Origin of the sequence: Dactylosporangium sp. McL0621, from assembly GCF_049995355.1 — a bacterium.
Classification (GTDB): Bacteria; Actinomycetota; Actinomycetes; order Mycobacteriales; family Micromonosporaceae; genus Dactylosporangium.
Genome location: NZ_CP188259.1, coordinates 2,790,550 through 2,904,240, shown reverse-complemented (window position 1 = coordinate 2,904,240; position 113,691 = coordinate 2,790,550). Strand labels below are relative to the sequence as shown.

Here is a 113,691-nt window from a genome sequence, read left to right as displayed (position 1 = left end):
GGCCGAGCACCGGGAGTACCGTCGCCAAACCGCCCGGTTCTTCACCCCGCGCCGCGTCGACGAGCACTACCGCGGGCTCATGGTCGAGATCGCCGAACGGCAGCTGGCCGTCCTGCGCCGCGACGGCGAGGCCGAGCTGTCCACGCTGAGCTTCCGGCTCGCCATCGACGTGGCCGCCGCGGTGATCGGCCTGACCGAGAGCCGCCCCGGCATCGACGGGCGCCTCGAGCGCTTCTTCCCGGAGAAGTTCGGCCGCCCGGGGTTCACGAGCCTGACCGGCCTGCGCTGGTTCCTGCGCCAGAACGTGCAGTTCCTCGGCATCTACCTCAAGGACGTGCGCCCCGCGATCCGCCCGCGCCGCCGGGAGCGCCGCGACGACCTGATCTCGCACCTGCTCGACGAGGGCTGCCGCGACGGCGAGATCCTGGGCGAGGTGATCACGTTCGCGGCCGCGGGCATGGTCACCACCCGGGAGTTCATCAATCTGGCCGCCTGGCACCTCTTCACGGACGAAGAGCTGCGGCTTCGGTACCGCGAAAGCCTCGAACCCGACCGCATCGCCATCCTGCACGAGCTGCTGCGCCTGGAGCCGGTCGTCGGCAACCTGAAGCGCCGCACCACGGCCGAGATCACCGTGCCCGACGGCGACACCACCGCGACGATCCCGGCCGGCGCGCTCGTCGACGTCGCCGTGCACGCCGCGAACCTCGACCCCGGGGCGGTCGGCCCGGACCCGGGCGCCGTGCGCCCGGCCCGCCCGGTCGCGACCGGCGTGGCGCCGGCCGTGCTCTCCTTCGGCGACGGCCCGCACCGCTGCCCCGGCGCGCACGTCGCCATCCAGGAGTCCGACATCTTCCTCACCCGCCTGTTCGCGCTGCCGGGCCTGCGCATGACGAGCCCGCCGCGGGTGGCCATGAAGCCGGACATCAGCGCGTACGAGCTGCGGGGCCTGCGCGTGGCCGCCGATCCCGATGTCGTTCGGTACTGAACGAATAGCCCTTCGTGACGCTCCGGGGTGACGCGGCGGGCGAATGCCCGTATCGTGAGAGCGGCTCGGATGTTGGAAGGTGTTGAGCCCGATGAGTCCCGCCGATCGTTTCGCCGTGTTCCCCGAATTCAACGTCACCGTCGAGCCGCTGCCCAACCAGGCGCTGCGGGTCCGCGTCGCCGGCGAGGTCACCCTGGAGAACGTGGGCGAACTGCGCTCGGTGCTCTTCCGCGCGGTGGACGATGTCCGCGCCCGCGCCGTCGAGGTGGACCTGAGCCTGGTGACCTTCATCGACTCGACAGGCATCGGCAAGCTCGTCAGCGCGCGCGCCCACGCCGTCACGAACAACAGCGACCTGTGGATCGTCAACCCCAGCCCGGGCGTCCGCCGCGTCCTGAGCCTGCTGGGCCTCCTGGAGATCCTGAGCACCCCGACCGGCACGAGCGGCTGGGCCCCGCCCAAGTCGGCCTGAGCGCCGGCCGCCGGGCGTGCGGCCGTAGGGCACAATGCCACGCGTGTTTGTCGTACGCGCGGATGCCGGGCCGCGCCGGCGGCGGTACCGCCGGATGGTCACCCTCATGGCCGTGGGGTACGCGCTGCTGGCGGCGCTCTTCGGCGTGCAGATGGGCCTCATCGCGCACCAGCTCGACGACCTGCTCGCCGCGCTCGTGCCCGGGGCCGTCGCCGGGCTGCTCGGGTTCATGTTCGGCTCGCTGCTGCTGGTCGGCGGGGCCCTGAAGCGGCTGCGCGCGGCCGCGGGGCTCGGCCGGATCATGACCGTCCAGGCGGACGGGCTCTGGATCGACGCCGTCGACGTCTTCCTGCCGTGGGAGATCGTCGGGCAGGTCCGCCGGCGGCCCTGGCTGCGGCACGAGATCCTCATGGTCACCGTCCGGCCGGGCACCGCGCCGGACCACCCCGGCGCCTACGGGCTCGGCGACGACCCGAAGCTGTGGCGCGCGTTCAACGACACCGGCGTGGCGATCGGCCTGCGGGACATCGTCCCGGACAAGGAGCGGGTGTACGCCGAGATCGCCCGGTATCACGCCGTGGAGCGCAGCGCCTGAGCGAGCCGGTGCACGCCCTCGTCGAGCAGGGCCGGCGGGGCGGCGGCGAAGGTGAGGCGCAGGTGCGGCGCGTCCGGCTCGGCGGCGTACCAGGGCCGGCCCGGGAAGACGACCACGTGCAGCGCGGCCGCGGCCGTCGTCACCGCGACGTCGTCGGTGCCGTCGGGCAGGCGGAGCCAGGCGTGCAGGCCTCCCCGCGGTACCGATGGCGGATCCAACGCCGGCAGGTGACGCCGGACCGCGTCGAGGAGGGCGTCGCGGCGCGTGCGCAGGGCCGCCCGCAGTGCGCGAAGGTGTCGCGGCCACGCCGGTGAGGTCACGAAGTCGAGGGCGGCCTGCTGCAGGGGGCCGGTGACGAAGAAGTCGTCGAGCACGCGGGCGGCGCGCAGCCGGGCGCCGGCCGGGCCCCGGGCGCCGATCGCGGCCACCCGCAGCCCCGGCGCGGCCGACTTCGTGAGCGAGCGCAGGTACACCACATGGCCGTCCCGGTCGTCGGCGACCAGCGGCGGCGGGGCGTCGGCGTCGATGGCGAGGTCGCGCGCGTAGTCGTCCTCGAGCAGGAACGCGCCCGCGGCCCGCATCTCGGCGAGCACCGCCGCGCGGCGCCCGGGCACGAGCGTGGCGCCGTGCGGGTTGGCGAACAGCGGCTGGCAGTAGAACAGCCGGGCGCCGGTGCGGCGCAGCGCGGCGGCGAGCAGGTCGGGGCGCACCCCGGCGTCATCGGCCGGCACCGGCACGACGCGCAGCCCGGCGGCGCGGGCGGCGGCGAGCGCGCCGAGGTACGTGGGCGACTCCACCAGTACCGTGTCGCCCGGCGCGGCCAGGGCGCGGAACGCGGTCGACAGCGCCGCCTGCCCGCCCGGGCAGATGACGAGGTCCTCGGCGCGCAGGGCCCCGCCGGCGGCCCGCGCGAACCAGGCGCGCAGGTCCTCCCGCCCCTCGACCGGCCCGCGCTGCCAGCTCGCCGGCTGCCGGGCCGCCCGCACGAGCGCGGCGCCGAGGGCGCCGAGGGGCTGCAGGTCCTCGTCGAGGTACCCGCTGGACAGCGCGATCGCCCCGGGCCGCGGCACGGCCAGCAGCGCCTGCAGCGCGTCCTCGCCGGCCGGCCGCGGCCCGAGCGCGATCGACTGCCACGACAGGTCGGACGCGGGCTTGGCCGCGGCGCGCGCGGCGACGAACGTGCCCCGCCCCGGCTGCGTGTCGAGCACGCCCTCGGCCGCGAGGGCCCGGATCGCCCGGGTGACGGTGATCGGCGACGCCTGGTGCCGGGCGGTGAGCTCCCGCACCGTCGGCAGCCGCGTTCCCGGGGCCGCGGCGCCCGCCACGGCCCGGAGATCTTGGATAACGCGACCGGCTGCGTTATCGTCATTCATGAGAAGCAAGGATAGCGTTACTCGCTCGGACGCGATAACGGGGGCCGCCCTCGGCGCGCTGGGCGTCCTCGCGTTCAGCATGTCGCTGCCGGCCACCCGGGTCGCCGTCGAGCACCTCGACCCGTGGTTCGTCGCGTTCGGCCGGGCCGTCGGCGCGGGCCTGCTGGCCGTGGCGTACCTCGCGGCCGTGCGCGCCCCCCGCCCGACCGCGGCCCAGTGGCGCCGCCTCGCCGTCGTCGCGCTCGGCGTCGTGGCCGGCTTCCCGATGTTCACGTCGCTGGCCCTGCAGACGAGCACGGCCGCGCACGGCGCCGTCGTCGTCGCCCTGCTGCCCGCCGTGACCGCCGGCCTCGCGGTGCTGCGCGCCCGGGAGCGCCCGACGCCGGCGTTCTGGCTCGCGGGCGCGGCCGGCCTGCTCGCCGTGCTCGTCTTCCTGGCCCTCAGCGGCGCCGTCTCGGGCGCGCCCGGCCCCGCGGACCTGTTCCTGCTCGCCGCGATCGCGCTGTGCGGCCTCGGGTACGCCGAGGGCGGCGCCCTGGCCCGCGAGCTCGGCGGCGCCCGCACGATCTGCTGGGCGCTCGTGCTCGCCCTGCCGGCCACGGTCGCCATCACCGCCGTCGCCGCGCTGCGCCACCCGCCGCACGCCCCGGCCGCCGGGTGGGCGGGCTTCGGGTACCTCACCGTGATCTCGATGTTCCTGGGGTTCTTCGCGTGGTATGCCGGCCTCGCCCGCGGCGGCGTGGCGCGGGTCGGGCAGGTCCAGCTGGCCCAGCCGGTGCTCACCCTCGCGTGGTCGGCGTGGCTGCTGCACGAGCACGTCCCGCCGGTCGCGGTGGCCGCCGCCGTCCTGGTCCTCGGGTGCGTCGCGCTGACCCAGCGCCTGCGGTTCGAGAAGCCGAAGGCGGTTGACCCTCACCCGGCGTGAGGGGGGATCGTGGGAGGCGTGGAGCTGCTCAGCATCGGGGACTTCGCGCGGCGAACCGGCCTGTCCCAGCGGGCCCTGCGCCTCTACGACGAGATGGGCCTGCTGCGCCCGGAGCGGGTCGACGCCCACTCCGGCTACCGCTGGTACGGCCCGGACCAGGCCGCCCGCGCCCGGCTCATCGTGGCCCTGCGCCAGCTCGGCGTGCCCCTGCCCGAGGTGGCGGCGATGGCCGACGCCGAGCCGGCGCGGGCGGCGCGCCGGGTCGCGGAGCACTGGGCCCGCGCCGAGTTCGAGCACCACGGCCGCCGGGTGCTGGCCGGGTACCTGGTCGACGAGCTCGAGGGCCGCGCGGCGCCGCGCTTCGACGTGCGGGTGCGCACGGTACCCGAGCGGCGGCTGCTGACCCTGCGCCGGCACGTGACCCCCGAGGAGCTCGTCCTCGTGGGCCGCGACCTGCTCATCACCCGCATGCGCGAGGCCGGCGTGCCCCGCCCGGCGAACGAGCTCGAGGCCCCGTTCGTGATCTACCACGGCCTGGTGACGGCCGACAGCGACGGCCCGGTCGAGTGGTGCCGCCCGCTGCGGCCCGACGACGCCGAGGGGGTGGCCGCGCGCTTCCCCGACCTCGGGCTGCGCACCGAGCCGGAGCACGAGGAGGCGTACGTCCACCGGCCCACGGCCGAGACCGACCCCGAGGCCTGGCTGGTGATGGAGGCCCTGGCCGCGTGGGCGGTCCAGCACGCGAGGTCGGCGTCGGGGCCGGTGCGGGTCAGCATCCGGCCCGGCCCCACCCGCTCCGCGGACATCTCGATCCCGCTACAGGCCCGCTGACCTCGCGGCGCGCGGGCTACGGGCCGGCCAGCAGCAGGGGGCGCTGCGCGTGGTCCGGCTGGGGCCGGGTGCCCAGCGCCACCGCCGTCGGGTCCTCGATCATCCGCTCCACCACCACGCCCGCTCCGCCGCGCGCGGCGGCCGTGAACCCCAGATGCGACGCCACGAAGTTGCATCTCGCGGCGGTCGAGGCCACGGCCAGCCTCGCCAGGTTGGCCTGGGCCGACGGGATCAGGTGGTCGGCGAGCTCGGCGAAGTAGCCGCCCAGGACGATGACGCGCGGGTTGAAGAGGTTCACCAGGATGGCGCCGCCGTGGCCGAGCCAGCGGCCCACCTCCTCCACGGCCTCCGTCGCGGCCTCGTCGCCCCGCTGCAGGCGGTGGCTGATCTCCGCGATGCGCTCCTGGGGGTCCGGGATCGGGCCGTCCTTCAGGCCGTAGGCGGCGTCCGGGGTGGCCTTGCGGACGAGCTGGGCCAGGCCCACCTTGGTCTCCCAGCAACCGACCCGGCCACAACCGCAGGGTGCGCCGCCCGGCTCCACCGGCAGGTGGCCCACCTCGCCCGAGAAGCCGTCGGCGCCGCGCAGCAGGCGGCCGTTCACGATCACGCCGCCGCCCACGCCGACCTCGCCCGTCAAATAGACCAGGTCGTCGGTGCCGGCCGCCACGCCCCAGGTGTACTCGGCCAGGGCGGCCAGGTTCGCATCGTTGTCCACGCCGATCCAGAGGCCCGGGGCCAGGCCGTGCGCCAGCCTCGTCGCCACCGGGACGTCGCGCCAGCCCAGGTTCGGGGCCAGGACGACCACGCCGCGGGCGACGTCGACCAGGCCTGGTACCGCCACCGTCAGACCCACCGGCGTCACGCCCCGGCGCACCAGCTCGGCCACGGAGCGGCGCGCCGCCTCGGTCAGGTCCTCGAGGCAGCGCTCCACGTCGCGGTGCATGGCGTCGAAGCTCACGCGCTTCTCGATCACCGTGCGGCCGGTCAGGTCGGCGCCGTGGACGGCCAGGTAGTCCACGTTGATCTCGATGCCGATCGCGCCGACGTCGGGGCTCAGGGCGATGCCGCGCCCGGGGCGGCCGGCCCCGCCCGAGTGCTCGGCGCCGATCTCACGGACCAGGCGCCGGGTCAGCAGCTCGTCCACCAGGCTCGACACGGTCGCCTTGTGCAGGCCCGTCGCGGCGGCGATCGCGGCCCGCGAGCGCGGGCCGTTCGTGCGGATGTGGCGCAGGGTCCTGGTCAGGTTGGTGCGGCGCAGGGCCAGCTGGTCGGTGGGCTCCTCCGCGGATCCGGCGCCCGCGCGTTCCTTGCTCACCATTGTTCTCACCCCTGCGGCCGCGGCGCGTACGGGCCGAGGCGGCCGGGACGCGCCCACTCAGTGACTACGGACATGGCGGACCGGCGGCCGGATGCGCCGCGTGGGTCGCGGGCGTCCGTCGCGTGTGGCCTCAGCGGCGCGGTGCTCGTGGGTCCGGTGCGGCGGCCTTGCCGAGGGGCCGCGGCGACCGGGAGCCACCGCATCGATGCGGCTCATTCGTCGGTCCGTCCGACGAATCAACCACGAAACATCCCGGCTGCACCAGGCCTACGGGCAACGAATCAGGCACGTTTCGAAACTCGGCGGGACAGGGGCAACCAGCCGCGCATATTCCAACGCGTCAATCAAACGGGATGGCACACAACCGAAGAACCGTTGACTTGCCGGTAGCTTGTCTGCAACATTTGGCGCAACGTAGTGCAAGATTCCTACAAGCGCTCGTCAGACTTACGCTACTCTCCGCAACTCGATCGCAGCCGGCACCGCCAACCCGATGCGACCGTCCCACCACCCCGCCTACGGAGAGGGTTGCCGTGCTGCGCATCCACACACCCTGAACGAAGCACGTCCCGACCGACTGAACCTCTGTGGCCGCCGCCGCACCCGGACCGCCGACAGCGCACCGCCAATCCCGCCCGCGGGAAGCGCCCGTCCCGCCCAGCGCGCCGCCACCGCACTGAACACACCCCGTTCGGACGCATTGAGACGACGAAGGATCCCGATGAGCAGAAGGCTCGTGACGCGGAGGGTGCTCGCGGCGTTCGCCGTGGCCACCCTTGTCGCCGTGACGGCGCAGACGCTGCCGGCGCAGGCCGCCGGTGGCCCCAATCTCGCCAGTGGCCGGCCCGCCACCTCCAGCAGCACCAACGGCCAGAACGGCATCGGCAACATCAACGACGGCAACCAGGGCACCTACTGGGAGAGCGCCAACAACGCCTGGCCGCAGTGGGCCCAGATCGACCTGGGCAGCGCCAAGAGCATCGACCAGATCAAGCTGAAGCTGCCCAACGACTCCGCCTGGGCGACGCGCACCGAGACGCTGACGGTGACCGGCAGCAACGACGGGACCAGCTTCTCCACGATCGTCGGCTCGGCCGGGTACATCTTCAACCCCGCGAGCCAGAACACGGTCACGATCGGCTTCAACGCCACGACCACGCGGTACGTGCGGCTGAACTTCTCGGCCAACACGGGCTGGGCCGCCGCCCAGATCTCCGAGTTCGAGATCTACGGCGTGTCCACCGCCGGCAGCAACCTGGCCGCGGGCAAGACCTTCACGGCCAGCACGCAGAACGCGCAGTACGTGCCCGGCAACGGCGGCGACTCCAACCAGGACACCTACTGGGAGAGCTCCGGCGCCCTGCCGCAGTGGCTGCAGGTCGACCTCGGCTCCGCGGTGCCGGTCAGCTCCGTGGTACTGAAGCTGCCCGCCGCCTGGGGCGCGCGCACCGAGACCCTCGCCGTGCAGGGCAGCACCACCGGCAGCACGTTCTCGGACATCGTGGCGTCGAACTCGTACAACTTCGCTCCCACCGCCGCGAACACCGTGACCATCCCGTTCACCCAGACGACGACCCGGTACGTGCGGGTCAGCATCTCGGCGAACACCGGCTGGGCGGCCGCGCAGCTGTCCGAGCTGGAGGTGTACGGGCCGACGACCGGTGACACCCAGGCGCCGACCGCCCCGGGGAGCCTCGCGTACACGATCCCGGGCAGCGGCCTGATCAAGCTGACCTGGAACGCGTCGACGGACAACAGCGGCTCGATCGCCGGGTACGACGTCTACGCCGACGGCGCGCTGCGCACCAGCGTCGCCGGCAACGTGCTGACGTACACGGACAGCCAGCCCGACAGCGCGACCGTGAGCTACTACGTGAAGGCCCGCGACGCCGCCGGCAACCAGTCGGCCAACTCGAACACGGTGACCCGCACGGGTACCACTCCGGACACCCAGGCGCCGACCGCGCCCGGGAGCCTCGCCTACACCCAGCCGGGCAGCGGCCAGATCAAGCTCACCTGGACCGCGTCGACCGACAACAGCGGCTCCATCGCCGGCTACGACGTGTACGCGAACAACTCGCTGCGCGGGTCGGTCGCCGGCAACGTGCTGACCTACACGGACAGCCAGCCCGACACCGCGACCGTCAGCTACTACGTCAAGGCCCGCGACGCCGCCGGCAACGCCTCCGCGGCCAGCAACACGGTCACCCGCACCGGCACCGGCACCCCGCCGCCGGGGACCAACGTGGCGCTGGGCAAGACGATGGAGGCCAGCGGCTCGGTCTTCACGTTCGTGCCGGCCAACGCCAACGACAACAGCGTCACCACCTACTGGGAGGGCGCGGCCGGCTACCCGGCGACGCTCACCGTGAAGCTCGGCGCCAACCACGACATCAGCAAGATCACGCTGAAGCTCGACCCGAGCTCGGCGTGGGGCACGCGGACCCAGAACGTCCAGGTCCTCGGTCGTGACCAGGGCTCGTCGACCTACACCAGCCTGGTGTCGGCGGCGAACTACACCTGGAACCCGGCGAGCGGCAACTCGGTCGACATCACCGTCAGCGCCCGGGTCGCCGACGTCCGGCTGCAGTTCAACTCCAACACCGGCGCCCCGTCGGGCCAGATCGCGGAGTTCCAGGTCTTCGGTACCCCGGCCCCGAATCCGGACCTGCAGATCACCGGCATCAGCCAGTCCCCGGCCGCGCCCGTCGAGACGGACTCGGTGAACCTGACCGCCACGGTGAAGAACAACGGCTCGGCCGCCTCCGGCGCGACGAACGTCAACTTCTACCTCGGTACCGCCCAGGGCACCGTCCTGGCCGGCACCGCGACCGTGACCGGCCTCGCCGCCGGTGCGCAGGGCACGTTCGCCGCGAACATCGGGCCGCGCACCGCGGGCACGTACACGGTGAGCGCGAAGGTCGACGAGGGCAACACGGTCATCGAGACCGACGAGACCAACAACTCGTTCACCAGCGGCTCGAACCTCGTGGTGCAGCCGGTGCAGTCCTCGGACCTCGTCGCCGCCCCGGTGGCCTGGTCGCCGTCGAACCCGTCGGCGGGCAACACGGTCACCTTCACCGTCGTGATCAAGAACCAGGGCACCCAGGCCAGCGGCTCGGGTGCGCACGGGGTCACGCTGACGCTCAAGGACGCCACCGGGGCCACGGTGAAGACGCTGACCGGGTCGTACACCGGGACGCTCGCCGCCGGCGCCAGTTCCCCGGTCGTCAGCCTGGGCACGTGGACCGCGGTCAACGGCAAGTACACGGTGCACACCGTGCTCGCCAACGACACCAACGAGCTGGCGGTCAAGCAGGCCAACAACACCAGCGACAACCCGCTGTTCGTCGGGCGGGGCGCGAACATGCCCTACGACATGTACGAGGCCGAGGACGGCACGGTCGGCGGCGGCGCGCAGGTCGTCGGGCCGAACCGCACCATCGGCGACCTCGCCGGCGAGGCGTCGGGCCGCAAGGCGGTGACGCTGAACTCGACCGGGTCGTCCGTGCAGTGGACCACGCGGCAGAGCACCAACACGGTGGTCGTGCGGTTCTCGATCCCGGACGGCACCACGTCGTCGATAAACGTGTACGTCAACGGCTCCTTCGCCAAGGCGATCCAGCTGACGTCGAAGTACACCTGGCTCTACGGCAACGAGGCGTCGCCGACCAACTCCCCGGGCACCGGCCCGCGGCACATCTACGACGAGGCAAACGTCCTGCTCGACAGCACCGTGAACGCCGGCAGCACCATCAAGCTGCAGAAGGACGCGGCCAACGGCGGCAACATCGCGGTCGACTTCATCAACACCGAGCAGGTCGCCCCGATCGCCAACCCGAACCCGGCCACGTACATCACCCCGGCCGGCTTCACCCAGCAGGACGTGCAGAACGCCTTCAACACGGCGACGCAGAGCAGCACGGCGGTCGGCGTCTACCTCCCGGCGGGCACCTACGTCACCACCGGGAAGTTCGACATCAACAGCAAGGCGATCCAGGTCGTCGGGGCCGGGCCGTGGTACACGAAGTTCACCACGCCGCAGGACCAGCAGAACACCGATGCGGGCTTCCGGGTCCAGACCTCGGCGAACGGCTCCACGTTCAAGAACCTGGCCTTCTTCGGCAACTACGTCGAGCGCATCGACGGCCCCGGCAAGGTGTGGGGCGAGCTGAAGGACAACCAGAACCTGACGATCGACAACGTCTGGGTGGAGCACACCGTCTGCATGTACTGGGGCGTGCACAACAGCGGCATCAACATCTCCAACAGCCGCATCCGGGACACCTTCGCCGACGGCATCAACTTCACGAACGACACGACGAACACCCACCTGAACAACATCGACGCCCGCAGCACGGGTGACGACTCGTTCGCGCTGTTCTCCGCGATCGACAGCGGCGGCTCGGTGGGCAACCACGACAACCTGTGGGAGAACCTGTCCGCGACCCTCACCTGGCGCGCGGCCGGCTTCGCGGTCTACGGCGGGTACAGCAACACGTTCCGCAACATGTACATCGCGGACATGCTGACGTACTCGGGCATCACGATCAGCTCGCTGGACTTCGGCTACCCGTTCGTCGGCTTCGGCACGCAGCCCACGACGATCCAGAACGTGTCGCTCGTCCGCGACGGCGGGCACTTCTGGGGTCAGCAGGCGTTCGGCGCGATCTGGGCGTTCTCGGCCTCGAAGGAGTTCCGCGGAATCCGGGTGTCCGATGTGGACATCGTGGACCCGACGTACTCCGGCATCATGTTCCAGACGAAGTACAAGGACCCGAACACGCCCGAGTTCACGTTCACGGACACCATCTTCACGAACATCACCATCAGCGGCGCGAAGCGCAGTGGTGACGCGTTCGACGCGAAGTCCGGGATCGGCATCTGGGCGAACGAGCTGCCCGAGCCCGGGCAGGGCCCGGCGCGCGGGTCGGTCACGTTCAACCACCTGACGTTCTCGGACAACGCCGAGAACATCAGGAACACGACGACCACGTTCACGCTGACGATCAACCCGTAGTACTCCGCTCGAGGGAACGGCCGCCGGGGCTCCCGGCGGCCGTTCTCGCTCTCAGCCGCCGCAGCATGCGCGCGTCCTCGAAGCCGGCCGAGCGGGCCGCGGCGTCGACCGTCGCGCCGTGGCCGATCAGGTGCTCGGCGCGCTCGAGGCGCAGCAGCTGCTGGTACCGCAGCGGGGTCAGCCCGGTCGCGTCGCCGAACGCGCGGGTCAGGGTCCGCTCGCTCACCCCGGCCGCGGCGGCGAGGTCGCGCAGCGGCAGGCGCTCGGTGAAGCGGTCGTCGATGACATCCTGCGCCCGGTGGACGACGTCGCTCACGTGGTCGCGGTGGCGCAGCATCGCGCTGTGCTGGGGCGCGTCGCCGTTGCGGCGGGCGTAGACGACCATCTCGCGGGCCACCTGGGCCGCCACCGCCGGGCCGTGGCGGGTCGCCACCAGGTGCAGGGCCAGGTCGATGCCGCTGGCGATGCCGGCCGAGGTGACGACCCGCTCGTCGACGACGTAGAGCACGTCGCGCACCACGCGGGCCCGCGGGTAGCGCTCCGCGAGGTGCTCCTGCAGCCCGTGGTGGGTGGTGCAGCGGCGCCCGTCGAGCAGGCCGGCCTGGCCGAGCGCGTCGGCGCCGGCGCAGACGCTCGCGACCGTTCCGCCGTGGGCGTGGTGGCGGGCGATCCGGTCGCGGGTCGATCCGGTCAGCAGGCCGTTGCGGCCGAACTCGGCCCCGCGCCAGCCCGGGACCAGCACGAGGTCGTCGCGGCCCAGCTCCGGCCACCGGGTCCGGGCGCGCAGCGGGAGGCCCTGCGCGGTGGGCACCTCCTCCCGCTCGGCCACGTAGTGCAGCTCGTAGCCGAGGCCGAGGTCGCGCACGGTGGAGAACACCTGTGCGGGGCCGGCCAGGTCGAGCAGGTGCACCTGCGGCACGAGCAGGAAGACGATCCTCACCTGGCGAGGACCTCCTTGACGGTGGCGATGGTGGCGAAGCGGCCGGCCAGAGCATATTCCGTGCGCGCGATGACGTCCGCGGTCGACAGCGTGCGCGGGCTGGCGAGGATCTCCTCGTAGGGGCGGCCGCTCTCGTCGCGGTGGGCGATCGGGAAGGTGGCGGTCGCCTCGGTGACGAAGGTGACGTCGTAGCCGAGGTCGCCGGCGACGCGGGTGGTGGTCTCGCAGCACTGCTCGGTCTGGATGCCGGTGACGATCAGGTGCCGGATGCCCTCGGCGGTGAGCAGCTGCTGCAGGCCGGTCGTGGTGAATGCGTTCGCGCTGGTCTTGACGAGCTGGGGCTCGCCGGCGCGGGGCTCGAGGCCGTCGAGGTGGCGGATGAGGTCGTGGCCGGCCGCGGGGTCGAACACGCCGCCGGTGCCCGGCTCGCTGTGCAGGACCCACACGACGAGGTCGCCGCGCTCCCGGGCGTCGGCGATGAGCGGGGCCACGGTGGCCGCGATGTCCGGGTTCGACACGGCCGCCCAGCTGGGCCGCTGCCGGAAGGACTCCTGGATGTCGATGACGAGCAAAGCACTTCGCATGGCCTCGATCGTGCGCCTCCCAGGCCGGGCCCGCCAGGCCCGTCCCGGACTCCCACCGGACCGATCCGGTCATCCTGCCGTTCATATAATGGGACGCCGGTTCCGAATCCTGGGAAGCAAATACTAACGTCTGGGACATGCCTTCCAACGTGTACACCCACGGGCACCACGAGTCGGTGCTGCGCTCCCACCGCTGGCGCACCGCCGAGAACTCCGCCGCCTACCTGCTGCCGGTCCTCCTCGGCAAGATGTACGTGCTCGACGTCGGCGCCGGTCCGGCCACCATCACGCGGGACCTCGCCGGGCGCGTCGCGCGGGTCACCGCGCTGGAGGTCACCGAGGAGGCCGTCGCGGTGGCCCGGGAGGGGCTCGCCGGGGTGGACAACGCCGAGGTGGTGCTGGGCGACGTGCACGCGCTGCCGTTCCCCGACGACACGTTCTGCGTGGTGCACGCCCACCAGGTGTTGCAGCACGTGGCCGACCCCGTGCTGGCGCTGCGGGAGATGCGCCGCGTGTGCAAGCCCGGCGGCTACGTGGCCGTGCGCGACAGCGACTACAAGGCGTTCGCGTGGTATCCGCAGCTGCCCGAGCTCGACGACTGGATGGCCCTGTACCAGCGGATGGCCCGCGCCAACGGCGGCGAGCCCGACGCCGGGCGGCGGCTGCTGGCCTGGGCCCGCGAGGCCGGGTTCGCCGACGTGACCGCCACGTCGAGCACCTGGTGCTTCGCCGACGAGCAGGACCGCTCGTGGTGGGGCGGCATGTGGGCCGACCGCGTGCGGCAGTCGGCGATGGCCCGGCAGGCGCTGGCGGCGGGGGTACCGCAGGAGGAGCTCGACCGGCTCTCCGCGGGCTGGCGGCAGTGGGCCGGCGACCCGGACGGCTGGCTGTCGGTGCTGCACGGCGAGATCCTGGCCCGCCCGTAAGCTGGAAGCGTGAGCGGTCCGGAGCGAAGCGGAGGGGCCGCTCACCATGGGCACAGTTCTGTCGCGCCGGCACCGGAGCGAAGCGGAGGTGACGGCGTGAGCGGTCCGGAGCGAAGCGGAGGGGCCGCTCACCATGGGCACAGTTCTGTCGCGCCGGCACCGGAGCGAAGCGGAGGTGACGGCGTGAGCGGTCCGGAGCGAAGCGGAGGGGCCGCTCACCATGGGCACAGTTCTGTCGCGCCGGCACCGGAGCGAAGCGGAGGTGACGGCGTGAGCGGTCCGGAGCGAAGCGGAGGGGCCGCTCACCATGGGCACAGTTCTGTCGCGCCGGCACCGGAGCGAAGCGGAGGTGACGGCGTGAGCCTGCCCGCCGATCTGCATACCCACTCCGAGTTCTCCTGGGACACCCGGACCGGCGACATGGAGGGCTCGTGCGCGCGGGCGGTCGAGCTCGGGCTGCCCGCGATCGCGTTCACGGAGCACACCGACTTCGTGTCGTGGACGGTCGAGGCGGACCGGGTGCCCGAGCGGTGGACCCCGCACATGGCCGACGCCACGCACCTGGCGCCGCCGCCGCTGGACGTCGACGGTTACCTCGCGGCGATCGACCGGTGCCGCGCGAAGTACCCCGGGCTGCGCATCATCACCGGCGTCGAGCTCGGCGAGCCGCACTGGTTCGCCGGGCCGGCCGCCGCGCTGCTCGCCCGCGCGCCGTTCGAGCGGGTGATCGGGTCGCTGCACTCGGTGCGCGTGGACGGGCTGGACCGGCTCGTCGAGGACGAGTACGCGACCCGGCCCGTCCGCGAGGTGCTGCGCGACTACTTCGCCGAGACCGCGCGCATGCTGGAGTCGTTCGGCGACTTCTCGACGCTGACGCACCTGGACTACCCGGTGCGGTACGTGCCCGCCGGATACGTGTTCCGCATCGAGGACCACGAGGACGAGGTGCGGCCGATGCTCAAGACCCTCGCCGGGCAGTCCCGCGCCCTGGAGGTCAACACCCGCCGCACCCTGGAGCCGACCCTGCTGCGCTGGTGGCGCGAGGCCGGCGGCGCCGCCGTGAGCTTCGGCAGCGACGCACACCGGCCCGACGCGGTGGCGGCCGGGTTCGCCGACGCCGCCGCCCTCGCGGAGGCGTCAGGCTTCCGCCCCGGCCGTCACCCGTACGACCACTGGATCCGCTGACCTACTGCGCCGAGCAGGTAAGCGCCGGCGCGTTGTTCGTGCCGTTCCAGCTGCCGTTGAACCCGAAGCTCGTGCTCTGCCCCGCGCTCAGCCGGCCGTTGTAGCCGGCGTTCACCGCGGTGACCGTGGAGCCGCTCGATGTCAGCGTCGCGTTCCAGTAGCTGCTCACGGTCTGGCCGTTGGCGAAGGTCATCTTCACCGTCCAGGAGCTGATCCCCGCCGAGCCGGCGGTGACCGTCACGTTGGCCCCGAAGCCGCCGGCCCACTCCGACGTCTTCGCGTACGACGCCGAGCAGCCGCCCGGCACCGGCGAGCCCGGGTTGGACGGCGAGGTGCTCGCCGACCGCGACGGCGACGAGCTCACCGACCGTGACGGCGACGCGCTGGCCGACGGCGACCGGGACGCGGACGCCGACGGCGTCGGCGAGCCCGTGCTCCCGCCCTGGCCGGTGAAGATCACGTCGCTGCACAGGTAGTACGACTGGTCCAGGTGACTGGCCTGCCAGATGGTGTAGATGACGTGCCGGCCGGTGCGGGTGCCGGCGTCGACCTCGGCCTGGTACTGCGGGGCGGGCGCATACCGGGCGGTGCGCTGGATGAGCTCCAGGCTGTTCCAGGTCAGCGGCTGCGTGGCCGGGTCGAAGCCCTGCTTGGTGATGTAGATGAGCAGGTAGTCCGCGCCGTGCTGGGCCTGGTCGGTCAGCGTGAGCGTGAACTTGTTCGGCTTCGTGGCGGCGATCCACGGCCCGACCGTGTCCAGGGAGGCGTAGAAGCCGTTCTGGGTACGGCCGCCGCTGCACAGCTGCCCGTCGGGGATGGCGGCCTGGTGGTTGCCGGCGACGCCCTCGCGGTAGAGGCCGTTCCAGTTCCACATCGTGTTGGGGTTGGCCTGCCAGGCCTGGGCGCACATCGGGTCGGTGTCGGCCATGTGCGGGTTCTGGAAGTCGGAGCCCCAGCGGGCCCAGCAGCCGTAGTTGCGGGACGGCGGGTCAGTGAGCGATCCGTGCGCGGCGGCCGGTTGGGGCCGTTCGAGCACGGTCAGGCCCAGGGCGGCGGTGACCACGACGAGGGCCCCGACCGCGATGCGCCGGGCGGTCGATGAAAGTTGCATCGGTACTCCTCGGGGGTGCGCAGCCGCCGACGCGCATCCGAGCGCGGCGGCGACGCGGCTGACATACGGACGGTCGATGTCAACGCGCGCGGCTCCCGCCGGGCAGAGTAGCCGGTTAAAAGTAGAATGTGAATATCTCGACGGGACGGTACAGTCGCGCGGCGCCTTGACCTTGTCGCGGGGTAAAGCCGCAGTCTGGGGCGCATGGTTCCCTACATCGGCTCCGGCCCGTACTGCTACGCCAACTCCCTCGCCATGGTGCTCGGCCCCGGGGCGCCGGCGCCGGCCGTGATCGAGGTGCTCACCGGCTCGCCGTTCGGCTTCTGCCTGCTCGGTGACCGGCTGCCGCTGTTCGACCCGTACGGCTGGGACCCCGACCTCGGGCTCGACGACGCCATCGGGCGCCTGGGCTGGACCTGCTCGCGCCGCGGCGCCGACGGCCCGGCCGCGGCGCTCGAGCTGCTGCGCACGGCGCTGGAGGCCGGGCCCGCGCTCGCCGGGCCGATGGAGATGGGTCTCTTCCGGCACCAGCCCGGCATGACCGCCCCGATCGAGGCGGACCACTTCGTCGCGGTGCTGGCGGCCGACGACGAGCGGGTGCGCTTCCACGACCCGCACGGGCACCCCTTCGCGACCCTGCCCACCGGTGCGTTCCTCGCGGCTTGGAGGGGCGAGACGATCGCGTACCGCAGCACGGAGTACACCATCCGCTTCGGCTTCTCGCGCGACCGCGAGGTCTCCCCGGAAGGCGCGCTGCGGGAGGCCCGGCCGGCGTTCGCGGCGTGGCTGCGCGGCCGCGCGGACCTGGCCCCGCCGCCGGGGACCGTGGGCGGCGCCGAGGCCGTGCACCGGCTGGCCGACCGCGTGGGCGCGGGGCTGCCGGACGATGTGCTCGGGTTCCTGACGTGGTTCGCCGTGCGCGTGGGCGCCCGGCGTCTGGCCGACGCGGCGGCGTGGCACACCGACGAGGCCGCCGAGATCCTGGAAAATCAGGCGATGCTGGTCGGTGAGCTGCAGTACGCCCTCGTCAACGACGACCGCGCCGGCGCGGAGCGGACCCTGCGCGCGCTCGCGCCCACGTACGAGCGGCTGGCCGGTGCGCTGTGACGGCGGTGATCGTGCACGCGTGCCTGCGGGACGGCCACGGCGGCAGCCCGACGACTGTCGTGGTCGACGAGGACGTCCCGCCGGCGGCCGCCCCCGGGACGTCGCACACCGTCTGGGTCGGGGCCGGCCCGGCGCTGCGCTTCTTCACCGCGACCGGCGAGCTGCCCGCGTGCGGCCACGGCACCGTCGCGGCCCTCGCGGTCCTCGGCCCCGGCGAGTACACCCTGCGGGCCGGGGGCCGGACCTTCGGCGGGCGGGCGTGGGCCGACGGCGAGCTGGTGGCCGCCGCGTTCGACCCCGGACCGGTCACCCTGCGCGAGCCGGGCCCGGCCGAGGTCGCCCCGGTGCTGGCCGCGCTCGGCGTCGGCCCGGGACCGGCGGTCGTCGCCTCGGTCGGGCGCGCGCGGCTGCTGGTGCCGGTGGCCACGCGCGCGGAGCTGTTCGCGCTCGCCCCGGACCGGGCCGCCCTGCGCGCGGCCACCGACGCTGCCGGGCTGCTCGGCTGCTACGTGTACTGCGAGCCGGCGAGCGACGGGCGCGCCGCCGCCCGGATGTTCGCGCCCTCCATCGGGGTGCCCGAGGACATCGCCAACGCCAACAGCACCGCGTGCCTCGCCGCGGCCCGGCGGGGGTCCGTGACCGTCGACATGGGCGACGCGCTCGGCGAGCCGGCCACCATCACGGCCACCTTCGACAACGGCCGCATCGAGGTCGGCGGAGCCTGCCGGACCTAGCCGGCCGGCGAGGACGATCGCCGCATCGAGGTCGGCGCCTGCCGGACCTGGTCAGCCGGCGGCGAGGTCGAGCACACCGCGCACCGCCCGCTCCACCGCCGCGCGCGTCGGGGGCGGGCCCGTCCGGTCGGCGAAGAGCAGGTGCGCGGAGCCGATCAGCATCCCGGCCAGGCCCTGGACGTCCGGGCCCGGCGCGACGCGGCCCCGGTCGCGCTCCGCCTCCAGGTAGTCGGCGAGCATGCGGGCCGCCTCGGTCAGCACCGGCACGCCGGCCGGCCAGGTCTCGCGCAGCCGGGCCCGCAGCTCGTCGCGGAACGTCACCAGCGCCACGATCGCCACCGCGACCGAGCCGAACACGGCCACCAGTGCGTCGGTGACGTTGCCGGCCACGGTCCCGGTGCCCGCCGCCGAGCGCAGGGCCAGGGCCTGCGGGGCCATGCGGTCCACCCGGTCGAGCACGAACGACGCCAGGAAGTCGTCGAAGTCCGCGAAGTGCTTGTGCAGCACGCCCTTCGCCACCCCGGCCTCCGTCGTGACGGCGCGGCTCGTCAGGCCGCTCGGGCCGTCGCGCAGCAGAACCCGGTCCGCGGCCTCGAAGAGCTGCTCGCGGGCGTCACGGATGGCGACCCCGGTCGGCATGCCGAACTCCCCTTGCTAAGTGGGCGCTTGCCCATTAGCGTGGGCACATGCCCACTCTACCGCACGAGCAGCGAGCGGTCGCGGAGTCCTTCGGCGCCGACGCCGAGCGCTACGACCGGGCCCGCCCGAGCTACCCCGGCGCCCTCATCGAGCGCATCGTCGCGCAGAGCCCGGGAACGTCCGTGCTCGACGTCGGCTGCGGCACCGGCATCGTCGCCCGGCAGCTGCGGGCGGCCGGGTGCACCGTGCTCGGCGTCGACCCCGACGAGCGCATGGCCGAGGTCGCGCGCCGCCAGGGCCTCGAGGTCGAGGTCGCGAAGATCGAGGAGTGGGACCCGGCCGGGCGCGTCTTCGACGCCGTCGTCGCCGGGCAGACGTGGCACTGGGTCGAGCCCGGCGCGGGCGCGGCCACCGTGGCGCGGGCGCTGCGGCCGGGCGGCCTCGTCGCCCTGTTCTGGAACGGGGTCGAGCCGCCGCCGGAGGTCGCCGAGGCCACCGCGGACGCCCTGCGGGGCCACATGCCGCTGCCGCCGCGGTTCTCGTTCGGCGGCGAGGCCTACCGCCCGCTCGCCGACCGGGCCGCCGACGGCCTGCGCGCCACGAACGCGTTCACCGACCCGGAGCCGTGGACGTTGCCGTGGGAGCGCGAGTACACCCGCGCGGACTGGCTCGAGCAGCTGTCCACGTCCGGCTTCGTCAACCGGCTGCCGCCCGCGACGCTGAGCGCGGTGCTCGCCGGCATCCGGACCCCGGACGCGTTCGTCGTGCGCTACAGCACCGTCGTCGCCGCGGCGCACAAGCGGGTCTAGGCCCTGTCCTAGGCGTCGTCCTCGAGGTCGCCCTCCGTCTGGAGGTACACCTCGCGCAGTCCGTCCAAGGTAGACGGCTCGGGGTGCTCCCACAGGCCCCGCTCGGCCGCCTCCAGCAGGCGCTCGGTGATGCCGTGCAGCGCCCACGGGTTCGACTCGGTCAGGAACTTCTGGTTGTCCGGGTCGAACACGTAGGACTCGGCCAGCTTCTCGTACATCCAGTCCGCCACGACCCCGGCGGTGGCGTCGAAGCCGAACAGGTAGTCGACCGTGGCCGCGAGCTCGAACGCCCCCTTGTACCCGTGCCGGCGCATCGCGGCGAGCCAGCGCGGGTTGACCACCCGGGCCCGGAAGACCCGCGCGGTCTCCTCGCTGAGCGTCCGGGTCCGCACGGCGTCCGGGTTCGTGCTGTCGCCGACGTACGCCGCGGGGGCCCGCCCGGTCAGGGCGCGCACGGTCGCCACCATGCCGCCGTGGTACTGGAAGTAGTCGTCGGAGTCGGCGATGTCGTGCTCGCGCGTGTCGGTGTTCTTGACCGCCACGCTGATCCGCTTGTACGCGCCCTCCATGTCGGTCCGCGCCGCGATCCCGTCGACGCCGCGGCCGTACGCGTAGCCGCCCCAGACCGCGTAGACCTCGGCGAGGTCGCGGTCGTCGCGCCAGTTCCGGCTGTCGATGAGCGGGAGGATGCCGGCCCCGTAGGCGCCGGGCTTGGAGCCGAAGACGCGCAGGGTCGCCCGCCGCTCGTCGCCGTGCTCGGCGACGTCGGCCGCGACGTGCGCCCGGACGAAGTTCACGTCGACCGGCTCGTCGGCCGCGGCGGCCAGCTGGACGGCGTCGTCCAGCAGCGCCACCACGTGCGGGAAGGCGTCGCGGAAGAAGCCGGAGATGCGCATGGTCACGTCGATGCGCGGCCGGTCCAGCTCGGCCAGGTCGATGAGCTCGAGCCGGGTGACCCGGCGCGACGCCTCGTCCCAGACCGGGCGGACGCCGAGCAGGGCGAGCGCCTCGGCGATGTCGTCGCCGGCGGTACGCATGGCGCTGGTGCCCCACATCGACAGCCCGACCGAGCGGGGCCAGTCGCCGTGGTCGGCGCGGTACCGCGCGAGCAGCGAGTCGGCCATGGCCTGCCCCGTCTCCCAGGCGAGCCGCGAAGGGACGGCCTTGGGGTCCACGGAGTAGAAGTTCCGGCCGGTCGGCAGCACGTTGATGAGCCCGCGCAGCGGCGAGCCGCTGGGGCCGGCGGGCACGTAGCCGCCGTCGAGCGCGTGCAGCACCATGGTGAGCTCGTCGGTGGTGCGCTCCAGGCGTGGCACGATCTCCTCGGCGGCGAAGCGCAGAACGCGTACAACTTCCGGATTATCGGAGATGTCGGAAAAATCGTCTGAGGACCAGTCTCGCGCCTCCATGGCCGCGACCAGCGCCCGCGCCCGTGACTCGACGTCGTCGACGGCCGCCCGGTCCACAGTGGACTCGTCGTGGCCGAGCGCCTCGCGCAGCCCGGGCAGCGCGGCGACCTGGCCGCCCCACATCTGCCGGGCCCGGAGCATGGCCAGGACGAGGTCGACGCGGGCCTCGCCGGACGGGGCCTGGCCCAGAATGTGCAGCCCGTCGCGGATCTGCACGTCCTTGACCTCGCACAGCCAGCCGTCGACGTGCAGCAGGAAGTCGTCGAACTCGGCGTCGTGCGGCCGGTCGTCCAGGCCCAGGTCGTGGTCGAGCTTGGCCGCCTGGATCAGCGTCCAGATCTGGGCCCGGATCGCCGGCAGCTTGGCCGGGTCGAGCGCGGCGATCGTGGCGTGCTCGTCGAGCAGCTGCTCCAGGCGGGCGATGTCACCGTACGAGTCGGCGCGGGCCATCGGCGGCACCAGGTGGTCCACGAGCGTGGCGTGCGCGCGGCGCTTGGCCTGGGTGCCCTCGCCCGGGTCGTTGACGAGGAACGGGTAGATGAGCGGCAGGTTGCCCAGGGCCGCGTCCGCGCCGCAGCCGGCCGACATCCCGACCGTCTTGCCCGGCAGCCACTCGAGGTTGCCGTGCTTGCCGACGTGCACGACCGCGTGGGCGCCGAACTCGTCGGCCAGCCACCGGTACGCGGCCAGGTAGTGGTGCGAGGGCGGCAGGTCGGGGTCGTGGTAGATGGCGACCGGGTTCTCGCCGAAGCCGCGCGGCGGCTGCACCATCACCACCACGTTGCCCCGCCGCAGCGCCGCGAGCACGATGGCGCCGTCGGACGGGTCGACGAACAGCTCGCCGGGCGCCGGGCCCCAGTGCCGCTCCATCCCGGCCCGGAGGCCCTCGTCCAGGCCGTTGAAGAACGAGACATAGGCCGAAGCCGGAATGCGGACCGGGTTGCCCTGCAGCTGCTCCTCGGTGAGCCAGTTGACGTCCTGCCCACCGGCCGCGATGAGCTCGTGGATGAGCGCGTCGCCGTCGGACGGGAAGCCCTCCCCGAGGTCGTACCCGCGCTCCCGCAGCGCCGCGAGCAGCCGCACCACGCTGGCGGGCGTGTCGAGGCCGACGGCGTTGCCGATCCGGGAGTGCTTCGTCGGGTACGCGCTGAGCATCACGACGATCCGCTTGTCCGCGTTGGCCAGGTGCCGCAGCCGCGCGTGGGCCGCGGCGATCCCGGCCACCCGCCCCGCCCGCTCCGGGTCGGCGACGTAGACGGTCAGGCCGTCCTCGTCGACCTCCTTGAACGAGAACGGCACCGTGATGAGCCGCCCGTCGAACTCCGGGATGGCGACCTGGGTCGCGGTGTCCAGCGGCGACAGCCCGTCGTCGTTGCCGTCCCACGTCTCGCGGCTGCTGGTCAGGCACAGCCCCTGCAGGATCGGCACGTCGAGCGCGGCGAGCGCGCCGACGTCCCAGGCCTCGTCCTCGCCGCCGGCCTGGGCGTCGGCCGGGCGGGTGCCGCCGGCCGCGAGCACGGTCACGACGAGCGCGTCGGCCCGGCGCAGGGTGTCGAGCAGCTCGGGCGGGGCGGTGCGCAGCGAGGCGGCGAAGACCGGCAGCGGGCGGGCCCCCTCGGCCTCCAGCGCGGTGCACAGGCCCTCGACGAACGCGGTGTTGCCGGCGACGTGGTGGGCCCGGTAGTAGATGACGGCCACGGTCGGCCCGTCGACCGGCGCGGCCGTGCGCTCCAGCACGCCCCACACGGGCGTCTCGACCGGGGCGGCGAAGCCGTGGCCGGTGAGCAGGACCGTGTCGGAGAGGAAGCGGTGCAGCTCGGCGAGGTTGGCCGGGCCGCCGAAGGCCAGGTAGGCGTGGGCCTGCGCGGCGAGGCCGGCCGGCACCGTGGAGTGGCTCATGAGCTCGGCGTCGGGGGCCTGCTCGCCGCCGAGGATCACCACCGGGAGCCCGGTGGCGAGCAGCGTGTCGAGGCCGTCCTGCCAGTCGCGGTACGCCCCCAGGAACCGCACCACGATCAGCTCGGCGCCCGCGGCCAGCCCGGGCAGGTCGTCCACGGTGGTCCGCGAAGGGTTGGCCAGGCGCCACCCGGCGCCGCTGGCCCGCGCGCTGAGCAGGTCGGTGTCGGACGTCGACAGCAGCAGGATCACGCCGGTCCTCCCTCGGGGTCCGCGCCCCAAGACGGTGGGTTGGGTCCGGCGACGGAAAGTATCCTGGCTCCCGGATCGTCTCCGGTCACAGTGGCGGGACCGTCCCGGACTCGCACCGGGTTCCTCCCACATCGCCGTTGTACAGCGCCGCCAACTCTTCAGGACGAGCCTGGGCGCCGTCAAGCGCAGGTAGTATCCGCCCCGTGCAGGCTCCCAGCGGACGCGACGCCCCCGACCGGTGCCCCGGCGCCGTGCAGGTCCACGCGGCCGCCGACGGCGGGCTGGCGCGCGTCCGGCTGCCCGGCGGGCGGATCACCGGGGCCCAGCTCGCGGTCCTGGGCGCCGCCGCGGCCGAACTCGGCGACCCCGCCCTGGAGCTCACCTCCCGCGGGAACGTGCAGGTCAGGGCGCTGCGGCCGGGTGCCGAGCACGAGCTGGCGGCCCGCCTGACCGACGCCGGCCTGCTGCCCTCGGCCACCCACGAGCGGGTCCGCAACATCGTCGCCAGCCCGCTGGGCGCCGCGGTCCGCCCGCTGGTCGCCGAGTTCGACGCGCTGCTGTGCGCCACGCCCGCCCTCGCGGGGCTGCCGGGCCGGTTCCTGGCCACGATCGATGACGGCCGCGGCGACGTGACGCCGCTGCTCGGCGACGTGGGCCGGCACGGTTCCCGGTTGGTTCTGGCGGGTGTACCCACTGAGCTTCACGGCGGCCCCGAGCTGCTCGTCCGCGCCGCGGAGGCCTTCCTGGCCGAGCGGGCCGCGCAGGGCGCCAACGCGTGGCGGCTCGCCGAGCTGGCCGACGGCCCGGCCCGGGTGGCCGCGCGGCTCGGCACCGGGCTCGCGTCCGTCCGGCTCGCGCGCTCGGACGCGCCCGAGCCCGGGATCCACGGCTCGTCCGCGGTGCTCGTCGTGCCGCTCGGGCTGCTCACCGCGGCCCAGTCGGCGGCGCTCGCGGCCGCGGCGGAAGAGATCATCGTCACCCCGTGGCGGACCGTCGTGGTCCCGGCTCCGGCGATGCCCGACGCTGTGGCGTCCGGACTCGTCGCCGACCCCGCCTCGCCGTGGGCCGGGGTGACCGCGTGCGCCGGCCGGCCGGGCTGCGCCAAGGCGCTCGCCGACGTCCGCGCGGACGCCCGGGCCGCGGTGGCCGCGGGCACGCACGAGCCGGCGCACTGGGTCGGATGCGAGCGCCGGTGCGGCGCGCCGAAGGGAAGGCACGTGGAGATGCTGGCGACGGGCGCGGGCTACCGCCGGAGCGTGACCGGGTGAGTAACTACATCCGCGACGGGGCCGAGATCTACCGGCGCTCGTTCGCCACCATCCGGGCCGAGGCCGACCTGTCCGGGCTGCCGGACGACGTGGCCCGGGTCACGGTCCGCATGATCCACGCCTGCGGCATGGTCGACCTGCCCGCCGACGTCGGCTACTCCCCCGGCGTCGTCGCGGCCGCGCGCGCCGCCCTGCGCTCGGGCGCGCCGATCCTCTGCGACGCCGAGATGGTCGCGTCGGGGGTGACCCGCGCGCGGCTGCCCCGGGACAACGAGGTCGTGTGCACGCTGCGCGATCCGGCGGTACCGCCGCTGGCTCTAGAATTGGCCAACACGCGCAGCGCGGCCGCGCTCGAGCTGTGGCGGGGCCGCATCGACGGCGCCGTGGTGGCCGTCGGCAACGCCCCCACCGCCCTGTTCCGGCTGCTGGAGCTGGTCGCCGAGGGGGCCGGCACGCCCGCCGCGGTGATCGGCATCCCGGTCGGGTTCATCGGCGCCGCCGAGTCAAAGGCGGCGCTGGCTGCGTCCGGCCTCGAGCACCTGGTGGTGCACGGCCGCCGGGGCGGCAGCGCGATGACGGCCGCCGCCGTCAACGCGATCGCGAGCGAATTGGAATGAGTGACGCAGCATGAGCGAGGAAAGTGGGCGGCTGTACGGCGTAGGTCTCGGGCCCGGGGACCCCGAGCTGATGACGGTGAAGGCGGCCCGGCTGATCGCCGCGGCGCCCGTCGTCGCCTACCACAGCGCCCGCCACGGCCGCAGCATCGCCCGCGCGATCGCCGCGCCGTACCTGCGCCCGGAGCAGGTCGAGGAGGCCCTCGTCTACCCGGTGACGACCGAGGACACGCCCGACTACCGGGGCGTCATCGAGGAGCACTACGACGCGTGGGCGGCGCGGCTGGCCGCACACCTCGACGCGGGCCGGGACGTGGTCGTGCTCTGCGAGGGCGACCCGCTGTTCTACGGCTCCTACATGCACATGCACAAGCGACTGCGGCAGCGGTACCCCACCGAGGTCGTCCCGGGCGTGACGTCCGTGGCCGCCGCCTCGGCGGTGCTGGGCCGCCCGCTCGTCGAGCGCGACGAGGTGCTCACCGTGCTGCCGGGCACCCTGCCCGAGGAGGTGCTCGCCGAGCGCCTCGCCGCCACCGACTCGGCGGCGGTGCTGAAGCTGGGCCGCACGTTCGGCAAGGTGCGGGACGCGCTCGAGCGGGCGGGCCGGCTCGACGACGCCTGGTACGTCGAGCGCGCCACCACCGCCGGCGAGCGCGCCGCCCCGCTGGCCGGGGTCGACCCGGGCTCGGTGCCGTACTTCTCCATCGCCCTGCTGCCCTCCCGCGTGCACGACGAGACCGCCGCGGCCCTGGCCGAGCGGCCCGCGCCGGCGCCCGTGGGCGAGGTGGTCGTGGTCGGCCTCGGCCCGGGCGGCCGCGACTGGCTCACGCCCGAGGCCCAGGCCGCGCTCGCCGCCGCCGACGACCTCGTGGGCTACGGCCCGTACCTGGCCCGCGTCCCCGGCAACCCGCGCCAGCGCCGGCACGCCTCCGACAACCGCGTCGAGGCCGAGCGCGCCGAGTTCGCGCTGGCCCTGGCCAGGGAGGGCCGCCGCGTCGCGGTCGTCTCCTCCGGCGACCCGGGTGTGTTCGCGATGGCCGCCGCGGTGCTGGAGGTCGCGGCCGAGCCGCGCTGGAAGGACGTGCCGGTCCGCGTCCTGCCGGGCCTGACCGCGGCCCAGGCCGTGGCGAGCCGCGCGGGCGCCCCGCTGGGCCACGACTTCTGCGTGCTGTCGCTGTCGGACCGCCTCAAGCCGTGGGACGTCATCGCGTCCCGCCTCGGGGCCGCGGCGCGCGCGGACCTCGTCATCGCCGTGTACAACCCCGGCTCGAAGTCCCGCACCTGGCAGGTCGAGGCGGCGAAGACCCTCCTGCTGGCCCACCGCGCGGCCGACACCCCGGTGGTGATCGGGCGCGACGTGGGCGGCCCGGAGGAGTCGGTGCGCGTGGTGCGCCTGGCCGAGCTGGACCCGTCCGAGGTGGACATGCGCACGCTGCTCATCATCGGCTCGTCCCAGACGCGAGTCCGCGACCGCGAGGACGGCGGCGCTCCGGTGGTGTGGACCCCGCGCCGCTACCCCGCCTGACGCGCGGTCGCCTGATCACGGCGGCGCTCCCGCGGCGCGGACGCGGCGCCGCTACCCCGCCTGACGCGCGGCCGCTTGATTCACGGCGGCGCTCCCGCGGCGCGGACGCGGCGCCGCTACCCCGCCTGACGCGCGGCCGCTTGATTCACGGCGGCGCTCCCGCGGCGCGGACGCGGCGCCGCTACCCCGCCTGACGCGCGGTCGCCTGATCACGGCGGCGCTCCCGCGGCGCGGACGCGGCGCCGCTACCCCGCCTGACGCGCGGCCGCTTGATCACGGCGGCGCTCCCGCGGCGCGGACGCGGCGCCGCTACCCCGCCGGAGGACTCGCACCAGCGCGACGGCGGCGAAGGCGGCCGCCAGCGCGGCCCCGGTCCAGGCCAGGGCCGGGTAGCCGGCGCTCGCGGCGAGAGGTCCGGACAGCCCGCCACCGGTCATGGCGGCCGCCCCCATGCCGACCTCGCCCCAGCCCTCGAGCCGGGGGCGCGCGGGCCCCGGCACGCCGTCGACGAGCAGGGTGCTGCCCGCGACGAGGCAGAGGTTCCAGCCCGCGCCGAGCAGGAACAGTCCCGCGACGAGCGCCCCGGCGCCGACCCCCACGCAGGCCAGGACCAGCACGCCGGCCCCGAGCAGCGCGGTGCGGGCGGCCCCGCCCGCGGCCACCAGGCGCGTGGACACCACCGACGGGGCGAACATGCCGGCGATGTGGGCGCTGACCACCAGGCCGATCATGGTGCGGGACGCGCCCGCGTGCGCCAGGTGCACCGGCGCGAACGTCATCACCCCGACCATGACGAGGTTCGCGAAGGTGAGGATCGCGAGCCCGGCCCGGCTCGGCGGCCCGGTCGGCGCCGGCGGCCGCGCGGTCGTGGGCTCGGTAGCGGTCATGGGCTCGGTAGCGGTCGCCGGCGCGGTAGCGGTCGCCGGCGCGGTAGCGGTCGCCGCCGCCCGCCCCCGCACCGGCAGGTAGCAGGCGGCGGCGAGGACGAAGCCGGCGGCGGCCCCGAAGTACGGGTCGGCGAACCCGAGCAGCAGCGGCCCGGCGACCGCGCCCGCGGCCGTCGCGGTGAGCACGGCGGTCATCGTGCCCGCGAGCTCGGCCGCCGCGTACCGGGTCAGGGTCACCGCCGTGTTCCCGGCCCCGGACAGCAGCGTGCCGGCGAGCACGAGCGGCAGGCTGCCGAGGTGCCCCGCGACGATCACGACCGCACAGCCGCCGGCTGCGGTCAGGGCCCCGGCCGCGAGCGCCCGGGGCCGGCCGGCGCGCCGGGTGAGCGCGGACAGGGCGAGCGCGGCGAGGGCCGCCCCGGCGACGAGCGCGGCCTGCGGCAGGCCGGCCGCCGCGGGTCCGCCGCCGACGCGCTCGGCGAGCAGGGCACCGGCGGCGCCGGCGAGGGACTGCGCGAAGCCGCCGACCGCGGCGGCCATCCACAACCAGGTCATGCCGGTAAACCGTAGGCAGATCGGGACTGCCGGCCCATGGCCGGCGCAGGCCGGTACCCGCGAAAGACCTTGCGCTCGTACCGTGATCGGCATGGCCACTTCACGATCGTTCGAACCGGACGCGGTCGACTGGCGGCTGCTCGCCGAACTGCAGGCCGACGCGCGGCTGTCCTTCAACGAGCTTTCCCGGCGGGTGCACCTGTCGCCGCCCGCCGTGGCCGAGCGCGTGCGGCGGATGCGGGAGGCGGGCGTCATCGCGGGCTACCGCGCGACGGTGGACCCGGCCGCGGTCGGGCAGGAGGTCCGGGCGTTCGTCCAGCTGCGCTGCCGCCCGGGCGCGTGCCTGCTGCGCACGACGGCCGAGGCGGACTACCCGGAGGTGGCCGCGATCCACCGCCTCTCCGGGGAGTACTGCACCCTGCTGGAGCTGCGGGCCCGGGACCTGACCCATTTCGAGGGCGTGGTCGAGCGGATCGGCACGCACGGCGAGCTCCGCACGCACGTGGTGCTCTCGACGCAGTACGAGGGCCGCCCGGTCGGTCCGCTCGACACCCCGCGCCCGGTCACCCCGTCGGCCGGGTGGGGCCCGCGCGGCGACGGGGGATGACGAGCGCGGTGCCGGTCTCCGGGTCGGGGATCACGCGGCAGGGCAGCGCGAAGACCTCCTCGATCAGCGCCTCCGTGACCACCTCGGCCGGCGGGCCCTCGGCCCGGATGCGGCCGTCGCGCATGGCCACGAGGTGGGTGGCGTAGCGGGCGGCCAGGTTCAGGTCGTGCAGCACGGCGACCAGGGTGCGGCCGTGCTCGCGGTGCAGCCGCGCGCACAGCTCGAGGATGTCGATCTGGTGGGCGATGTCGAGGTACGTGGTCGGCTCGTCCAGCAGCAGCAGCGGCGTCTCCTGGGCCAGGACCATCGCGATCCAGACGCGCTGGCGCTGGCCGCCCGAGAGCTCGTCGACGAACGCCGTGGCCAGCGGGGTGACCGCGGTCGCGTCGAGGGCCCACCGCACGGCCGCCTCGTCGGCGGCGCTCCAGGTGCTCAGCGGGCCGCGGTGCGGGTAGCGGCCGCGGGAGACCAGGTCGGCGACGGTGATGCCGTCGGGGGCGATCGCGGTCTGGGCGAGCAGGCCGAGGGTGCGGGCGACCTCACGGGCCGGGCGGGTGGCGATGTCGCGGCCGTCGAGCAGGACGGTGCCGGCCTTGGGGCGCAGTACCCGGGCCAGGGCGCGCAGCAGCGTCGACTTCCCGCACGCGTTGGGGCCGACGATCACGGTGAACGAGCCGTCCGGGATGTCGATGCAGAGGCCCTCGGCGACGGTGCGGCCGTCGTAGCCGAGGGTCAGGTCGGTGCCGCGCAGGCGGTCAGACACGGGCTCTCCTTGCGGTGCGGGCCAGCAGCAGGATGAGGTACCCGCCGCCGAGCAGGCCGGTGACGACGCCGACCGGGAGCTGGTGGCCGGGGAAGAGACGCTGGGCCAGCACGTCGGCCCCGGTGAGCAGGGCGGCCCCCAGGAACAGCGACGGCAGCAGGTTCGGGCCCGACGCCCCGGTGAGGCGGCGGGCCAGCTGCGGGGCGGTGAGCGCGACGAACAGCACCGGCCCGGCGGCGGCCGACGCCGCGGCGGCGAGCAGCACCGCCCCGGCCAGCGCGGTCAGGCGCACGAAGCCGACGTCGACGCCGAGCGCGCGGGCCGGGTCGTCGCCGAGCTCGAGGTTGGCCAGGGCCGGGCCGAGGGCGGCGACGACCGGGGTGAGCAGCACGACCGCCCCGCCGGCGACGGCGGCGTGGCCCCAGCCGCGGCCGTCGAGGCTGCCGGTCAGCCAGAGCACGGCCCGGGCCGCGTCGACGATGTTGGCCCGGATGAGCAGGTAGCTGTTGACGCCGGTGAGGATGCCGGCCACGCCGATGCCGACGAGGATCAGCCGGTGCCCGTGCCCGCCGCCGCGCCAGGCCAGCAGGTAGATGGCGGCGCCGGTGGCGGTCGCGCTCAGCACGGAGCCGGCGGCCACGGCGGTGGTACCGCCGCCGAGGACCACGACCGCGAGCAGGCCGCCGGTGGCCGAGCCCTGGGTGAAGCCGAGCACGTCGGGGCTGCCGAGCGGGTTGCGCACGAGGGACTGGAACAGCGCGCCGGCCAGGGCGAGGGCGCCCCCGGCGGCGAGGGCGGTCACGACCCGGGGCAGGCGCAGGTCCCGCACGATGAACTCGTCGGCCGGCGAGCCCCGGCCGAGCAGCGTGCGTACGACGTCGGCGAGGCTCATCGGGTAGTCGCCGCTGCCGATCGCGACCAGCGCGACGACGATCGCGACGGCGGCCAGGGCGGCGCCGACCCCGGCGACCCGGATGCGCCCGCGCCGGCTCACGTGGTCCGCCGCCGGCGCACGATGGCCAGGAAGAAGCCGCCGCCGACGACCGCGGTGACCACGCCGACCTGCAGCTCGCCGGGGCGGGCGACCACGCGGCCGAGGACGTCGGAGGCGAGCAGCAGGGCCGGGGCCAGGATCGCGCTGAACAGCAGCAGGAGGCGCACGTCCGCGCCGGTGAACGGGCGGACCAGGTGCGGCACCATGAGGCCGAGGAACACGATCGGGCCGCAGGCCGCGGTCGCCGCCCCGCACAGCAGCACGATCGACACGGCGGCGAGGACGCGGATGCGGCCCGGGTGGGCGCCGAGCGCGCGGGCCGGGTCGTCGCCGAGGGCCAGGGCGTTGAGCGGGCGGGCCAGCAGCGCGGCGATGACGACGCCGGCGAGCACGAACGGGGCGATCAGCGCCGCGGTGCCGGGGCGGGCCGCGGCGAGCGAGCCGGCGGTCCAGAACCGCATCCGGTCCAGGGACGCGGTGTCCAGCAGCTGGACCGCGGCGACGTAGGCGTACAGGGCGGCGCTGACCGCGGTACCGCTGAGGGACAGGCTGCCCGGGGACGAGCCGCGCCCTCCGGCCACGGCATGGACCAGCACGGACACCAGCGCCGCCCCGCCGAAGGCGAACCAGACGTAGCCCGAGAGGTCCGTCACGCCGAGGAACGCGATGGCGCTCACCACCGCCGCCGACGCGCCGGCGTTGACCCCGAGCAGGCCGGGGTCGGCGAGCGGGTTGCGGGTCAGCGCCTGCATGAGGGCGCCGGCCAGGCCGAGGGCAAGGCCGGCGAGCAGGCCGAGGACGGTCCGCGGGAGCCGCAGGTCGCGCACGACGGTGGCGCCGGCCGAGCCCGCGTCGGTCAGGCCGTGCCACACCTCGGCCGGGCTGAGGGCCCGGGCGCCGATGGCGAGACTGGCCGCCGCGACCACGACGAGGACGCCGACCGCCCCGGCGAGGCGTGCGAATGGGAGCAAAGGTACCGCCTTGACACGATCAACTAAGGTGAGGCTACCCTAAGCATCGATCGAGAGAGAGGCAACCCACCATGTCCCTCAACGTGTCCCGCCGCGGCCTGCTCGCCGGCGTTCTCGGCCTCGGCGCGCTCGCCGCCTGCGGGGACGACAAGTCCGGCGCCGGCGCCGGCCCGGCGGCGAGCGGTGGCGGCGGAGATCCGTTCGCCTTCACCGATGACCGCGGCACGAACGTGAGCCTCGGGGCCGCGCCGAAGAAGGTCGTCGCCTACGTCGGCACCGCCGCCGCCCTGCACGACTTCGGCGTGACGTCCGCGATCGCCGGCACCTTCGGCCCGATCAGGACGGCCGACGGCGGCAAGGACGCCCTGGCCGGCGAGCTCGACCCGGCCAGGGTCGAGTCGCTCGGCGACGCCTGGGGCGAGTTCAACATCGAGAAGTACGCGGCGCTGCGCCCGGAGCTGCTCGTCACGAACATGTACGAGCCGAACCAGCTCTGGTACGTGCCGGACGACAGCAGGGACAAGATCCTCGCGCTCGCCCCGAGCGTCGGCATCACGGTGTCGCGCACCTCGCTGCCGAAGGTCATCCAGCGGTACGCCGACCTCGCCAAGGCCCTCGGCGCCGACCTCGCGGCCAAGCCGGTCGCCGACGCCAGGGCCCGCTTCGACGCCGCCGCGGACGCGGTGAAGGCGGCGGTGAAGGCCAACGGGGGCCTCAAGGTGCTGGCCGCCTCGGCGAGCCCGGACCTGCTCTACGTCTCGGACCCGAAGGTGTACGCCGACCTGAGCTACTACCAGGAGCTCGGCGTCGAGGTCATCGCGCCCGGGGCCGTCACCGGCGGGTACTTCGAGAACCTGAGCTGGGAGAACGCGGACAGGTACAAGGCCGATGTGATCCTGCTCGACAGCCGCGCCCAGGCCCTGCAGCCCAGGGACCTCACCGCCAAGCCGACGTGGGCCGGCCTGGCCGCGGTCAAGGCGGACCAGGTCGTGCCGTGGCAGAGCGAGCCGCGCTTCAGCCACGCCGGGTGCGCGGGCGCGCTGGAGACCCTGGCCAAGGCGCTGACGGGGGCGAAGAAGGTCGCGTCGTGACCTACGACTTCTTCGACGTGCACGTCGTCGCGCACACGGCGCTGACCCCCGCGGCCGTGCGCGTCACCTTCGCCGGCGACGCGCTCGAGCGCTTCGCCAGCGGCGGGCGCGACCAGCGGTTCAAGCTGTTCTTCCCGGCCCCGGGCCAGTCCGCGGCGCTCGTGCCGCGCGACGACGACTGGTACCCGCAGTGGCGCCGCCTCGACCCGGCGACCCGCGGCATCATGCGCACGTACACGGTCGCGGCGGCCCGCGACGGCGAGTTCGACGTCGACTTCGCCCTGCACCCGGGCGGCGGCCCGGCGATCCGCTGGGCCACGGACGTGAGCGTCGGGGACCGCCTGCTCGTGCTGGGCCCGACGGTCCCGGACAACGGCGGCGTGGACTTCCGGCCGCCGCCCGGCACGGAGTGGGTCCTGCTCGCGGGCGACGAGACGGCGGTGCCCGCCCTGGACGCGATCCGCACCTTCGTCGGCGCCGGCCTGCCGGTGCACGCGTTCATCGCCGCCGCACCGTCACGCTGCGGGGCGGGCGTGCACTGCCCGTCGGGCCTGCTGGCGCCCGTGCGGTCGGCCGAGCTCCCGCCGGGGGTGCCGTACGCCTTCATCGCGGGCGAGTCGGGCGAGGTGCGGGCCCTGCGCCGCCACCTCGTCCAGGAGCGGGGCTTCGACAAGCGCCGGGTGACCTTCACCGGCTACTGGCGCCGCGGCGCGACGGAGGACGACCTGATCGAGGAGTCCGCGGCCGCGTAGGACCCCGGGCCGGCGGGGCCCGGCCGGGTTCGTCGCCCGGCCGGGGTCGGTCGAAAGGTCAGCGGTCCGCCACGCCGAGGCCGGCCGAGCCGGACTCGTCCTCGCCGCCCAGGTTGCCCAGGCGGCTGTGCAGGTCGTCGATGTCGCCGCCGGTGAAGGAGGGCTGCTCGCCCTCGTCGTAGCCGGCGCTGTACTCCATGTGCTGGCCGTGCTCGAGCGCGGTCGTCTCCGCCTGGGCGTGGTCGTGCTCGAACACGCCGAACTGGTTGCTGAGGTTGTTCTCCGCGCCGTGGTCCTCGTGCAGCTGGTCGGCCGCGCTGTGCTCCTGGCCCACCTCGAAGTGGCCGAAGCCGGCGTCCTGGCCGCCGAAGTCGGGCTGCTCGTCGCCCGTGAAGCCGGGGTCGAGCTGGCCGTCGTCGTAGTCGCTCATGTTTTCCGTCCTCGGAATGTCGCCGCTGTCGTTGGCTGAACAATATGCGCCGGGCCAGGGGCCGCGTATCCCCAAACCGCGCCACCCCCGCTCGGCCTATACTCGGCGGCGCGTACTCGGCGCCCGCGTCGAAGGACGAGTGGCCATGACTGAGGGGTAGCGAGATGTATCGTCCGGTTCCGGCCCAGGTCGACCTGTCCGAGCTGGATCATCAGGTGCTCGCGCTCTGGAAGGAGCGCGACGTCTTCGGGCGCAGCCTCGCGCAGTCCGAGGACCGGCCCGAATGGGTGTTCTACGAGGGCCCGCCGACCGCCAACGGCATGCCCGGCGCCCACCACATCGAGGCGCGCGTGTTCAAGGACGTCTTCCCGCGGTACAAGACCATGAAGGGTTTCCACGTCGCGCGCAAGGCGGGGTGGGACTGCCACGGCCTGCCCGTGGAGCTCGCCGTCGAGAAGGAGCTCGGCTTCGCCGGCAAGCAGGACATCGAGGCCTACGGCGTCGCCGAGTTCAACGCGAAGTGCCGCGAGTCGGTCACCCGGCACACCGACGCGTTCGGGCGGCTCACCGAGCGCATGGGCTACTGGGTCGACATGGACCGGGCGTACCGGACCATGGACCCGCAGTACATCGAGTCGGTGTGGTGGTCGCTCAAGCAGATCTTCGACAAGGGGCTGCTCACCGAGGACTTCCGGGTCTCGCCGTGGTGCCCGCGGGACCAGACCGGCCTGTCCGACCACGAGCTGGCGCAGGGCTACGAGACGGTCACGGACCCGTCGGTGTTCGTGCGGTTCCCGCTGACGTCCGGCCCGAAGGACGCGTCCCTGCTCGTGTGGACGACCACGCCGTGGACGCTCGTGTCCAACACCGCGGTGGCGGTACACCCGGATGTCACCTATGTCGTGGCCACCGACGGCACGGAGCGCCTGGTCGTCGCCGAGCCGCTCGTCGGCAAGGCCCTCGGCGAGCGGTTCACCACCACCGGGGAGTCGTTCACCGGCAAGGAGATGGAGCGCTGGGCGTACCGCCGGCCGTTCGACCTCGTGCCGATGGAGGGCGCGCACTTCGTGGTCCTCGGCACGTACGTCACCACCGAGGACGGCACCGGCCTCGTGCACCAGGCGCCGGCGTTCGGCGCCGACGACTACGCCACCTGCAAGGCGTACGACCTGCCGATGGTGAACCCGATCCGCCCCGACGGCCGGTTCGAGGACGAGCTGGACCTGGTCGGCGGCGTCTTCTTCAAGGACGCGGACGCCACGCTGGTCGAGGAGCTGACGAGGACCGGAAGACTCTTCCGGCACGTCGGCTACGAGCACTCGTACCCGCACTGCTGGCGCTGCCACACGCCGCTGCTGTACTACGCGCAGCCGTCCTGGTACATCCGCACCACGCAGATCAAGGACGCGCTGCTGCGGGAGAACGAGCAGACCAACTGGCACCCGGAGTCGATCAAGCACGGGCGGTACGGCGACTGGCTGACGAACAACGTCGACTGGGCCCTGTCGCGCAGCCGCTACTGGGGCACCCCGCTGCCGATCTGGCGCTGCGACGAGGGGCACCTCACCTGCGTCGGGTCCCTCGAAGAGCTCGGCGAACGGGCCGGACGCGACCTGTCCGGCCTCGACCCGCACCGGCCCTACATCGACGAGGTCACCCTGCCCTGCGCGTGCGGCGCGACCGCGCGGCGCGTGCCCGAGGTCATCGACGCCTGGTACGACTCCGGCGCCATGCCGTTCGCGCAGTACGGCTACCCGCACCAGAACACCGAGCTCTTCGAGCGCAGCTACCCGGCCGACTTCATCTCCGAGGCGATCGACCAGACCCGCGGCTGGTTCTACACCCTCATGGCCGTCGGCACGCTGGTGTTCGACCGGTCCAGCTACCGCAACGTCGTCTGCCTCGGCCACATCCAGGCCGAGGACGGCCGCAAGATGTCCAAGCACCTCGGCAACATCCTGGAGCCGATGGCGCTGCTGGAGCGGCACGGGGCCGACGCGGTGCGCTGGTTCATGGCCGCCGTCGGCTCGCCGTGGTCGGCGCGGCGGGTCGGGCCGACGCTCATCCAGGAGGTCGTGCGGAAGGTCCTGCTGACGTACTGGAACACCGTGGCGTTCCAGAGCCTCTACGCGCGCACCGCGGGCTGGACGCCGGAGCAGACCGTGCCGGTCGCCGAGCGGCCGGTGCTGGACCGCTGGGTCGTCTCCGAGCTCCACCAGCTCGTCGGCGCGGTCGACGCGGCGATGGCCGCCTTCGACACCCAGAAGGCCGGGCGGCTGCTCGCGGCGTTCGTCGACGACCTGTCGAACTGGTACGTGCGGCGGGCCCGGCGCCGGTTCTGGCGCGGCGACCCGGCCGCCCTGGCCACCCTGCACGAGGCGGTCACCACCGTCACGCTGCTCATGGCCCCGATCACCCCGTTCGTGACCGAACGGGTCTGGCAGGACCTCGTCGTGTCCACGACGCCCGGCGCGGCGGAGTCGGTACACCTGGCCGCCTACCCGGTCGCCGACCCGGCCCTGGTCGACCCCGGCCTGTCGGAGCAGATGGCGCTCGTGCGGCGCCTGGTCGAGCTCGGCCGGGCCGCCCGCGCGGACGCGACGGTCAAGACCCGCCAGCCCCTCGCCCGGGTGCTGGTCTCGGTGCCGGGGCTCGACGCGCCGCTGCTCGAGCTGCTCGCTGAGGAGCTCAACGTGCAGGCCGTCGAGTCGCTGACCGGCTCGCTGGTGAACACGTCGGCCAAGGCCAACTTCCGCAGCCTCGGCAAGCGCTACGGCAAGCGCGTCCAGGAGATCGCGGCCGCCGTCGCCGCCACCGACGCCGCGGCGCTGAGCGCCGCGCTGCGCGACACAGGCACGGCGACCCTCGACGTCGGCGGGGAGCCGGTGACGCTCGAGCGCGACGACGTGTTCCTCACCGAGACGCCGCGCGAGGGCTGGGCGGTGGCCAGCGACGCCGGCGCGACCGTGGCGCTCGACGTGCACATCACGCCCGAGCTGCGCCGCGCCGGCATCGCCCGCGAGGTGATCCGGCAGGTGCAGGAGTCGCGGAAGGCGACCGGCCTGGAGGTGGCGGACCGCATCGAGCTGCGCTACGCGACGGACGACCCGGAGACCGCGCGGGCCCTCGACGAGCACGCCGCGGCGATCGCCGACGAGGTGCTGGCGACGGCCTTCGGCACCGGCCTCGAATCGTGGCCGGGCGCCGTGGAGCACGAGGCGGCCGGGCTGCGGTTCTGGCTACGGAAGCAGTAGCCGGCGCACCTCATCCACTGTGGACAGCACGGGTACGCCCGGGGTGACCGGTGGGCGGTCGACGACCACCACCGGGATCCCCAGGGCCTGCGCGGCGTCGAGCTTCGCGGCCGTCAGGGCGCCGCCGCTGTCCTTGGTGACCAGGACGTCGATGCGGTGCTCGCGCAGGAGCGCCGTCTCACCGTCCACAGTGAACGGTCCCCGGTCGAGCAGGACCTCTACATTGGACGGAACGTCCTCGGGCGGGTCGACGCACCGCAGGAGCAGGAACATCGCGAGACCGCGGAAGTACGGCAGGCTCTGCCGCCCGGTGGTGAGGAAGGCCCGCTCCCCCAGCGACGGCACCACCGCGGCGGCCTCCCGCAGCGACGCGACCCGGTGCCCGCCGAACGCGTAGCCCGGCCGGCGGAGCACCAGCAGGCGCGTTCCGGCCGAGGCGCAGGCGGATGCGGCATTGGCGGAGATCTGCGCGGCGAAGGGGTGCGTCGCATCCACCACCACGTCGACGCGCTCGGCGCGGAGGTAGGCCGCGAGCCCGTCGGGGCCGCCGAAGCCGCCGATGCGGACCTCCCCTGCCGGCAGCACCGGGTCGGCGACGCGGCCGGCGAGGGAGGAGATCACGCGGTACCCGGGCAGCGGCACCGAGGCCAGCCGGCGGGCTTCCCCGGTGCCGCCCAGGATCAGGACGGTCGGCACCGGGGAAGCTTAGCCGTTACGGGTAGCTGACCAGGTCCTCGACCTGGTGACCGCTGTTCACCGCGGCCCCCGTGCTGTTGATGACGTGCGAGATGGTGCCGGTGCCGCCCAGCGAGACCGTCACCACGTCGTGGAACTTGACCCCGGCGGTCTGCGGGACCTCGAAGGAGTGGCCGAGCACCACGCTGGGGTTGGTGGAGAAGTAGCAGTAGCTGCCCAGGCCCCACGCCTCGTGCGCGGTGACGCCCGCGCCGACCTTGTAGGCGGCCCAGCCCTGCGCCCCGCCGCCGCTGGACCAGCCCGACTGGTTCGGCACGTCGTAGGGGATCTCGTTCTGGAAGAAGTACGTGCGCCCGCCGTTGCCGTTCCAGATCACCTGGTACTGCTGGTAGTGCTCGACGAAGAGCCCGTACGTGGTGACGTTGGCGCCGTTGACGACGAGCCCGTTCGCGGCGGTGTTCGTGCTCCACCCGACGGTGCCGCCGTTGCCGTGGTCGGCCCGCCAGATCCACATGTGGTCGCCGATCACGTTGTTGCTGTTGATCCGCAGGCTCACCGTGGCCTTGCCGACCGTGGCGCCGCCGATGCGGAAGAACACGTCGTGCAGCGAGGTCGGGTTGGCCGAGTGGTCGGCGCCCGAACCGTTCGGGCCGACCTCGAGCAGGACCGGCGAGTTGACGGTGCCCGCGTCGAAGAGCACGCCGGCGATCTTCACGCCGTCGACGTCGGCGACGGTCATCGCGGTCACGCCGTTGTCGGGCACGATCGTGGCCAGGCCGAGGCCGAGCACGACGGTGTCCGGGCGGGTGATCCGGATGGTGTCGTCGACGTGGTACACGCCCGGGGTGAACAGCAGGTTCTGCCCGGCCGCGAGGGCCGCGTTGATCGAGGCCGCGGTGGCACCGGCCTTGACGATGTAGAACTGGCCGATCGGCAGCGACGAGCCGGGCTGGTTGCCGCCCTGCCACGAGTTGCCGGTCGAGTTGGTGCGCAGGCCCGGCACGAACACCTGGTAGTTGCCGGAGCCGTCGACGTACAGGAACGGCTTCTCCCGCACGACCGGGGTCTGCGCCACGCGCGTGTAGGGCGGGTTCGGGAAGTTGCCGCCGGGCGCGTTGGTGTCGCCGACGAACACCATGTTCCAGTTCGAGCCGGTCCAGCTGCCCATGGTGGAGTTGCGGGTGATCCACTGCTGCTGCGAGCCGGAGCGGATCTGCCCGTCGACGGCCGAGTCGGAGATCCAGCCGCCCGAGGACCAGCCGCCGTCGTCGAGCTGGAGGTTGCCGCGCACGTGCATGCGGCGGTACGGCGCGGCCTGCGACACGGCCCACCGGTCGGTGCCGCCGGTCGGGTTGACCGACAGGTTCTCGGCGGAGCGCCAGAAGTTCTGGGTCGCGTTGCCCTGGAACCAGTCCGCCTCGGCGTGCACGGCCCCGTTGATGGTCACCTGGTCCGGCGAGAGGCCGAGACCGGCGACCTGGGTGTAGAAGCCGACGTTGGCGTCGACGTTGTAGCTGCCCGGCCGGAACAGCAGCGCGTAGCGCTGGGCGCCGAACTGGTTGCTCTGCTGGGCGTTGAAGACGCTCGTGAGCTTGCTCTGGATGGTCGCGGCCGACATCGACGGGTCGAAGACGGACACGTTCGGCCCGAGGTCGGGGTTGCCGGTGTTGGGCGGGTTCGACGTCGGCGGGTTGGAGGTCGGCGGGGTGGTGCCGCCCGGGAGCGTCCACTTCTGGTTGGCACTGGCGAAGCAGTCCCAGATCTGCAGCGGCGTGCCGTCGGCCGAGCTCGGCCCGGTCGCGTCGAGGCACTTGCCCAGCGAGCGCAGGGTGCCGTCGCTGTTGCGCGACCACTGCTGGGCCGCCGTGCCGTTGCAGTCGTAGATCTGCACCTTCGTGCCGTTCGCGGAGCTGGCCGCGGCGACGTCCAGGCACTTGCCGAGGGCGCGGATCGTGCCGTCGTCGCCGATGGTCCACTGCTGGGCGGTGGTGCCGTTGCAGGTGTACAGCTGCACCTGCGTGCCGTTCGCGGAGCTGGCCGCGGCCACGTCGACGCACTTGCTGCCGTAGCCGGTGATCGGCCCGACGGTCGCGGCGGACGCGCTCGCCATCGCGAACACGCCGACGCCGGCGGCGGCCACGACGGTCGCCGAGGCGGCGAGCCAGATCCTCAAGCGTGAGGTCACTGCTGGTCCCTTCTGGGGTGGGGTCAACTGAGCCGCCGCCGGCCGACCAGGTCTCGACCGGTGAGGCCTGTGTCGTGACTGAGCCGTTCCCACCCCAGGGACCCACGCCTAGGCGAGGATCTCGCCCGCGCCGCCGGCGGTCTCGTTGACCGACTCCAGCCACGCCTTGACATCGGTCTTCGCGAGGCCGGTGCCGCCCACGACGACGGTGCTGCCGACGATGAGCGTCGGGTAGGTCGCCGCCTGGTCCTGCGCGTAGGCCTTGGCCGCGTTGGCCGCCTTGAACTCCACGAAGATCGCCTGCTGGCCGCGGTGCGGGAGCGCGTCGTTCTTCTTCTCGTAGCAGTCGAACTGCTTGAAGCTCGATACGGAGGAGCGGTACTTGGCCGCCACGCCGGTGGAGTTGGCGTCCCACTGGCCGAACGGGCAGTCGGGGTCCTTGGTGAACAGCTCTCCGGTCATCTTGCCGACGGTGGAGAACTCGAGCTTTCCGGCCGCCCCCGACGCCTTCGCCGTTGCCTTCGCCGAGCCGGAGGTGGACGGCGCGGCGGAGACGGGCGCCGCGGACGCGGGCGCGGAGTCGGTCTTGGGGGCTTCCTTCTTGTCGTCGCCGCACGCGGCGGTCAACAGCAGCACGGCGCAGACGACGGGCAGCAGGCGCTTCATCGGGATTTCCTTTATGTGGTACCGCATTGACGCGGGGTGTCTTCGTTGGACGAAGAGCAACCTATGCGCGCCGCGGGCCCGTTGAATCCCGGATGTATGCCACCCGACAAGGAACGTGCGTTACCTCACTTCTTGGAGAAGGCGGGCCGGCCTCGGGTGTATGACCGGCCCGCCTCCTCCTGTGCCGGTGCCCCGGCCGTCCGCTTACCGGGGCACCCGTCCGGGTTCTAGCCCTTGTACTGGGCGATCACCTTGGTGAAGTCCCACGCGCTCTGCGAGACGCCGCTGCACGTGTCGTCCCCGGTGCCGCCGCCGTTGCAGGGCCGGTCGCGGTTGGCCGACCAGAACGTGAACCGGGCCAGGTGGTGCTGCTGGGCGTAGGCCAGCATGGTGCGGAAGTCCGCCACGGTGACGGTCTCGCCGACGTCCGTGATGCCGTTCATCGAGGAGATGCCGGAGTGCCGGTACGCCTGGTCGTCGGTGTAGTGGTAGCCGTTCTTGACCGCGTTCTTGAGCCCCTCGGCGGCCTGGATCGTCAGGTTGCCCATGTTCTGCCCGGCCGCGCCGAAGTCGAACGGCATGATGGTCCACGCGTCGACGGTCAGGCCGCTGGCCGCCGCCCGGTTGATCATCGTGGAGTCCGGTCCGGTGCGGTCGCTCGGGAACGTGACGTACACGGCGGTGTTGGGGTTGTTGGCCTTGACGGTCTTCAGCGCGTCGATCGTGCGCTGCTGGAGGGTCGGGTTGTTGTAGACCGTGCCCTCGATGTCGATGTCGATCGCCTTGAGGCCGTAGGCGTTGATGACCTTCTGGTAGGCCGCGGCGAGCGCGCTCGCGCTGCTGCAGGTCTGCTCCAGCCACGGTCCGGCGGCCCCGCCGAACGACACGGCGACGTCACCGCCGGCGCCGCGGATGTTGTTGATGGTGGTCTGGTCCTGGCCGCCGGTCAGCGGCCGGTTGCCGTCCCACAGCGGGTCGCAGGCGCCGTTGGAGAGGATGAACGCCATCGTGAACCACTTGATGCCGGTCGCGGTCATGATGGTGCGCGGGTCGGGCAGGTTGCCCCAGCCGAGGTACGCGTACGGCGCCGCGCCCATCGCGGGGTTGGACGCGGGCGGGTTCGACGTCGGCGGGTTCGACGTGGGCGGGGTGGTGCCGCCCGGCAGCGTCCACTTCTGGTTGGCGCTGGCGAAGCAGTCCCAGATCTGCAGCGGGGTGCCGTCGGCCGAGGAGGGGCCGGTGGCGTCGAGGCACTTGCCCAGCGCGCGGAGGGTGCCGTCGCTGTTGCGCGTCCACTTCTGGGCGGTGGTCCCGTTGCAGTCGTAGATCTGCACCTTGGTGCCGTTGGCGGAGCTGGCCGCGGCGACGTCCAGGCACTTGCCGAGGGCGCGGATCGTGCCGTCGTCGCCGATGGTCCACTGCTGGGCGGTGGTGCCGTTGCAGGTGTACAGCTGCACCTGCGTGCCGTTCGCGGAGCTGGCCGCGGCCACGTCGACGCACTTGCTGCCGTAGCCGGTGATCGGCCCGACGGTGGCGGCGGACGCGGAGTTCATCGCCACGACGCCGACCACGCCGACGACGGCGAGGGCGGCGGCGACGATCACACCGCGGCGGATCAGGCGGGTTCCTGCCATGGGAGGCCTTTCATGAGGGTGGCCCCGGAAGGGCGCCGACTGGGCGGTCGGCTATCTGTTAAGCGCCCTTCCAGATTGAGGGCAGGCTATGACCAGATTCATCAGGCGTCAATAAAAGAGGCAAAAAAAGGGGTGCCGTTAAGGTCGGCTTGAGCCTCGCGACGAGCCGTGATCAGGGCGTTGCCCAGGGCTTTCGCTACGGGCGGGACGCCCGGCGGAGCAGTTCGGCCATGGGCAGGGTGGCGGCCCCGAAGGCCACCGCGTCGGGGCCGAGCTCGCACAGCTCGATCGAGACCTGGCCGAACGGGTGCTCCAGGGCCTGCTCGCGGGCGGCCTCGCGGATCCGGTCGAGCAGGCGGGCGCCGAGGGCCAGGCCGGCCCAGCCGCCGAGCACGACACGCTCGGGGTTGAACAGGTTGACCAGGTTGCCGATGCCCGCGCCGAGCATGCCGGCGGTCTCGGCCAGGGTCTCGGCGGCGGCCGGGGTGCCGGCGGCGATGAGCGCGGCCACGTCGGCGATCTCGCCGTCGGCGGCCGGGCTGTCCGGGTCGAGGGTGCGGTACCGCTCGAGGATCCCCTCGGCGCCGACGTAGGCCTCGAGGCAGCCGCGGGCGCCGCAGCGGCACTGCCGGCCGCCGTAGACGACCGTGGTGTGGCCCCACTCCCCCGCGCTGCTGCTCGCGCCGCGGTACACGGTGCCGTTGGTGATGACGGCCGCCCCGACGCCGGAGCCGACCAGCACGATGACCGCGTTGCCCGCGCCCCGGCCGGCGCCGAACCACATCTCGGCCTGGCCCTGGGTCTTGGCGCCGTTCTCCACGAACAGCGGGGCGGTGATCCCGCGCTCGCGCAGCAGGGCGTGGAAGGACACGCCGCGCCAGCCCAGCGTCGGGGCGTACACCAGCGGCGGGTCGGCCTGCTCGACCGTGCCCGGCACGCCGATCCCGATGCCGATGACCGCCTCCGGCGCGGTGTCCCGCAGCACGGCGCGGATCCCGGCCTCGAGCTGCCCGGCGACCGCGGACGGGTCGGGGCGCGAGGACGGCAGCGGCTCGTCGACGGTGGCGAGGCGGTTCATGGCCAGGTCGAACAGCTCGACCTTGACCCCGGTCTCGCCGACGTCGGCGCCGACGAGCCGGCCGAAGTCGGGGTTGACCCGCAGCAGCACGCGGGGGCGGCCGCCGTCGGACTCGATCTGGCCGGCCTCGATGATCAGGTTCTCGTGCAGCAGCTCGGCGGTGACGCTGCTGGCGGTCGCGGCGCTGAGGCCGGTGATGCGGCTCAGGTCGTGGCGGCTGAGCGGCCCGCGGAAGAACAGCTCCGACAGCAGCGTGGAGCGGTTGCGCCGGCGCATGTCGCGCGTCGTCGCGCGCTCGGTCTCGATGCGCACCACCGCGGTCCCGACCTCCCCCTTGATCTGTCGGTAGCGATCGTGTCACGCGCGCCGATACACGTCGACACCGAGGGGTCTCAAAGTCACGTGCCTCGACGGTGGAGGCCTGGTCAGCCGGCGCCGGCTCCGTTGCGCCGCCGGGCCCGCCGGGCCACGGCGGCCACCAGGCCGATGGCCACAACCACGAACGCCCCCGTGAGCAGCGCGACCTTGCCGGTCCGATCCGGTCCCGCCGTTGCCAGCGGCGGGGCGGCCGAGGGCGACGGCGGCGGGGGGCTCGGCACCGGGCGGTCCACCGTGTAGCGCAGGATGGCCACCGGGCCCGGCTGGTCGGAGACGGTCAGGAAGTCGCGGCCGTCCGGGGTGTACGCGACCGCCTCCCCCTGCGGCTCGTCCGGCAGCGGAGTCACCCTCGGCCGGCCCGTGGTGATCGCCTTGGCCACGTCGCCGTCCGGCACGTCGAACTCGTAGGCGTCGGCGTAGGTGCGCACGACCGCGCGTGTGCCGTCGGGCGAGACGGCCGCGCCGGTGACGAAGCCGTCGCCGAGGAAGCCGAACGGGTTGCTGGTGCCGCTGTGCGTGGCCTCGAAGCGGCCGACGGCGGTGAGCGGGGCGCCGTCGGCGTTGTCGGTCGGCAGCGGGGTGTCGAGGCGGAACACCTCGCCGCTGGGGTCCTTGGTGACGATGACCGGGCGGCCGGCCCCGTCGATGAGCAGCGCCTCGGCGTCGCGCGGGGCTCCGTCGGGGTACCGCAGCCGATGGATCCTGAGGTTTTTCGCCCCGGGCGCGAGCGTCCACAGCGCGATCGTGTCGCGGCGCTTGCCGGAGCCGCCGGTCAGCGGGCTGTTGTCGCCGATGTCGGCGATCCACACGGTGCCCTTGCGGTCCACGGCCAGGTCCTCGGGGTCGCGGGCCGTCGTCGGGTACCCCACGCTGCGCGTCAGCGAGCAGTCGGCGCCGAGGTAGAACAGGCGGGTCTTGCGCGGCTCCAGGTTGGAGTCGTTCTCCACCAGGTAACCGCCGCCGGGCAGCGCGGCCAGGCCGGACGCCTCGGTGACCGCCGGGTCGGTGATGCGGCACACCTCCTGCGGCCCGCCGGCGTGGGCGGCGGCGACCCCGGGCACGCCGATGGCCAGGGCGGCGACCGCCACGATCACCGCCAGCCGCATGACCGACAGTCTCCCATCCGAACGGACGCGGACAGTAACCGACACGATGGTGTAATCGCGTGTTTGACGCAGCGTTAATATGTCACATTTCGGACATGAAGACATGGGGGAATGTGACGGCGGCGCTCTGTGCCGCCGGTGTGCTGCTCGGCATGTCGTCGCCGTCGGCCGCGAGCGCCACCGACGGCGCCCCGGCGCCGGTGACCGTCGCGCGGTACACCTTCGACGCCGTCAAGACCGGCACGACCGTCGCCGACGACTCGGGCCACGGCCACGCCCTGGTCGCGTCCATGGGCCACGGCGGCAAGGTCAGGCTCGACGCGCGCAACGGCGGGCGCGCCGCGGCGTTCCCGGCCAAGTGCAGCGGCAGGAATTGCCCGCACGCGGTCCTGCAGGCCGTGGACGCGCCGGAGCTGAACCCGGGCGTGAACCCGATCCGCTACGGCGCGACCGTGAAGCTCGGCAAGGGCCAGACCGGCTCCGGCGAGAACATCCTGCAGAAGGGGTACTCGGCCTCCGGCAGCCAGTACAAGCTCCAGGTCGACGGCGAGGCCGGCCGGCCCAGCTGCGTGCTGTCCGACAACGTCGTGCGCGGCATCCACGTCGCCCGCTCCGACGTCTCGATCGCCGACGGCCGGTGGCACACCCTCGAATGCCGCCGCGCGGGTACGGCGCTGACCCTGCTCGTCGACGGCGCCGTGCACGCCACCACCGCCATCCCGGCCACCCTGGCCATCACCAACCCGGTACCGCTGAGCATCGGCGGCAAGGGCGACGGCGCCGACAACGACCAGTTCCACGGCACCCTCGACGACGTGTGGATCGCCCTGGGCTAGCCGGTGACCGGCCCGGAAATGGTGAGGGCCTGCTGGAGTACCTCCGAGGCGTCCTGGCCCGCCGTCGGGTGGACACCCGCCGGCACGTAGGCCAGGTAGTAGGCGTGGTTCGGCTGCAGCGCCGGGATGCCCGGCACCGGGAACGAGAACGGCGGGCTGATCGCGGTCCCCGTCGTGACCGTCGGGTACACCTTGCCCGAGCCGGGGAACAGCAGCCCGTTGGCGCCGTCGTCGACCAGCCACAGCCGGGTGGGGTCGACCGGCGGGCAGTTGCTGCCCGGGTCGGTGGCCGTGAACTGCCCGCCCGTGAACGCCAGGTCCCAGCCGACCGCGCACTGGCTCGGCAGGCCGACCGGCGCCGGGCCGCCCGGGAACGGCCCGTTCGAGATCGTCGGCGTCGGCATCCCCGAGGGCCAGACCGGCGGCCCGCTCGGCGAGAGCTGGATGGAGGGGCCGGCGCCGACCGGCCGCCCGTCCCCTCCGCCGAGGCGCCCCGTGGCCACCCCGACGACCAGCACCAGGCCGGCCACGCCCGCGAAGACGCCGGCCATCGCCCACCGGCGCCGCCGCCGCACGCTCACCGCGTGCCGGCGCTCGATGCCCACAGTGGACTCCTCGACCGGCGGGCGCCCGGCCCGCCGCACCACCTCGGCGAGGCCCGCCTCGGCGTCGAACGGCTCGCCCGCGTACGCCCGGCGCACGAGCGCCCGGGTCACCTCGTCAAGCTCGGCCATGCTCACTCGCCTCCATGATCTGCTGGAACCGGCGCACGTAGGGCTGCAGCACCTTGCGCAGCTCGGCCACGTGCGTGCGCACGGTCGACTCGCTCATCTCGAGCACGCTCGCGATCTGCGCGTAGCCGTCGTCGTGCAGGAAGTACAGCAGCGCCACCTGGCGCCGCCGGGGCGGCAGCGAGTCGATCAGCCGCCGCACCGCCCCCTCGAGGCCGAGGCTGTCCTCGACCCGCCCGATCGCCTCGTCGTCGGCCACGGGCTCGGCCCACGGCCGGTCGTCGAGGCCGATGTACCGCGACTCCGCCTCCGCCCGCCGCCGCGCATAGTTCTTCGCGGTCGTCGAGGCCGATGTACCGCGACTCCGCCTCCGCCCGCCGCCGCGCATAGTTCTTCGCGGTCGTCAGCACGTAGGCGCGGCGCTGGGGCGGCCCCAGCTCGCGCAGCCGCTCCCAGCGCTCGAGCATCCGCGCGAAGCCCTCGGCGGTCGCCTCCGCACCGAGCTCGCGGCCCGCGAACGCGCACATCACGTGCTGCACCCGCGCCGCCTCGGTCCGGTAGAACTCCGCGAAGTCCGCCGGGGCCGTAACAATCTCGTGCATCACGTCTATAGAGAGCCCGCGGGCCCCGATTCCGTCCAGGGGCCACAAGGTAACGCTGACGAGTGATCCCTTCATCGCCGGGCGTCACCGTCCCCGTACGGGGTCGTTACCGGGGCAGCTAGGTCGTCCCCCGTCCCGGCGAGCGAAACGGACCCTCCATGACCCCAGGAGTCGGCGGCGCGCACCGGTCCCGCGAACGTTGGCTGATGGCATCGGCGCCACTGACCCTCACGGCCGCCGCCGCGGTCCTGCTCGGCGGCCCGCCGCTGGGCCTCGCCGTCCCCGCCGCCGTGCTCGTCGCCGCGGCCGCGGCCGGGCTGCTGCACGCGGGCTGGCTCACCGGGCTCGCGGCCGGGGCCCACCGGTTCGGCGCCGGCCGGGCCACCGTGGCCGCCGTCGCCGCGCTGGCCGCGGGCCTCACCGCGGCCGGCGTGTGCGCCGCGCTGCCGTCCGCCGTGCCGGTCGCCGGCCCGGCCGCCGGGCTCGCCCTCGTCGCGGGCCTGCTCGCCCTGCCCGGCGTGGCGGGCGGCCCGGGCGCCGCCCTGCGCCGCGGCCTCGACGGGGTCTGCGTCGCCCTGTGGAAGTTCCTGACGCTGCTGGTACTCGTCCTGGAGCTGCACGGCGACGTGAGCCGCACCGTCTTCGTCACCTGCCTGCTGGCCGTCATCGGCATCACGATCGCGGTGGTCAGCGGCGTGCGGGCGCCGTTCCCGCGCGGGGCCGCGGTCACCGCGGCCGGCGGCGTGGCCCTGACCGTGCTCGCCGTCGCGACCGTGGCGCTGCTGCCGCCCGAGCCCGCCCGGCACGACGCCGGGCTGCTCGCCGCCGGGGGCCTGCTCGTCCTGGGCTCGGTACTCGTCTGGTCCGGCGCCTGCCGGTGCGTGTACGGCGACGCCAAGACCGCCCGGGTCACCGACGGCACCCTGATCGGCGACCCGCTGCTTGTCGCGCCGGTGCTCGCGGGGGCCGCCGCGGTCCTCTACGCCCTGGTCAGCCGGGGCCGCATCGGTACCCCGGCGATGGTCGTCGGCGCCGCCGCCGTCCTCGTCGTCGTGCTGCGCGAGATCGCCGAGGCGCTCGCCACCCGGCGCTTCAGCGGCGAGCTCGCGGCGACCCGCAGCGCGTTCGCCACCATCGTGGCCGGCTCCAGCGACGTGATCCTGGTGCTGGACAAGGACCTGTCGGTGCGCTGGCAGTCGCCGGCCGCGGCCCGCCAGTTCGGCCTGTCCGAGCAGGAGGTCCTCGGGCGCCCCTTCGTCCGGCTCGTGCACGCCGGAGACGCGGCGGCGGTACGGTCGGCGCTCGATCGTCCCCAGTCGTCCCCGAACTCCTCACCGGAGCCGCGGCGGACCCGGATCTGTGACGGCTTCGGGGTGTGGCGCGACGTCGAGTACACCCTGAGCGACCTGCGCGACGACCCGGCCGTCAACGGCGTGGTCGTGCACCTGACCGACGCCGGCGATCGCCTGGAGCTCGAACGCAGCCTGCGGCGCGACCCGCTCACGGGCCTGGCCAACCGCGGCGCCCTGCTGGACGAGCTCGCGACCGGCCCCGGCTTCCTGCTCACCGTGGGGCTGGACGGCTTCGCCGGCGTCAACGACCTGCACGGCCCCGACATCGGCGACGCCCTGCTCGTCACGGTGGCCGCGCGCATCCGGTCCGCGGCCGGCCCCGGCGACCTGGCCGCCCGCCTCAACGGCGACGAGTTCGCGGTGCTCACCCGGGTCGACAAGCTGCACGCCTTCACGCTCGCGACGCGCCTGCTGGCCGGGCTCGGCGAACCGTACCCCGTCCCGGGCGCGACGCTGCAGCTCTCCGCCGGCATCGGCCTGGCCCCGACCGGCGGCGCCCCCGAGGAGGCCCTGCGCCGAGCCGGCCTGGCCCTGCGCCGGGCCAAGCGCACCGGCCGCGGCCGCGTCGAGTGGCACGACGACGCGGCCGAGGAGACGTACGTGCGGCGGGCCACCCTGGAGCAGCACCTGCCCCGGGCCATCGAGCGCGGCGAGCTCGACCTGGCCTACCACCCCGTCTACGACCTGGTGGAGGGCCACCCGGTCGGCGTCGAGGCGCTCCTGCGCTGGCGCCACCCGCGCCTGGGCACCGTGACCCCGGCCGAGACCTTGACCGTGGCCCGCGAGCTGGGCCTGACCGCCACGATCCAGGACTGGGTACTGGCCCGCGCGGCCCGGCAGCTGTCACTGTGGCAGCACGAGGGGTACCGCCTGTGGATCTCGGTGAACGTGGCCTTCGACGACTTCGTCGACCCCGCCTTCCCGGGCCGGCTGAGCCTGGCCCTGGACAGCCACCAGATCGAACCGGCCGACTTCGTGATCGAGCTGGCCGAGCAGGAGCTGGGCAGCGACCTGGAACGCGCCGCCGAGCCCCTGGCAACGGTCCGCGCCATCGGCGTACGAACGGCCCTGGACGGCTTCGGCACCGGCGCGACGTCCCTGGCCCACCTGCGCCGCCTGCCGGCCGACCTGCTGAAGGTGGACCGCGCCTTGTTCACGTCCACGCCCGCCTCGGCGGGCCAGGTCGCCCCGATCATCGACGTGGTGGTGGGCCTGGGCCGCCGCCTGGGCGTGACGGTGATAGCCCACGGCCTGGAGGCCCAGGAGCACTTGGAACTGGTACGCCGAGCGGGCTGCTGCTACGGCCAGGGCCACTACTACGGCCAACCGGCCCCGGCGGAGCGGATAGAGGCGGCCCTGGTGAGGCAGCGAAGTTTTTAGCTGTGTCTACTAGCTCGCTGCGCTCGCGGTGGGGGAGCTTCGCTCCACCCACACCCCCTCAAAATCTGCGCCGGCTCGCACTGGCGACGCACAGGCGCGCCAGAACGGGGCCGGTCGCCGGGTGATCGGGCGCGGTCGCCAGTAGATCCGTGCGCCAAGTCCGATCGTGACCGTGCGAGTCGCGGCCCGCTCTTCAACCCCGACGGCGCGCAACCACGGCAACAAGTCGCGTCCGTAAGACGCCTCGAACTCGGCTCAAATTATTGCTCTTCCTCCCCCTAAAAATTTGAGGCTCTTCGCTCTTCGGCTTGCATCCGTTTGAGCGTCCGGCCGCCCGCGCACGCCGGCGCGACCACGTCTCCGGCCGGACTGCCACGGGATACCGACCAAGCGGGCGACGGCACTTGCCGCCGCATGCAGCACCATCCTGTGCTGCCATGTCCGCGGTGATGACACAATCTGGGCTGACCGCGCCGACGTGGCCGGTCTCGCAGCCGAGACATGGCTGCAAAACTGGGAGTTGTACGGCGGTCGACGCCTAGCGTCCGGACGAGCTGAGCCGGAAGCGCAGGAACGTCCGGCCCGCGACCTCGGCCTCGCCATCGGGCCGGAACCCGAACCGTCGCACGGCGGCGGCGGTGCCCCGCGTGGGCGGCAGCAGCACGGTCACGTCGTGCAGGCCGAGCGGGCCGAACGCCTCGGCCAGGACCCGCTCGGCGATCGCCCGCCCGTGGCCCCAGAACGCCGGGCGCAGCACCAGGGCCAGGTCGGCGTCATCGCCCTCGGGCTGCAGGCCGCCCCAGCCGGCGAAGGTGCCGTCGACGAGCAACGCCCACGGGCCGTAGCCGTGCTCGCGCCACATCGCCTCCTTGGCGGCGACCCAGGCGGTGCAGTCCTCGGGGCCGAAGTTGCCGGCGGCGAGCGGCATGTGCCGGCGGACCCGGGGGTCGTTCATGAGGTCGATCAGGTCGGCGGGGTCGACCTCGGTCAGCCGGGCCAGGGTCACCATGCCGCGACCCTACCGGCCCCGCGAGCGACGCCGAGCCGCGCGTGAACGATGAGCAGGCGCGCGGCGGGAACGGCAACTACGAGTCGGCGCTCGCCGAGCGGGATATCCGTCGGCCGTACCACCCCGCGACGATGCCGGCTGAGGTCCGCCTACCAGGCGGCTCAGCGGCCGAATGCGAAGCGGCGGCGCTTCTTCTGGCGGCCGAAGCGGCCCTGCACGAAGTCGGCCCCCTCGCGCAGCAGCTTCGTGCCTCGGCTCGGGCCGCGGCGGGCCTCGACGACCTGGCTCAGCTTGCGTGCGCCCGCCACCGCCAGCGGTACCGCGACGGCCACGACCGCATAGCGTCGGAGCAGGTTGAACAGCATGGCGTTCCCCTTACCGTGAGTGCCCGTGCCCTGACTTGTACCCCGATCAGGGGCTCCACACGCATGCCTCAGTCCGACGTTTCGTAGTCCTCGACGATCCGGCCGATGCGGCGGTCCGGCACGATCCACATGATCGCCACCCCTACGTAGCACGCGAGGGCGATCCCCACGCCCATGTGGCCGCCGCGGTCGATCAACAGGGCACTGAAGATGCCGGTGAGGTACACCACCGGAGAGATCTTGCCCTTCATGTCGGCGCCGACGGCCTGCCGGAGCGGGGAGTCGGCGCCCTGCCTGCGGATGATCACCGTTTGGAGCACGAAGTACGCGATGGCCGCGGCCAGCATGTTGACGCCGTAGATCACGACCGGGGTCTGCGCGAACGTCGATTCGTCCACCCAGCCCGTGGTGAACGGGAACAGCGACAGGCAGAACAGCAGGGCGAGGTTCGCCCACAGCACCCCGCCGCTGACGCGCTGGACCAGGTGAAACATGTGGTGGTGGTTGTTCCAGTAGATGCCGACGTAGGTGAAGCTGAGCAGGTACGTCAGCAGGCCGATCCCGGTCGAGTGCACGAGGTCCGAGAAGCTGTGCCCGGCCGGTGGCTTCAGCTCCAGCACCATGATCGTGATGATGATGGCCAGCACTCCATCGCTGAACGCTTCGAGCCGACTCGTTCGCACCGCGTCACTGCCCCTCGTCGTCGGTGATGCCTCGCGCAATGGGAAAGATCTATCATGGCCGCCGTGGTGCTGGATCCTGCGCTGATCGAGTTGCTGTGCGATGTGCCCGGGGCGACCGCGGTCTACTGCGTCCGGGATGATCGCGGGCGGACGATGGACACGCTGAAGGTCATCGCCGACCCGGCCGGGGGCTACCTGGCCGTGTACCACTGCGGTGTCGGTCAGGGGATCTACGAGGTACACGTCGCGACCTCATCGGACCTCGCAGCGTGGACGTGGCGGGCACGGCTGGACGGTTTCGCCTCCCAGCCGTACGTGACCGCCTTGCCCGACGGCGGTTTCCTGGTCGCGGTCGAGGCGGGCGGGGCCGGCACGCCGCCGTGGCTGCGCCTGCTGGACTTCGCGAGCCGGGCCGATCTGCTGGCGGGCAAGGCATCGCGGACGTTCGACGCTCCGCACACGCTGGTCCCCCGGCGGAAGTACGCCGAGGGTACCCCGAACATCTATGCGGTGTCCGCCGATCGGTCGCACATCGACGTCGGCTTCCACTACTTCCGGCAGGGCAAGGTCGACCGGCAGGCCCGGGGCGTACTGACCGGGTTCGCCGACTGGTCGGCGCGACGCGAGCCGCAGATCGACCAGGCCCTCGAGTGGTGGGGCGTGCACGGCAACATCGGCGGGCGGGACATGTTCGGCTGGAAGGGCCGGGAGTACCTGCTCGTGGAGGGGCAGGGCGAACGGAGCCGCTGGCAGACGTGGCGGACGTACCTCTACGACGCCGCCGAGCGCACGGCCTGGCCGCTCCCCGTCCGCACGCACGGCGGCAGCGCGGCGATCGCGAACCCCGCCGTGACCCTGCTCGACACGCCGTCGGGCGAGCCGGCGCTCCTGGTCACCGCGTACCTGTTCCACGACGGAGCGGCCGAGGGCGAGGGGGGCCCGCTGCTGTACTACCGCGCGCTCGGCTCACCCTGAGCGGGCGCCACCGCTCAGGGGCGCCCGGCGTCCTCCCACCGCAGCGTCACATCGGCCCGGGTGCCGGTGAACTTGTCGGCCGGGTCGGAGTACCAGCTCCAGGGATCGGCCCCGCAGTACCCGCCGATGGCAAAGAACTGGTTCATGGACTCGCGGTTGCGTCCCGCCCGGGAGAGTCCGTAGGCGAGCCAGTGACGCAGGTACGGCAGCTTGACGTGCCCCGGATCGCCGGCCGCCGCGTCGTGGATGCCCGCGCTCAGTGCGCGGTTGACCCGTTCGCCGGCGTAGAAGGCCTGGCGCGCCTCGTCCCCGTCCGGCCGGAACTCCTCCTCGAGCATCTGGATCCGGGTCATGGTCAGCAGCGAGCCCACCGGCGCGGCGGCGATGGCGGTCTCGAGGAAGTTCTCCATGAGTTCCAGCGAGCCGAACCAGCGCGGGCGCCAGTAGTTCCAGGCGCGGTGGGTGGCGGTGAAGGAGTGCGGCGCCCGCGCGGAGATCTCGCTCCACAGCGCCCGGTACTCGTCGTTGGACCACTGCAGTCCGAGCGCGCCGGTCTGCAGCGCGATCCAGGGCGCCGGATCGGCCGGGTCGATGTCGATGGCCCGCCGGCACACGTCGGGCACGTCGCGCAGCACGCGGAAGAAGCCCGTCCACTGCTCCCGGCTGACGTTCTGCGCGCGGTCGCTCGTGCGGATGTCCCATGCCGCCGCGACCAGAGACTCCGCGTACACGGTCAGCGCGTTGACGCTGCCCGGGTCCGCCGCGAGCCACTGGCGCAGCCAGCCGTCGTTGCCGGCGGCGGCGTTGCCGAGCCGCGACAGTACCGCGAACCGGCGCTCGGACGTCATCGGAATGGTGGCGAGGAAGCCCGCGAGGTGCGGCCAGTTCCCGGTCGCGACGAGCGGGTCGACGACGTCGAAGTCCGGTGCGGGCCCGGCCCGGTCGGCCCGCAGCTGCGCGGCCGGCACGTACCCGTACGCGGCCGGGTCGATGGTGCGGGGCGATCCCGCGTCCTTGACGCGCCAGCTGAAAAGACCCATGCCAGGATTCCCCGTTCCTTCGGCACCGCACGCGGGCTCCGCTCCATGATCCAACATGCCAGCCGCCACCGCGGTCAACCGGTGGCAGCGCACGGTCGGGTCAGGACCGGCCGAACCGTGACCCGATGATGCTCGCGACCGGCGCGCAATGGCCCGACGTGGGGGGCGTCACGTGGGAAGGGATCGAATACGCCGCGGCCGAGGCGCAGGATCGAGCCATGAAGGTGCACGAGCGGATCGACGGGCGGCTGCAGGCGTTCCTCGCGGCGCAGCCCGTGTTCTTCGTGGCCACCGCGCCCAGCGGGCCCGGCGGGCACGTCAACCTCTCGCCCAAGGGCATGGCCGGCACGTTCGTGGTGCTCGGCGAGCACCGGGTGGCGTACCTCGACTATCACGGCAGCGGCGCGGAGACGATGGCCCACCTGGAGGAGAACGGCCGGATCACGCTGATGTTCTGCGCGTTCCAGGGGCCGCCGAACATCGTGCGCCTCCACGGCCGGGGCCGTGCGGTGCCGGTCACCTCGCCGGAGTACGCCGGGCTGTTGCGCGTTTTCCCGGAGCCGCCGGACACGCACGCCGTGCGGGCGGTCATCGACGTCGCGGTGGAGCGGGTCAGCGACTCGTGCGGGTTCGCGGTGCCGCTCATGGCGTACGAGGGCGACCGCGATCTGCTCATCCGCGCGCACGAGCGGCGTACCGATGCGGATCTGGCCGAGTACCGCCGGGTGAAGAACGCCGCCAGCATCGACGGCTGGCCGCTGTTCGCGGAGCACGAGTAACGAGTAGCCGCGCTCAGACGGACGGGAGGCTGCGAAGGCTCTCGCCGCGTCGGCCTTCTCCAGGACCTGGTCCGGGGTCTCCCCCGGCGCGGCGACCGCGATGCCCACCGTGCCGCTGCCCCGCACCGGGCCGCAGCTGAGCTCGAGCTCCCCACCGAACGAGGCGCGCACGGCCCGCGCCGCGGCCTCGGCCTGGGGCTGGGCCGCGTGCGGCAGCAGGACCGCGAACTCGTCGCCGCCCAGGCGGGCGACCGTGGCGCTGTCGTCGGCCGCGAACGCCGCGAGGTGAGCCGATCCGGCGGCTACTGCGGGGCGAACGCCGGGGCCAGGTCGTTGAGCGACTCACGCATCACGTCGGCGAGCTCGGTGCCCTTCGGGCGGTCCAGCCACTCGTGCACCGCGACGCGCATGGCGACCAGGAACGCCGCCGCCATCAGGCGCGCGCGCATCGGCTCCAGCGGGCAGCGCCGCGCGAGCTGGGCGGTCAGCTCGTCCTCCATCGAGGCGTAGGCCGAGACCTGGTACGCGGCCAGGGCCGGGTGCCGGCGCACCAGGCGGAACTGGCTCACCCAGCCGGGGTCGCGGGCGCCGAGGTCGCGCTCGAAGTGCAGGGCGGCCGCGGTCAGGGCGGCCCACGGCGGCTCCGCCGGCGGGCGCTCGGCCACGGCGTCGACGAGGCGGCGCACGCGCTGCCGGTCGCCGTACAGCAGCGCCTCCTCCTTGCCGGCGAAGTAGTTCGAGAACGTCCGGCGGGACACCTCGGCCGCGTCCGCGATCGCCTCGACGGTGACCTTGTCCAGGCCGTGCCGGATCGACAGGGCCACCGCGGCCTCGTGCAGAGCCTGCCGGGTGGCGACCTTCTTGCGCTCACGCAGGCCTGGTCCCACGGCCCCGATGTTACCTACTTCTCATTGGGCAAACTTGCGCATTGGGCAAGTTTTTTGGATGCTTGTATCAGGCAAGTAATCCGGGAGGGTCCAGTGGAGCAAGTCGACGCGCTGCGGGACGGGCTGCGCGACCTCATGAAGGTCGTGCGGCTCCTCAAGCAGCAGCACTCCTCGGAGCCCGGCGCGCTCGCCCCCGGAGTCGCGGGCGTGCTCGGCGCGATCGAGCGGCTCGAGGGCGGCTGCCACCTCAAGGAGCTGGCCGCCGCGTGCGCGCTCGACCAGTCGACCACCAGCCGGGCGGTCAGCGCGTTCGTCCAGGACGGCCTCGTGCGCCGCGTCGCGGACCCCCGCGACGGCCGGGCGAGCTTCCTGGAGCTCACCGGCGAGGGCCGCGACGCCCTCCGGCGGGCCGACGACCGGTACGCCGCCCTGCTCGCCGCCGCCCTGCGCGACTGGAGCCCCGCCGACGCCGAGCTCTTCGCCGGCCTGCTGCGCCGATTCGCCACGTCGCTGAGCGAGAGCCACCCCGCGAGCAAGACCGAGAACCACCCCGCGAGCAAGACCGAGAACCACCCCGCGAGCAAGACCGAGAACCACGCCGCGAGCAAGAGCCAGAACCACGCCGCGAGCAAGAGCCAGAACCACGCCGCGAGCAACAGCGAGAACCAGCCCGCGAGCAAGAGCGAGAACCACCCGGCAAGCAAGACCCTGGAGGCAACACGATGAGTCAGACGCACACCGAGGAGCCGATGACCCATCGGCAAGTGCTGGAGGCGCTCAGCGGCCTGCTGCTCGCGCTGTTCGTCGCGATGGTCAGCTCCACGATCGTCTCGACCGCGCTGCCGAAGATCATCGGCGCGCTCAACGGCACGCAGACGCAGTACACCTGGGTCGTCACCGCCACCCTGCTGGCGGCCACCGCGACCACCCCGATCTGGGGCAAGCTCGCCGACCTGTACAGCAAGAAGGTCCTCGTCCAGATCTCGATCGTGATCTACGTGGTCGGCTCGATCATCAGCGGGATGGCCCAGAACACCAGCGAGCTCATCGCCGCCCGCGCCTTCCAGGGCATCGGCGTCGGCGGCCTGCAGGCGCTCGTCCAGGTGGTCATCGCCGCGATGATCCCGCCCCGCGAGCGCGGCCGGTACAACGGCTACCTCGGCGGCGTCATGGCCGTGGCGACCGTCGGCGGCCCGCTGCTCGGCGGCGTCATCGTCGACACCTCCTGGCTCGGCTGGCGCTGGTGCTTCTTCGTCGGCGTGCCGGTGGCGATCCTGGCCCTCGTCGTGCTGCAGAAGACCCTGCACCTGGTCACCGTCAAGCGCGACAACCTGAAGATCGACTACCTGGGGGCCACGCTCATCGCGGCCGGCGTCAGCACCCTGCTGATCTGGGTGTCGTTCGTCGACAGCTCGTTCGCGTGGATGTCCTGGCAGACCGGGGCGATGGTCGGCGCCGGCGTGGTGCTGCTCGCGCTCGCGGTGTGGGTCGAGTCCCGCGCGGCCGAGCCGGTCGTGCCGCTGAGCATCGTCAAGCAGCGCACCACGGCCCTGTCGATCCTCGCGAGCCTCGCGGTCGGCATGGCGATGTTCGGGGGCGCCGTCTTCCTGGGTCAGTACTTCCAGATCGGCCGCGGCTACACCCCGACCGAGGCCGGGCTGCTCACCATCCCGCTCATGGCCGGCGTGCTGGTCTCCTCGATCGTGGTCGGGCAGCTCATCACCCGCACCGGGAAGATCAAGCCGTACATCATCGCCGGCACCGTGGTCCTCGTCGCCGGCTTCGCCGCGCTGGCGACCATCGACCACCAGACCTCGCTGGTCTTCGTGGGCTTCGGCATGCTGCTGGTCGGCGTCGGGGTCGGCATGTCGATGCAGAACCTGGTGCTGGCGGTGCAGAACACGGTACCGCTGAAGGACATCGGCGCCGCGAGCTCGACGGTGGCGTTCTTCCGCTCGCTCGGCGGCACGATCGGCGTGTCGGTCCTCGGTGCCGTCCTGGCCCGCCGGGTCAGCGACAACATCACCCACTCGCTCGCCGCGGCGGGCGTGCAGGCCCCGGCCGGCGGCGAGACGAGCAACCTGAACCTCGGCGCCCTGCCGCCCGCGTTCCAGCACATCGTGCGGGCGGCGTACGGCGACGCCACCGGGCACATCTTCCTCATCTCCGCGGCCATCGCCGTCGTGGGCGTGCTCGCGGCGGTGTTCATGAAGCCGGCGATGCTGCGCAGCACGCTGGACCTGTCGGCGCAGAAGCCGGCGACGGAGGAGCCGGTGGGCGCACCCCGGTAAACCCCCACAAAAGCACGGGCGGGGACGGCTCTACCCCCTGGAGCCTCCCCGCCCGCCTGTGTCTGGGCGCAGAATGGCGCGCATGCCGTTCGTCGCGCACCTCAGCGATCCGCACATCACCACCGGGCCCCTCGCCGCCGACCCGGCCCGCGGCCTGTACCAGGCCCTGACCCGCGTGCTGGCGCTGGAGCCGCGCCCCGACTGCGTCGTCGTCACCGGCGACCTCGCCGACCACGGCCGGGCCGACGAGTACGCGGTGCTCAAGGAGCTCCTCGAGCGCTACCCGGTCCCGGTCCACCTCGTGCCCGGCAACCACGACGGCCGGGCCGCGCTGCAGGCCGCGTTCGGGCTGGAGCGCACCACGTACGCCGTCGAGTACCCCGGCTTCACCGTCGTCGTGCTCGACTCCCTGCGCCCCGAGCTCGGCGACGCCGGCATCCTCGGCCCCGAGCAGCTCGAGTGGCTCGACGAGACCCTCGGCCGGCTCGACGGGGTGCCCGCGTTCGTCTGCCTGCACCACCCGCCGATGCGGGTCGGCATCCCGGGCATGGACGCCATCCGGCTGGTCGACGGGCCCGAGTTCGCCACCGTGCTGCGCCGCCATCCGCACGTCGTGCGGGTGCTGGCCGGGCACCTGCACCGGGTCGTGACCGCCGGGTTCGCCGGGACGATCCTCAGCGTGGCGCCCAGCATGTACCGTCAGGTGGACCTCGGCCTGCGGGAGGGGCGCCCGGTCGGGTTCGTCGCCGAGCCGTCCGGCTTCCTGCTGCACCGCATCGAGGGCCTGGAGGAGTGCGTGACGCACCTGGTGCAGGTGAGCCACGCCGGGGCGCCCGTGATCGCGTATTGAGGCCGTTGGGCCGACGCCGGGTGGCACGTTTCCGGGATTTGGGGCATGGCGGGTGGCCGTACCTTGAATGCAGCACGTGAGCGCACCCCCCTTTGAGACGCACCCGAGAGGAACCACCCCCATGAGCGAGTACGGCGAGATCGACGCGGGCCAGGAGCACGGCTCCCTGGAGGCGGTCCACCAGAGCCAGGGCGCCGAGCTGGACCACCAGTCGCAGTACGGCATCCTCGAGCAGGATCACCACAGCTTCGAGCACGAGGAGTTCGAGCACCTCAAGCACATCGAGTACACGGACGCCGCGGGCAACCACTACGAGGTCACCGAGTACACGCACTACGAGCACACCGAGGTCGAGGACGACCACCGGCTGATGGCCTACGGCCAGGAGAGCACCGGCGACGCGGGCTTCGGCGCGGCCGACGGCACCGACGCCGGCTTCGGCGAGGCGGGTGCGGGCGAGTCCGGGTTCGGCGAGGCGGGCTTCGGCTCGGCCTCGGTGATCTCCGGCCTGGAGAGCATCACGTCCCGCTTCGAGAACTTCCTCGGCTCGGGCCTGACGAGCGACAACGAGATCAACGACGCCAGCGCGTGATCGGCCCCTCTCGGGGTGGTGTGACGGCGCTCACGGCGCCGGTCGGCAGACTCGCCGACCGGCGCCGCGTCGTGTTCGGGCTCACGCCGCCCGTCGCCACCCCACTGACCGGCCACAACGTGCCGTTCTGTCGTTTGTCAAGCATTTTCGGGACCGGAAATCGGCGGCGGTCCGGCCGGAATCGTCGCAGACTGGGACGCCATGAGCCTCGACGACGACTGGCACTACCTGCCCACCCGGACCCGGGCCGGCGCGCTGCAGCGCGGACTGGGCCGGGGCGCGGTGCGGGCCAGACGGGACCCGGCCGCGCCGGAGCTCGTGTACGCCTGCATCCGCCGCGACCATCGCTGGCTGCCCCTCGACGACCGCGGCGTCTACCTCGCCCGCCTGGTCCGCGACCTGGAGCTGCCGACCGGCCCGATCGTCGCCCGGCTCTTCGCCGCCGACGACGAGACCGGGGAGTTCACGCACGTCCTGCGGGTCGCCGAGGCGCTGGGCCGCGCCGGGTCCGACGGGATGGTCGAGAGCCTGCGACGGTACATCCAGATCGGCCCCTACTGGCGCGAGGCCCTCGGCACCGTCGCCGCCGCGTGGCCCGCGAACTGGTGGGACGACCTGCTGCCGGTCGCCGCCGACCGCCTCGCCAGCGCCGGGCGCCCCCTGCACCTGCCGGCCGCCGCCCCCTGGGGCGACTGGGCCGCGCGGGACGAGCGCATCCACGCCGCCGTGGCGCACGGCCCCGAGCCGCTGACCGGCCTCGGCGAGCTGCTCAGCGCCGCCGACGAGACCGGGTGCCTCGTGGAGCCGTCCGTCGACTCGCTGAAGACCGCCCGGCACGCCGCGGCCGACCCGTCCTCGGCGCGGTACTGGAGCGCCCTGTGCGTCCTGGCCGACCGGGGCGACGAGTCCGACGGCCCCGCCCTGCTGGCCGGCCTCGACTGGCTCGACCGGCGCGACGACGACCTGTGCGGCTACGACCGCCTCGCCGACGGCCTCGCCCGCGTCGGCGGCGACGCCGCCCGCCAGGCCCTGCCGCGCATCCGCTCGCTGTGGTTCAGCCCGCACTCGTACGAGCGCGCCGCCTACCTGCGGGCCCGCCTGGAGCTGGAGCCGGACGCGTGCGCGGGCGCCCTGACCGAGGGCCTGTGGGACTGCGAGGCCGGCGTCCGGCTCATCGCGGTGCGCCGCGTCCCGCTCGACGAGAAACTCGAGCGCCGCCTGGCCTACCTGCGCGACGACCCGATCGAGACGCCCGAGGTCCGCGCGGCCGCGGCCGAGCGGCTCCTGCTGGAATCCCTGGTGTAGCGGCCTGTCGCCTGGGTGACACATCGGCGCAAGTGCGTGCCAAGTCCACGCCAAGTGCCGTCCCGCATCCTTGCTTCAGCACCACTTGAAGGGGCCCGGTTCCGGGTCCTCGCACCGCCTAACTCGAGACAGCTCTCGATATCCATATATATGAGCCGGCCCCGCGACACCCTCCCCCTCGTGTCGCGGGGCTCTCGTACGCCCGCCGACCGCGCCGTGCCGCAGGTCGCCTGGATGCGCCGGGTCAGCCGGTCGGCGAAGCCGGGGTCGCCGACCACGCGCTGCCGGAACTCGTCGACCTGGGCCTGCGTGAGGTCCGCTCCTGGTTGGTGCCGCCGTCCGGGGACCTGCCGCACGCGGCGACCCCCCGGCGTGAGGACCAGGGCGGCCAGGGCGACCAGGGCCCGCACCCCGTTGGCCGCGGCCCAGTCCACGACCGGCCCCGGCTCCTCGGCCCGCCACAGCCACATCGCCCGGGTGCCCGGCGGCGCGACCGAGCTCTCCGGGGCCCGCGGCGGCAGCCGCAGCGGCGTGGCGGCGATCAGGGCGACCGCCGCGAGGAGCACGCACAGTACGATCTGGGCGGCCGAGTCCAACGCGCGCCGCATGCCCGTCCCATCGGCCGGCGGACCCGGATCGTGAGGGTCACACCGCGCCACGTTGACGCGCCGGTTGCCGGTGGGACACGATGGCGGGCGAGCGGTCTGCGGAGGAACCCGGTGCGAGTCCGGGACGGTCCCGCCACTGTGACCGGGGAGTCGCCCCTCAGCTCGGACCACGGCCGGCAACGGCTGGAAGGTCGGGGGGCGGCGGCGATCCGGCAGTCAGGAGACTCCGGGCCGCCGACGCAACAGCCGCCTCGCGGGCGCGGACCCGCCGAAGGGAAGAGTGCCCGTGACCTCGCCGTACCCGTTCTCGGCCGTCGTCGGCCTGCCCGACCTGCGCCTCGCGCTGCTGCTCACGGCGGTCTCACCGGCCATCGGCGGGGTGCTCGTCCGGGGCGAGAAGGGCACCGCCAAGTCCACCGTCGTGCGGGCCCTCGCCGCGCTGCTGCCCGAGGTCGGGGTGGTCGCCGGCTGCCGCTTCGCCTGCGACCCGGACGCGCCCGACCCCGAGTGCCCCGACGGCCCGCACACGCCCGGGGCCGGGGCCGAGCGCCGCCGCTCCGCCCTCGTCGAGCTGCCCGTCGGCGCGACCGAGGACCGCGTGGTCGGCACCCTCGACCTGCAGCGCGCCCTCGGCGACGGGGTCAAGGCCTACGAGCCGGGCCTGCTGGCCGCCGCGCACCGCGGGGTCCTCTACGTCGACGAGGTCAACCTGCTCCCCGACCACCTGGTCGACCTGCTCCTCGACGCCGCCGCCATGGGCCGCGCGCACGTCGAGCGCGACGGCGTCTCGGTCAAGCACGCGGCCCGCTTCCTGCTCGTGGGCACCATGAACCCCGAGGAGGGCGAGCCGCGCCCGCAGCTCGTGGACCGCTTCGGGCTCGTCGTCGGGGTCACGGCGCCCCAGGAGGCCGCGCCGCGGGCCGAGGTCGTGCGGCGGCGGCTGGCGTACGAGGCCGACCCGGCCGGGTTCGCCGGGCGCTACGTGGCCGAGGACGCCGCGCTCGCCGAGCGGATCGTCGGCGCCCGGGCCCGGATCGGGGCGGTGGCGCTGCCGGACGCGGAGCTCGACCGGATCGCGCGGATCTGCCTGGCGTACCGCGTCGACGGCCTCCGGGCCGACATCGTGGTCGCGCGGACGGCGGTCGCGCTCGCGGCCTGGCACGGGCGGACGGTGGTCACGACGGACGACGTGCGCGACGCGGCCCGGCTGGCGCTGCCGCACCGGCGCCGGCGCGATCCGCTCGACCCGCCGGGGGCCGACCGGGATCGCCTGGAAGAGGTGCTCGAGCAGGAGACCGGGCCGGACGACGACCCGCCGGGCGGCCCCCCGCCACCGCCGGACGACGACCCGGTTCCGCCGGGCCCGACCGACATTTCGGAAACGTCGGAATCGCCCGACCCCGGCGGGCCGCCCCCGCCGCCCGTCGCGCCCGAGCAGCGGCCGCCGGTCGAGCCGGCCGATGGCTCCGTTACCGACAAATCCGACTCGCTGCGTGACTCCGAACTATCGGATATTCCGGATTCGACGGACCTGCCGGATTCGGCCGGGGTCGCGGCGCCCGGGCAGCTCGCGTTCGCCGGGCTGCCGTACAAGCCGAAGCTGCTCAGCATCGCGGGCCGCGCGAACCGCCAGGCCGGCGCCCACGCGGGCCGGCGCTCGCCCGCCCTGTCGCGGCACGGGCGCGTGGTGCGCTCCCGCGCCCCGATCGGCGGGAAGGTCACGAGCATCCACGTGCCCGACACGATCCGGGCCGCCGCGATGCGCGGTTCGACCCGCGCCGAGGCCCGCGACGTGCGCGAGGCGGTCAAGGTCGGCCGCGAGGCGAACCTGGTGCTGTTCGTCGTCGACGCGTCCGGCTCGATGGCCGCCCGGCAGCGGATGAGCGTCGTGAAGACCGCGATCCTGTCGCTGCTGCGCGACGCGTACCAGCGCCGGGACAAGGTCGGCCTGGTCTCCTTCCGCGGCCACGACGCCACCCTGGTGCTCGAGCCGACCGCGAGCCACGAGGTCGGCGTGGTCCGCCTGGCCGAGCTGCGCACCGGGGGCCGCACGCCGCTGGCCGCCGGACTGCGCCAGGCCGCCCGCGTGCTGCACGGCGAGCGCCGCCGCGACGCCCGCCGCCGCCCGCTGCTCGTGGTCGTCACCGACGGGCGCTCGACCAGCGGGCCCGATCCGCTCGGGGCGGTACCGCTGCTGGCCGGCGTTCCCGCCGTGGTGGTCGACTGCGAGAGCGGCCCGATCCGCCTGAACCTCGCGCGGCGCCTCGCCGCCGCGCTGGAGGCGACCTGCATTCCACTGTCGAGCCTGGGAGCCTGAGAAGATGCCGCAGGGCAAGGTCGAGAACGTTCCCGACGACGGGCTCACCACCCGCCAGCGCCGTACCAAGCCTGTGCTCGCCGTGCACACCGGGCCGGGCAAGGGCAAGTCCACCGCCGCGTTCGGCATGGCGCTGCGCGCGTGGAGCGCCGGCTGGCCCATCGCCGTGTTCCAGTTCGTGAAGAGTCCGAAGTGGAAGGTCGGCGAGGAGGCCGCCCTGCGCGCGCTCGGCGAGACCGGCAAGGGCGGCTCCGTCCAGTGGCACAAGATGGGCGAGGGCTGGTCGTGGATCCAGCGGCCCGGCGCCGAGCGCGACCACGCCGCCGAGGCCGCCGAGGGCTGGGCCCAGATCAAGCGCGACCTGGCCGCCGAGGCGTACCGCTTCTACGTGCTCGACGAGTTCACGTACCCGATCAAGTGGGGCTGGGTCGACGTCGCCGACGTCGTCGAGACGCTGCGCGAGCGGCCCGGCAACCAGCACGTCGTGGTCACCGGCCGCGACGCCCACCCCGACCTGGTCGAGCTCGCCGACCTGGTCACCGAGATGACGAAGGTCAAGCACCCGATGGACGCCGGGCGAAAAGGCCAGCAGGGCATCGAGTGGTAGCACGGATCGTCATCGCCGCACCCGCCTCCGGCCACGGCAAGACCACCGTCGCGACCGGCCTGCTGGCCGCGTTCGCCGCGCGCGGGCGCCGGGTGGCGCCGTTCAAGGTGGGGCCGGACTACATCGACCCCGGCTACCACGCCCTCGCCGCCGGCCGCCCGGGCCGCAACCTCGACCCGGTCCTGGTCGGCGAGGACCTCGTCGCGCCGCTGTTCGCGCACGGCTCGGCCGGCACCGACCTGGCCGTCGTCGAGGGCGTCATGGGCCTCTACGACGGCCGCACCGGCGCCGGCGAGTTCGGCTCCACCGCGCACGTGGCCCGGCTGCTGGCCGCCCCGGTCGTCCTCGTCGTCGACACGACCGCGCAGGCCCGCTCGGTGGCCGCGCTCGTCCACGGCTTCCGCTCGTTCGGCGACGGCATCCACATCGCCGGCGCGATCCTCAACCGCGTCGGCTCGGACCGCCACGAGCAGATCCTCCGCGACGCCTGCGCCGAGGTCGGTACCCCGGTGCTGGGCGTCCTGCGCCGCCACGCCGCCGTCGCCGCCCCGTCGCGCCACCTCGGCCTGGTGCCGGTGGTCGAGCGCTCCGCGGAGGCGGCCGCCTCGGTCGCCGCCCTCGCCGAGCTCGTCGCGGCGAGCGTGGACCTCGACGCGGTGCTGGCCGTGGCCCGCTCCGCCCCGCCGCTGACCGTGGCGGCGTGGAGCCCGGCGGTGGCCGAGCCCGTCCCCGGCGCGCCGGTCGTCGCCGTCGCCGGCGGCCCCGCGTTCTCGTTCGGCTACGCCGAGACCGTCGAGCTGCTCGCCGAGGCCGGCGCCACGGTCGCCCCGGTGGACCCGCTGCACGACCCGGCGCTGCCCGACGGCACCCGCGCGCTCGTGGTGGGCGGCGGTTTCCCCGAGGTGTACGCCGAGCAGCTCTCCGCCAACGAGCCCCTCCGCCGCGCGGTGGCGGGCCTGGCCGCGGCCGGGGGCGCCATCGCGGCCGAGTGCGCCGGGCTGCTCTGGCTGAGCCGCACCCTCGACGGCCGCCCGATGTGCGGGGTCCTCGACGCCGAGGCGGCCATGACCCCGTCGCTGACCCTGGGCTACCGCGACGCCGTGGCGCTGTCGGACAGCGTGCTCGCCCCGGCCGGCACGCGGGTGACCGGCCACGAGTTCCACCGCACGCGGGTCACCCCGGCGACGGGAACGGCCCCGGCCTGGGCGTGGCGCGAGGGCCGCGACGGCTTCGTGTCCGGCCGCGTGCACGCCTCCTACCTGCACCTGCACTGGGCCGGAAACCCGGCGTTCGCCCACCGCCTGGTGGCGTCGTGCGTCTAGTCGCCGGCCTCGGCGCCCGCCCGTCGGCCGACCCCGCCGCGGTCGTGGCGCTCCTGCGCGAGTCGGTGTCCACAGTGGACGTCGTGTCGTTGTCCACCGTGGACAGCCGGCGCGATCTGGCGGAGGCGGTGGCGGCCGAGTTCGGCTGGGCGGTGGTGTCCTACCCGCCCGAGGCGCTGCGGGCGGTGGACGTCCCGTCGCCGTCGGCCCGGGTCGCCGCCGCGATCGGCAGCCCCAGCGTCGCCGAGGCGGCCGCCCTGCTCGCGGCGGCCACGCCGGACGGCGCGGCCGTGCTCGTGTCCGCCAAGCGCTCCTCGCCCGACGCCACCGTCGCCGTCGCCGCGCCCGCCCCCGACGTCGTCGTGGTGGGCATCGGCGCCGGCGGTGAGGTGAGCGCGAAGGGCCTGGCGGCGCTCGCGGAGGCCGAGGTCGTCCTCGGCGGGCCGCGCCAGCTCGAGCTGCTGCCGTCCTCGGCCGCCGAGCGGATCGCGTGGCCGTCGCCGCTCGTGCCCGCCCTGCCGCGCCTGCTCGCCGAGCAGCACGGCCGGCGCGTGTGCGTGCTCGCCAGCGGCGACCCGATGTACCACGGCATCGGCACCACCCTGGTGCGGCTGCTCGGGGCGGCCCACGTCACCGCGCTCCCCCACCCGTCGTCGGCGTCGCTGGCCTGCGCCCGGCTCGGCTGGGCGGTCGAGGACACCGAGGTCGTCCGCGACGTGGCCGCGCTGCGCCGCCACCTGCACGACGGGCGCCGCGTCCTCGTGCTCTCGGCCGGCCGGCAGACGCCCGCGGACGCCTGGCAGATCCTGGAGGAGAGCGGCTTCGCGGAGAGCGCCGTCACGATCCTCGAGGACCTCGGCGCGCCGGGCGAGCGGGTCCACCACGACCCGGCCGCGGCGGGCCCGCTGAACATCGTGGCCGTCGAGTGCCGCGGCCCGGCCGGCATCGCGGTGGTGCCGGGGATCGAGGATTCGCGGTACGACAGCGACGGCCAGCTCACCAAGCGCGAGATCCGGGCCGTCACCCTCGCGGCCCTCGGACCGCGCCCGGGCGAGCTGCTGTGGGACGTCGGAGCCGGCTCGGGCAGCATCGGCATCGAGTGGATGCGCGCCCACCGCGCCTGCCGGGCCATCGCCTTCGAGCGCGACCCGGCCCGCGCCGAGCGCGTCCGGCGCAACGCGACGGCGTTCGGCGTGCCCGGCCTGCACCTGGTCGTCGGCGCCGCGCCGGAGGCCCTCGAGCGGCAACCGGCACCGGACGCGATATTCATCGGCGGCGGCTTCACCGCGCCCGGCGTGTTCGACGCCTGCTGGAACGCGCTCAAGCCCGGCGGCCGGCTGGTCGTCAACGCGGTCACCGTCGAGTCGGAGCGGCTCGTGGCCGAGCTGCAGCAGCGGTACGGCGGGGAGCTGACCCGCATCGCGGTCAACCGGGCCGCACCCGTCGGCGGATTCCTGGCGTGGCGGCCGATGCTGCCCGTGACCCAGTGGGTGGTGCACACATGACCGTGTACTTCATCGGCGCCGGCCCCGGCGCGGCCGACCTCATCACCATGCGCGGCCGCGACCGCCTGGCCGCCTCGCCGGTGTGCCTGTACGCGGGCAGTCTCGTGCCGGTGGAGCTGCTGGCGTACTGCCCGCAGGGCGCCCGGCTCGTCGACACCGCGAACCTCGATCTCGACCAGATCATCACGGAGCTCACCGGCGCGCATTCGCGGGGCCTCGACGTGGCGCGCCTGCACTCCGGCGACCCGTCGGTGTTCAGCGCCCTGGCCGAGCAGCTGCGCCGCCTGGACGCGGCCGGCGTCCCCTACGAGATCGTGCCGGGCGTGCCCGCGTTCGCGGCCGCCGCGGCATCGCTCGGCCGCGAGCTGACCGTGCCCGGCGTGGCCCAGTCGGTGATCCTGACCCGCACCGCGGCGCGCGCGACCCCGATGCCGCCGCGCGAGGAGCTGGCCACCCTGGCCGCGAGCCGGGCCACGCTCGTGCTGCACCTCGCGGTCCAGCGCATCGACGAGCTCGCCCCGGAGCTGGCCCAGTGGTACGGCCCGCAGTGCCCGGCGGCCGTGGTCGCGTACGCCAGCCGCCCCGACGAGCTCGTCCTGCGCGGCACCCTGACCGACATCGCGGCCCAGGTGCGGGCGGCGGGCATCAGGCGCACCGCGGTGATCGTCGTCGGCCCGGTGCTCACGGCCGCCGAGTTCCCGGACAGCCACCTGTACTCGACCAGCCGCCACCGCCCGTAGACACCACCCGGCCTCAGTGCAGCTGCGGCAGGAAGCGGTGCCGGGCGAGGGCCGTTGTCGTCCGGACCGCGAGGGCGCCGATGAACACGGTGAGCGCGAGGATGACGATCCAGGCCCAGATCCGGTAGCCCGGCGGGTGGGCGTAGGCGATCCAGTGCAGCCCGAACGTCGCGACCGCCGCATACGGGAAGGCGTAGGCCCAGAATCCGGCGCTGAAATGCAGATGGCGGTACACGCCGAAGAGCCGGAGCTGGATGAGGGCGGCCAGGAGCGTGTAGCCGGCGAGCGCGAAGGCCACGGCGTCGGCCTTGCCGTGGTTGACGGCCAGGTACGCCAGGCCCGCGAGGGCGGGCGGGGCCACCGCGATGGCCAGCGTGGGCTGCAGTTGCGGGGGCAGCGGGGGGCGGAAGTACAGCCGGGCCAGGATCATCGACTCGATGACGAGCCACGACACGAGCCCGATGCCGAAGAACGCCCGGGCCGGGCCCGGCCAGCCGGCGAGGGCGGCGCCGATCGCGGCGATGAGCCCTCCGGCGACGGCCGGCAGCACGTATCCGGGGTGCAGCTTGTTCAGGTCGAGGCCGCCGGCGACCCATTGGCCGGTCATCCAGCCGGCCAGCAGGATCGTGGCCGCGGCGAACACCCCGAACAGCCACTGCCCCGCCGGGCGGTCGTGGCGCATCAGGCCGATGGACAGCAGCATGGCGACGATCGGGATCAGCGCCACGAACGGTCCCAGCACCGGGTCGGCCAGCTCGGCGTGCCAGCCACCGGGTCGCCGCGGCACCTGCGTGACGTAGCCGGCGAGGAGGGTGAACCAGACGACGGCCGCCAGGATGCACAGGAAGTCGGAGACCACCGCGGGTGCGAGCCCCAGTATCGCGGCGTAGCCCCAGCAGCCGGCCAGGCCGGTCAGGCCGTACGCGATGCCGAAGAGGTTCGGGGTGATCCCGACGTGTTGCTCGCTCGTGCGTGCGTTCACCGCGGCACGCTACCCGGCAATCCGGCGGTCATGCCGTCGCGCCGCAGGCCCGGCCCGGCGGCGCTCGTCCCGCCTACGCCGAGTACCGCACCGCGGAGCCGGCGAACAGCCCGGCCGCCGAGGACGCGCTCATCCTCGTCGAGTGTGGCAGCGGCGGCATGCGGCAGGCGCTCATCCCGGCCGCACCTCCGGCGATCGCTCGACGGAGCCTGACCGGGCTCGGACCGCAGGCCAGGTGAGCAGCGCGAAGCCGACCGCGTAGCCGGCCATGGCGAGCACCCCGCGCGGGTAGAAGATGTGGCTGTCGTAGAACTCGTACGTGCACACGAGCAGCACCGCCGTTCCCGGCAGCACCCGCCATCCGTGCCGCACCGCCAGGGCCACCGCCGCCGCGACCACCGCCACCGCCAGCGCCCGCACACCGGCGTGCCCCATCGAGTCGGCGGTGGCGAACAGCGCCGCGATCGACGGCCCCACGTCCTGACCGCCGGCCGCGTGGAGCTGCACGGTGCCGGCCGCGATACCCGCGACCGCGTCCAGCCCGGTGTACAGCGCCGCGAACGCCGCCGCGGCGAGCCAGGCGACCACGGTGGCGACACCGGCGACGCCACGCCCCGGCCGCCCCCACAGCGGCACGATCAGCCCGAGCGTCAGCAGCGGGAACGCCGGCAGCAGCCAGATGTGCATCGTCGCCCACATGTGGGCGGTGGACGGGTTCAGCCCGGTCGGGTGGAACAGGCCGACGACCGCGAGCAGCAACGGGGCGGCGGAGACGACGACCAGCCGGCCGATGGTGCGTGATCGGCGCATCCACGGATCGTAGGCCCATTCCGGACCCGCGATTCTTTCCAGCCGCTTACGAACCAGCGACCCCGGCCGGGCCGGTGCCTGTAGCGACATGCACTGACATCGGCTTCCGAGTGCCGCCGGCACCGTCGACTGGGCCGTGCAGGTGGAACCGTGTGCTGTTCGTACTCGTACGCGCCGGCGCAGATCTTGAGGGGGTGTGGGTGGAGCGCAGCTCCCCCACCGCGAGCGCAGCGAGCTAGGAGGCAGAGCCCAGGCCGGCCTCGCGGGCGCGGACGATTGCCTCCGACCGGTCGGCTACCTGAAGTTTCGCGAACACGTTCGACACGTTGTTGCGCACGGTCTTCTGGGACAGGAACAGCGTCTGGGCGATCTGCGCGTTCGAGCGCCCCGCCGCCAGCAGCTCCAAGATCTCGCGCTCGCGTGCGGAGAGCTGAGGAAACGCGGTGCTCGCCGACGGCGGGCCCGCGGCGAAGAACTCGGCGATGCGCCGGGCCAGGGTCGCGCCGAAGACGGCGCCGCCCGAGGCGACCATCGTTATGGCGCGCACGATCTCCTCCTGCTCGGCCCCCTTCACGAGGTAGCCGCGGGCGCCGGCGCGTACGGCCGCGAAGACGGTGCCGTCGTCCTCCGACATGGTGAGCACCACGACGCCGGTCTCGGGCGCCTCCGCCGCCAGCCGCCGGGTCGCCTCGATGCCGTTGAGATCCGGCATCTGTACGTCCATGACGACGACGTCCGGCCGGTGCCGCACGGTCGCGAGCACCGCCTCCAGGCCCGTCGCCGCCGTGCCGACGACCTCGATGCCGTCCACGGAGCCGAGCAGGACGGCCAGCCCGTCGCGGAAGATCGGGTGGTCGTCGGCCACGAGCACCCGGATCGCGCGGTCGTTGGTCATGGGCGTCAGCCTAGTGTCGGGGCGGGCAGGGGCAGATGGGCGCGTACGAGCGTGCCGCCGGCGGCGGGGCACTCGATCTCGCAGCGGCCGCCGAGCTCGGCCGCCCGCTCGCGCAGGGAGACCAGGCCGACGCCGCTCGGGGTGCCGGGGGCGATGCCGGCGCCGTCGTCGCGTACCTCGACCGTGAGCTCGCCGTCGCCCGCGGTGAGCGTGACCATGCAGGTCGCGGCGTGCGCGTGCTTCGTGACGTTGGTCAGGGCCTCGGAGGCGATGCGGTACGCCGCGACCTCGACCGCCGCCGGCAGGTCGGCCGGGAGCTCGGCCTCGACCCGCGTGGTCAGCCCGGGCGCGCGCAGCCGCTCGGCGAGCTGGCCGACCGCGCCGGCCAGGCCGACGTCGTCGAGCGCGGGCGGGCGCAGGTCGTGCACGAGCCGGCGTACGTCGGCCAGGGCGGTCGAGACGTCCTCGCGGGCCTGGCGCAGGATCTCGTCGGCCTGCCGCGGCGCCCGCACCAGCAGGTTGCGGGCGGTGTCGATGCGCAGGGCCACGCCCCCGAGGGCCGGGCCGAGGCCGTCGTGCAGGTCGCGGCGGACCCTGCGGCGCTCCTCCTCCCGCGCCCCGACCAGGCGCTCGCGGCTGAGCTGGAGCTCGGCCGCGAGGTAGCCGGAGCGGGCCGCGGCCGCCGCCTGCCGGACCACGTCGGCGAGCAGGCGCTCGTCGCGCGGGGAGATGGCGGCCCGGTAGCCGCCGGTGGCGAGGATGAGGCGGCCGACGGTCTCGTCGCGGTACGTGATCGGCAGCGTCTGCGTGTCGGCGGGCGCCGTGCCGTGCTCGGCCAGCAGCGCCTGCCCGCCGGTGCGGTGGACCTCGACGGCGACGTACGGCGAGCGGAACGCCTCGGCGACGCTGCGCGCGACGGCCAGCAGCTGGTGCTCGGGGCTCTCGGAGCGCTCCAGCTGCTCGGCCAGGCCGGAGATGATGCGGTACGGATCGTGCCGTTGCCCCAGCACCACCCGCTGGACCAGCACCCAGAGGCGGTTGCGCAGCGGGCCGTAGACCAGCAGCACCACGAGCAGGCCGACCAGGGCCGCGCCGCGGTCGCCGAGCTCGGTCGTGACGAGCGCGAGGACCGCCGCGTCGACGACGACCACGACGGCGGCCAGCGCGCCGTAGAGCACCGTGCCGCCGAGCAGCCGGTCGATGTCGAGCAGCTGCGGGCGCAGCACGCCGGCCGCGATCGCGGCGCCGGTGATCGCGATCGCCACGAACAGGCCGGCGCCGAGCACGGTCTGGGGCAGCATGAGCGCGGAGAGCATGACGAGCACGTCGACCACGCCCGCCCACAGCAGCCACCGCATGCGCGTGCGGGCCAGGCCGCGCGCCCCACGGTACCGGCGGAAGACGACGGCGAAGGGGACCAGCAGGCTCAGCGGGAGCGCCGCGTAGCCCACGCGCAGCAGCACGTGCCAGACGGTGTCGGGCAGCGGCAGGGTGAGCAGGTCGGCCGACAGGTCGCGGACCGCGGCGGGCGCGGGGCCGTCGTCCATCGCGTCGGCGACGCGGGCGGGCACGAAGAGCAGGGTCGTGGGCAGGATCGCGGTGGCGCCCAGGCTGACCAGCGCCGCCCATCGCCACCGGCCGCGGGGCAGCCGGCCGTCGGGGTAGAAGACGAGCAGCAGCGGCAGGCTGAACAGCAGGCCGGCGCCGACACGCTGGTAGATCCAGTAGGCGAGCGCGGTGCCGGGCTCGACCGGCGGCACGGCGACCGCGTGCGCGACGTAGGCGACCGCGGCCCCGTCCAGCGCCCAGTGCAGCCCGCTCGCGCACAGGATCCAGGCGACGGCGTTGCGGGGCACGCGGTACACCAGCAGCGCACCGGGCCCGGCGAGCGCGAGCCCGGCCAGGCCCGAGATCCAGCCGGCCTCGAGTCCGTCGGCCGCGCGCTGGTGCGCCCCGATGCCCGCCTCGAGCACGACCGAGACGGCGGTCGCGGCGAGCGTGAGAGCCACGAACACGCCGCCGACCAGGGTGGACACGCGGGGCTTGGACACCCGGACATGGTGCCATCCGCGCAGTCCCGAGCACCCGGGGACGCGAGTCCCGATCCGGGCGGGACAACCGCCGGGACGGAACCGGGGTTGCGCGCCCCTGCCGCCCGGGTCGGCGTCCCCGGCAGTCTTCTCGGCATACCGCGCCGCACCGTACGGCGCTTCACATAGAGGACACCGACATGACGATCCGCACCGAACCCGTCCCCGCCCGCACCGACCTCCCGCCCGTCGTCACCGCCCGCATCTCGGCGCGCTCGACCCGCGCCCTGGGCCTGATGCTCACCGCCGGCGCCCTCACCTGGACCGGCACCATGTTCACGGTCGGCAACAACCCGACCGACTCACTCGGCCTGACCGTCTCCGACCTCGGCGGCGGCGCCTTCCAGCTCGGGCTCTTCGCGCTGCTGGCGGTCCAGCTGCGCACGGCCGCCACCGGCACCTCGAAGGTGGCGCGGGGGATGCTGTACGTCGAGCACGTCCTGCTCGCCGTCGCCACCGTGTGGAGCATCCTGCACGCGGTCCCGGCCCTGCGCGACGCCGCCTGGCTCATCCCGATGGACGTGTTCTGGCCGCTGTCGATGCTGGGCATGTTCGTGATCGGCCTGAAGATCCTGTTCACCGGCCGCTGGAAGGGCGCGGCGCGGGTCTGGCCGACGGTCGCGGAGAGCTGGGCCGTGGTCACCGTCCCGACGTTCGCGATCCTCGGCTCGCCGGTCGCCGACTACGTGGGCGGCGCCCACCTGCTGATCGGCTACGCGGCGCTGGGCCTCATCCTGGCCGCCCGCCCCGAGCTGACGGGGGCCCGCGCATGAACCGCTGGGCCGGCCCCTGCTGACCCGAACGCCACGCCGCCCGGACCGTCAGGCCTTCTTCGCCATCATGGGAAGGGTCGCGCGGTCCGGGTTGACGTGCAGCACGCTGAACACGATCGGCTCGCCGTCCTGCCAGCCCACGGCCAGGCGGTGGGTCTCGCGGGTGGCCGGGAAGAGCATCCGGCCGGACGCCACGACCGGCAGGCCGAGCTTGGCCGGCTGGGCGCCGCGGTTCTTGATGTTGCCGCCCACCATGTTGATGAGCTCGCCCATGGCGTCGGTCACGTCCTGCTCGGTGGTCTCGGCGCCTCCATGGCCAGCATGAGGGCGGTGATGTCGTTGGCCGCGCCCGGCGGGACGAGGACGCGCACGTGCCCCTCCCACGCGCCGGTGATCGACACCGCGGCCGTGATCCACGTGGGGTCCTGGACGGCCGGGGCGTCGACCGCGGGAGCGCCGGGCTGCTGGAGGTACGCGTCCCAGACCTCGTGCACGATGTCGACGAGGTCCTGGTCGACCAGTCCGGACTCTGCGGTGGAAACGTCCGCCATGGCGGCTCCCGACGGTTGTCGCACGGCACCGCCTTCCGGTGCCCCTTATCACCGCATGGTGCCAGCCCACGGTTTCAACGCGGCCGGATTGCCACATTTGTACAGGCCGCCCCCACGGCCCGGCCGGATTCCGCCCGCAGCGGAAAGGGGGTCCGGCGGGCGGTCACGGGCCCCCGCGGTCGCCTATGTTCGGCTCATGCGCCCTTACTACGAACGGCGGGACGAGGAGCCGGGGCCGCCGCCGGCCCAGCACGCGCCGTGGCTCGACGAGCAGCTGTTCGGCCGGCGCATGGTCTTCCTGCGCGGGCCGATCGAGCCCGAGATGGCCGCCCGCGCCGCGGCCACGCTGCTCGCGCTCGACGCGAGCGGCCCCGGGCCGATCAGCCTGCACATGAGCGCCGACCAGGGCAGTCTCACGGCGGTCTGGACGCTCGTGGACGCCATCGACTCCATCGGGGCGCCGGTGCACGCCACCGCCGTCGGCGAGGTGAGCGGGGCCGCGCTCGGGGTGTTCTGCGCGGCGGCCGAGCGCACGGCGTTCACCCACGCGCGGTTCCGCCTGGCCGAGCCGAAGGTCTCCTCCCCCGGCGGCACGGCCGACCAGGTGGTGGCCGAGGCCGGGCGCTACCTGCGCGACCTGGAAGACCTCATTCTGCGCATCTCGGGCGCGACCGGCCAGGCCCGCTCCCGCGTCGAGGACGACCTGCAGGCCGGCAAGGTGCTCAGCGCGCCCGAGGCGATCGAGTACGGGCTCATCTCCGGCATCGTCAAGCGCTGAGATGGCCGGCGTCGACGCCGTGCGGCGGGTGGCCCTCGGCCTGCCCCGCACCACCGAGCACCTCATCCACGACCGGGTCAAGTTCCGGGTCGGCCGGATCGTGTACCTCGCGCTGTCGCCGGACGAGACCGCCCTCGGCTTCGCGTTCCCCCGGGACGAGCGGGCCGCGCTGGTGGCCGCCGAGCCCGACCGGTTCTTCCTGCCGCGCGCCTCCGACCTGCGCTTCAACTGGGTCTGCGGCCACCTCGACCGGATCGGCGACGACGAGCTGCGCGAGCTGATCGTGGACGCGTGGCGGATGGTGGTACCGAAACGGGTGTATACGGAATGGCACCGTAGCGCCACGTGATGCATCGTCCACGTTAAATGCTGATAAAGGCGGGATGTCCGAACGGGCACGCGAGCCCTCGCCGCAGCTCAGCCCCGATTCCTTCATTTCGACACGACCCTCACCCTCGGGTTACAGTGCCGGGTGCTCAAAGCGCTCACCCCCTCCCCCGGAACGCCGGTGCGCCGAGAGGGCCGTCTTGCCGCGCTCGACGGCATGCGGCTGGTCGCCGCCCTTCTCGTGATGCTGTACCACTACGTCGGCACCCCCCACTCCAACCTGTGGGTGCATCCCAACCGCGCCGTGTTCGGCCGCCTGTACGACCTGGCGAACTACGGCTACCTCGGCGTGCAGATGTTCTTCTTCATCTCCGGCTTCGTCATCTGCATGAGCTGCTGGGACCGCAACCTGAAGGACTTCTTCGTCTCCCGGGTCGTGCGGCTCTACCCGATGTACTGGGTCGCGATCGCGATCTCGTTCGTGGTCGTGCACCTCAACCGGAACGTGGCGGACGCCAGCGGGGTGATCCGGGCCCCGAAGAACCTCTCGGACCTGCTCGTGAACCTCACCATGGCGCAGGACGCGCTCTACGTGAACAGCGTGGACGCCGTGTACTGGACGCTCTGGGCCGAGCTGCGGTTCTACCTGCTGTTCGCGATCGTGGTCGCGTTCGGGCTGACGTTCCGCCGGGCCCTGGCCTTCGCGGTGCTGTGGCTCATCGCGGCGGTGGTCTGCAGCAACGTGGACAACCCGCTCATCCAGATGATCGTGCAGCCGATGTACGCGCCGTACTTCATCACCGGCATCCTGCTGTACCTGATCCACCGCTTCGGCTCGACCCCGCTGCTGTGGGGCCTGGTCGCCGTGACCCTGCTGGTCTGCCAGCACCAGGTGCTCCTCGACACCCGCCACTTCAACCAGTTCCTGCACGTCCGCATGAAGTGGACGTTCTCCATGGTGCTGGTCGGCGGCTTCTTCCTCGTGCTGGCCCTGGCCGCGCTCGGCAAGCTGAGCTGGGCCAAGTGGCGGTGGCTGACGGTCGCGGGCGCGCTCACCTACCCGCTGTACCTGCTCCACCAGGACCTCGGCGTGATCACGATCCGCCGCCTCAAGGGCACCATCGCGCCGTGGCCGCTGCTGGCCGGCATGATCCTGGCGATGCTCATCCTCGCCTTCCTCTGCCACCGGCTGATCGAGAAGCCGTTCGCGCCGCGGTTCAAGCGGCTGCTGTACTCGGGGATGAACTTCGACCCGCCGTCACTGATCGTGCCGCGCGGGGAACGGACCGTGCGGACCGACAGGCCGACGGAGCCGCCCGCAACGCCCGTTCCGGCCGCCGCGGCGAACGAGCCGAAGGTGCCGGCGGCCACCGGGCCCGAACCAGAACCGGAAGCCGGGCCCGAACCGGAGCCGGTGGCCGCGGCCAACGGCCGGCGACCCGCGCGCGAGTAGGCCCGGACGCCCGATCCGCGGCCGGGGCACCCGCCCCGGCCGCGGGTTACGATCGAGCGTGGACATCGAGGTGATCGGCGCCCAGCCGGTGCCGGAGCGCCCGGGCCCCGGCCGATCCCGCCGCGGGACGCTGACGATCGCCCTGGCGGTCGCCGTCGGTATCGCGTTCGGCTACGCCCTCGCGATCGCCCGCCCCGCTCCCCGCATGATCATCAGCACGCCCGCCGCCCCGGCCACCACCGCGGCGCCCGCCGGCCTGACGCCGGCCGAGCAGCGGACCATGGTGAGGCGGGTCGAGGAGTACAACAAGCCCGACGGCGACGCCGTCGAGATCACCCCCGTGCGGCTCATGACCGGGCTGCGCAACAACCTCACCCGGCTGGACGACGAGCGGTCCTACCCCGCCGGGGAGTACCGGCTGCAGGTGATCTGCCTCGGCGACGGCCAGGTCTGGGCGCTGTTCCGCATCGGTGACGACGAGACGTACGTCGACGTGGACTGCCAGGCCGAGCGGCTCGTCGTGACCCAGCTCGTGCTCACCGCCCGGGCCGGGGGCCGCCGCACGGTGACCGCGGTGACCGACTCCGCGCTCGGCGTCGTGGTCGGCCTGCAGGTCCTGCGCCGGCCCTGAGGCGTGACAGAGTTGGGGGCGTGGAGGTTGTCACAGGGGTGCCCGCCGGCGAACCCGCGGCTCTAACGTGTCCAGCATGAGCGCGCCCCCCGAGGACCTTCTGGACTGGCAGCGGCTCGCGCTCGCCGTGCTGCGCAAGTCCGGGCGGGCCGGCGAGGACACGCCGCCGGAGGCGGTGGCGGACCTGCTGGCCACCGAGACGTACGACGGGCTGCGGATCGCCCCGCTCTACACCGCGGCCGACCCGGCCCCGCCCGCCGGGGCGCCCGGGCACGTGCCGTTCGTGCGCGGCGCGAGCGCGGCGCCGCGGCCGTGGGACGTGCGGACGCGCCACGCCGATCCCGACCCGAAGGCGACCCGGGCGGCGGTGCTGGCCGACCTGGAGAACGGGGCCACCTCGCTGTGGCTGGCCGGCATCGCGCCGGACGACCTGGCCGAGGCGCTCGACGGGGTGCTGCTCGACCTGGCCCCGGTCGTGCTGGACAACGGGGCCTCGACGCCGGAGGCGGCGCGGGCGTTCCTGGCGCTGCCCGGCTCCGACAAATCGGGCAACCTGGGCGCCGATCCGCTGGGCCTGGCCGCACGGACCGGCGAGATCGCGAATCTGAGCGTTCTGTCCGACTTGTCGAAACTGTCGCCGGTGCCGGTCGCGACGGTCGATGCGACGGTGTACCACGACGCCGGCGCGAGCGACGCCCAGGAGCTCGGGTACGCCACCGCCACCGGCGTGGCCTACCTGCGCGAGCTCGTCGGCGCCGGGCTCTCCGCGGGCATGGCGCTCAAGCAGCTCGAGTTCCGCTTCGCCGCCACCGCCGACCAGTTCGCCACCATCGCCAAGCTGCGCGCCGCGCGGCGGATCTGGGCGCGGGTCGCCCAGGTCTGCGAGGCGCCGCACCTCGGCGCCCAGCGCCAGCACGCGGTCACCAGCGACGCGATGATGACCGCCCGCGACCCGTGGACCAACCTGCTGCGCACCACCCTGGCGTGCTTCGGCGCCGGGGCCGGGGGCGCGGACGCGGTCACCGTGCAGCCGTTCGACGCGCGGCTCGGCCGGCCCGACGCCTTCTCCCGGCGCATCGCGCGCAACACCCAGTCGCTGCTCATCGAGGAGTCCGGGGTCGCCCGGGTGCTCGACCCGGCCGGCGGCTCCTGGTACGTCGAGTCGCGCACCGACGCCCTCGCGCACGCCGCCTGGGACGTCTTCACCGAGGTCGAACGGGCCGGCGGGATGGCCGCGGCGCTGCGCTCGGGGCTGGCCGGCGACCGGATCGGCGCGGTGCGGCAGCGGCGCGAGGACGACCTGGCGCACCGCCGGCAGCCGATCACGGGCGTGTCGGAGTTCCCGGACCTCGCCGAGCGGCGGCCGGTGCGGCCCCCGGCGCCGGTGCCGCCCGAGGGCGGATTACCCCGGATGTGGTACTCGCAGGGCTTCGAGGCCCTTCGCGACGCCGCCGACGCCGCCCCCGCGCCCCCCGCGGTGCGCCTGGTCGCGCTGGGCCCCGTGGCCGCGCACTCCGCCCGCGTCTCCTTCGCGGCGAACCTGTTCGCGGCCGGGGGCGTCCGCCTGGCCGAGGACGCCGCGTCGCCCGTCGCGTGCATCTGCGGCTCGGACCGCTCCTACGCCGAGGAGGCCGCCGCGACCGCCGCCCGCCTGCGCGCCGAGGGCGTCACCAAGGTCTGGCTCGCGGGCCGGGGCGACCACGAAGGCGTGGACGCGTACCTGCACAACGGCTGCGACGCGCTCGCCGTGCTGCGGCAGACCCACGAGGACCTGGGAGTGGCGCCGTGATCCCCGACTTCTCCGAGGTCGCCCTCGGCACCCCCCGGGTCGAGCCGGTTGCCGATGAGCCCGGCGAGGTCTGGGCCACGCCCGAGGGCATCGACGTCAAGGGCGTCTACGGCCCCGGCGACCTCGCCTGCGTCGACTTCCTGGGCGGCCTGCCGGGCATCGCGCCGTACGTCCGCGGCCCCTACCCGACCATGTACACCACCCAGCCCTGGACCGTGCGGCAGTACGCCGGCTTCTCCACCGCCGAGGAGTCCAACGCGTTCTACCGGCGCAACCTGGCCGGCGGGCAGAAGGGCCTCTCGGTCGCGTTCGACCTGGCGACCCACCGCGGCTACGACTCCGACCACCCGCGCGTGGCCGGCGACGTGGGCATGGCCGGGGTCGCCATCGACTCGATCCTGGACATGCGCCGCCTCTTCGAGGGCATCCCGCTGGACCGGATGAGCGTGTCGATGACCATGAACGGCGCGGTGCTGCCGGTCCTGGCGCTGTACATCGTCGCCGCCGAGGAGCAGGGGGTGGCGCCCGAGCAGCTCGCGGGCACCATCCAGAACGACATCCTCAAGGAGTTCATGGTCCGCAACACCTACATCTACCCGCCCGGCCCGTCGATGCGGATCATCAGCGACATCTTCGGGTACACCTCGAGACACATGCCGAAGTTCAACTCCATCTCGATCTCGGGCTACCACATCCAGGAGGCCGGGGCGACCGCCGACCTCGAGCTCGCGTACACCCTCGCCGACGGCGTGGAGTACCTGCGCGCCGGGCGCGCCGCCGGCCTCGACGTGGACGTGTTCGCGCCGCGGCTGTCGTTCTTCTGGGCGATCGGCATGAACTTCTTCATGGAGGTCGCGAAGCTGCGCGCCGGGCGGCTGCTGTGGTCGCGGCTGGTGCGCGACTTCGGCGCCACCAACCCCAAGTCGCTGAGCCTGCGCACGCACTGCCAGACGTCCGGCTGGTCGCTGACCGCCCAGGACGTGTTCAACAACGTGGTGCGCACCTGCGTCGAGGCGATGGCCGCCACCCAGGGCCACACCCAGTCGCTGCACACCAACGCGCTGGACGAGGCCCTGGCGCTGCCGACCGACTTCTCGGCCCGCATCGCGCGCAACACCCAGCTGCTGCTGCAGCAGGAGTCCGGGACCACGAAGGTGATCGACCCGTGGGGCGGCAGCGCGTACGTCGAGCGGCTCACCCACGACCTCGCCGCCCGCGCCTGGTCGCACATCGAGGAGGTCGAGCGGGCCGGCGGCATGGCCCGCGCGATCGACGAGGGCATCCCGAAGCTGCGCATCGAGGAGGCGGCGGCCCGCACCCAGGCCCGCATCGACTCGGGGCGCCAGCCCGTGATCGGGGTGAACAAGTACCGGCCCGACACCGACGAGCCGATCGAGGTCCTCAAGGTCGACAACTCGGCGGTGCGCGCGGCCCAGATCGCCCGGCTGCAGCGGCTGCGGGCCGAGCGCGACCAGGCCTCGTGCGACGCCGCGCTGACCGCCCTGACCGAGGGCGCCGCCAACGGCGGGAACCTGCTGGAGCTGTCCGTGGCCGCGGCGCGCGCCCACGCGAGCGTCGGGGAGATCTCCGACGCGCTGGAGAAGGTGTTCGGGCGGCACACGGCGCAGATCCGTACCATCTCCGGGGTGTACCGCGACGAAGCCCGCGGCGCCGGGAACGTGGAGCGCGTGCGCGCGGCCACCGACGCCTTCGCCGACGACGAGGGCCGCCGGCCGCGCATCCTCGTGGCCAAGATGGGCCAGGACGGCCACGACCGCGGCCAGAAGGTGATCGCGACCGCCTTCGCCGATCTCGGCTTCGACGTGGACGTGGGCCCGCTGTTCTCCACCCCGGCCGAGGTGGCCCGGCAGGCGGTCGAGGCCGACGTGCACATCGTGGGCGTCAACTCCCTCGCCGCGGGGCACCTGACGCTGGTGCCGGCCCTGCGTCACGAGCTCGCCGAGCTGGGCCGCGACGACATCCTCATCGTGGTCGGCGGGGTCATCCCGCCCCAGGACCACGACGAGCTGCACGCGGCGGGCGCGGCCGCGATCTTCGGCCCCGGTACCGTCATCGCCGACGCCGCCCTCGACCTGCTGGAGGTGCTGCGATCCCGGTTGCAGCACTGAGCGAGCTGGTCGACGGCGTGCGCGCCGGTTCCCGGGCCTGGATCGCCCGGGCGATCACGCTCGTCGAGTCCACGCGCGCCGACCACCGCCCGCGCGCCCAGGAGCTGCTGCACGCCCTGGCCCCGCACGCGGGCGGGGCCCGGCGCATCGGCGTCACCGGCGTGCCCGGCGTCGGCAAGTCCACGTTCATCGACGCCCTGGGGGTGTACCTCATCGAGGCCGGCCACCGCGTCGCCGTCCTCGCGATCGACCCGTCGTCGACCCGCACCGGCGGCAGCATCCTGGGCGACAAGACCCGGATGACCCGCCTGGCCAACGACCCCGCCGCGTTCGTGCGCCCCTCCCCCACCTCCGGCACCCTCGGCGGCGTGGCCCGCGCGACCCGCGAGGCGATGGTCGTCGTGGAGGCCGCCGGCTACGACGTGGTGCTGGTCGAGACCGTCGGCGTGGGTCAGTCCGAGACCGCCGTCGCCGACATGGTCGACACGTTCCTGCTGCTGGCCCTGGCCCGCACCGGCGACCAGCTGCAGGGCATCAAGAAGGGCGTGCTGGAGCTGGCCGACGTGGTCGCGGTGAACAAGGCCGACGGCCCGCACGAGCAGGAGGCCCGGGCCGCGGCCCGCGAGCTGTCCGGGGCGCTGCGCCTGCTGCACTCCGGCACCACGGTGCTGACGTGCAGCGGCCTCACCGGGGCCGGCCTGGCCGAGCTGTGGGACCGGCTGAGCCGCCACCACGACGCCCTCGCCGAGAGCGGCGAGCTGCGCACCCGCCGCGAGCGCCAGCAGCTGCGCTGGGTGTGGTCGATGACCCGCGACGCCCTGCTGGACGGCCTGCGCACGAGCCCCGCGGTCCGCGAGCTGACGCCCCGCATCGAGCGCGAGGTCCTCGACGGCACGCTGACCCCGGTCCAGGCCGCCGAGGCTCTCCTCGAGGCCTACCGCACCTAGGCCCTGCCTAGACCTCGATCGCCTGCCCGGTCTCGAGGTCGAGCACGGTGATCGCCTCCATGGGGCACATCGCGGCCGCGTCGAGCACGGCCTCGCTGGGCTCGGCCTCCGCGTGCACGGGGTGCGCGCGGCCCCGGACGTCGTCGAGCGCGAAGTGCCCGGGCGCGACCCCGACGCAGCTCCCGGAGCCGACGCAGGTGTCGCTGATGGTGATCCGCCACATGCACCCCAATCTATCTCCCTCAGGTCGCGCCCGCGCCTGCCGATCAGACCTGCGGTATGACCGGATCACGATGGATCGTGGCGACGCTGTGCGCCCTGATGGTCCTGCTGACGCCCGCCCCGGCGCCGGCCGCACCGGCGCAGCCGAAGCCGACCCCCAAGGCGACGGCGCAGCCGAGGCGATCCCCGAGCTCGAAGGCGACCGCGCAGCCGAAGCAATCCCCGAGCTCGAAGGCGACGGCGCCGGTCGAGCCGGCTCCGACTAGACATTGACGGACGTCGAGAAGCGTGATCTGATCCGAGAACTCTTCACGTTCTGGGATCGAGGAGACCGCCAGTGTCCAAGTTCCTCCGTGCCGCGCTCGTGGCGGCCGTTGTCGCCTCGGGGGCGCTCGCCGCGACCGCCGCCCCCGCCGCCGCCGCATTACCGACCGCCGCCGTCGCCCTGGGTGACAGCTTCATCTCCGGCGAAGGGGCGGGCAGCTACCAGCCCGTCGTCGACGCCGACGGGGTCGCCCAGGGCTTCCCCGGCTGGTCCGCGCCGAACAACAACGCCTTCTTCTGCCACCGCTCCGCCAACGCCTCGCTGCTGCAGGCGTCGCTGCCGGGCATCCAGGACCGGTACAACCTCGCCTGCTCCGGCGGCCGCCCGTCCGACTTCGCCGCGCCCTCCTCGGCCCGCGACAAGGGCCGGACCGTCGCCGCGCAGCTCGACCAGCTCCGCGCCGTCGCCCAGACGCACGACATCGACCTCGTGCTCGTCGGGCTCGGCTCCAACAACAGCCAGTTCACCTTCGGCGACGTGGCGGAGAAGTGCGCCAACCGCTTCATCGCCGACGCGTGGACGGGATGGTGGGAGTTCTGGGCGTACCTCAACGGCCCGGTCGAGCAGGCCCCGTGCGCCGCGGCCGACCTGGCCACCCCCGCGCAGTTCTCCGCCGCCACCGCCGAGACGGTCGCCGCCGTCCGGCAGCTGCTCGTCACCCTCGACCAGGTCGACGCCGACCACCAGCACCGGGTCGTGTTCCAGGACTACACCAACCCGCTGCCGTTCGACCTCGACCCCTCCTACTGGGAGGCCGACGGCCGCCAGGACGACCGGGACAAGTTCCGCGACCTCGGCGCGCTGCGGTACGCGGCGGGCTGCCCCATCCACCGCGCCAGCCTCTCGGCCGGGCACCTCTTCTCGCAGGGCCTCGGCACGATGGTGCAGAGCGTGCACGACACCCTCGCCGCCGAGCGACCGGGCGACGACCTCGTGTTCCTCGACGTCCAGCACGCCTTCGACGGCGCCCGGCTGTGCGAGCACCCGGGCAGCCCGGCCAACGCCCTGGCCACCCCGATCCGCCTGCAGGACGGCCCGAGCGGCACGTTCGTGACGAGCCTGTCGGGCAAGGACAAGATCGCGATCCAGAATATCGCCAATACCTGTGTGTCGTACTTCCAGACGTGCCAGGAGTCGTGGCATCCGACGGCCGCGGGCCAGGCCGTGCTGGCCAGGTGCCTGAGCGCCGCCTCGGCGACGCCCGCGCGGGCGGTCACCTGTTCCCGGCAGCCCGACGGCACGATCGTCGCCGCATAGCGGCTTGTTTCACCGCGGCCCGGGACTCACGGCTCGCAGGCAGGTCAGCAGCGCCTCGACCGCCGGCAGCTGGGCCCGGGCCGCGGTCACGTGCGCGTCCAGGCTGCGGGCGCCGGCGACCGGCAGCGACGTCACCGTGATCTCGTCGCGGTGCACGCCGCGCAGGGCCAGGTCCGGGGCGATCGTGGCGCCGTGGCCGGCGGCGACCAGGGCCAGTACCGTCGGATAATCCACGCAGGCGTGCACCCGGCGCGGCGTGAAGCCCCGCTCGCGGCACACCCGGTCGAGGATCTGGCCCGTCGTCGACGCGGGCGGCCCGGCGACCCACGGGCGGTCGGCCAGGTCCTCGAAGGCGTGGACGGGCGGCCACGCGGCGGGCACGACCACGCGGTACGGGTCGTCACAGAGCGGTACCACCGTGACCTGACGGTGCTGGGCGCTGCGCTGCACCGCGTCGCGCTCGGTGACGGTCAGGTCGATGCCGCCCAGCCGCAGCTCACGCAGGGCCGGCGCGCCCTCCAACTCGGTGATCGAGCAGACCACGTCGGGGAAGTCCGCGCGCAGCCGGTCCATCGCCGGCACCAGCAGGTGGCGGATCACCGTCGCGAACGCGGCCACCCGCACCAGGCCCGCCGCCCGGCCGGACATCGCGGCCAGCTCGCGCTCGGCCTCGGCCAGCTCGCGGGCGATCGCCTCGGCCCGGCCGGCCAGCACGCGGCCCGCCGCGGTGAGCACCGCCCGGCGCCCCGAGCGGTCGACCAGCGGCCGGCCCACGCTGTGCTCGAGCTGCGCGAGCTGCTGCGACACCGCCGACGGGGTCACGTGCAGGGCGGCCGCGGCCCCGGCGAGGGTGCCCCGGCGCGCGATCGCGGCGAGGACGGCCAGGCGGCGCGGGTCGAGATCCATGTTGAGGCCTGCTTAAGGTGCGCTGTAGGAATTCTCGTTCACACGTTAGCCCGGCTTGATGCGACGATCGACGTCATGTTGATCGGCTTCATGGGCTGGATCGGGGCCGCGCTGGTGCTGGCCGCCTACGGCCTGGTGTCGGCCAAGCGCCTGACCGGGGACGGGTTCGCCTTCCAGGCCATGAACATCGTCGGGGCGGTGGCGCTGGCGTGGAACTCGGCCGTCAGCCACGCGTGGCCGTCGACCGCGGTCAACGTGGTCTGGGTCGGGATCGGGGCCGTCGCGATGTTCCGGATCGCCCGCCGGGCCCGGCGGGCGCCGGAGCCTCAGATGGAGTACCAGGGCGCCCGGATCCGGTAGAACGAGAACTCGCCCGCGGTCGCGCACGCCAGATAGGTGTGGCTCCACGTGCACGAGTCGGGCCGGGCGTCGACGTCGCCGAGGGTGCGCGCGGTGCCGTGCTCGGCGTCGACGCCCATCCAGGCGTAGGCGCCGGCCGGCGGTACCGACGGCAGCAGCAGGTAGCTGCCCTCGTCCAGGCGGGCCGCGCGCTTGCCGGGCCAGCTGTGCACCGCCCGGCCGGCGGAGTCCAGCAGCGTCTCGGTGACGCCGTCCGCGGTCGCGGTGCGCAGCATGACGCGGTCGCCGACCGCCACGGCCTGCGACGGGCGTTCGGCCGCGACGCGGAACACCACCTGGCCGGTCGCCGTGTCGAGCTGGGTCAGGAAGTGCTCCTCGCCGACGCAGATCCGCTCCTCGCCGCACGAGGTGACGAACAGCGGCCGGGCCTGGGCGTCCGGCGACGTCCACGCCCACTGGGCCTTGCCGAGGCGGGTGCGGTCGTACGCGCGCAGCTCGAACCCGGCGCGGCTGGGCGCCACGAAGATCTGGTCCTCGTACGGGTACACGAGATCGCCCGGCTCGGCGAGGCCCGTCCCGGCGCCGAGCACGTGCCCGCCGGAGAGCCCGACGACCTCCAGGCCCCGGTCGGCGGTGGCCCGGACGATGTGCGGGTCGACGGTCAGCGCCTCGTCCAGCGGCTCCCCCGCCGTGGATGTCGGCACCTGCTGGCCGCTCCAGTTGTCGGTCAGCCACCAGCTCGCCGCGCCGCCCGGCTGGTCGAGGTCGGCCATCGGCTTGCCGGTGCCGACGTCGGTGATGCTCAGGCGGTGCGTGGCGCCGACGTACCGGACGAAGTACTTGCCCACGAGCGCCCAGCGGTCGGCCGACTCCACGTCGAAGGCCGCGAACGGCACGCCGTTGTTGGCGTTGAGCAGCGTGATCCGCCGGTGCCCGGCCGCGTCCGGCATCCCGGTGACCTGCACCATGCCGCGGGCCGAGCGGAACGTCTCGACGTCGCTCAGGCCCGTGTTGGTCCACAGCGCGACGCCGGGCTTGTCGGAGTCGACGGCCCGCAGCTCATAGCCCCCGGCGCCGGTGGCCCGGCCGAGGAAGGCCCGGCCGCCGTCGAGGTAGGCGCGGGCCCGCTCGCTGTCGGCCGGCAGCGCCACGCCGCCGATCCGCTCGAAGCGCTCGAAGCCGTACGGGCGCTGGCTGACGCGGTACACCACGCTGAAGATGAGCAGCACGACGGCGAGCACGGCCACGGCGGAAGCCGACCACCGCGCCCGCTCGGAGAGCCACAAGGACCGCACGTGCCTGTGCACCCGCCGAGGTTACCCCGCGGCGACCTCAGCTGAAGCTGTTGGGCCCGAGCAGTGCCTTGAGGTCGCCCTTGAGCGCCGTGGTCGGGTTGACGTGGTACGGCCCCAGGCGCAGCAGCGTCACCCGCGAGCCGTGGCTGAGCTTCACGTGCACCTCGGCCTTGCCCGGGTGGTTGACCAGGATCTCCTTGAGCCGGTCGACAAGCGGCGGGGTGCACCGGGTGGCGGGCAGCGACAGCACGACCGGCCGGTTCTCGTCGGCGGCGCTGATGTCCGGCATCGACAGGTCCATCGCCATCAGCCGGGGCGTCTCGTCACGCCGGTCGACGCGGCCCTTCACGACCACGATCGCGTCCTCGGCGATGTACTGCCCGACGAGCTCGTAGGTGTTGGGGAAGAACAGCGCCTCGACCGCGCCGCCGAGGTCCTCCAGCGTCGCCGAGGCCCACGGCTTGCCCTGCTTGGTGATGCGCCGCTGCACGCCGGTGAGCATGCCGGCCAGGGTGACGACGGTGCCGTCGGCGATCGCGCCCTCCTCCGAGAGGCGGCTGATCTCGGTGTCGGCCGCCTTGGACAGCACCGACTCCAGGCCGAACAGCGGGTGGTCGGAGACGTACAGGCCGAGCATCTCCCGCTCGAACGTGAGCAGCTCGCGCTTGTCCCACTCGATCTGGGGGATCTGCACCGACATCGCCGTGCCGCCGGAGGACGAGTCCTCCGTGCCGAACGCGTCGCCGAACAGGTCGAACTGCCCGATGGCCTCGTTCTTCTTAAGGTCGGCGTAGTTGTCGATCGCGTCGGCGTGGATGGCCAGCAGGCCGCGGCGCGGGTGCTTCATCGAGTCGAACGCGCCCGCCTTGATCAGCGACTCGATCGTCTTCTTGTTGCACACGACCGCGTCGACCTTCGACAGGAAGTCGTCGAAGTCCTTGTACGGCCCGTTCGCGGTCTGCCGGCAGCGCGCGATCGCGTCGACGACGTTGTGGCCGACGTTGCGCACCGCGGCCAGGCCGAAGCGGATGTCCTTGCCGACCGGGGTGAAGGGGCCGGTGGACTCGTTGACGTCGGGCGGGAGGACCTCGATGCCCATGCGCCGGCACTCGGCCAGGTACATGGCCATCTTGTCCTTGTCGTCGCCGACGCTGGTGAGCAGGGCGGCCATGTACTCGGCCGGGTAGTTGGCCTTGAGGTAGGCGGTCCAGTACGAGACCAGCCCGTAGCCGGCGGTGTGGGCCTTGTTGAAGGCGTAGTCGGCGAAGGGCACGAGCACGTCCCAGAGCTTCTGGATCGCGTCGTCGCTGTAGCCGTTGCCGCGCATGCCGTCGCGGAACGGCACGAACTCCTTCTCCAGGACCTCCTTCTTCTTCTTGCCCATGGCCCGGCGCAGCAGGTCGGCCTGGCCCAGCGTGTAGCCGGCCAGCTTCTGCGCGGCGCGCTGCACCTGCTCCTGGTACACGATCAGCCCGTAGGTCGGGCCGAGGATCTCCTTGAGCGGCTCCTCCAGCTCCGGGTGGATCGGGATGATGTCCTGCTGGCCGTTCTTGCGCAGCGCGTAGTTCGTGTGCGAGTTGGCGCCCATCGGGCCGGGCCGGTACAGGGCCAGCACGGCCGAGATGTCCTCGAAGTTGTCGGGCTTCATCAGCCGCAGCAGCGAGCGCATCGGCCCGCCGTCGAGCTGGAACACGCCGAGGGTGTCGCCGCGGGCCAGCAGCTCGTAGGCGGGCTTGTCGTCCAGCTCGAGCGCGAGCAGGTCGAGGTCGATCCCGCGGCGTTTGATGTTCTTCACCGCGTCGTCGATGATCGTCAGGTTGCGCAGGCCGAGGAAGTCCATCTTCAGCAGGCCGAGCGTCTCGCAGGTCGGGTAGTCGAACTGCGTGATGATCGCCCCGTCGGCGTCGCGCCGCATGAGCGGCACGTGGTCGATGAGCGGCTCGGCGGACATGATCACGCCGGCCGCGTGGACGCCCGTCTGCCGGATCAGGCCCTCGAGGCCCTTCGCGGTCTCGACGACCTTCTTGACGTCGGGGTCGCTGTCGTACAGCGCGCGGAACTCGACCGCCTCGGAGTACCGCGGGTGGTTGGGGTCGAAGATGCCCGAGAGCGGGATGTCCTTGCCCATCACCGCGGGCGGCATGGCCTTGGTGATCTTGTCGCCGACCGCGAACGGGTAGCCCAGCACGCGCGCCGAGTCCTTGATGGCGGCCTTGGCCTTGATGGTGCCGAAGGTGGCGATCTGCGCGACCCGGTCGTCGCCCCAGCGCTCGGTCACGTAGCGGATGACGTCGCCGCGCCGGCGCTCGTCGAAGTCGATGTCGATGTCGGGCATCGAGACGCGGTCGGGGTTGAGGAACCGCTCGAAGATCAGTCCGTGCGGGAGCGGGTCGAGGTCGGTGATCCCCATCGCGTACGCGACCAGGCTCCCGGCCGCCGAGCCACGCCCGGGCCCGACGGCGATGCCTTCGTTCTTGGCCCAGAGGATGAAGTCCGAGACGACGAGGAAGTACGCCGGGAAGCCCATCTTGATGATGATGTCGGCCTCGTAGTCGGCCTGCCGCTGGTGCACCTCGTCGACGCCCCCGGGGAAGCGCCGCGCCAGGCCGCGGGCGACCTCGGCGAGGAACCAGGACTCCTCGGTCTCGCCCTCCGGCACCGGGAAGCGCGGCATCAGGTTGCGGAACTCGAACATGCCGTCGGTGTCGACCTTCTCGGCCACCAGCAGCGTGTTCCGGCAGCCGTTCTGCCACAGCTCGGACGAGTCGACGGCCCGCATCTCGTCGGCGGACTTGAGGTAGTAGCCCGAACCGCCGAACCGGAACCGCTTCGGGTCGTTGATGTTCGCCGCGGTCTGCACGCACAGCAGCACGTCGTGGGCCTCGGCCTGGGCCTGGTGCGTGTAGTGCGAGTCGTTGGTGACCACGGGCGGGATGTTGAGCCGCTTGGAGATCTCGGTCAGGCCCTCGCGGACCCGCTTCTCGATGTCGAGGCCGTGGTCCATGACCTCGAGGAAGTAGTGCTCCTTGCCGAAGATCTCCTGGTACTTCGCGGCGGCCTGCAGGGCCTCGTCGAACTGGTCGAGCCGCAGCCGCGTCTGGACCTCGCCGGACGGGCAGCCGGTCGTGGCCATCAGGCCCTCGGCGTGCTCGGCGATGATCTCGGCGTCCATCCGCGGCCACTTCACGAAGTGGCCCTCGATCGACGCGCGCGAGTTGAGCCGGAACAGGTTGTGCAGGCCGGTCTTGTTGCGCGCCCAGATGGTCTTGTGGGTGTAGCCGCCCGAGCCGGAGACGTCGTCGTCCTTCTGGTCCGGCCGCCCCCAGCGGATGCGCTGCTTGGTCAGGCGGGACTCGGGCGCGACGTACGCCTCGACGCCGAGGATCGGCGTGACCCCGGCCCCCTTGGCCTGCTTGTAGAAGTCGTACGCACCGTGCATGTTCCCGTGGTCGGTGATCGCGACGGCGGGCATGCCGAGCCGGTTGGCCTCGGCGAACATCTCCTTGAGCCGCGCGGCGCCGTCGAGCATGGAGTACTCGGTGTGCACGTGGAGATGCACGAACGAGTCGGCCATGCTCAACCCCCCAGGGCTCGGTCTGACAGGTCCGGCCCTGGACCCTACCCCTATCCGGACCGCTGTGCGGGGATGCCCCTCGGACGTGTCGAAGGGCACTGCGCTACTGCAGTTCCGCCGTTACCGTCAGTCGCAGATGGGCGTCGACCCAAGCCTCGGCCGCCGCCGCGCCGGGGTCGGGCCCGAGCGCCGCCCGGAGCCGCTCGACGGCCGCGGCCGCCTTGTACAGCCCCGTCTGGTTCAGCCCGTCACCGGCCTTGCGCAGACGGTCACCGAAGCCGGGCGGGAGGTGGCGCATACCCCGGTGGGGCATCTCGGCCAGGGTCGCTATCGCGTGGTCGAGGGCGGCCTGGACGGGGTCCTTGCGCCCCTCCCACGGAGGCCCGATGTCCCGGCAATCGGCCTCGGCCAGATCGGGGACGACGACGCGCACACCGTCGGCGATCGCGAGGGGGTCGATCTCGATGCCGCCTTGGGCGCGCCTGACCACCCCGCTGATGTACACGACCGCGTCTTTGGCGCTCGCGCTCGCGTCTTTGGCGCTCGCGCTCGCGTCCTTGGCACTCGTGTCCTTGGCACTCGTGTCCTTGGCGCTCGCGTCCTTGCCGCTCGCGCTCGCGTCCTTGGCACTCGCGTCCTTGGCACTCGTGTCCTTGGCGCTCGCGTCCTTGCCGCTCGCGCTCGCGTCCTTGGCACTCGCGTCCTTGGCACTCGTGTCCTTGGCGAGCTGTGCGGTGTCGGCGAACGCGTCGAGGCTCGCGGCGATGGCGTCCAGGCGGCCGGGGGCGGCGGCCGTGTGCGTCGCGGTCAGGGTGGCCAGGTTGCCGTGCCGATCGGCGAGCACGGCCTCGAGCCGCTGAGCCCCCGGCGCGTACGCCACGGCCCGCACCTCCGCGACCTCCAGCACCCGAACGAGCTCGGCCTCGATCCGCGGCCGGACGACCCGCGGCGGCAGCCGATCGAGCTCCACGGCGAGCGCGGCCAGATCCCGCACGAGCAGCGCCTCGGGCAGCCCGCCCCAAGCCCCGCGCGACACCGTAACGGTGGCCTTGGCGACGCGGCTCGTAGTCAGCCGTACCGCCCGGCTCGCACTACGCACCGCCGACTCCGTCACGAGAGTCCCCGCCGCGAGCCCGCCGACGCTCGACCCCGCGAGCCGCCGCCGCCCGAGCACCGCACCGCTGTCGTCCCCGTCCCAGGCCCGGCGCAGCACGAGCACGGTGGCACTGTCGGCGTGGGCGAGGTACACCTCGACAACCCGCCGCTCGTCCCCGCCCACCGCACTCCCGGCCGCCACGACCCGGCACCCGAGCCCATCGAGCCGAACCCGCCGCAGCGGCGTCTCGGCCGCCTCCTCGGTCCCGAGCACCCGAGCCCGCCCTTGCCCACCGCGCGCCGCCCGGGCCCGGGCGTGCAGCTCCCCGACGAGCTCGGCAACCCGCTCGGGCGTGTAACCACTCCCCCGCTCCCGGTACGCCTCCAGCTGCTCCGCCAGCTCCCCGACCGCATTCAACGGCCACCGCAGCCCGGCTCGCTCGAGCCGCCGCCGCACCTCGGCCACACGCCCCGAGAACCCGGCACCGAGGTGAATCGCCCCGCCGAGCAACACCTCATCGGCGAGCGAGACCCCGGCCTCCTGCTCCCCCGAACCACGCAGAGCCCCCAGCCCGCCGGCGCCGCGCCGCACCGATCCACCAGCGACCTCCCGCTGACCCGGCAGCGTCCCCCCGCCACCCGCCTCCCGCTCGTCGGGCTGCGCCCCGCCGCCGCCTGCCTCCCGCTGACCGGGCTGCGCCCCTCTGCCGCCCGCCTCCCGCTCGTCAGGCTGCGCTCCTTCGCCTCCGGACTCCTGCGGTTCGCCGACGCCGACCTGGACATCGGGCACGCCCGGCGCTTCCTCATCGGCGACCCGGAACGCCCACACCGCAAGTGCGATCACGTCGTCCCGGGCCCCGGCGACCGCGTCGGTGTGGACGAACCCGAGGTCGTCCGGCACCAGGAACCGCACGGTGGCCGACCCGAGGTCGACGCGCGCGGCGGGGTCGGCGGCGCTGGGCCGGTACACCCGCGCGTGGTACCCGGCCCGCCGAGCCCTCCGCGCCGCCGCCAGCATCCGCGCCCCGATGCGCTCGGCGAGCCGCTCGTCGTCGAACCACCCCGGCGACCAGTCCACGACCCGACCCGGTGTCTCGTCGGCCGCCGCGCCCACCTGGTACGCGAGGATCAAGCCGAGCACATGCCGGCACACGCCGACCGCCCCGCACGTACAGCTCGCCCGCTCCAGCCCTCCGGTCGGCAGCACCGGCGCGGCCCCGTCGGCAAAGGTCCCGCGGAGCGTTCCGTCCGGCTCCTCGACCACGGCCGGCGGCGCCGCGTCGACCTCCTTGGCGGCGCGCTTGACGAGCCCCCGGTTGGTGAGCGCCGCGAGCGCATCGGCCGTCAGCGCGAGCACGTCGTTTCTCATCGCCCCACCGCCGTCCCGCAGCGCCCCGGCCCGAACCCGTTCCCGCTCCTGGCCGACGCCGCGCGACACATCAGCGGGAGCTCGTCCCCGCTCATCGGCCCACCGGCCCGAACTCGTCTTCCGCTCGGCGCACCGGCCCGAACCCGTCTTCCGCTCATCGGCCCACCGGCCCGAACCCGTCTTCCGCTCATCGGCCCACGTGCTCCGCCACGAAGGCCGCCAGCTCGCCCGGGGTCATCGCGCCCACCGCGGCCCCGACGTCGGCGAGGTGCCGGCCCATATCCGGGTCGTACGCGGGCTCGGCCTGCTCGTCCAGCGCGGCCAGGCACAGCACCTTGGTGCCCTGCTCGACGAGCGCCTGCACGCCGCGCACCAGCCGCCCCGGGTCGCCGCCCTCGTAGAAGTCGCTGATGAGCGCGACGATCGTGCGGCGGGGCTGCTCGACCAGTCCCGTGGCGTACGCGACCGCGCGCCCGATGTCGGTACCGCCGCCAAGCTGCACCTTCATCAGGATCTCGACGGGATCGTCGATCTCGCCGGTCAGGTCGGCCACGTCGGTGTCGAACGTGACCAGGTGCGTCTTCACGCCGGGCAGCCCCCAGAGGCACGCCGCGGTGACGGCCGCGTGGATCACGGAGCCGGCCATCGAACCCGACTGGTCGACCAGGAGGATCAGCTGCCACCGCTCGACGTGGCGGCGGGTACGCGAGAAGAAGTATGCCTGCTCGACGTACACCTTGCGGTCCTGCGCCCGATAGTGCCCCAGGTTGGCCCGCAGTGTCCGCCGCACATCAAAGTCGCGCGCCAGCCGGAACCGGCTCGGGGTACGCGACCGCGCCCCCGTGAACGCCCGCCGCACCTCGGTCGCGAGCCGGTCCATGAGCTGCTTGACGACCGCCTCGACGATCCGCCGCGCCTGGTGCAGGACCTCGGGGTTCATGAGATGTTTGGTGCGCAGCACGGCCCGCAGCAGCGTCTCGTTCGGCTCGATCCGCGCCAGCACCGCGGGGTCGGTCACCACGTCATGGATCTGGTACCGCTCCACCGCATCCCGCTCGAGCCGCTCGATGGTCTCCTTGGGGAACAGCTTCGTGATCTGATCGAGCCAGTCGACGGTCGTGATGATGGACGGCCCGTCCCCGCCGTGCCGCCCGGTCCGCCTGACCCCGCGCCGCTGCAGCTCCTCGTCCCGCCCGTACAGCCAATCCAGCGCCGCGTCCTGCCCGACCCCGCCGGCATTGAGCACCGCACCGCCGAGCGCCCCGTCGGCGGCCTCCCCGAGCACGAGCCGCCACCGCTGCAGCCCCGGGTCGACACCGCTGTCCGAGTCCGTAGTCATGACACCAGCCCCTGACGCGCCAACGCGGCATCCACCCGCTCCTCCAGCGCGGCCGCCCGCGCCAGTACGCCCGCATCGACCGCGGGCGCCCGCAGCAGGGCCCGCCCCGACCCCGCGACCCCGCGCCGGGCCAATACATGCTCGGCGATCGTCTCCCGCTCCCGCGGCGGGAAGTACGCGAACGCCTGCCGCAACGCCGGCAACGCGATCAGGAAGTCCTCGGCCCCGAACCCGCACACGAGCTCGTCGAGCAGGTCCAGCACCCCCTGTGCGTGCAGCACCTCCTCCCGCGCCACCGCGAACAGCCCCGCCAGCCAGTCCCCGAGCGCGACCGGCCCGCCCGCGCCCCGGACCGCCCGCACCGGATCGCCCTGCGCCCCGAGCGCCCAGCCGAACCCGAACGCCCCTCCGCGCAGGTCGGGCGGCCCGTCCCGCCCGGCCGCGACCCGCCCCATCGTCGCCAGCGCCGCGTCCCGATCGAGCCCGAGCTCGGCCCCGGCGTGCCGCGCCGTGTCCCGCAGCGCGACGACCGCCCCGATCCGCCCCGGGTCGGCGGGCGCAGCGGCCCCCCGCGCCCCTTCGGCCAGCCAGAGCACCCGGTCGTGCGCCGCGGCGATGACCACCCCGAGCGCCGCGGACCCGGCGGTGCCGAGCAGCCGATCATGCCGCCACAGCGCCAGCAGTACCCCGAGCAGGCGCCCCACCTCCCCCAGATCCTGCGCCGCGGCGATCCCGCGCCCGAGATCGCGCAACACCTGCTCCGACAGCCGGGTCGTGCCGCACAGCGCCGCGTCGAACAACGCCTCGGCGGGCAGCCCCACGCGACCGCCCGCCCCCGCGATGCGCTCGGCGATCATCGCGGCCGCGGCCGCCTCGAGCGTCGCCCCGTACGCCCCCGCCTCGATCAACGCCGGCAGCCGATGCTCGTGCTCGCTGACCGTCCACTGCTCGTCGAGCACCGGGTCGATCCCCGTCGCCGGCCCGTGCCGCCGCGCAAACCCCGGGATCGCCAGCACCCGCAGCCGATGCAGCATCCGGCTGCGCCGCAGCCCGTCGGGGTTCGTCAGGCTCAGGGCGACCGCCCCACCCGCGGCCAGCCCCTCCCGCTCGATCTCGGCCGCCACGTCGTGCACGAGCGGCGGCAACGGCGTCGCCTTGTGCAGCCGCCCGACCCGGTCCCCGCTGAGCGCCGCGACCATCTCGACGACGACCGGATGCGTACCGGGCCGCAGCCTCCCCCGCGTCGCCCACGGCAGCGGCTCGTCGAGCGCGTCCTGCACGAGCGCGGCGGCGAGCCCGTCGAGAATGTCGGTCCGCCCGGGGTGCCGGTGCCCGCGTACCGCCGCGAGCCCGGCCGCGGACGCCCGCGCCGCGATGAGATCCGCGGTCGAGGCCCGTTGCCGCCGCGCCCGCAACCGCCCGACGACCGCCTCGACCAGCCCCTCCGCGGCCCGTTCCGGCCCCGAGTCCCACAACCGCTGGTAGTACTCCGGCGACGGCATCCCCGACTGGTACCCGTCGAAAGCGTCGAGCCGCCGAAACGAATACGGCACCAGGTAACTCCCGCCGACGGCCCCTTCCGGCAACACCGGCGCGACCGGCCACGCGTCGCCACCGTCGCGCTCGGCCCCTGCAGGCGGCAACCCGTCGCCGTCGTCCTCAGCCCCTCCTGAAAGCAAGCCGCCACACTCGGCCCCTCCCGGCGCCAAGCCCACGCCCCCGCCGCGCTCCTCGCGATCCGCTCCGCGCCCGTCCGCCGCCTCGCGGCCCTCACCCGCGAGCCGAACCAGCGCCGGCCGGTGGAACCCGCCCGTGACCACGACCACGGGCCGTTCCCCGGCCTCGCGCACCGCCGCCCGCACCCACCGCGCCATGTACTCCTCGCGCGCCCGATCCCCCTCGCTCGCCTCCGACTCCCCGCGCAGCAGATCGAAGTACGCCGTCAGACGCGCCTCGATCCCGCTCCCGTCCCCCGTGGGCTCGATCTCGAAGAGGTGGTCCCACAGCGAGTCCACGTTGTCGACCGAGAACGTCTCGCACAGCCGGTCGATCGCCTCGGCGTAGCGGTCGTCGGCGTCGGAGTACCGGTTCTCGCGCCCGGCCAGCGCCTCGTGCCACGCGGGGAGGTCGATGAAGCGCACCTCGGCCCCGGCGGCGTGACCCTCCCGCAGCGCGACCCACTCCGGCGAGTACTCGCAGAACGGCGCCCACGACCCGGCGTGCCGGTGCTCGTCGCGGTAGCTGCTGAACACCGCGATGGGCAGGTCATGCCCGAGCAGCAGCTCGCCGATGCGGTCGTTCATGTCCGCCGGCCCCTCGACGAGCACGTACGCGGGCCGCAGAGCGGCGATCGTCTCGCCGACCAGTCGGGCACAGGCGGGGCTGTGGTGCCGCACCCCGATGAACGTCGCCGGCATCGCGCACCTCAGCCCGGCAGCTGGTGCCGTGCGGCGTGCAGGGCCCGCCACTGTTCGCCGCCGCGCCAGGTGACCTGCTGCTCCAGGTACCGCCGCAGCTTCGCCAGATCCTCCGGGCTGTCCTTGGCCGCGGTCCCGGCGAGGCAGGCCACGAGGTCGGCCGCGGTGCCCGGCTCGCCGCGCAGGAACCACCCGCGCAGCCCGACCGCGTGCGCGACGGCCACCGCCTCGGCCGTGCTCATCACCGCCGTGAGCCGGTCCATCGAGTCGCCGCGCGCCGTGCGCCCGGTCCGCAGCTCACGGAACGTCGTCACCAGTACCTCGAGCACGTCCTGCCGCGGCGGCGCCGTCACCCCCGAGCGGCGCAGGAGCGCCCCGGCCTCGGCCTCGACGAGGGCGAGCTCGGTCTGCAGGTCCGCGATCGGGAACACGGTCTCGAAGTTGAACCGCCGTTTCAGCGCGGCGCTCATCTCGTTGACGCCGCGGTCGCGGGTGTTGGCCGTGGCGATCACGTTGAACCCGTCGCGCGCGAACACCATCGCGTCCGGCCCGGTCAGCTCCGGGACGGCCAGCACCCGGTCCGACAGCGGCGACAGCAGACTGTCCTGTACCTCCAGCGGACAGCGCGTGATCTCCTCGAACCGCACCGTCCGCCCCTCCGCCATGCCGCGCAGCAGCGGCGCCCGCACCAGCGAACGGGTCGACGGCCCCTCGGCGACGAGCAGCGCATAGTTCCAGGAGTACTTGATCTGGTCCTCGGTCGTCGCCGCCCCACCCTGGATCGTCAGCGTCGACACCCCGCTGACGGCCGCCGCGAGCAGCTCGGACAGCAGCGACTTGGCGGTGCCCGGCTCCCCGACGAGCATCAGGCCCCGGCTCGTGGCCAGCGACACCAGCGCCCGGTCGATGAGCGACGGGTCGCCGACGAACTTCCGGCTGATCCCCGCGGCCGCGTCCCCGACGATGAACCGCCGCGCCGCGGTGAGGCTGAGCACCCACCCCGGCGGCCGCGGCCCTCGATCGGTCTCGGCCAGGAGCCGCAGCTCGTCGGCGAACCGAACCTCGGCCGGCGGCCGCTGCACCGACTCCAACTCCGCGTCAAGCCCTTCCACCGCAACGATTTCCGGCCCCGCCGGGCCGCCCGCGGCGGTCACTGGGTCACCTCGCGCAGGTCCCGCAGGATCTCCGACGCCGTCACCGGGTCGAGCGTGGCGAACGGCAGGCCGCGCCGCCGGTCCCAGCTGGAGCTGCCCGCGGGCAGGATGAACGCGGTCCCGAGCGTCTGGTTCTCGAACTCGGTCACGAGGCCGACGACGATCCCGGGGTCGAGGTCGAGCATCAGCGTCGCCCCGCCGGGCAGGTCGCGCTCCATGGCCGGCTGCATTCCCGCGTCCTGCGGCGCCGCCCGCCGCCACCCGCGCCGCTCCAGGCCGAGCACCTTGGTGGTGGGGACCTTCACCCCGGCGTACCGGTGCAGCTCCGTCGCCGGCCGCTCCCCCTCCGTCAGCGTCTGGATGTCGCGGGCGAGCTGCTCGAAGGGCTGCAGGATCTCGTAGTCGGCGAACACCCCGGCCCATCCGGCGAGGTCGTCGCCGAGCTCCAGCGGGTGCGCAACGCCGATCACGGCCCCGTCGGGGATCGCGGCGGGCTCGTCGTCGACGCCGGCCAGCGTGCGGTCCTCGGCGACGCGAAGACTGACCAGCATTGCCCCGCCGACCGCCACCACCCCGTCACCGCCCTTGGCCGATCCCGACGTCGAAGGCGTGGCACCAGCAACCGGGGCGCCGTGCGCGGCCGGGACAGCGCCGGCGGCCGGCGCGGCTGAGACGACGCCGGCGGCCGGGACGCCCGGCGCGGCCGAGGCGGTGCCAGGAGCCTGCGCGGCTGAGACCACGCCAGCGGCCGGGACGCCCGGTGCGGCCGGGGCGGTGCCAGGAGCCTGCGCGGCTGAGACCACGCCAGCGGCCGGGACGCCCGGCGGGGCTGAGGCGGCGCCAGCGGCCGGGGCGGCGTACGCGGCCCACACCAGGCGTCGCGCCACGTGCCACACCAGCGGGTGCTCGACGATGAACCGCCGGAACTCCTCCGGCGTCCAGCGCCGCCGCCACACCATGGCCCGTTCGAGGCGGCGGATCTGGTCGGCGGCGACGGTCCGCACGTCCTTCTTGAGCGCGGCGAACCGGGCCGCGGCCGCCGGGGCGAGCTGCGGGTCGTCCTTCGCGCCGGGCTTGGGCAGGTCCTTGCGGCTTTTGCCGTCCTCCTCCGCGACGTACGGCTTGAGCTGCTCGTCGAAGCCCACCACGAACCGCCGCGGCCCGTAGTCGAGCACGAGGGTGCCGTCGGGCTCGAGGCCGAAGTCGGGCACCAGCCGGTCGGCGAGCTGCTCGGGCGAGAGGCCGAGGGCGTCGGCCACGTCGGCGATCTTCTCCTGCGCCCGCTCCTTCAGCCCGCGGAACTTCACCTTCTCCGCGATGCCGTGCAGGTGCATGAGCGCCACGTCGGTGCCGATCTCGGCGAGCACGTCGAGCGCGGCGACCGCCCGCTGGTGGCCGCCCTCGCCGGGCCAGGCGCGGATCAGGGGCGCCAGCCGCCGCACGGTCTCGTCGTCGCCGAGGAACCCGAGCGCGTCGAGCGCCCACGACTCCTTCGACGGGAACCCGGCGAGCTGCCAGCGCTGGAACAGCGACCAGGCGAACTCGGCCAGCGACCCGGCGGTGCACGTCTCGGTGACGACTGCCAGCCCCGCATACGGCTCGCCGATCCGCGACATCGCCAGGATCGTCAGCACCGAACCGGCCGCCGCGGCGGGCAGGCTCCCCGAACCGTCGGCCAGCTCGATCGGGGCCAGCAGCGCGGCATCGGCCCAGTCGGGCACCGCGGGCAGCTTGGCCGGCAGCAGCTGGACCGGGTCGGTGTCCAGCAGCGCCGCGATCCCGTCGGCGGCCGCGCGCCCGTACCCCTCGGCCGCGGCCCGGATCGCGTCGGCGTGGCCCTCGCCCGCGAGGAAGTACAGCGCCCGCTCCGCATATCGCCGGGCCGCGCCCGCCTTGCCCAGCGCCGCCGGGACCAGCTCGCGGGCCGCGGCCGCCGGATGCCGCCGCAGCCAGGCCGCCGCCGTGGACCGCACCGACTTGAGCCGCCCGAACCACTCGGCCATCAGCGGCCCGACCGGCGGCCCGGTGAACGGCTGCAGGACGGGGGCGACGGCCGTCGCGGACGAGGCTCCGGCGAGCGCCACCGGGAACACCGCGAGCCCGTAGCGCGCGACCAGGCCCCGCAGCCAGTGCTCGGCGTTCCAGAAGTCCCTTGGCCGCCAATGCTCCAGCAGTGGTACCGCCAGTGCCTCCGGCGCCGCCTGGAAGAACCCGACCTCGTCGTAGGGCCGGGCCCGTCCGGCGCGGATCTCCTCCGCGAGCCGCTCGAAGTCGCGCCGGCCGTGCGACCGGTACCCCTGCCCGGCCCTCAGCCACACCTCCTGCTCGCCCTCGGCCCATTCCAGCCGCACCGGGTCGGTGCACTGCAGGCCCGCGACGACGATCGGCTTGCGGGGCTTGCCGCCGGCGGTCCACGGCGGCGCGGCCAGCAGCGGTGGTACCGCCTCCGCCGGGGCCTCCCGCACCGCGTCCAGCCGCGCGGTGATCGCGGTGATCCGGCGGGCCGCGGCCTCGGGCAGCGTCGCGGCGACCTCGTCGGCCTCGGCCCGGTGCCGCACGACCTGCGTGCGCAGGAGCTCGCCGAGCACGACGCCGCGGGAGCCGGACCCGGACGCCGTGGCGAGCAGGCGGACGGCCCGGCGCGGAAAGCGGTCGGCGGCCTCGCCCAGAGCGAGGGATCCGGCCTTCGAATCGGACCGTTCGAGCAGCGCGAGAAAAGCCTCGTCCGACGGTACCGCCGCAATCAATGTCAGCAGCAGGCGCACTCCATCGCCCCAGGCCGCGTTGGACGACAGCAGCTCCAGGTAGACCGGCAGCCCGTCCGCGCCGAGGCCTTCCGCGAGGGTGTAGAGGTACTCCGGCGATCCCACGAGATGGTTACGCGTGTAGCCCATGCTGAACAGCGGCCGCAGCCGGTCGGATTCGGTGATGCAGGAGGTGAGCATCAGCTCGAGCCACTCCTGCCCCTGCCGCCCCGCGAAGGCGCCCACGTCCCGGTTGACCCATGCGTCCTCGGTCGGGGCGAGGAAGGTGGCGACAACGGCCTGGTGCGGGGCGAGATCGCCGGCTCGGAGCCGGGCGAGCGCGGCCACCGCCGCCGCGTACTCCTCCTCGGACGCCGCGGCCGTTGCGGTCCGGAGCCGGTGCAGCAGCAGGCTCACACCGTCGGCGTTGAGGTGCTGCGGTGGCCGGTCCCGGCTGTGCCGTGTGATGGGCGCCGGCCCGGCGTCCTGCCCGCGCAGGTCCTCGCGCTCGCTGATGAAGCGCAGGTCGACCAGCTCGACGGCGGCGCTGACCGCGAACGCGAGCCCGCGGCTGCGGACCCATTCGTCGGCGATGGCCCGGCTGGTCTTGGCATCGGTCTTCTTCGGCGGCCCGACGGCGAACACGGCCACGGCGGCGGCGCCGAGCGGGGTGCTGTCCGGTTCTCCGGCGAGGTGGGCGAGCCCGGCCGCCGAGATGTCGCCGGGGGTCTTGTCGTGGGTGAGGGCACGGCGGATGCGGGCCGGCGCCTCGGTTTCGCGCGCGACGATGGCGGCGGCGCCCGGATCGGGCTCGTAGGGCACGGGCAGCCCGCCGCGGCGCGGCAGCAGGTGTCTGCGCCACTCGGCTGGTGTGTTGAACCGGTCCTCGCTCATCGCCTGTCGTCCCCTCGTGATCGGTCCCGACGAGCGACACCATAGCCACCCCCACCGACATTTTTTCGCGGCAGGGCCCGCTAGCTGCGGCGATGCGGATCCGGCCGGCGAGGGTCGACAAAGTCGCCAAATGGGGAAAATCGGATCCCAGGAAAAGTGTCGTACCGTCCTGTTACACCAGAGTCATGGGATTGCGGACCGTACGCGGGGTGAGCGTCGACGAGGCGCTACGGATGGTTCTCATGCTGCCCGAGGTCGACCAGCGCCTGCACGGCAACCACATCGGTTTCCGGGTGCGGGACAAGGCTTTCGCGTACCTGTGCGCGGACGACTTGACCATGCTCGTGAAGGCGACGCGGGAGGAGCAGGCGGCGCTGGTGGAGGACGACCCGCGGGCGTACAAGAAGGCACGCGCGTCCGGGCGGATCGGGTGGGTCCAGGTGCGGTTGCGCAAGGCCCACGAGGATGAGCTCGGCGACCTCATCACGGAAGCGTGGCGGATCACGGCGCCGCGGCTCATCGTGGCGCGCGCCGACATACCGCTCTGCTGAACCCGTGAACCGAATCAGGCCCTCGATCCGATGAGTAGCTGAACGGGCGAGACGGAGGCGGTTCAGGTGGCGGCGGAGATGATGGTGGTGATCAGGCCCGCGGCGAGGGCGGTGGCCAGGACAGCGGCCAGGGCGATGCGCCAGGTGAGGCGGATGGCCGGGGCGGCGTGGGTGGCGGTGTGCTTCATCCGCCAAGGAAAGCAGGGCGACCTGACGCCCGGCTGTGGTGAACCTGAAGTGCTCCGGCGGGAGCGCTCAGATCCCCGGCCCGGCTGCCGAATGCGGCGGCGTGGACGTTCGGGTGCTCGGCACGATCGAGATCATCGACCCCGCGGATGCGACCGGGCGGCGGCTGATCGGGGCGGACCTTCCCCGTCGGGCGCGGCAGGTGCTGGGGGTGCTCGCGGCCCGGCACGATCGGGTGCAGTCCAAGGACGCGCTCGCCGACGCGGTGTGGGGCGAGGCGCTGCCGGGCAACCATGCCGCGGCGCTGGAGCACTACGTGTCGGTGCTGCGGCGGGCGCCGCAGCCGAGGGTGCCGACGTCGCGTTCGTTCATCGTGACGCGAGCGGGCGGCTACGTGTTCGCGACCGACCGGGCGCGGCTCGACCTCGCGGAGCTGCGGGTGGCGGCGCGGGTGGCGGAGGCCGAGCCGGACCGGACCGACGTGCGCGAGGAGATCGTTCGGCTCGCGCGGGACCTGCCGTTCACCGAGGACGAGTACGCGGACTGGGCAGCGCCGGCCCGGGCCGAGGTCAAGGCGGCGCTCGTCGGGGCGCTGCTCGACCTGGCCGAGCGGGCCGTCGATGGCGATCCGGGGCGGGCGTTGCGGCTGGGGCGGCAGGCGCTGGAGCTCGAGCCGTACGCCGAGCGCGGGTACCGCGTCGTGATGCGCGCGGTCGCGGGGCTCGGGCGGAAGGACGAAGTGCTGCGGTGGTACGAGCGGTGCGTTCGTGCGCTCACCGACGAGCTCGGGATCGCGCCGGCGGGGGCGACCACGGCGCTGCGGGATGCGCTCGTCGTCACCCTCGAGGGCGGGCCGCCGGCGTTTGATCGGCGGCGCGGGGATCGGCGCAGGGCTTCGCGCGACGGTGCGGTTGGTTCCGCGGCGGGGCCGGGATTTGGGAGGGAGTCGGGGTCGGGATCTCGGCCGGGGCTGGAGTTCGCGGCTGGGGCGGTGCCGGGACCGGTGGCGCATAAGGCGGTGCCGGGGCTTGAGTTCGCGGTGCCGGCGGCATCTTCATCGTCGGAGGTCGGCGGTGCGTCGGGGCTCGGTGCGTCGGGGCTCGGTGTGGCGGCAGAGCCGGATGTGGTGGCAGAGCCGGATGTGGTGGCAGAGCTCGGTGCGGTGGCAGAGCTCGGTGCGGTGTCAGGGCTCGGTGCGGTGTCAGGGCCGGATGCGGTGTCGGTGCCGGATGCGGTGTCGGGGCCCGGTGGGGTGGCAGAGCTCGGTGGGGTGGCAGAGCTCGGTGGGGTGGCAGTGCCGGCTGTGGTGGCAGAACCCGATGTGGTGTCGAAGCCCGGCGCGGTGGCAGGGCGCGGTGCGCTGGCAGGGCGCGGTGCGCTGGCAGAGCCCGATGTGGTGTCAAGGGCCGGCGCGGTAGCAGAGACCGGTGCGGTGGCACAGTTCGGTTCGGCGTCGGAGCCTAAGGCGGTGGGGGCTGCGGGGGTCGAATGGGCTTCGGGGGTTTTATCGGAGGCGGGGCGGGCGAACCTGGCGGTGGTCAGGGACGTGGAAGAGGGCATGGGTACCGTTGCCGCGCTGGCTGCCGTGGGGCGGACTGGGCGCGATCGAGACAGTGTCGTTGCCGGGCGGGGCGGGTTTGTCGGGCGGGGCGCTGAGCTCGAGGCGCTTGCCGCCGGGGCCGATGTTGTGCACGTTGCCGGGCCCGCCGGGGCTGGGAAGTCGGCTCTGCTTGGGCGGTTGCGGGAGCTGTACCCCGATGTCGTGGGGCTGGGGCGTGGGCCCGGGCCGGGTGGGGCGCTGCGGCTCGGGTGGTTGCGGACCGTGCTGCATCAGCTCGGGGGGCCGGCCGATGCGGTGCTCGATGCGGCCATGGCGGAGCGGCGGCATCTTTCGCCCGGTGAGCTTGACGGGATTGCCGCTCGGCTGCCCCGCGGGAAGCTTCGCGCTGTTGTTGCGATCGACGACGCCGAGCACCTCGATGCCGACTCCGTCGCGGAGTTGCGGTGGTTGCAGGAGTGGGGGGTGCGGGTCGTGGTGTCGTACCGGTACCCCTCGGCGATTGTCGAGCGGCCGCTCGGGGCGCTGGATGCCGATCTCGTGCTCCGGCTTGCGCCGTTGACGGAGCGGGATCTCGAGGCCGGGGTGCTCGCGGCCAGTGGTGGGATTCCGGGGCTGGTCGCGGCGGCGCGGGAGCTCGGGCCGGGGCTCGGGGGCGAGGTGGCCATGCATCTGGCTCGGCAGCGTACGCGGTGGATGCCGCCCGCGGCTTGGGAGATTCTGCGGCTCACGGCGGCGCTCGGGTCGTTGCGGGTCGAGCAGGTCGCCGCGGCGGGTGGGATCGAGCTTGATGACGTGCTCGGGGCCGTTGACCAGCTGGTGCATGCGCATCTGCTGGTCGAGGGGCCCGGGGGGCATGTGCGGCATCGCAGTGGGCTGGTTCGGGACGCCGTTGCGGCTCAGGTGTCCGCCGCTCGGGGGCAGCATCTGCGGGCCCGTCTGGCCTGAGGCCGGTGGGAAAGGCGCAGCGGGCGCGGGCGAGGACCAGCCCGCGCGGCAGGCGTGGGAGAACACGGGAGAGGGTCAGCCCGCGGCAAGGCGTGGAAGAACGCAGGAGAGGGTCAGCCCGCGGCAAGGCGTGGAAGAACGCAGGAGAGGGTCAGCCCGCGCGGCAAGGCGCGGGAGAACGCAGGAGAGGGTCAGCCCGCGCGGCAAGGCGCGGGAGAACGCGGGAGAGGGTCAGCCCGCGCGGCAAGGCGCGGGAGAACGCGGGAGAGGGTCAGCCCGCGCGGCAAGGCGCGGGAGAACGCGGGAGAGGGTCAGCCGCGCGGCAAGGCGTGGGAGAAACGCGGCGGGACGAGGCGGCCACCGCGGCGGAGGGCTTCAGCCTTTCAGGGCGGTCCGCTTGCCCCACGGGTTCGGGTCGTTCCACGTGCGCGTGTGGATCAGGGCGACCACCAGCACGCCCGCCGCCGCTGACAGCCAGCCGGCCAGGGGGTTGGACGGTACGTCGGCGAAGTACCACGCCGTGCCCGAGATGACGAAGGCGAAGACCCCTACCGCGACGCTCACCGCCGGGCGGTCCGGCAACGGCGACGGGTTGCGGCCCACACCGAGGCTGCCCTGCACGTAGTACGGCAGGCCGTTGCCCGCGAAGAAGCCCGCTACCAGCGCCAGCAGGATCGTGATGAACATGAGGGGCCTCCGGACGTACAATCGGATTCGTGACTCCGATTGAAGAATACGGAGCGGGCACTCCGGAAGTCAACCGGCCGCTGCGCGCCGATGCGCGGCGGAACCGGGCGCGGGTGCTCGCGGCGGCGGAGGCCGTGTTCGCGGCCGAAGGGGTCGGGGCCTCCACCGAGGCGGTTGCGCGGCGGGCGGGCGTCGGCATCGGTACCGTGTTCCGGCACTTCCCCACCAAGGAGGCGCTGCTCGAGGCGGTGCTCGTCGAGCGGATGCGCGCGCTGGTCGAGCACGCGCGGCGGGCCGCCGAGGACGAGGACGCCGGTACCGCGCTGTTCGGGTTTCTGGAGCACGTGGTGGAGCAGAGCGCCACGAAGAACGCGTTCGCCGATGCGCTGTCCGGGGCCGGGGTGGATGTGACCGAGGTTGTCGGTGACGTACGCGGGGAGCTGCTCGGCGCCGTCGGTGCGCTCGTGACCAGGGCGCGCGACGCCGGGGCGCTGCGCGGGGACGTCGGGGCCGCCGAGGTGGTCGCGGTGCTGGTCGGGGCCTCGCATGCGGCCATGTGGGCGCCGGACGAGCGGACGCGGGCCACGGCGGTCAGGGTCATCCTGGACGGGCTGCGGAAAATGCCGTGACCCGGACGAGGGGCGCGACGCACAATCAGGGCCGTTATGGAATATCAGCAGTTAGTCAAGATCAGTAAGCGGATGTCGAAGGCACTCCGCCACGAGCCCGCGCGCGTCGGGCTCACGCTCGACCCCGCCGGGTGGGTGCCGGTGACCGACTTCCTCGCCGCCATGAAGATCGACCGGGCCACGCTCGACGAGGTCGTCGGCGGCAACGACAAGCAGCGCTTCGCGGTGGCCGTGGGCGAGGACGGCGTCGAACGCATCCGCGCCAACCAGGGGCACTCGGTGCCCGTCGAGCTGGGGCTGGCCGAGGCGGAGCCACCGGAAGTGCTGTTCCACGGTACCGCTGCCGCCGCACTTTCCTCGATCCAGGCGACCGGACTCAACCGGGGCGGCCGGCACCACGTGCATCTGTCGCCGGACACCGCGACCGCGCGCCGGGTCGGGGCCCGCCGCGGGGGCGCCATCGTGATCCTCACCGTGCTCGCGGGCGAGATGGCCCGGGCCGGGCACGTGTTCTACCGGTCGGACAACGGTGTGTGGCTTTCGGACGCGGTGCCGCCGGAGTTCATCCGGACCGGGTGAGCAGCCGCTGCAGCAGCGCCGCCAGCGGCATCGACTCGCCGTCGCGCGCCCCCTCGCCCACGATGAGGCGCGGCGGCTGCGGGCGGGGGTCGGCCCCGGTGAGCAGCGCCATGGCCGACGACGGGACGAGCAGCGAGTAGTACTCCCCGGTCTCGGAGATCGCGATGGTGCGGGCCGGATTGAGGTACCAACCCCGCAGCGTCGTTCGGTAGGACCGTCCGCCGTAGGAGCGTGCGCGCAGCGGCTCGGCCGGCGGGCCCGCCTCCCGCACGGCGGTCACGAAGTCGGCGATCAGGGCCCTGGCCTGCACGGCCTCGGCCTCGCGGCGGCGCTCGAGCTCGGCCCCGTGATGGGCCACCGCCCGTGCGCGCTGCTCCGCCCAGTCCTCGGTCACGCCCTCACCTCCGCGGCCGCACAGCGCTCACGCGGCAAACTGCACCTATTGTGAGCGGACCCTCCGCTTCGCTACGGACCGCTCACGTGAAACCTTATCCGGTCGCAGATCACACACGGCGACCGCGCCAGACGGGCGTCCCGAGGCGTTTGGGATGCTAGAGGAGCCTGCAATGCCCTGAGTGAGGAGCACCCCCGTGACCGCGAGCACCGACGATGAGGACGTGACCGGTTTCGGCGAACTGGGGCTGCGTGACGAGCTGCTCAAGGCGCTGGCCGGCCTGGGGTACGAGGAACCGACCCCGATCCAGCGCGAGGCGATCCCGCCGATGCTCGCCGGGCGGGACCTGCTCGGGCAGGCCGCGACCGGCACCGGCAAGACCGCCGCGTTCGCGCTGCCGCTGCTGCAGCGCCTGCCCGCGCCCGGGGGCGACAACCCGTCGGCGCTGGTGCTCGTGCCCACCCGCGAGCTCGCGGTCCAGGTGTCGGAGGCGATCCACCGGTACGGCCGGGATCTGGGCGTCCGCGTCCTGCCCATCTACGGCGGGCAGCCGATCGGCCGCCAGCTGCGCTCGCTCGAGTTCGGCGTCGACGTCGTGGTCGCGACCCCGGGCCGGGCGCTGGACCACATCGGCCGCGGCACGCTGCGCCTGCACGACCTGCTGGTCGTGGTGCTCGACGAGGCCGACGAGATGCTCGACATGGGCTTCGCCGAGGACATCGAGGCGATCCTGGCCGAGACGCCCGAGGACCGGCAGACCGTGCTGTTCTCGGCGACGATGCCGCCCCGGATCGAGGGGCTGGCCGCGAGCCACCTCACCGACCCGCTGCGCATCCAGATCGGCCGCGAGCCGACCCCGGCGGGTGAGGCGCCGCTCGTGCGCCAGGTCGCTTATGTGGTACCGCGGGCGCACAAGTCAGCCGCCCTCGGACGGGTGCTGGACGTCGAGGCGCCCGGGGCGGCGCTCGTCTTCTGCCGCACCCGCGACGAGGTCGACCAGTTGACGGAGACGCTCAACGGCCGCGGGTACCGGGCGGAGGCCCTGCACGGCGGCATGGGCCAGGAGCAGCGCGACCGGGTGATGGCCCGGCTGCGCAACGGCACCGCCGACCTGCTCGTCGCCACCGACGTCGCCGCCCGCGGCCTGGACGTCGAGCACCTCACGCACGTGGTGAACTACGACGTGCCGTCGGCGCCGGAGTCGTACGTGCACCGCATCGGCCGCGTCGGGCGCGCCGGCCGCGAGGGCGTCGCCATCACCCTCGCAGAGCCGCGCGAGCACCGCATGCTCAAGACCATCGAGCGCGTCACCAAGCAGCGCATCACCATCGAGAAGGTGCCCTCGGTCGCCGACCTGCGCGCCCGCCGCATGGAGCTGACCCGCGCGGCCCTGCACGAGAGCCTCATCGCCGACGACGGCCTCGAGCGCTTCCGGGTGATCGTCGAGTCGCTCGGCGAGGAGTTCGACCCGATGGAGATCGCGCTGGCCGCGATCAAGCTCGCCCACGAGTCGTCGGCCGTCGGGGAGAACGACGAGGAAGAGATCCCGGACGTCACGCTGCGGCAGCCCCGCGAGCGCGACGACCGCCCGGCGCCCAACCGGCGCGTCAGCGTCCGCGACGCCGACGGGCGGGCCCGGGGCCGCGAGACCGGGGGGCGGCGCGCTCCCACCGGCGGCATGACGCGGCTGTTCGTGGGCGCGGGGCGCGCGGCGGGGATCCGGCCTCAGGACCTGGTGGGGGCGATCACCGGCGAGTCGAGCCTGAGTGGCCGGGACATCGGCGCTATTGAGATCGCGGATCGGTTCGCGCTGGTCGAGGTCCCGGACGGGGCCGTGGACGAGGTGATCGACACGCTGCGGCGTACCACACTGAAGGGCCGCCGCCCGGTGGTCCGGCGGGAGCGTCACCGGCCGTCCTGATCCTGGTTACGCTGCGTCCACTGCGGCCAAGGTCAGTTAGGTCGGGGGTGTTACCGTTTGGGATATCGGAACGCCCACGACGGCCTCGGGCTGTCATCGCCAGTGCGTTCGATCCCTTCAGTGATTTGCGGTCGCTCATGTGCTCGTTAGTTCGCCCGGACGCGCGGTGAGCGGCGGCTTGTCGTTCGATCGCGCAGCGAGCGGCGGTGCTTCGGCGACGCGGTGAGCAGCGACTCGTCGTTGGCGCAGGACGCGCGGTGCGGAGGCTCGTCGGTTCAGCCCGGCGAGGTTCAGCACCGCGAGGTTCAGCTCAGCGGCGCGGTGCGTCATTCGCTCGGCCGCGCATTGCCGCGGCGGCTCGTCCACCCGGTGGGCGGCGGCTCGTCGTTCGCTCGGCTGCGCGGTGAACGGCGGCTCAGAGGTCCAATGCGAGCTGTGAGCCGTCCGCCAGGTTGAGCGTCAGGTCGGCCGTCAGCTCCGGCGCCGCGAACGTCACGGTCTCGTCGGCTGTGGCGCCCGGGCGCAGGTCGACCGCGGCCGGGGCGCTGCGCCGGGCGAGGGGCCGCCCGTCCGCGAGCACCTCGAAGCCGTCCAGGCGCTGGACCACGCGGCCGGTGTTGGTGAACCGCACGGTGACGTCCAGCTGGTTGCGCCCGAGAAGGTCGACGCTGGTGACGATGGCGTGCGCCGCGGGCGAAGCAACCCCGGAAGCAGCAGATGAAGAAGAAGACGACGAGGAAGACGAAGAGCCCGACGCCGCTTGAGGGTGACATGGGGGCCATGAGGCCGAACGCGCCCCCGACCGCGAGGCCCGCCGCGGCCGTCAGGGTCAGCGTCCGGATCACGTCGCGTGCCATGCCCATCGCCGCCCCCGATTCGATCACTGTGTGTAGGGACAGCCTGCCACGTGCGGCTGTGGTTCGGGTTTGGTGCGACTGAGTTGCCGGTTCAGGACGTCAGCCGGCCGGATGGTTTCTTGGCCTCGGCCGTCGGGCCCCAGGACTCCAGCACCACCTCCGTCCCGAGCTCCGCCTCGACCGCCCCCACCCAGTCGCTGACCTGCGAATACTCGGGCTCCACGGCGCCCAGGGCCCGCGTCATCGCCGCCTGGCGGGTCAGGTCGCCCGGCGGGCCGGCGCGCAGCGGGCTGGAGCCCCGGTAGCGGTGGCACATCTGGTCGACGTCCAGATCCAGGTGGGTCAGGACCAGGCCGTCCACGCCGCCGGCGACGTTCAGGGCGTACCGGTGTAACTCAGCGTCGAAGTGGCCCACCCTGAAGGCGCCCTGCCAGGCGTTCGCCGGGTTGTTAGGGTCGGAAATGTCGGAAAAAGGGAGCTCCGTCGGCAGCGGGCCCGCGCCGTGGCGCGTGGTCACCGTCCTCAGCACTCCCAGGCGCGTGACCGGTTCGTCCGGATTTATCAGACATAGGGCGTTCGCGAACGTCGTCGTGCTCCACGTCGTGTACGGGTGGAAACCGTGCCACTCGTCAAGCAGTACGCCCTGGGCGCCCTCGAAGACGCACGGGCCCGACGCCACGAAGGCGTCCACCAGGCGCACCGTCGCCGCGAAGCCCGTGAAAGCCTCCACGCACGCTGCGACCGGCGGGCCGTCCACGCCCAGGCGGGCGCGCAGCTGGGCCAGCTTGCGGCTGAGCGTCGGCACGTCCAGGCAGTCGCCGGCGCGCAGGGCGTCGTCGGGGTACTCCAGCGCGTACGCCATCGTCTCGCCCACGCCCATGCCGCACGAGCCGTGCCGGTCCGCGCCCCGGGCGAGCTCCTTGGCCTGGTTGGCCAGGCGGTGGTACGGCGTCGCCAGCAGCGCCGCGCGGTCGACGGTCAGCCGCGCCCAGATGTCGGTGGCGCCCAGGGCGATCAGGTGCGCCGCCTCGGTGACCAGCGCCAGCGGGTCGACGACCATGAAGCGCGAGAGGTGCGTGCGGACCCCGGGCCGCAGCGAGCCGGACCCGAACTGGGCGAACGTGTGCTTGCGCCCGTCGGCGAGCACGACCGTGTGCGCCGCCTGCGCGCCGCCGTTGAACCGCACGACGGTGTCGATGTCGCGGGTGGCGCACAGGTAGTCCACGGTCGTGCCCTTGCCGCAGTCGCCGAACCCGAGGTCCACGACGATGTAGTGCATCGCGGTGTTACAGCCGCTCGACGCTGACCGGGGCGGCGAGGTCCGCCGGCGCCGAGCCGTGCGCGAGCGGGGCACGGCCGCTGCCGATGCGGGCCAGGGCCTTGCCGACCGTGTTCGCCGCGCCGGAGCCGACCTCGTCCAGGTCCGCGAGGCCCTCGTCGAGGTCGATGCTGTCCTCGCCCAGACCGATGGTCAGCGCGATGGTCTCGCAGACCGCGTCGAGGTCGTCGAGCGCGATGACGTTCTGGCCGAGCAGCTTGCGCCAGAAGTCGAGGATCGCGGTGTTGCCCGCGTAGGAGGAGCCCGCCGGCAGGATGTAGTAGGTGTCGTACTTGCGCCGGACCTCCTCGACGATGGCGCGCAGGGTGATGGCCTCGCCGAGCTCGTCGCCGATGAACCGGCGCACCTCGTTCGGCTTGACCTTCGCGTACGCCTCCTCGTCGCCGATGATGAAGAGGTACCCGCGGCGGTTGCGCTTGTCCAGGCAGTCGAGCGATGTGTGGCGGGCCATGAAGTACATCGCGAGCTCGTACGACTCCGTCATCTGCCCGCCCCCGCCGCCCTCGAGCACGAAGCGGCCGAGGTCCTCGTCGAGGCGGTTGTCCGACTCGAACTGGCCCACCTGCAGCGGCACCCGGTCGCAGGTGGCGTCGCCGATGGCACCGAAGAGGATCTGCGGGTCGGTCACGTAGCCCTTGCGCAGCAGGAGGCCGAGCAGCTGCGGGAGCTTCTGCTGCAGCACCCGCGGCACCGAGCCCATGGAGCCGGTGACGTCGAAGAGGACGGCGATCGCGACCGACTCGGGGTGCTCGTCGGAGTCGCGGCTCTCCCGGGCCTTGATGCCCTTCGGGTCGAGCGCCGTGTGTGCGGTACGGGCGCCGGAGTCGCTGTAGGCGAACGCGCTCGCGCCCGTGGCCCGTCGGTAGCGGTCGGCGGCGTCGTAGACGTCGGTCGACCAGGTTCCGCTTCCCATCTCAATCCCCAATCACAGAACGAACGGACGGAACTTGCGCGGGCCGTACAACCGGTGCAGCAGCTCGTCGAACTCGCCGAGCAGGCTCCAGGCGTCGTCGGGGCGCCGGCGGGGCGAGGGGAGCCGGCAGCCGTCGGCGAACCGGCGCAGCGCCTTCGGGGCGCGGTCGCCCATGAGGCCGCTCATGAGACCGGCGGCCATGTGGATGTCGGTGTAGGCACCCGGGGTACCCCGGGAAAGCACTTCCGGCGGATAGTCGTCGCGGTGCCCGGGCACGAGCGCGGCGATGGGTTCGTCGGGCTGGGAGACGCTGTAGCACCAGTCGACGAGCACCACGCCGTGCTCGTCGGGTTCGATGAGCACGTGCTGCGCGACGATCGCGCCGTGCACGACGCCCGCCCGGTGCGCCAGGCCGAGCGCGACGAGCAGGCGCCGCCACATCCAGGCGGCGTCGCGAGGGTCCACGCCGTGAGGCCTTTTCGCGTGTACCTCCTGAAGACTGTGCAGCCGCGACGCCGACATGGCGATGACGTTGGCGCGCCGCGTGCGGCCCGCCTCGTCGCGGTGCCGAAAGGAGTCCACGAGCCGGGGCACGTACGGCAGGTACCGCGGGTCGCCGTGCTCGGCCATCCGGCGCAGGGCCGCCGCCTCGCGGGCCATGAGGTCGTTGCAGGACGGGTCGCGGACGAGCTTCAGGTGGCCCTCGGGGACGCGGTACAGGTTGGCCAGGTCGCCGCGGTGGTCCAGGACGTCCGTGGCGTAGGTGCCCCGGGCCGTGCGGATCGCGCCCCGGTTGCGCCACAGCTCGGACAGGCGCGCGAACGCCTTGGTGCCCCTCGGCCCCGCGGCGTCGGGGTGGACCAGCTTGGCCAGGGTGCGGTACCGCCGGTGCGCGTCCCCGCCCCCGAAGAGCTCCTCGGCCGTGGCCCGCTCGATCAGGGCGATGGCGTCGTCGGTGTTCACCGCACCGCCTCCTCCCGGCTCGGCATCAGCAGCGCGGGGTGCAGGAGCTGGGCGTCGCCGGCGCGGTACAGCTTGGCGCGGGGCCCCCCTCGAGCCCCGCCCCGTTCCGTCGTGGCCCCGGTGCCCTCCACGAACCCCGGCACCGACAGCACCTTGCGGTGGAAGTTGCCGGCGTGCAGCGGCTCGCCCCACACGGTCTCGTACACCGCCCGCAGCTCGGCGATCGTGAACTCCTCGCCGACGAACCGGGTCGCGAGCGGCGAGTACTCGAGCTTCGAGCGCGCCCTTTCGAGGCCGTCGGCGAGGACCGTGGCGTGGTCGAAGGCGAGCGCCTCGGGCCGTTCGTCCATCGCGATCCAGGCCGCGTCGCGCGCGTCGCTGCCCGACACCGGGTCGGGCAGGTGCGGGGCGAACGCGAGGTACGCCACCGAGAACACCCGCATCCGCGGGTCCCGGTCGGGCGCGCCGTAGGTGCCGAGCTGCTCGAGGTGCAGCCGCCGGTGCGCGGTGGCGACCCCGGTCTCCTCGGCCAGCTCCCGGGCCGCGGCGGTGGGCAGGTCCTCCCACTCCCCCACGAACCCGCCGGGCAGCGCCCACATGTCCTTCATGGGCGGGCAGGCGCGGCGCACGAGCAGCACGTGCAGGCGCCCGTCGCGGATCGTGAACGCCACGACGTCGACGGTGACCGCCACGGGCGGGTACCGCCGCGGGTCGTAGCCGGCGAGGAACTCGGCCTCTTCGTTCGCCACGTTGCCAGTCCTTCTCAGATTGAGTCTTACTCCAACTGAGAAGAACCATAAGGCCGCCCGTGCCGATCGCGCAACGCCGATTTCTGTCGCCCCCGCGACTGTCTTGCCGCGGCCCGCCACAATGGACGCTGGAGCTCCAGCTCGTCCGCGGCGCGGAGGAGCTGGGGCCGGGGGTCACCGTCAGGCGGCTACCGGACTGAGTGCACGACCCGGTCCGGGCGCAGGAGCACGGCCCGGCCGCGCATCCAGCGGCGCAACGCGCCCGACGGGTCCAGCTCGTCGGTGACGTGGACCAGGCGGTGACCGTCCGCAGCCGGGGGCGCGCCCGTGTACAGCAGCGCCCAGCCGTCGCCCAGGGCCTCGTCCGGCACCGCCGGGGCCAGGGTTCCCGCCCGCCTCCCGCGGCCCACCCCGCGCAGCGGCGGCGAGGTCGAGCGCAGCGCCAGGCCCTTCATGCCGGGCAGGCGCCAGACCGAGCCCAGCAGCAGCCGGCGCACGGCCGCGGCGCGGTCCTGGCCGCCCGTCATGGCCCAGCCGGCCACGATGGCCAGGCGGATCTGGGCGCGGACGTGCGGCGCCCGCTCGCGCTCGTAGGAGTCGAGCAGGTCCGGTGCGCCGCCCGGTGTCGTCAGGTCGGCGGCGAGCTTCCAGGCCAGGTTGTACGCGTCGCGCAGGCCCGCGCCCAGGCCCTGGCCGATGAACGGCGGGGTCTGGTGGGCCGCGTCACCGAGCAGGAAGACGCGGCCGGAGTGCCAGGACGAGGCGATGTTCGCGCGGAAGGTGTACTCGGCCCGGCGCACGATGCGCACCGGGACCGCGCCGAGCCAGGGGGCCAGGAGCGGGTCCAGGTCGAGGTCGGACTCGCCGTCGAGGAGGCGGAACTCCCAGCGGTACCGGCGCGGGCCCAGCTGCATGAACGTCGCCGCGCGGCGCGGGTCGCACACCTGGTGCACGCCGCCCCAGGCGC

Annotated in this window: 96 protein-coding genes, 2 pseudogenes and 2 riboswitches (2 of these 100 cut by a window edge); of the genes and pseudogenes, 48 read left to right on the top strand and 50 right to left on the bottom strand. The window is 73.7% G+C overall.

Features of this window, described 5'->3' with window-relative positions; genetic code table 11:
• The 3 genes from ACPPVO_RS13585 to ACPPVO_RS13575 form a co-directional block, all read left to right on the top strand.
• Window positions 1-988, top strand: partial view of a cytochrome P450 gene (locus ACPPVO_RS13585; RefSeq protein ID WP_426511559.1) — the 3' portion only. Its footprint begins 206 nt before the window's first position; the window shows 988 of its 1,194 coding nt (coding positions 207-1,194); the start codon falls outside the window, past its left edge; it ends in the stop codon at window positions 986-988.
• 115 nt (window positions 989-1,103) lie between these two features.
• On the top strand, window positions 1,104-1,460 hold the full coding sequence (locus ACPPVO_RS13580) for an STAS domain-containing protein (RefSeq protein WP_426511558.1): 357 nt from the start codon (window positions 1,104-1,106) through the stop codon (window positions 1,458-1,460).
• A 43-nt stretch (window positions 1,461-1,503) separates the two neighbouring features.
• Entirely contained in the window at window positions 1,504-2,055 is a 552-nt protein-coding gene (locus ACPPVO_RS13575) for a hypothetical protein (RefSeq protein ID WP_426511557.1), read from the top strand.
• Here ACPPVO_RS13575 and ACPPVO_RS13570 read toward each other — a convergent pair.
• Window positions 2,031-3,428 carry a PLP-dependent aminotransferase family protein gene (locus ACPPVO_RS13570; protein WP_426511556.1) on the bottom strand — a complete coding sequence of 466 codons (1,398 nt, stop codon included), beginning with the start codon at window positions 3,426-3,428 and terminating at the stop codon, window positions 2,031-2,033. The genes ACPPVO_RS13575 and ACPPVO_RS13570 overlap by 25 nt on opposite strands.
• Here ACPPVO_RS13570 and ACPPVO_RS13565 point away from each other — a divergent pair.
• Both ACPPVO_RS13565 and ACPPVO_RS13560 read left to right on the top strand, forming a co-directional pair.
• On the top strand, window positions 3,427-4,353 hold the full coding sequence (locus tag ACPPVO_RS13565) for a DMT family transporter (RefSeq protein WP_426511555.1): 927 nt from the start codon (window positions 3,427-3,429) through the stop codon (window positions 4,351-4,353). The genes ACPPVO_RS13570 and ACPPVO_RS13565 overlap by 2 nt on opposite strands.
• Before the next feature lie 18 nt (window positions 4,354-4,371).
• Window positions 4,372-5,184, top strand: coding sequence for a MerR family transcriptional regulator (locus ACPPVO_RS13560; protein WP_426511554.1), 813 nt, complete (start codon window positions 4,372-4,374; stop codon window positions 5,182-5,184).
• 16 nt (window positions 5,185-5,200) lie between these two features.
• Here the strand turns inward: ACPPVO_RS13560 and ACPPVO_RS13555 are convergent, their stop codons facing one another.
• On the bottom strand, window positions 5,201-6,502 hold the full coding sequence (locus tag ACPPVO_RS13555; RefSeq protein WP_426511553.1) for an ROK family protein: 1,302 nt from the start codon (window positions 6,500-6,502) through the stop codon (window positions 5,201-5,203).
• Window positions 6,503-7,223: 721 nt separating this feature from the next.
• Between ACPPVO_RS13555 and ACPPVO_RS13550 the strand changes: the two genes are divergently transcribed.
• Window positions 7,224-11,522, top strand: coding sequence for a discoidin domain-containing protein (locus ACPPVO_RS13550; RefSeq protein ID WP_426511552.1), 4,299 nt, complete (start codon window positions 7,224-7,226; stop codon window positions 11,520-11,522).
• Here the strand turns inward: ACPPVO_RS13550 and ACPPVO_RS13545 are convergent.
• Together ACPPVO_RS13545 and ACPPVO_RS13540 are read right to left on the bottom strand one after the other, a co-directional pair.
• Window positions 11,512-12,462 (bottom strand): GlxA family transcriptional regulator, encoded by a 951-nt coding sequence (locus tag ACPPVO_RS13545; RefSeq protein WP_426511551.1) that lies wholly within the window; start codon window positions 12,460-12,462, stop codon window positions 11,512-11,514. The genes ACPPVO_RS13550 and ACPPVO_RS13545 overlap by 11 nt on opposite strands.
• On the bottom strand, window positions 12,459-13,046 hold the full coding sequence (locus tag ACPPVO_RS13540; protein WP_426511550.1) for a cysteine hydrolase family protein: 588 nt from the start codon (window positions 13,044-13,046) through the stop codon (window positions 12,459-12,461). Before ACPPVO_RS13540 ends, ACPPVO_RS13545 begins: the two co-directional genes overlap by 4 nt.
• A 137-nt stretch (window positions 13,047-13,183) precedes the next feature.
• Here ACPPVO_RS13540 and ACPPVO_RS13535 point away from each other — a divergent pair, with 137 nt between their 5' ends.
• Window positions 13,184-13,972 (top strand): class I SAM-dependent methyltransferase, encoded by a 789-nt coding sequence (locus ACPPVO_RS13535; protein WP_426511549.1) that lies wholly within the window; start codon window positions 13,184-13,186, stop codon window positions 13,970-13,972.
• Window positions 13,973-14,329: 357 nt separating this feature from the next.
• Entirely contained in the window at window positions 14,330-15,157 is an 828-nt protein-coding gene (locus ACPPVO_RS13530) for a histidinol-phosphatase HisJ family protein (protein ID WP_426511548.1), read from the top strand.
• 1 nt (window position 15,158) lies between these two features.
• Here ACPPVO_RS13530 and ACPPVO_RS13525 read toward each other — a convergent pair whose 3' ends face one another.
• On the bottom strand, window positions 15,159-16,268 hold the full coding sequence (locus tag ACPPVO_RS13525) for a lytic polysaccharide monooxygenase auxiliary activity family 9 protein (protein WP_426511547.1): 1,110 nt from the start codon (window positions 16,266-16,268) through the stop codon (window positions 15,159-15,161).
• Between the two features lie 204 nt (window positions 16,269-16,472).
• Between ACPPVO_RS13525 and ACPPVO_RS13520 the strand changes: the two genes are divergently transcribed.
• On the top strand, window positions 16,473-17,375 hold the full coding sequence (locus tag ACPPVO_RS13520) for a hypothetical protein (RefSeq protein WP_426511546.1): 903 nt from the start codon (window positions 16,473-16,475) through the stop codon (window positions 17,373-17,375).
• Window positions 17,372-18,109, top strand: coding sequence for a PhzF family phenazine biosynthesis protein (locus ACPPVO_RS13515; protein ID WP_426511545.1), 738 nt, complete (start codon window positions 17,372-17,374; stop codon window positions 18,107-18,109). Before ACPPVO_RS13520 ends, ACPPVO_RS13515 begins: the two co-directional genes overlap by 4 nt.
• Before the next feature lie 51 nt (window positions 18,110-18,160).
• Here the strand turns inward: ACPPVO_RS13515 and ACPPVO_RS13510 are convergent, their stop codons facing one another.
• Window positions 18,161-18,748, bottom strand: a complete 588-nt coding sequence (locus tag ACPPVO_RS13510) for a TetR/AcrR family transcriptional regulator (protein ID WP_426511544.1) — start codon at window positions 18,746-18,748, stop codon at window positions 18,161-18,163.
• A gap of 47 nt (window positions 18,749-18,795) precedes the next feature.
• On the opposite strand from ACPPVO_RS13510, the gene ACPPVO_RS13505 reads away from it, so the two are divergent.
• Window positions 18,796-19,557 carry a class I SAM-dependent methyltransferase gene (locus ACPPVO_RS13505; RefSeq protein WP_426511543.1) on the top strand — a complete coding sequence of 254 codons (762 nt, stop codon included), beginning with the start codon at window positions 18,796-18,798 and terminating at the stop codon, window positions 19,555-19,557.
• Between the two features lie 8 nt (window positions 19,558-19,565).
• On the opposite strand, the gene cobN is transcribed toward ACPPVO_RS13505, so the two are convergent.
• Window positions 19,566-23,114 carry a cobaltochelatase subunit CobN gene (gene cobN, locus ACPPVO_RS13500; RefSeq protein WP_426511542.1) on the bottom strand — a complete coding sequence of 1,183 codons (3,549 nt, stop codon included), beginning with the start codon at window positions 23,112-23,114 and terminating at the stop codon, window positions 19,566-19,568.
• A 36-nt stretch (window positions 23,115-23,150) separates the two neighbouring features.
• Window positions 23,151-23,284: riboswitch (cobalamin riboswitch) on the bottom strand.
• Window positions 23,285-23,317: 33 nt separating this feature from the next.
• Between cobN and ACPPVO_RS13495 the strand changes: the two genes are divergently transcribed.
• The 3 genes from ACPPVO_RS13495 to ACPPVO_RS13485 are packed head-to-tail and all read left to right on the top strand — an operon-like array spanning window position 23,318 to window position 26,521.
• Complete coding sequence (locus tag ACPPVO_RS13495; RefSeq protein WP_426511541.1) at window positions 23,318-24,382, top strand: precorrin-3B synthase; 1,065 nt, start codon at window positions 23,318-23,320, stop codon at window positions 24,380-24,382.
• Complete coding sequence (locus tag ACPPVO_RS13490; RefSeq protein WP_426511540.1) at window positions 24,379-24,999, top strand: precorrin-8X methylmutase; 621 nt, start codon at window positions 24,379-24,381, stop codon at window positions 24,997-24,999. The genes ACPPVO_RS13495 and ACPPVO_RS13490 overlap by 4 nt, the downstream gene beginning before the upstream one ends.
• Before the next feature lie 10 nt (window positions 25,000-25,009).
• Window positions 25,010-26,521 carry a precorrin-2 C(20)-methyltransferase gene (locus ACPPVO_RS13485; protein ID WP_426511539.1) on the top strand — a complete coding sequence of 504 codons (1,512 nt, stop codon included), beginning with the start codon at window positions 25,010-25,012 and terminating at the stop codon, window positions 26,519-26,521.
• Between the two features lie 245 nt (window positions 26,522-26,766).
• Here ACPPVO_RS13485 and ACPPVO_RS13480 read toward each other — a convergent pair whose 3' ends face one another.
• Complete coding sequence (locus tag ACPPVO_RS13480; protein ID WP_426511538.1) at window positions 26,767-27,963, bottom strand: MFS transporter; 1,197 nt, start codon at window positions 27,961-27,963, stop codon at window positions 26,767-26,769.
• Window positions 27,964-28,054: 91 nt separating this feature from the next.
• Here ACPPVO_RS13480 and ACPPVO_RS13475 point away from each other — a divergent pair, with 91 nt between their 5' ends.
• On the top strand, window positions 28,055-28,570 hold the full coding sequence (locus ACPPVO_RS13475) for an Lrp/AsnC family transcriptional regulator (protein WP_426511537.1): 516 nt from the start codon (window positions 28,055-28,057) through the stop codon (window positions 28,568-28,570).
• Here the strand turns inward: ACPPVO_RS13475 and ACPPVO_RS13470 are convergent.
• From ACPPVO_RS13470 to ACPPVO_RS13460, 3 genes are read right to left on the bottom strand one after another with little or no spacing between them, the layout of a single operon-like run.
• Entirely contained in the window at window positions 28,527-29,333 is an 807-nt protein-coding gene (locus ACPPVO_RS13470) for an ABC transporter ATP-binding protein (protein ID WP_426511536.1), read from the bottom strand. The two genes, ACPPVO_RS13475 and ACPPVO_RS13470, sit on opposite strands and share 44 nt — an antisense overlap.
• A complete protein-coding gene (locus tag ACPPVO_RS13465) occupies window positions 29,326-30,327 on the bottom strand; it encodes a FecCD family ABC transporter permease (protein WP_426511535.1) in 1,002 nt (333 codons plus the stop codon). Before ACPPVO_RS13465 ends, ACPPVO_RS13470 begins: the two co-directional genes overlap by 8 nt.
• On the bottom strand, window positions 30,324-31,298 hold the full coding sequence (locus ACPPVO_RS13460) for a FecCD family ABC transporter permease (protein WP_426511534.1): 975 nt from the start codon (window positions 31,296-31,298) through the stop codon (window positions 30,324-30,326). The genes ACPPVO_RS13465 and ACPPVO_RS13460 overlap by 4 nt, the downstream gene beginning before the upstream one ends.
• Before the next feature lie 71 nt (window positions 31,299-31,369).
• Between ACPPVO_RS13460 and ACPPVO_RS13455 the strand changes: the two genes are divergently transcribed.
• Both ACPPVO_RS13455 and ACPPVO_RS13450 read left to right on the top strand, forming a co-directional pair.
• The gene (locus tag ACPPVO_RS13455) at window positions 31,370-32,389 is read left to right on the top strand and encodes an ABC transporter substrate-binding protein (protein WP_426511533.1); all 1,020 of its coding nucleotides are present in this window, start codon (window positions 31,370-31,372) and stop codon (window positions 32,387-32,389) included.
• On the top strand, window positions 32,386-33,141 hold the full coding sequence (locus ACPPVO_RS13450) for a siderophore-interacting protein (protein WP_426511532.1): 756 nt from the start codon (window positions 32,386-32,388) through the stop codon (window positions 33,139-33,141). Before ACPPVO_RS13455 ends, ACPPVO_RS13450 begins: the two co-directional genes overlap by 4 nt.
• Window positions 33,142-33,199: 58 nt before the next feature.
• Here ACPPVO_RS13450 and ACPPVO_RS13445 read toward each other — a convergent pair whose 3' ends face one another.
• The gene (locus ACPPVO_RS13445; RefSeq protein ID WP_426511531.1) at window positions 33,200-33,571 is read right to left on the bottom strand and encodes a hypothetical protein; all 372 of its coding nucleotides are present in this window, start codon (window positions 33,569-33,571) and stop codon (window positions 33,200-33,202) included.
• Between the two features lie 164 nt (window positions 33,572-33,735).
• On the opposite strand from ACPPVO_RS13445, the gene ileS reads away from it, so the two are divergent.
• A complete protein-coding gene (gene ileS / locus ACPPVO_RS13440; protein WP_426511530.1) occupies window positions 33,736-36,825 on the top strand; it encodes an isoleucine--tRNA ligase in 3,090 nt (1,029 codons plus the stop codon).
• Here the strand turns inward: ileS and ACPPVO_RS13435 are convergent.
• The 6 genes from ACPPVO_RS13435 to ACPPVO_RS13410 all read right to left on the bottom strand — a co-directional run bounded on the left by ACPPVO_RS13435 (window position 36,811) and on the right by ACPPVO_RS13410 (window position 44,568).
• Entirely contained in the window at window positions 36,811-37,521 is a 711-nt protein-coding gene (locus ACPPVO_RS13435) for a cobalt-precorrin-6A reductase (protein ID WP_426511529.1), read from the bottom strand. The two genes, ileS and ACPPVO_RS13435, sit on opposite strands and share 15 nt — an antisense overlap.
• A 16-nt stretch (window positions 37,522-37,537) precedes the next feature.
• Window positions 37,538-39,706: a ricin-type beta-trefoil lectin domain protein gene (locus tag ACPPVO_RS13430; RefSeq protein WP_426511528.1), complete on the bottom strand. Its 2,169-nt coding sequence runs from the start codon at window positions 39,704-39,706 to the stop codon at window positions 37,538-37,540.
• Between the two features lie 108 nt (window positions 39,707-39,814).
• Entirely contained in the window at window positions 39,815-40,372 is a 558-nt protein-coding gene (locus ACPPVO_RS13425) for a hypothetical protein (RefSeq protein ID WP_426511527.1), read from the bottom strand.
• Between the two features lie 227 nt (window positions 40,373-40,599).
• Window positions 40,600-42,006, bottom strand: a complete 1,407-nt coding sequence (locus tag ACPPVO_RS13420; protein WP_426511526.1) for a ricin-type beta-trefoil lectin domain protein — start codon at window positions 42,004-42,006, stop codon at window positions 40,600-40,602.
• A gap of 196 nt (window positions 42,007-42,202) precedes the next feature.
• Window positions 42,203-43,399, bottom strand: coding sequence for an ROK family protein (locus tag ACPPVO_RS13415; protein WP_360377844.1), 1,197 nt, complete (start codon window positions 43,397-43,399; stop codon window positions 42,203-42,205).
• 110 nt (window positions 43,400-43,509) lie between these two features.
• The gene (locus ACPPVO_RS13410; protein ID WP_426511525.1) at window positions 43,510-44,568 is read right to left on the bottom strand and encodes a hypothetical protein; all 1,059 of its coding nucleotides are present in this window, start codon (window positions 44,566-44,568) and stop codon (window positions 43,510-43,512) included.
• A gap of 95 nt (window positions 44,569-44,663) precedes the next feature.
• Here ACPPVO_RS13410 and ACPPVO_RS13405 point away from each other — a divergent pair, with 95 nt between their 5' ends.
• Entirely contained in the window at window positions 44,664-45,404 is a 741-nt protein-coding gene (locus tag ACPPVO_RS13405) for a laminin G domain-containing protein (RefSeq protein ID WP_426511524.1), read from the top strand.
• Here the strand turns inward: ACPPVO_RS13405 and ACPPVO_RS13400 are convergent.
• Both ACPPVO_RS13400 and ACPPVO_RS13395 read right to left on the bottom strand, forming a co-directional pair.
• Window positions 45,401-46,138, bottom strand: a complete 738-nt coding sequence (locus tag ACPPVO_RS13400; RefSeq protein ID WP_426511523.1) for a hypothetical protein — start codon at window positions 46,136-46,138, stop codon at window positions 45,401-45,403. The two genes, ACPPVO_RS13405 and ACPPVO_RS13400, sit on opposite strands and share 4 nt — an antisense overlap.
• A complete protein-coding gene (locus tag ACPPVO_RS13395; protein ID WP_426511522.1) occupies window positions 46,125-46,523 on the bottom strand; it encodes an RNA polymerase sigma factor in 399 nt (132 codons plus the stop codon). The genes ACPPVO_RS13400 and ACPPVO_RS13395 overlap by 14 nt, the downstream gene beginning before the upstream one ends.
• Before the next feature lie 420 nt (window positions 46,524-46,943).
• Here ACPPVO_RS13395 and ACPPVO_RS13390 point away from each other — a divergent pair, with 420 nt between their 5' ends.
• A complete protein-coding gene (locus ACPPVO_RS13390) occupies window positions 46,944-49,469 on the top strand; it encodes a putative bifunctional diguanylate cyclase/phosphodiesterase (RefSeq protein WP_426511521.1) in 2,526 nt (841 codons plus the stop codon).
• Window positions 49,470-50,007: 538 nt separating this feature from the next.
• Here the strand turns inward: ACPPVO_RS13390 and ACPPVO_RS13385 are convergent.
• From ACPPVO_RS13385 to ACPPVO_RS13375, 3 genes are all read right to left on the bottom strand, one after another.
• Window positions 50,008-50,478, bottom strand: a complete 471-nt coding sequence (locus ACPPVO_RS13385) for a GNAT family N-acetyltransferase (protein ID WP_426511520.1) — start codon at window positions 50,476-50,478, stop codon at window positions 50,008-50,010.
• A 161-nt stretch (window positions 50,479-50,639) separates the two neighbouring features.
• Entirely contained in the window at window positions 50,640-50,843 is a 204-nt protein-coding gene (locus ACPPVO_RS13380; protein WP_426511519.1) for a hypothetical protein, read from the bottom strand.
• Between the two features lie 68 nt (window positions 50,844-50,911).
• Entirely contained in the window at window positions 50,912-51,526 is a 615-nt protein-coding gene (locus ACPPVO_RS13375; protein ID WP_426511518.1) for a TMEM175 family protein, read from the bottom strand.
• A gap of 63 nt (window positions 51,527-51,589) precedes the next feature.
• Here ACPPVO_RS13375 and ACPPVO_RS13370 point away from each other — a divergent pair, with 63 nt between their 5' ends.
• Entirely contained in the window at window positions 51,590-52,501 is a 912-nt protein-coding gene (locus ACPPVO_RS13370) for a hypothetical protein (protein ID WP_426511517.1), read from the top strand.
• Window positions 52,502-52,515: 14 nt separating this feature from the next.
• On the opposite strand, the gene ACPPVO_RS13365 is transcribed toward ACPPVO_RS13370, so the two are convergent.
• Window positions 52,516-53,541, bottom strand: coding sequence for a hypothetical protein (locus ACPPVO_RS13365; protein ID WP_426511516.1), 1,026 nt, complete (start codon window positions 53,539-53,541; stop codon window positions 52,516-52,518).
• A 218-nt stretch (window positions 53,542-53,759) separates the two neighbouring features.
• Here ACPPVO_RS13365 and ACPPVO_RS13360 point away from each other — a divergent pair, with 218 nt between their 5' ends.
• Window positions 53,760-54,320 (top strand): pyridoxamine 5'-phosphate oxidase family protein, encoded by a 561-nt coding sequence (locus ACPPVO_RS13360; protein WP_426514622.1) that lies wholly within the window; start codon window positions 53,760-53,762, stop codon window positions 54,318-54,320.
• Window positions 54,321-54,422: 102 nt separating this feature from the next.
• Here ACPPVO_RS13360 and ACPPVO_RS13355 read toward each other — a convergent pair.
• Both ACPPVO_RS13355 and ACPPVO_RS13350 read right to left on the bottom strand, forming a co-directional pair.
• A pseudogene (locus ACPPVO_RS13355) lies at window positions 54,423-54,536 on the bottom strand (hypothetical protein); the annotation flags it as partial.
• Window positions 54,537-54,622: 86 nt separating this feature from the next.
• Window positions 54,623-55,207 carry a TetR/AcrR family transcriptional regulator gene (locus tag ACPPVO_RS13350; RefSeq protein ID WP_426511515.1) on the bottom strand — a complete coding sequence of 195 codons (585 nt, stop codon included), beginning with the start codon at window positions 55,205-55,207 and terminating at the stop codon, window positions 54,623-54,625.
• Window positions 55,208-55,300: 93 nt separating this feature from the next.
• Between ACPPVO_RS13350 and ACPPVO_RS13345 the strand changes: the two genes are divergently transcribed.
• From ACPPVO_RS13345 to cobM, 11 genes are all read left to right on the top strand, one after another.
• A complete protein-coding gene (locus ACPPVO_RS13345; RefSeq protein ID WP_426511514.1) occupies window positions 55,301-55,933 on the top strand; it encodes a MarR family winged helix-turn-helix transcriptional regulator in 633 nt (210 codons plus the stop codon).
• A 23-nt stretch (window positions 55,934-55,956) separates the two neighbouring features.
• A complete protein-coding gene (locus ACPPVO_RS13340) occupies window positions 55,957-57,498 on the top strand; it encodes an MDR family MFS transporter (RefSeq protein WP_426511513.1) in 1,542 nt (513 codons plus the stop codon).
• 82 nt (window positions 57,499-57,580) lie between these two features.
• A complete protein-coding gene (locus tag ACPPVO_RS13335) occupies window positions 57,581-58,348 on the top strand; it encodes a phosphodiesterase (RefSeq protein ID WP_426511512.1) in 768 nt (255 codons plus the stop codon).
• Window positions 58,349-58,469: 121 nt separating this feature from the next.
• Window positions 58,470-58,940 (top strand): hypothetical protein, encoded by a 471-nt coding sequence (locus ACPPVO_RS13330; RefSeq protein WP_426511511.1) that lies wholly within the window; start codon window positions 58,470-58,472, stop codon window positions 58,938-58,940.
• A gap of 201 nt (window positions 58,941-59,141) precedes the next feature.
• Window positions 59,142-60,245, top strand: a complete 1,104-nt coding sequence (locus ACPPVO_RS13325) for a hypothetical protein (RefSeq protein WP_426511510.1) — start codon at window positions 59,142-59,144, stop codon at window positions 60,243-60,245.
• Between the two features lie 372 nt (window positions 60,246-60,617).
• Window positions 60,618-60,887, top strand: a complete 270-nt coding sequence (locus ACPPVO_RS13320; protein WP_426511509.1) for a hypothetical protein — start codon at window positions 60,618-60,620, stop codon at window positions 60,885-60,887.
• A gap of 68 nt (window positions 60,888-60,955) precedes the next feature.
• A riboswitch (cobalamin riboswitch) is annotated at window positions 60,956-61,079 on the top strand.
• A gap of 60 nt (window positions 61,080-61,139) precedes the next feature.
• Window positions 61,140-63,170, top strand: coding sequence for a VWA domain-containing protein (locus tag ACPPVO_RS13315; protein ID WP_426511508.1), 2,031 nt, complete (start codon window positions 61,140-61,142; stop codon window positions 63,168-63,170).
• Between the two features lie 4 nt (window positions 63,171-63,174).
• Window positions 63,175-63,777, top strand: coding sequence for a cob(I)yrinic acid a,c-diamide adenosyltransferase (gene cobO, locus ACPPVO_RS13310; protein WP_426511507.1), 603 nt, complete (start codon window positions 63,175-63,177; stop codon window positions 63,775-63,777).
• A complete protein-coding gene (locus ACPPVO_RS13305) occupies window positions 63,771-65,099 on the top strand; it encodes a cobyrinate a,c-diamide synthase (protein ID WP_426511506.1) in 1,329 nt (442 codons plus the stop codon). The genes cobO and ACPPVO_RS13305 overlap by 7 nt, the downstream gene beginning before the upstream one ends.
• On the top strand, window positions 65,090-66,604 hold the full coding sequence (cbiE, locus tag ACPPVO_RS13300; RefSeq protein WP_426511505.1) for a precorrin-6y C5,15-methyltransferase (decarboxylating) subunit CbiE: 1,515 nt from the start codon (window positions 65,090-65,092) through the stop codon (window positions 66,602-66,604). Before ACPPVO_RS13305 ends, cbiE begins: the two co-directional genes overlap by 10 nt.
• Entirely contained in the window at window positions 66,601-67,344 is a 744-nt protein-coding gene (gene cobM, locus ACPPVO_RS13295) for a precorrin-4 C(11)-methyltransferase (protein WP_426511504.1), read from the top strand. Before cbiE ends, cobM begins: the two co-directional genes overlap by 4 nt.
• A 13-nt stretch (window positions 67,345-67,357) precedes the next feature.
• Here cobM and ACPPVO_RS13290 read toward each other — a convergent pair whose 3' ends face one another.
• The 4 genes from ACPPVO_RS13290 to ACPPVO_RS13275 all read right to left on the bottom strand — a co-directional run bounded on the left by ACPPVO_RS13290 (window position 67,358) and on the right by ACPPVO_RS13275 (window position 72,082).
• Entirely contained in the window at window positions 67,358-68,326 is a 969-nt protein-coding gene (locus ACPPVO_RS13290; protein WP_426511503.1) for a hypothetical protein, read from the bottom strand.
• 171 nt (window positions 68,327-68,497) lie between these two features.
• The gene (locus ACPPVO_RS13285; protein ID WP_426511502.1) at window positions 68,498-69,136 is read right to left on the bottom strand and encodes a hypothetical protein; all 639 of its coding nucleotides are present in this window, start codon (window positions 69,134-69,136) and stop codon (window positions 68,498-68,500) included.
• A 235-nt stretch (window positions 69,137-69,371) separates the two neighbouring features.
• The gene (locus ACPPVO_RS13280; protein WP_426511501.1) at window positions 69,372-70,031 is read right to left on the bottom strand and encodes a response regulator; all 660 of its coding nucleotides are present in this window, start codon (window positions 70,029-70,031) and stop codon (window positions 69,372-69,374) included.
• A gap of 5 nt (window positions 70,032-70,036) precedes the next feature.
• Entirely contained in the window at window positions 70,037-72,082 is a 2,046-nt protein-coding gene (locus tag ACPPVO_RS13275) for a sensor histidine kinase (RefSeq protein ID WP_426511500.1), read from the bottom strand.
• Between the two features lie 179 nt (window positions 72,083-72,261).
• On the opposite strand from ACPPVO_RS13275, the gene ACPPVO_RS13270 reads away from it, so the two are divergent.
• On the top strand, window positions 72,262-72,894 hold the full coding sequence (locus tag ACPPVO_RS13270) for a hypothetical protein (protein ID WP_426511499.1): 633 nt from the start codon (window positions 72,262-72,264) through the stop codon (window positions 72,892-72,894).
• A gap of 48 nt (window positions 72,895-72,942) precedes the next feature.
• On the opposite strand, the gene ACPPVO_RS13265 is transcribed toward ACPPVO_RS13270, so the two are convergent.
• Both ACPPVO_RS13265 and ACPPVO_RS13260 read right to left on the bottom strand, forming a co-directional pair.
• Complete coding sequence (locus ACPPVO_RS13265; protein WP_426511498.1) at window positions 72,943-73,179, bottom strand: hypothetical protein; 237 nt, start codon at window positions 73,177-73,179, stop codon at window positions 72,943-72,945.
• On the bottom strand, window positions 73,176-73,445 hold the full coding sequence (locus ACPPVO_RS13260; protein WP_426511497.1) for a hypothetical protein: 270 nt from the start codon (window positions 73,443-73,445) through the stop codon (window positions 73,176-73,178). The genes ACPPVO_RS13265 and ACPPVO_RS13260 overlap by 4 nt, the downstream gene beginning before the upstream one ends.
• Window positions 73,446-73,641: 196 nt before the next feature.
• Between ACPPVO_RS13260 and ACPPVO_RS13255 the strand changes: the two genes are divergently transcribed.
• The 7 genes from ACPPVO_RS13255 (at window position 73,642) to meaB (ending at window position 81,499) form a co-directional block, all read left to right on the top strand.
• Window positions 73,642-74,223 (top strand): ATP-dependent Clp protease proteolytic subunit, encoded by a 582-nt coding sequence (locus ACPPVO_RS13255; protein ID WP_360377766.1) that lies wholly within the window; start codon window positions 73,642-73,644, stop codon window positions 74,221-74,223.
• Window position 74,224: 1 nt separating this feature from the next.
• Complete coding sequence (locus ACPPVO_RS13250) at window positions 74,225-74,572, top strand: MmcQ/YjbR family DNA-binding protein (protein ID WP_426511496.1); 348 nt, start codon at window positions 74,225-74,227, stop codon at window positions 74,570-74,572.
• A gap of 123 nt (window positions 74,573-74,695) precedes the next feature.
• Window positions 74,696-76,003: an acyltransferase family protein gene (locus ACPPVO_RS13245; RefSeq protein ID WP_426511495.1), complete on the top strand. Its 1,308-nt coding sequence runs from the start codon at window positions 74,696-74,698 to the stop codon at window positions 76,001-76,003.
• A 58-nt stretch (window positions 76,004-76,061) separates the two neighbouring features.
• Window positions 76,062-76,634, top strand: coding sequence for a hypothetical protein (locus tag ACPPVO_RS13240; protein ID WP_426511494.1), 573 nt, complete (start codon window positions 76,062-76,064; stop codon window positions 76,632-76,634).
• Between the two features lie 76 nt (window positions 76,635-76,710).
• Window positions 76,711-78,423 carry a methylmalonyl-CoA mutase subunit beta gene (locus ACPPVO_RS13235; RefSeq protein WP_426511493.1) on the top strand — a complete coding sequence of 571 codons (1,713 nt, stop codon included), beginning with the start codon at window positions 76,711-76,713 and terminating at the stop codon, window positions 78,421-78,423.
• 89 nt (window positions 78,424-78,512) lie between these two features.
• Window positions 78,513-80,552 carry a methylmalonyl-CoA mutase gene (gene scpA, locus ACPPVO_RS13230; RefSeq protein WP_426514621.1) on the top strand — a complete coding sequence of 680 codons (2,040 nt, stop codon included), beginning with the start codon at window positions 78,513-78,515 and terminating at the stop codon, window positions 80,550-80,552.
• A gap of 17 nt (window positions 80,553-80,569) precedes the next feature.
• The gene (gene meaB, locus ACPPVO_RS13225) at window positions 80,570-81,499 is read left to right on the top strand and encodes a methylmalonyl Co-A mutase-associated GTPase MeaB (RefSeq protein ID WP_426511492.1); all 930 of its coding nucleotides are present in this window, start codon (window positions 80,570-80,572) and stop codon (window positions 81,497-81,499) included.
• 7 nt (window positions 81,500-81,506) lie between these two features.
• Here meaB and ACPPVO_RS13220 read toward each other — a convergent pair whose 3' ends face one another.
• Complete coding sequence (locus ACPPVO_RS13220; RefSeq protein ID WP_426511491.1) at window positions 81,507-81,722, bottom strand: ferredoxin; 216 nt, start codon at window positions 81,720-81,722, stop codon at window positions 81,507-81,509.
• Window positions 81,723-82,058: 336 nt separating this feature from the next.
• Between ACPPVO_RS13220 and ACPPVO_RS13215 the strand changes: the two genes are divergently transcribed.
• Window positions 82,059-83,303 carry a hypothetical protein gene (locus tag ACPPVO_RS13215; protein ID WP_426511490.1) on the top strand — a complete coding sequence of 415 codons (1,245 nt, stop codon included), beginning with the start codon at window positions 82,059-82,061 and terminating at the stop codon, window positions 83,301-83,303.
• Window positions 83,304-83,312: 9 nt separating this feature from the next.
• Here the strand turns inward: ACPPVO_RS13215 and ACPPVO_RS13210 are convergent, their stop codons facing one another.
• Window positions 83,313-84,209: a LysR family transcriptional regulator gene (locus ACPPVO_RS13210; protein WP_426511489.1), complete on the bottom strand. Its 897-nt coding sequence runs from the start codon at window positions 84,207-84,209 to the stop codon at window positions 83,313-83,315.
• A gap of 75 nt (window positions 84,210-84,284) precedes the next feature.
• Between ACPPVO_RS13210 and ACPPVO_RS13205 the strand changes: the two genes are divergently transcribed.
• Window positions 84,285-84,569, top strand: a complete 285-nt coding sequence (locus ACPPVO_RS13205) for a CBU_0592 family membrane protein (protein WP_426511488.1) — start codon at window positions 84,285-84,287, stop codon at window positions 84,567-84,569.
• Here ACPPVO_RS13205 and ACPPVO_RS13200 read toward each other — a convergent pair.
• The 7 genes and pseudogenes from ACPPVO_RS13200 to ACPPVO_RS13170 form a co-directional block, all read right to left on the bottom strand.
• On the bottom strand, window positions 84,536-85,876 hold the full coding sequence (locus tag ACPPVO_RS13200) for a hypothetical protein (RefSeq protein ID WP_426511487.1): 1,341 nt from the start codon (window positions 85,874-85,876) through the stop codon (window positions 84,536-84,538). The two genes, ACPPVO_RS13205 and ACPPVO_RS13200, sit on opposite strands and share 34 nt — an antisense overlap.
• A gap of 25 nt (window positions 85,877-85,901) precedes the next feature.
• Window positions 85,902-89,438 carry a DNA polymerase III subunit alpha gene (gene dnaE, locus ACPPVO_RS13195; RefSeq protein WP_426511486.1) on the bottom strand — a complete coding sequence of 1,179 codons (3,537 nt, stop codon included), beginning with the start codon at window positions 89,436-89,438 and terminating at the stop codon, window positions 85,902-85,904.
• Between the two features lie 751 nt (window positions 89,439-90,189).
• A pseudogene (locus ACPPVO_RS13190) lies at window positions 90,190-91,902 on the bottom strand (hypothetical protein); the annotation flags it as partial.
• Window positions 91,903-92,089: 187 nt separating this feature from the next.
• Window positions 92,090-93,241: a VWA domain-containing protein gene (locus tag ACPPVO_RS13185; protein ID WP_426511485.1), complete on the bottom strand. Its 1,152-nt coding sequence runs from the start codon at window positions 93,239-93,241 to the stop codon at window positions 92,090-92,092.
• Window positions 93,238-95,658, bottom strand: coding sequence for a DUF5682 family protein (locus ACPPVO_RS13180; RefSeq protein ID WP_426511484.1), 2,421 nt, complete (start codon window positions 95,656-95,658; stop codon window positions 93,238-93,240). Before ACPPVO_RS13180 ends, ACPPVO_RS13185 begins: the two co-directional genes overlap by 4 nt.
• Before the next feature lie 8 nt (window positions 95,659-95,666).
• The gene (locus ACPPVO_RS13175; RefSeq protein WP_426514620.1) at window positions 95,667-96,740 is read right to left on the bottom strand and encodes an ATP-binding protein; all 1,074 of its coding nucleotides are present in this window, start codon (window positions 96,738-96,740) and stop codon (window positions 95,667-95,669) included.
• 68 nt (window positions 96,741-96,808) lie between these two features.
• Window positions 96,809-100,450: a DUF4132 domain-containing protein gene (locus ACPPVO_RS13170; protein ID WP_426511483.1), complete on the bottom strand. Its 3,642-nt coding sequence runs from the start codon at window positions 100,448-100,450 to the stop codon at window positions 96,809-96,811.
• 185 nt (window positions 100,451-100,635) lie between these two features.
• Here ACPPVO_RS13170 and ACPPVO_RS13165 point away from each other — a divergent pair, with 185 nt between their 5' ends.
• The gene (locus ACPPVO_RS13165) at window positions 100,636-101,001 is read left to right on the top strand and encodes an MmcQ/YjbR family DNA-binding protein (protein ID WP_426511482.1); all 366 of its coding nucleotides are present in this window, start codon (window positions 100,636-100,638) and stop codon (window positions 100,999-101,001) included.
• Window positions 101,002-101,063: 62 nt separating this feature from the next.
• On the opposite strand, the gene ACPPVO_RS13160 is transcribed toward ACPPVO_RS13165, so the two are convergent.
• On the bottom strand, window positions 101,064-101,189 hold the full coding sequence (locus ACPPVO_RS13160; RefSeq protein ID WP_426511481.1) for a hypothetical protein: 126 nt from the start codon (window positions 101,187-101,189) through the stop codon (window positions 101,064-101,066).
• Between the two features lie 113 nt (window positions 101,190-101,302).
• Here ACPPVO_RS13160 and ACPPVO_RS13155 point away from each other — a divergent pair, with 113 nt between their 5' ends.
• Entirely contained in the window at window positions 101,303-103,693 is a 2,391-nt protein-coding gene (locus ACPPVO_RS13155; RefSeq protein WP_426511480.1) for a BTAD domain-containing putative transcriptional regulator, read from the top strand.
• A gap of 375 nt (window positions 103,694-104,068) precedes the next feature.
• Here ACPPVO_RS13155 and ACPPVO_RS13150 read toward each other — a convergent pair whose 3' ends face one another.
• Window positions 104,069-104,380 carry a hypothetical protein gene (locus ACPPVO_RS13150; protein WP_426511479.1) on the bottom strand — a complete coding sequence of 104 codons (312 nt, stop codon included), beginning with the start codon at window positions 104,378-104,380 and terminating at the stop codon, window positions 104,069-104,071.
• A gap of 29 nt (window positions 104,381-104,409) precedes the next feature.
• Between ACPPVO_RS13150 and ACPPVO_RS13145 the strand changes: the two genes are divergently transcribed.
• A complete protein-coding gene (locus ACPPVO_RS13145) occupies window positions 104,410-105,009 on the top strand; it encodes a TetR/AcrR family transcriptional regulator (protein ID WP_426511478.1) in 600 nt (199 codons plus the stop codon).
• A 72-nt stretch (window positions 105,010-105,081) separates the two neighbouring features.
• The gene (locus tag ACPPVO_RS13140; protein WP_426511477.1) at window positions 105,082-105,588 is read left to right on the top strand and encodes an RNA 2'-phosphotransferase; all 507 of its coding nucleotides are present in this window, start codon (window positions 105,082-105,084) and stop codon (window positions 105,586-105,588) included.
• Here ACPPVO_RS13140 and ACPPVO_RS13135 read toward each other — a convergent pair.
• A complete protein-coding gene (locus ACPPVO_RS13135; RefSeq protein WP_426511476.1) occupies window positions 105,572-105,982 on the bottom strand; it encodes a hypothetical protein in 411 nt (136 codons plus the stop codon). The genes ACPPVO_RS13140 and ACPPVO_RS13135 overlap by 17 nt on opposite strands.
• A 181-nt stretch (window positions 105,983-106,163) precedes the next feature.
• On the opposite strand from ACPPVO_RS13135, the gene ACPPVO_RS13130 reads away from it, so the two are divergent.
• Complete coding sequence (locus ACPPVO_RS13130; protein WP_426511475.1) at window positions 106,164-107,903, top strand: DEAD/DEAH box helicase; 1,740 nt, start codon at window positions 106,164-106,166, stop codon at window positions 107,901-107,903.
• A gap of 415 nt (window positions 107,904-108,318) precedes the next feature.
• Here ACPPVO_RS13130 and ACPPVO_RS13125 read toward each other — a convergent pair whose 3' ends face one another.
• The 6 genes from ACPPVO_RS13125 to ACPPVO_RS13100 form a co-directional block, all read right to left on the bottom strand.
• Window positions 108,319-108,534: a hypothetical protein gene (locus ACPPVO_RS13125; RefSeq protein WP_426511474.1), complete on the bottom strand. Its 216-nt coding sequence runs from the start codon at window positions 108,532-108,534 to the stop codon at window positions 108,319-108,321.
• Between the two features lie 317 nt (window positions 108,535-108,851).
• Window positions 108,852-110,039, bottom strand: a complete 1,188-nt coding sequence (locus ACPPVO_RS13120) for an adenylosuccinate synthetase (RefSeq protein ID WP_426511473.1) — start codon at window positions 110,037-110,039, stop codon at window positions 108,852-108,854.
• A gap of 7 nt (window positions 110,040-110,046) precedes the next feature.
• Window positions 110,047-111,012, bottom strand: coding sequence for a hypothetical protein (locus ACPPVO_RS13115; protein ID WP_426511472.1), 966 nt, complete (start codon window positions 111,010-111,012; stop codon window positions 110,047-110,049).
• A gap of 12 nt (window positions 111,013-111,024) precedes the next feature.
• The gene (locus ACPPVO_RS13110) at window positions 111,025-111,975 is read right to left on the bottom strand and encodes a serine/threonine protein kinase (RefSeq protein ID WP_426511471.1); all 951 of its coding nucleotides are present in this window, start codon (window positions 111,973-111,975) and stop codon (window positions 111,025-111,027) included.
• Complete coding sequence (locus tag ACPPVO_RS13105) at window positions 111,972-112,724, bottom strand: NUDIX hydrolase (RefSeq protein WP_426511470.1); 753 nt, start codon at window positions 112,722-112,724, stop codon at window positions 111,972-111,974. Before ACPPVO_RS13105 ends, ACPPVO_RS13110 begins: the two co-directional genes overlap by 4 nt.
• Before the next feature lie 188 nt (window positions 112,725-112,912).
• On the bottom strand, window positions 112,913-113,691 hold the 3' portion of the coding sequence (locus ACPPVO_RS13100; protein ID WP_426511469.1) for a bifunctional 3-(3-hydroxy-phenyl)propionate/3-hydroxycinnamic acid hydroxylase. 574 nt of this gene lie beyond the right edge of the window; the window shows 779 of its 1,353 coding nt (coding positions 575-1,353); the start codon falls outside the window, past its right edge; its stop codon occupies window positions 112,913-112,915.

What these genes read in the sequence shown, in the direction of transcription:
- ACPPVO_RS13165 (WP_426511482.1), top strand. Translation starts at nt 100,636, where the DNA reads ATGGGATTGCGGACCGTACGCGGGGTGAGCGTCGACGAGGCGCTACGG.
- ACPPVO_RS13485 (WP_426511539.1), top strand. Translation starts at nt 25,010, where the DNA reads ATGAGCGAGGAAAGTGGGCGGCTGTACGGCGTAGGTCTCGGGCCCGGG.
- ACPPVO_RS13550 (WP_426511552.1), top strand. Translation starts at nt 7,224, where the DNA reads ATGAGCAGAAGGCTCGTGACGCGGAGGGTGCTCGCGGCGTTCGCCGTG.
- ACPPVO_RS13520 (WP_426511546.1), top strand. Translation starts at nt 16,473, where the DNA reads ATGGTTCCCTACATCGGCTCCGGCCCGTACTGCTACGCCAACTCCCTC.
- ACPPVO_RS13400 (WP_426511523.1), bottom strand. Translation starts at nt 46,138, where the DNA reads ATGGCCGAGCTTGACGAGGTGACCCGGGCGCTCGTGCGCCGGGCGTAC.
- ACPPVO_RS13510 (WP_426511544.1), bottom strand. Translation starts at nt 18,748, where the DNA reads ATGCCGACCGGGGTCGCCATCCGTGACGCCCGCGAGCAGCTCTTCGAG.
- ACPPVO_RS13180 (WP_426511484.1), bottom strand. Translation starts at nt 95,658, where the DNA reads ATGCCGGCGACGTTCATCGGGGTGCGGCACCACAGCCCCGCCTGTGCC.
- ACPPVO_RS13565 (WP_426511555.1), top strand. Translation starts at nt 3,427, where the DNA reads ATGAGAAGCAAGGATAGCGTTACTCGCTCGGACGCGATAACGGGGGCC.
- ACPPVO_RS13260 (WP_426511497.1), bottom strand. Translation starts at nt 73,445, where the DNA reads ATGGCGGACGTTTCCACCGCAGAGTCCGGACTGGTCGACCAGGACCTC.
- ACPPVO_RS13150 (WP_426511479.1), bottom strand. Translation starts at nt 104,380, where the DNA reads ATGTTCATCACGATCCTGCTGGCGCTGGTAGCGGGCTTCTTCGCGGGC.
- ACPPVO_RS13280 (WP_426511501.1), bottom strand. Translation starts at nt 70,031, where the DNA reads ATGACCAACGACCGCGCGATCCGGGTGCTCGTGGCCGACGACCACCCG.
- ACPPVO_RS13335 (WP_426511512.1), top strand. Translation starts at nt 57,581, where the DNA reads ATGCCGTTCGTCGCGCACCTCAGCGATCCGCACATCACCACCGGGCCC.
- ACPPVO_RS13220 (WP_426511491.1), bottom strand. Translation starts at nt 81,722, where the DNA reads ATGTGGCGGATCACCATCAGCGACACCTGCGTCGGCTCCGGGAGCTGC.
- ACPPVO_RS13210 (WP_426511489.1), bottom strand. Translation starts at nt 84,209, where the DNA reads ATGGATCTCGACCCGCGCCGCCTGGCCGTCCTCGCCGCGATCGCGCGC.
- ACPPVO_RS13270 (WP_426511499.1), top strand. Translation starts at nt 72,262, where the DNA reads ATGACGATCCGCACCGAACCCGTCCCCGCCCGCACCGACCTCCCGCCC.
- ACPPVO_RS13540 (WP_426511550.1), bottom strand. Translation starts at nt 13,046, where the DNA reads ATGCGAAGTGCTTTGCTCGTCATCGACATCCAGGAGTCCTTCCGGCAG.
- ACPPVO_RS13425 (WP_426511527.1), bottom strand. Translation starts at nt 40,372, where the DNA reads ATGAAGCGCCTGCTGCCCGTCGTCTGCGCCGTGCTGCTGTTGACCGCC.
- ACPPVO_RS13505 (WP_426511543.1), top strand. Translation starts at nt 18,796, where the DNA reads ATGCCCACTCTACCGCACGAGCAGCGAGCGGTCGCGGAGTCCTTCGGC.
- ACPPVO_RS13205 (WP_426511488.1), top strand. Translation starts at nt 84,285, where the DNA reads ATGTTGATCGGCTTCATGGGCTGGATCGGGGCCGCGCTGGTGCTGGCC.
- ACPPVO_RS13170 (WP_426511483.1), bottom strand. Translation starts at nt 100,450, where the DNA reads ATGAGCGAGGACCGGTTCAACACACCAGCCGAGTGGCGCAGACACCTG.
- ACPPVO_RS13380 (WP_426511519.1), bottom strand. Translation starts at nt 50,843, where the DNA reads ATGCTGTTCAACCTGCTCCGACGCTATGCGGTCGTGGCCGTCGCGGTA.
- ACPPVO_RS13390 (WP_426511521.1), top strand. Translation starts at nt 46,944, where the DNA reads ATGGCATCGGCGCCACTGACCCTCACGGCCGCCGCCGCGGTCCTGCTC.
- cobO (WP_426511507.1), top strand. Translation starts at nt 63,175, where the DNA reads ATGCCGCAGGGCAAGGTCGAGAACGTTCCCGACGACGGGCTCACCACC.
- ACPPVO_RS13455 (WP_426511533.1), top strand. Translation starts at nt 31,370, where the DNA reads ATGTCCCTCAACGTGTCCCGCCGCGGCCTGCTCGCCGGCGTTCTCGGC.
- ACPPVO_RS13395 (WP_426511522.1), bottom strand. Translation starts at nt 46,523, where the DNA reads ATGCGCGGCGGCGGGCGGAGGCGGAGTCGCGGTACATCGGCCTCGACG.
- ACPPVO_RS13160 (WP_426511481.1), bottom strand. Translation starts at nt 101,189, where the DNA reads ATGAAGCACACCGCCACCCACGCCGCCCCGGCCATCCGCCTCACCTGG.
- ACPPVO_RS13365 (WP_426511516.1), bottom strand. Translation starts at nt 53,541, where the DNA reads ATGGGTCTTTTCAGCTGGCGCGTCAAGGACGCGGGATCGCCCCGCACC.
- ACPPVO_RS13325 (WP_426511510.1), top strand. Translation starts at nt 59,142, where the DNA reads ATGAGCCTCGACGACGACTGGCACTACCTGCCCACCCGGACCCGGGCC.
- ACPPVO_RS13185 (WP_426511485.1), bottom strand. Translation starts at nt 93,241, where the DNA reads ATGACTACGGACTCGGACAGCGGTGTCGACCCGGGGCTGCAGCGGTGG.
- ACPPVO_RS13140 (WP_426511477.1), top strand. Translation starts at nt 105,082, where the DNA reads ATGTCGAAGGCACTCCGCCACGAGCCCGCGCGCGTCGGGCTCACGCTC.
- ACPPVO_RS13535 (WP_426511549.1), top strand. Translation starts at nt 13,184, where the DNA reads ATGCCTTCCAACGTGTACACCCACGGGCACCACGAGTCGGTGCTGCGC.
- ACPPVO_RS13330 (WP_426511511.1), top strand. Translation starts at nt 58,470, where the DNA reads ATGAGCGAGTACGGCGAGATCGACGCGGGCCAGGAGCACGGCTCCCTG.
- ACPPVO_RS13410 (WP_426511525.1), bottom strand. Translation starts at nt 44,568, where the DNA reads ATGCGGCTGGCGGTGATCGTGGCGGTCGCCGCCCTGGCCATCGGCGTG.
- ACPPVO_RS13445 (WP_426511531.1), bottom strand. Translation starts at nt 33,571, where the DNA reads ATGAGCGACTACGACGACGGCCAGCTCGACCCCGGCTTCACGGGCGAC.
- ACPPVO_RS13480 (WP_426511538.1), bottom strand. Translation starts at nt 27,963, where the DNA reads ATGACCTGGTTGTGGATGGCCGCCGCGGTCGGCGGCTTCGCGCAGTCC.
- ACPPVO_RS13255 (WP_360377766.1), top strand. Translation starts at nt 73,642, where the DNA reads ATGCGCCCTTACTACGAACGGCGGGACGAGGAGCCGGGGCCGCCGCCG.
- ACPPVO_RS13340 (WP_426511513.1), top strand. Translation starts at nt 55,957, where the DNA reads ATGACCCATCGGCAAGTGCTGGAGGCGCTCAGCGGCCTGCTGCTCGCG.
- ACPPVO_RS13385 (WP_426511520.1), bottom strand. Translation starts at nt 50,478, where the DNA reads ATGGTGACCCTGGCCCGGCTGACCGAGGTCGACCCCGCCGACCTGATC.
- ACPPVO_RS13285 (WP_426511502.1), bottom strand. Translation starts at nt 69,136, where the DNA reads ATGCGCCGATCACGCACCATCGGCCGGCTGGTCGTCGTCTCCGCCGCC.
- ACPPVO_RS13120 (WP_426511473.1), bottom strand. Translation starts at nt 110,039, where the DNA reads ATGCACTACATCGTCGTGGACCTCGGGTTCGGCGACTGCGGCAAGGGC.
- ACPPVO_RS13420 (WP_426511526.1), bottom strand. Translation starts at nt 42,006, where the DNA reads ATGGCAGGAACCCGCCTGATCCGCCGCGGTGTGATCGTCGCCGCCGCC.
- ACPPVO_RS13235 (WP_426511493.1), top strand. Translation starts at nt 76,711, where the DNA reads ATGAGCGCGCCCCCCGAGGACCTTCTGGACTGGCAGCGGCTCGCGCTC.
- ACPPVO_RS13405 (WP_426511524.1), top strand. Translation starts at nt 44,664, where the DNA reads ATGAAGACATGGGGGAATGTGACGGCGGCGCTCTGTGCCGCCGGTGTG.
- ACPPVO_RS13475 (WP_426511537.1), top strand. Translation starts at nt 28,055, where the DNA reads ATGGCCACTTCACGATCGTTCGAACCGGACGCGGTCGACTGGCGGCTG.
- dnaE (WP_426511486.1), bottom strand. Translation starts at nt 89,438, where the DNA reads ATGGCCGACTCGTTCGTGCATCTCCACGTGCACACCGAGTACTCCATG.
- ACPPVO_RS13250 (WP_426511496.1), top strand. Translation starts at nt 74,225, where the DNA reads ATGGCCGGCGTCGACGCCGTGCGGCGGGTGGCCCTCGGCCTGCCCCGC.
- ACPPVO_RS13525 (WP_426511547.1), bottom strand. Translation starts at nt 16,268, where the DNA reads ATGCAACTTTCATCGACCGCCCGGCGCATCGCGGTCGGGGCCCTCGTC.
- ACPPVO_RS13555 (WP_426511553.1), bottom strand. Translation starts at nt 6,502, where the DNA reads ATGGTGAGCAAGGAACGCGCGGGCGCCGGATCCGCGGAGGAGCCCACC.
- ileS (WP_426511530.1), top strand. Translation starts at nt 33,736, where the DNA reads ATGTATCGTCCGGTTCCGGCCCAGGTCGACCTGTCCGAGCTGGATCAT.
- ACPPVO_RS13115 (WP_426511472.1), bottom strand. Translation starts at nt 111,012, where the DNA reads ATGGGAAGCGGAACCTGGTCGACCGACGTCTACGACGCCGCCGACCGC.
- ACPPVO_RS13360 (WP_426514622.1), top strand. Translation starts at nt 53,760, where the DNA reads ATGAAGGTGCACGAGCGGATCGACGGGCGGCTGCAGGCGTTCCTCGCG.
- cobM (WP_426511504.1), top strand. Translation starts at nt 66,601, where the DNA reads ATGACCGTGTACTTCATCGGCGCCGGCCCCGGCGCGGCCGACCTCATC.
- ACPPVO_RS13570 (WP_426511556.1), bottom strand. Translation starts at nt 3,428, where the DNA reads ATGAATGACGATAACGCAGCCGGTCGCGTTATCCAAGATCTCCGGGCC.